107 protein-coding genes, 2 tRNA genes and 1 pseudogene (2 of these 110 cut by a window edge) are annotated in these 115,343 nt (G+C 36.7%); 63 read left to right on the plus strand and 47 right to left on the minus strand.

The annotated features are described in order from the left end of the window. Both METTI_RS14130 and METTI_RS14135 read right to left on the minus strand, forming a co-directional pair. On the minus strand, positions 1–1,121 hold the 5' end (the start) of the coding sequence (locus tag METTI_RS14130; protein WP_023846511.1) for a DUF3656 domain-containing U32 family peptidase. The gene continues 1,345 nt to the left of window position 1, outside the view; only the first 1,121 of its 2,466 coding nucleotides appear in the window; the start codon lies at positions 1,119–1,121; the stop codon falls past the left edge of the window. A 5-nt stretch (positions 1,122–1,126) separates the two neighbouring features. Further along, positions 1,127–2,656, minus strand: coding sequence for a small ribosomal subunit Rsm22 family protein (locus METTI_RS14135; protein WP_023846512.1), 1,530 nt, complete (start codon positions 2,654–2,656; stop codon positions 1,127–1,129). 313 nt (positions 2,657–2,969) lie between these two features. Here METTI_RS14135 and METTI_RS14140 point away from each other — a divergent pair, with 313 nt between their 5' ends. The 4 genes from METTI_RS14140 (at position 2,970) to METTI_RS14155 (ending at position 5,628) form a co-directional block, all read left to right on the plus strand. After that, positions 2,970–3,287: a B12-binding domain-containing protein gene (locus METTI_RS14140; protein ID WP_023846513.1), complete on the plus strand. Its 318-nt coding sequence runs from the start codon at positions 2,970–2,972 to the stop codon at positions 3,285–3,287. A 75-nt stretch (positions 3,288–3,362) separates the two neighbouring features. Continuing rightward, positions 3,363–3,764, plus strand: a complete 402-nt coding sequence (locus tag METTI_RS14145; RefSeq protein ID WP_023846514.1) for a tetratricopeptide repeat protein — start codon at positions 3,363–3,365, stop codon at positions 3,762–3,764. 47 nt (positions 3,765–3,811) lie between these two features. Beyond that, entirely contained in the window at positions 3,812–4,906 is a 1,095-nt protein-coding gene (locus METTI_RS14150; RefSeq protein ID WP_023846515.1) for a DUF7544 domain-containing protein, read from the plus strand. A gap of 110 nt (positions 4,907–5,016) precedes the next feature. Further along, complete coding sequence (locus METTI_RS14155; RefSeq protein ID WP_023846516.1) at positions 5,017–5,628, plus strand: Maf family nucleotide pyrophosphatase; 612 nt, start codon at positions 5,017–5,019, stop codon at positions 5,626–5,628. Between the two features lie 60 nt (positions 5,629–5,688). Here METTI_RS14155 and METTI_RS14160 read toward each other — a convergent pair whose 3' ends face one another. Together METTI_RS14160 and METTI_RS14165 are read right to left on the minus strand one after the other, a co-directional pair. Beyond that, complete coding sequence (locus METTI_RS14160) at positions 5,689–6,564, minus strand: DUF7490 domain-containing protein (protein WP_156916294.1); 876 nt, start codon at positions 6,562–6,564, stop codon at positions 5,689–5,691. 83 nt (positions 6,565–6,647) lie between these two features. Next, positions 6,648–7,457, minus strand: a complete 810-nt coding sequence (locus tag METTI_RS14165) for a COG1361 family protein (RefSeq protein WP_023846518.1) — start codon at positions 7,455–7,457, stop codon at positions 6,648–6,650. Between the two features lie 187 nt (positions 7,458–7,644). Between METTI_RS14165 and mtaA the strand changes: the two genes are divergently transcribed. From mtaA to METTI_RS14190, 5 genes are all read left to right on the plus strand, one after another. Beyond that, positions 7,645–8,676, plus strand: a complete 1,032-nt coding sequence (gene mtaA, locus METTI_RS14170; protein ID WP_023846519.1) for a methylcobamide:CoM methyltransferase MtaA — start codon at positions 7,645–7,647, stop codon at positions 8,674–8,676. A 154-nt stretch (positions 8,677–8,830) separates the two neighbouring features. Continuing rightward, on the plus strand, positions 8,831–9,742 hold the full coding sequence (locus METTI_RS14175) for an ATP-grasp domain-containing protein (RefSeq protein WP_023846520.1): 912 nt from the start codon (positions 8,831–8,833) through the stop codon (positions 9,740–9,742). A gap of 300 nt (positions 9,743–10,042) precedes the next feature. Further along, the gene (locus METTI_RS15425) at positions 10,043–12,094 is read left to right on the plus strand and encodes a methyl-accepting chemotaxis protein (RefSeq protein ID WP_023846521.1); all 2,052 of its coding nucleotides are present in this window, start codon (positions 10,043–10,045) and stop codon (positions 12,092–12,094) included. Between the two features lie 341 nt (positions 12,095–12,435). Further along, positions 12,436–14,505 (plus strand): methyl-accepting chemotaxis protein, encoded by a 2,070-nt coding sequence (locus tag METTI_RS15430; protein ID WP_023846522.1) that lies wholly within the window; start codon positions 12,436–12,438, stop codon positions 14,503–14,505. Between the two features lie 353 nt (positions 14,506–14,858). After that, entirely contained in the window at positions 14,859–15,401 is a 543-nt protein-coding gene (locus METTI_RS14190; protein WP_023846523.1) for a DJ-1/PfpI/YhbO family deglycase/protease, read from the plus strand. 139 nt (positions 15,402–15,540) lie between these two features. Here the strand turns inward: METTI_RS14190 and METTI_RS14195 are convergent, their stop codons facing one another. Beyond that, positions 15,541–16,317: an MBL fold metallo-hydrolase gene (locus METTI_RS14195; protein WP_023846524.1), complete on the minus strand. Its 777-nt coding sequence runs from the start codon at positions 16,315–16,317 to the stop codon at positions 15,541–15,543. Positions 16,318–16,402: 85 nt separating this feature from the next. Here METTI_RS14195 and METTI_RS14200 point away from each other — a divergent pair. The 4 genes from METTI_RS14200 to METTI_RS14215 all read left to right on the plus strand — a co-directional run bounded on the left by METTI_RS14200 (position 16,403) and on the right by METTI_RS14215 (position 19,117). Continuing rightward, positions 16,403–16,486, plus strand: a tRNA-Leu gene (locus METTI_RS14200). A gap of 180 nt (positions 16,487–16,666) precedes the next feature. After that, positions 16,667–17,740 (plus strand): hypothetical protein, encoded by a 1,074-nt coding sequence (locus METTI_RS14205; RefSeq protein WP_023846525.1) that lies wholly within the window; start codon positions 16,667–16,669, stop codon positions 17,738–17,740. Between the two features lie 110 nt (positions 17,741–17,850). Next, the gene (locus METTI_RS14210; protein ID WP_023846526.1) at positions 17,851–18,801 is read left to right on the plus strand and encodes a hypothetical protein; all 951 of its coding nucleotides are present in this window, start codon (positions 17,851–17,853) and stop codon (positions 18,799–18,801) included. Between the two features lie 10 nt (positions 18,802–18,811). Next, positions 18,812–19,117, plus strand: coding sequence for a hypothetical protein (locus METTI_RS14215; protein ID WP_023846527.1), 306 nt, complete (start codon positions 18,812–18,814; stop codon positions 19,115–19,117). A gap of 11 nt (positions 19,118–19,128) precedes the next feature. On the opposite strand, the gene METTI_RS14220 is transcribed toward METTI_RS14215, so the two are convergent. The 4 genes from METTI_RS14220 to METTI_RS15980 are packed head-to-tail and all read right to left on the minus strand — an operon-like array spanning position 19,129 to position 22,935. Beyond that, the gene (locus METTI_RS14220; RefSeq protein WP_023846528.1) at positions 19,129–21,819 is read right to left on the minus strand and encodes a DNA polymerase; all 2,691 of its coding nucleotides are present in this window, start codon (positions 21,817–21,819) and stop codon (positions 19,129–19,131) included. Further along, positions 21,812–22,144 (minus strand): hypothetical protein, encoded by a 333-nt coding sequence (locus tag METTI_RS14225; RefSeq protein ID WP_023846529.1) that lies wholly within the window; start codon positions 22,142–22,144, stop codon positions 21,812–21,814. Before METTI_RS14225 ends, METTI_RS14220 begins: the two co-directional genes overlap by 8 nt. A 12-nt stretch (positions 22,145–22,156) precedes the next feature. Continuing rightward, complete coding sequence (locus tag METTI_RS14230; protein ID WP_023846530.1) at positions 22,157–22,798, minus strand: hypothetical protein; 642 nt, start codon at positions 22,796–22,798, stop codon at positions 22,157–22,159. Then, a complete protein-coding gene (locus METTI_RS15980) occupies positions 22,795–22,935 on the minus strand; it encodes a hypothetical protein (RefSeq protein WP_169729124.1) in 141 nt (46 codons plus the stop codon). The genes METTI_RS14230 and METTI_RS15980 overlap by 4 nt, the downstream gene beginning before the upstream one ends. 147 nt (positions 22,936–23,082) lie before the next feature. Between METTI_RS15980 and METTI_RS14235 the strand changes: the two genes are divergently transcribed. The 4 genes from METTI_RS14235 to METTI_RS15900 all read left to right on the plus strand — a co-directional run bounded on the left by METTI_RS14235 (position 23,083) and on the right by METTI_RS15900 (position 27,780). Next, the gene (locus tag METTI_RS14235; RefSeq protein WP_023846531.1) at positions 23,083–23,964 is read left to right on the plus strand and encodes a hypothetical protein; all 882 of its coding nucleotides are present in this window, start codon (positions 23,083–23,085) and stop codon (positions 23,962–23,964) included. Continuing rightward, positions 23,961–25,175 (plus strand): CRISPR-associated endonuclease Cas1, encoded by a 1,215-nt coding sequence (cas1, locus tag METTI_RS14240; protein ID WP_023846532.1) that lies wholly within the window; start codon positions 23,961–23,963, stop codon positions 25,173–25,175. The genes METTI_RS14235 and cas1 overlap by 4 nt, the downstream gene beginning before the upstream one ends. Positions 25,176–25,403: 228 nt before the next feature. After that, complete coding sequence (locus METTI_RS15435) at positions 25,404–27,590, plus strand: S-layer protein domain-containing protein (RefSeq protein WP_023846533.1); 2,187 nt, start codon at positions 25,404–25,406, stop codon at positions 27,588–27,590. 43 nt (positions 27,591–27,633) lie between these two features. Continuing rightward, positions 27,634–27,780: a hypothetical protein gene (locus tag METTI_RS15900; protein WP_156916295.1), complete on the plus strand. Its 147-nt coding sequence runs from the start codon at positions 27,634–27,636 to the stop codon at positions 27,778–27,780. Between the two features lie 18 nt (positions 27,781–27,798). Here the strand turns inward: METTI_RS15900 and METTI_RS14250 are convergent, their stop codons facing one another. Continuing rightward, positions 27,799–29,493, minus strand: coding sequence for a hypothetical protein (locus METTI_RS14250; RefSeq protein ID WP_023846534.1), 1,695 nt, complete (start codon positions 29,491–29,493; stop codon positions 27,799–27,801). Positions 29,494–29,815: 322 nt separating this feature from the next. On the opposite strand from METTI_RS14250, the gene METTI_RS14255 reads away from it, so the two are divergent. After that, positions 29,816–30,295: a DNA-deoxyinosine glycosylase gene (locus tag METTI_RS14255; RefSeq protein WP_023846535.1), complete on the plus strand. Its 480-nt coding sequence runs from the start codon at positions 29,816–29,818 to the stop codon at positions 30,293–30,295. A gap of 31 nt (positions 30,296–30,326) precedes the next feature. Here METTI_RS14255 and METTI_RS14260 read toward each other — a convergent pair whose 3' ends face one another. The 6 genes and pseudogenes from METTI_RS14260 to METTI_RS14285 all read right to left on the minus strand — a co-directional run. Continuing rightward, on the minus strand, positions 30,327–33,224 hold the full coding sequence (locus METTI_RS14260; RefSeq protein ID WP_023846536.1) for a type I restriction endonuclease subunit R: 2,898 nt from the start codon (positions 33,222–33,224) through the stop codon (positions 30,327–30,329). Next, complete coding sequence (locus tag METTI_RS14265) at positions 33,214–34,965, minus strand: hypothetical protein (protein WP_023846537.1); 1,752 nt, start codon at positions 34,963–34,965, stop codon at positions 33,214–33,216. Before METTI_RS14265 ends, METTI_RS14260 begins: the two co-directional genes overlap by 11 nt. Then, on the minus strand, positions 34,966–36,168 hold the full coding sequence (locus METTI_RS15440; RefSeq protein WP_023846538.1) for a restriction endonuclease subunit S: 1,203 nt from the start codon (positions 36,166–36,168) through the stop codon (positions 34,966–34,968). After that, positions 36,165–37,658, minus strand: coding sequence for a type I restriction-modification system subunit M (locus tag METTI_RS14275; RefSeq protein WP_023846539.1), 1,494 nt, complete (start codon positions 37,656–37,658; stop codon positions 36,165–36,167). Before METTI_RS14275 ends, METTI_RS15440 begins: the two co-directional genes overlap by 4 nt. Beyond that, positions 37,655–39,139 (minus strand): type I restriction-modification system subunit M, encoded by a 1,485-nt coding sequence (locus tag METTI_RS14280; RefSeq protein ID WP_023846540.1) that lies wholly within the window; start codon positions 39,137–39,139, stop codon positions 37,655–37,657. The genes METTI_RS14275 and METTI_RS14280 overlap by 4 nt, the downstream gene beginning before the upstream one ends. 268 nt (positions 39,140–39,407) lie before the next feature. Further along, positions 39,408–39,899 (minus strand): annotated as a pseudogene (locus tag METTI_RS14285) (CRISPR-associated endonuclease Cas1); the annotation flags it as partial. Between the two features lie 206 nt (positions 39,900–40,105). Between METTI_RS14285 and METTI_RS14290 the strand changes: the two are divergent. The 4 genes from METTI_RS14290 (at position 40,106) to METTI_RS14305 (ending at position 43,527) form a co-directional block, all read left to right on the plus strand. Next, positions 40,106–41,035 (plus strand): hypothetical protein, encoded by a 930-nt coding sequence (locus tag METTI_RS14290; RefSeq protein WP_023846542.1) that lies wholly within the window; start codon positions 40,106–40,108, stop codon positions 41,033–41,035. Between the two features lie 165 nt (positions 41,036–41,200). Next, a complete protein-coding gene (locus METTI_RS14295) occupies positions 41,201–42,082 on the plus strand; it encodes a hypothetical protein (RefSeq protein ID WP_023846543.1) in 882 nt (293 codons plus the stop codon). Between the two features lie 150 nt (positions 42,083–42,232). Continuing rightward, positions 42,233–42,883: a hypothetical protein gene (locus tag METTI_RS14300; RefSeq protein WP_023846544.1), complete on the plus strand. Its 651-nt coding sequence runs from the start codon at positions 42,233–42,235 to the stop codon at positions 42,881–42,883. Positions 42,884–42,993: 110 nt separating this feature from the next. Then, positions 42,994–43,527 (plus strand): FKBP-type peptidyl-prolyl cis-trans isomerase, encoded by a 534-nt coding sequence (locus METTI_RS14305; protein ID WP_023846545.1) that lies wholly within the window; start codon positions 42,994–42,996, stop codon positions 43,525–43,527. A gap of 92 nt (positions 43,528–43,619) precedes the next feature. Here the strand turns inward: METTI_RS14305 and METTI_RS14310 are convergent, their stop codons facing one another. After that, positions 43,620–43,823: a TRAM domain-containing protein gene (locus METTI_RS14310; RefSeq protein WP_023846546.1), complete on the minus strand. Its 204-nt coding sequence runs from the start codon at positions 43,821–43,823 to the stop codon at positions 43,620–43,622. Between the two features lie 249 nt (positions 43,824–44,072). Beyond that, complete coding sequence (locus METTI_RS14315) at positions 44,073–44,510, minus strand: hypothetical protein (protein ID WP_023846547.1); 438 nt, start codon at positions 44,508–44,510, stop codon at positions 44,073–44,075. Positions 44,511–44,649: 139 nt separating this feature from the next. Here METTI_RS14315 and METTI_RS14320 point away from each other — a divergent pair, with 139 nt between their 5' ends. The 4 genes from METTI_RS14320 (at position 44,650) to METTI_RS14335 (ending at position 47,001) form a co-directional block, all read left to right on the plus strand. Further along, positions 44,650–44,913: a hypothetical protein gene (locus METTI_RS14320; protein ID WP_023846548.1), complete on the plus strand. Its 264-nt coding sequence runs from the start codon at positions 44,650–44,652 to the stop codon at positions 44,911–44,913. 206 nt (positions 44,914–45,119) lie between these two features. After that, complete coding sequence (locus METTI_RS14325; protein WP_245596146.1) at positions 45,120–45,536, plus strand: DUF2798 domain-containing protein; 417 nt, start codon at positions 45,120–45,122, stop codon at positions 45,534–45,536. Between the two features lie 175 nt (positions 45,537–45,711). Continuing rightward, entirely contained in the window at positions 45,712–45,978 is a 267-nt protein-coding gene (locus METTI_RS14330; protein WP_023846550.1) for a hypothetical protein, read from the plus strand. A 414-nt stretch (positions 45,979–46,392) separates the two neighbouring features. Beyond that, positions 46,393–47,001: a YkgJ family cysteine cluster protein gene (locus METTI_RS14335; RefSeq protein ID WP_023846551.1), complete on the plus strand. Its 609-nt coding sequence runs from the start codon at positions 46,393–46,395 to the stop codon at positions 46,999–47,001. A gap of 489 nt (positions 47,002–47,490) precedes the next feature. Here the strand turns inward: METTI_RS14335 and METTI_RS14340 are convergent, their stop codons facing one another. Then, positions 47,491–47,745 (minus strand): hypothetical protein, encoded by a 255-nt coding sequence (locus METTI_RS14340; protein ID WP_023846552.1) that lies wholly within the window; start codon positions 47,743–47,745, stop codon positions 47,491–47,493. A 211-nt stretch (positions 47,746–47,956) separates the two neighbouring features. Here METTI_RS14340 and METTI_RS14345 point away from each other — a divergent pair, with 211 nt between their 5' ends. Both METTI_RS14345 and METTI_RS14350 read left to right on the plus strand, forming a co-directional pair. After that, entirely contained in the window at positions 47,957–48,265 is a 309-nt protein-coding gene (locus METTI_RS14345; protein WP_023846553.1) for a (2Fe-2S) ferredoxin domain-containing protein, read from the plus strand. 345 nt (positions 48,266–48,610) lie between these two features. Then, on the plus strand, positions 48,611–50,059 hold the full coding sequence (locus METTI_RS14350) for a saccharopine dehydrogenase C-terminal domain-containing protein (protein WP_023846554.1): 1,449 nt from the start codon (positions 48,611–48,613) through the stop codon (positions 50,057–50,059). A gap of 158 nt (positions 50,060–50,217) precedes the next feature. On the opposite strand, the gene METTI_RS14355 is transcribed toward METTI_RS14350, so the two are convergent. Beyond that, positions 50,218–50,412 (minus strand): hypothetical protein, encoded by a 195-nt coding sequence (locus tag METTI_RS14355; protein WP_023846555.1) that lies wholly within the window; start codon positions 50,410–50,412, stop codon positions 50,218–50,220. A gap of 250 nt (positions 50,413–50,662) precedes the next feature. On the opposite strand from METTI_RS14355, the gene METTI_RS14360 reads away from it, so the two are divergent. From METTI_RS14360 to METTI_RS14390, 7 genes are all read left to right on the plus strand, one after another. After that, a complete protein-coding gene (locus tag METTI_RS14360; RefSeq protein WP_023846556.1) occupies positions 50,663–51,265 on the plus strand; it encodes an NAD(P)H-dependent oxidoreductase in 603 nt (200 codons plus the stop codon). A gap of 105 nt (positions 51,266–51,370) precedes the next feature. Continuing rightward, positions 51,371–52,084 (plus strand): formylglycine-generating enzyme family protein, encoded by a 714-nt coding sequence (locus tag METTI_RS14365; protein WP_023846557.1) that lies wholly within the window; start codon positions 51,371–51,373, stop codon positions 52,082–52,084. Between the two features lie 41 nt (positions 52,085–52,125). After that, positions 52,126–52,467, plus strand: a complete 342-nt coding sequence (locus tag METTI_RS14370; protein WP_023846558.1) for an iron chaperone — start codon at positions 52,126–52,128, stop codon at positions 52,465–52,467. Positions 52,468–52,502: 35 nt separating this feature from the next. Next, positions 52,503–52,871, plus strand: a complete 369-nt coding sequence (locus METTI_RS14375; protein ID WP_048135552.1) for a transposase — start codon at positions 52,503–52,505, stop codon at positions 52,869–52,871. Positions 52,872–52,873: 2 nt separating this feature from the next. Further along, a complete protein-coding gene (locus METTI_RS14380) occupies positions 52,874–53,317 on the plus strand; it encodes a transposase (RefSeq protein WP_245596172.1) in 444 nt (147 codons plus the stop codon). Between the two features lie 168 nt (positions 53,318–53,485). Then, a complete protein-coding gene (locus METTI_RS14385) occupies positions 53,486–54,214 on the plus strand; it encodes a hypothetical protein (protein ID WP_211232198.1) in 729 nt (242 codons plus the stop codon). Positions 54,215–54,404: 190 nt separating this feature from the next. After that, positions 54,405–55,013: a hypothetical protein gene (locus tag METTI_RS14390; RefSeq protein WP_023846560.1), complete on the plus strand. Its 609-nt coding sequence runs from the start codon at positions 54,405–54,407 to the stop codon at positions 55,011–55,013. Between the two features lie 91 nt (positions 55,014–55,104). On the opposite strand, the gene METTI_RS14395 is transcribed toward METTI_RS14390, so the two are convergent. From METTI_RS14395 to METTI_RS14405, 3 genes are read right to left on the minus strand one after another with little or no spacing between them, the layout of a single operon-like run. Further along, the gene (locus METTI_RS14395; RefSeq protein ID WP_023846561.1) at positions 55,105–55,884 is read right to left on the minus strand and encodes an alpha/beta fold hydrolase; all 780 of its coding nucleotides are present in this window, start codon (positions 55,882–55,884) and stop codon (positions 55,105–55,107) included. Beyond that, a complete protein-coding gene (locus tag METTI_RS14400) occupies positions 55,862–57,133 on the minus strand; it encodes a radical SAM protein (protein ID WP_023846562.1) in 1,272 nt (423 codons plus the stop codon). Before METTI_RS14400 ends, METTI_RS14395 begins: the two co-directional genes overlap by 23 nt. A gap of 26 nt (positions 57,134–57,159) precedes the next feature. Beyond that, positions 57,160–57,873, minus strand: a complete 714-nt coding sequence (locus METTI_RS14405; RefSeq protein WP_245596148.1) for a hypothetical protein — start codon at positions 57,871–57,873, stop codon at positions 57,160–57,162. A gap of 308 nt (positions 57,874–58,181) precedes the next feature. On the opposite strand from METTI_RS14405, the gene METTI_RS14410 reads away from it, so the two are divergent. Together METTI_RS14410 and METTI_RS14415 are read left to right on the plus strand one after the other, a co-directional pair. Then, on the plus strand, positions 58,182–58,790 hold the full coding sequence (locus METTI_RS14410) for a methyltransferase family protein (protein ID WP_023846564.1): 609 nt from the start codon (positions 58,182–58,184) through the stop codon (positions 58,788–58,790). A 138-nt stretch (positions 58,791–58,928) separates the two neighbouring features. Further along, positions 58,929–59,213, plus strand: coding sequence for a ferritin family protein (locus METTI_RS14415; protein ID WP_023846565.1), 285 nt, complete (start codon positions 58,929–58,931; stop codon positions 59,211–59,213). A 32-nt stretch (positions 59,214–59,245) separates the two neighbouring features. Here the strand turns inward: METTI_RS14415 and METTI_RS14420 are convergent, their stop codons facing one another. The 3 genes from METTI_RS14420 to METTI_RS14430 form a co-directional block, all read right to left on the minus strand. Beyond that, complete coding sequence (locus METTI_RS14420) at positions 59,246–59,860, minus strand: VTT domain-containing protein (RefSeq protein WP_023846566.1); 615 nt, start codon at positions 59,858–59,860, stop codon at positions 59,246–59,248. Positions 59,861–60,009: 149 nt separating this feature from the next. After that, entirely contained in the window at positions 60,010–62,406 is a 2,397-nt protein-coding gene (gene lon, locus METTI_RS14425) for an endopeptidase La (protein WP_023846567.1), read from the minus strand. An 82-nt stretch (positions 62,407–62,488) separates the two neighbouring features. Further along, positions 62,489–62,881: a MarR family winged helix-turn-helix transcriptional regulator gene (locus METTI_RS14430; protein WP_245596150.1), complete on the minus strand. Its 393-nt coding sequence runs from the start codon at positions 62,879–62,881 to the stop codon at positions 62,489–62,491. 184 nt (positions 62,882–63,065) lie between these two features. Here METTI_RS14430 and METTI_RS14435 point away from each other — a divergent pair, with 184 nt between their 5' ends. The 4 genes from METTI_RS14435 (at position 63,066) to METTI_RS14450 (ending at position 65,897) form a co-directional block, all read left to right on the plus strand. Then, on the plus strand, positions 63,066–63,293 hold the full coding sequence (locus METTI_RS14435; protein WP_023846569.1) for a ChaB family protein: 228 nt from the start codon (positions 63,066–63,068) through the stop codon (positions 63,291–63,293). 120 nt (positions 63,294–63,413) lie between these two features. Continuing rightward, positions 63,414–64,073: a YggS family pyridoxal phosphate-dependent enzyme gene (locus tag METTI_RS14440; protein ID WP_023846570.1), complete on the plus strand. Its 660-nt coding sequence runs from the start codon at positions 63,414–63,416 to the stop codon at positions 64,071–64,073. Positions 64,074–64,208: 135 nt separating this feature from the next. Further along, positions 64,209–64,895 (plus strand): Yip1 family protein, encoded by a 687-nt coding sequence (locus METTI_RS14445; protein WP_048135554.1) that lies wholly within the window; start codon positions 64,209–64,211, stop codon positions 64,893–64,895. A 105-nt stretch (positions 64,896–65,000) separates the two neighbouring features. Continuing rightward, positions 65,001–65,897 carry a hypothetical protein gene (locus tag METTI_RS14450; protein ID WP_023846572.1) on the plus strand — a complete coding sequence of 299 codons (897 nt, stop codon included), beginning with the start codon at positions 65,001–65,003 and terminating at the stop codon, positions 65,895–65,897. Positions 65,898–65,941: 44 nt separating this feature from the next. On the opposite strand, the gene METTI_RS15620 is transcribed toward METTI_RS14450, so the two are convergent. The 7 genes from METTI_RS15620 to METTI_RS14485 form a co-directional block, all read right to left on the minus strand. Then, positions 65,942–66,154 carry a transcriptional regulator FilR1 domain-containing protein gene (locus tag METTI_RS15620; protein WP_084324032.1) on the minus strand — a complete coding sequence of 71 codons (213 nt, stop codon included), beginning with the start codon at positions 66,152–66,154 and terminating at the stop codon, positions 65,942–65,944. Between the two features lie 23 nt (positions 66,155–66,177). Beyond that, positions 66,178–66,963, minus strand: a complete 786-nt coding sequence (locus METTI_RS14455) for a helix-turn-helix transcriptional regulator (protein ID WP_023846573.1) — start codon at positions 66,961–66,963, stop codon at positions 66,178–66,180. A gap of 152 nt (positions 66,964–67,115) precedes the next feature. Continuing rightward, a complete protein-coding gene (locus tag METTI_RS14460; RefSeq protein ID WP_023846574.1) occupies positions 67,116–67,904 on the minus strand; it encodes a helix-turn-helix transcriptional regulator in 789 nt (262 codons plus the stop codon). A gap of 216 nt (positions 67,905–68,120) precedes the next feature. After that, a complete protein-coding gene (locus tag METTI_RS14465; RefSeq protein ID WP_023846575.1) occupies positions 68,121–68,528 on the minus strand; it encodes a hypothetical protein in 408 nt (135 codons plus the stop codon). 144 nt (positions 68,529–68,672) lie between these two features. Next, positions 68,673–69,191 (minus strand): pentapeptide repeat-containing protein, encoded by a 519-nt coding sequence (locus tag METTI_RS14470; RefSeq protein WP_023846576.1) that lies wholly within the window; start codon positions 69,189–69,191, stop codon positions 68,673–68,675. 98 nt (positions 69,192–69,289) lie between these two features. Next, a complete protein-coding gene (locus METTI_RS14475; RefSeq protein WP_023846577.1) occupies positions 69,290–70,561 on the minus strand; it encodes a serpin family protein in 1,272 nt (423 codons plus the stop codon). 435 nt (positions 70,562–70,996) lie between these two features. Then, positions 70,997–71,701, minus strand: a complete 705-nt coding sequence (locus tag METTI_RS14485) for a hypothetical protein (RefSeq protein WP_023846579.1) — start codon at positions 71,699–71,701, stop codon at positions 70,997–70,999. Between the two features lie 174 nt (positions 71,702–71,875). Between METTI_RS14485 and METTI_RS14490 the strand changes: the two genes are divergently transcribed. From METTI_RS14490 to METTI_RS14500, 3 genes are all read left to right on the plus strand, one after another. Beyond that, entirely contained in the window at positions 71,876–72,430 is a 555-nt protein-coding gene (locus METTI_RS14490; RefSeq protein ID WP_023846580.1) for a hypothetical protein, read from the plus strand. Between the two features lie 68 nt (positions 72,431–72,498). After that, on the plus strand, positions 72,499–73,032 hold the full coding sequence (locus METTI_RS14495; protein WP_023846581.1) for a hypothetical protein: 534 nt from the start codon (positions 72,499–72,501) through the stop codon (positions 73,030–73,032). A 4-nt stretch (positions 73,033–73,036) separates the two neighbouring features. Continuing rightward, a complete protein-coding gene (locus METTI_RS14500) occupies positions 73,037–73,675 on the plus strand; it encodes a CDGSH iron-sulfur domain-containing protein (RefSeq protein WP_023846582.1) in 639 nt (212 codons plus the stop codon). A 79-nt stretch (positions 73,676–73,754) separates the two neighbouring features. On the opposite strand, the gene METTI_RS14505 is transcribed toward METTI_RS14500, so the two are convergent. After that, positions 73,755–74,231, minus strand: a complete 477-nt coding sequence (locus METTI_RS14505; protein ID WP_023846583.1) for a metal-binding protein — start codon at positions 74,229–74,231, stop codon at positions 73,755–73,757. Positions 74,232–74,312: 81 nt separating this feature from the next. On the opposite strand from METTI_RS14505, the gene METTI_RS14510 reads away from it, so the two are divergent. From METTI_RS14510 to METTI_RS14525, 4 genes are all read left to right on the plus strand, one after another. Continuing rightward, complete coding sequence (locus METTI_RS14510; protein WP_023846584.1) at positions 74,313–74,795, plus strand: META domain-containing protein; 483 nt, start codon at positions 74,313–74,315, stop codon at positions 74,793–74,795. 88 nt (positions 74,796–74,883) lie between these two features. Further along, complete coding sequence (locus tag METTI_RS14515; protein WP_023846585.1) at positions 74,884–75,654, plus strand: HD domain-containing protein; 771 nt, start codon at positions 74,884–74,886, stop codon at positions 75,652–75,654. A gap of 286 nt (positions 75,655–75,940) precedes the next feature. Further along, positions 75,941–78,202, plus strand: a complete 2,262-nt coding sequence (locus METTI_RS15445; protein WP_169729125.1) for a PAS domain-containing sensor histidine kinase — start codon at positions 75,941–75,943, stop codon at positions 78,200–78,202. A gap of 82 nt (positions 78,203–78,284) precedes the next feature. Beyond that, entirely contained in the window at positions 78,285–79,715 is a 1,431-nt protein-coding gene (locus METTI_RS14525; protein WP_023846587.1) for a hypothetical protein, read from the plus strand. Positions 79,716–79,774: 59 nt separating this feature from the next. Here the strand turns inward: METTI_RS14525 and METTI_RS14530 are convergent, their stop codons facing one another. The 3 genes from METTI_RS14530 to METTI_RS14540 form a co-directional block, all read right to left on the minus strand. Next, positions 79,775–80,947 carry a type III PLP-dependent enzyme gene (locus METTI_RS14530; protein ID WP_023846588.1) on the minus strand — a complete coding sequence of 391 codons (1,173 nt, stop codon included), beginning with the start codon at positions 80,945–80,947 and terminating at the stop codon, positions 79,775–79,777. 264 nt (positions 80,948–81,211) lie between these two features. Continuing rightward, a complete protein-coding gene (locus METTI_RS14535; RefSeq protein WP_023846589.1) occupies positions 81,212–83,863 on the minus strand; it encodes a PAS domain S-box protein in 2,652 nt (883 codons plus the stop codon). A 95-nt stretch (positions 83,864–83,958) separates the two neighbouring features. Beyond that, positions 83,959–84,699: a DUF7847 domain-containing protein gene (locus METTI_RS14540; protein WP_023846590.1), complete on the minus strand. Its 741-nt coding sequence runs from the start codon at positions 84,697–84,699 to the stop codon at positions 83,959–83,961. A 156-nt stretch (positions 84,700–84,855) separates the two neighbouring features. On the opposite strand from METTI_RS14540, the gene METTI_RS14545 reads away from it, so the two are divergent. After that, positions 84,856–85,230: a hypothetical protein gene (locus tag METTI_RS14545; RefSeq protein WP_023846591.1), complete on the plus strand. Its 375-nt coding sequence runs from the start codon at positions 84,856–84,858 to the stop codon at positions 85,228–85,230. On the opposite strand, the gene METTI_RS14550 is transcribed toward METTI_RS14545, so the two are convergent. Next, on the minus strand, positions 85,231–85,968 hold the full coding sequence (locus METTI_RS14550; protein WP_023846592.1) for an SIMPL domain-containing protein: 738 nt from the start codon (positions 85,966–85,968) through the stop codon (positions 85,231–85,233). 159 nt (positions 85,969–86,127) lie between these two features. Here METTI_RS14550 and METTI_RS14555 point away from each other — a divergent pair, with 159 nt between their 5' ends. Both METTI_RS14555 and METTI_RS14560 read left to right on the plus strand, forming a co-directional pair. Beyond that, complete coding sequence (locus METTI_RS14555) at positions 86,128–87,567, plus strand: ribulose-bisphosphate carboxylase (protein WP_023846593.1); 1,440 nt, start codon at positions 86,128–86,130, stop codon at positions 87,565–87,567. Positions 87,568–87,595: 28 nt separating this feature from the next. Continuing rightward, positions 87,596–88,375, plus strand: coding sequence for a CPBP family glutamic-type intramembrane protease (locus tag METTI_RS14560; RefSeq protein WP_023846594.1), 780 nt, complete (start codon positions 87,596–87,598; stop codon positions 88,373–88,375). A gap of 505 nt (positions 88,376–88,880) precedes the next feature. On the opposite strand, the gene METTI_RS14565 is transcribed toward METTI_RS14560, so the two are convergent. Further along, entirely contained in the window at positions 88,881–89,306 is a 426-nt protein-coding gene (locus METTI_RS14565) for an FKBP-type peptidyl-prolyl cis-trans isomerase (RefSeq protein ID WP_023846595.1), read from the minus strand. Positions 89,307–89,495: 189 nt separating this feature from the next. Here METTI_RS14565 and METTI_RS14570 point away from each other — a divergent pair, with 189 nt between their 5' ends. Beyond that, positions 89,496–90,989, plus strand: a complete 1,494-nt coding sequence (locus METTI_RS14570) for an MFS transporter (RefSeq protein ID WP_023846596.1) — start codon at positions 89,496–89,498, stop codon at positions 90,987–90,989. Positions 90,990–91,004: 15 nt separating this feature from the next. Here the strand turns inward: METTI_RS14570 and METTI_RS14575 are convergent, their stop codons facing one another. Further along, complete coding sequence (locus METTI_RS14575; protein ID WP_023846597.1) at positions 91,005–93,344, minus strand: nitric oxide reductase activation protein NorD; 2,340 nt, start codon at positions 93,342–93,344, stop codon at positions 91,005–91,007. Positions 93,345–93,487: 143 nt separating this feature from the next. Between METTI_RS14575 and METTI_RS14580 the strand changes: the two genes are divergently transcribed. After that, positions 93,488–94,207 (plus strand): hypothetical protein, encoded by a 720-nt coding sequence (locus METTI_RS14580; protein ID WP_023846598.1) that lies wholly within the window; start codon positions 93,488–93,490, stop codon positions 94,205–94,207. Between the two features lie 140 nt (positions 94,208–94,347). Here METTI_RS14580 and METTI_RS14585 read toward each other — a convergent pair whose 3' ends face one another. Further along, positions 94,348–94,845 (minus strand): hypothetical protein, encoded by a 498-nt coding sequence (locus METTI_RS14585; protein WP_023846599.1) that lies wholly within the window; start codon positions 94,843–94,845, stop codon positions 94,348–94,350. Between the two features lie 833 nt (positions 94,846–95,678). Here METTI_RS14585 and METTI_RS14590 point away from each other — a divergent pair. After that, the gene (locus METTI_RS14590; protein WP_394296228.1) at positions 95,679–98,393 is read left to right on the plus strand and encodes a UPF0182 family membrane protein; all 2,715 of its coding nucleotides are present in this window, start codon (positions 95,679–95,681) and stop codon (positions 98,391–98,393) included. Between the two features lie 179 nt (positions 98,394–98,572). Here the strand turns inward: METTI_RS14590 and METTI_RS14595 are convergent. From METTI_RS14595 to METTI_RS14605, 3 genes are all read right to left on the minus strand, one after another. Continuing rightward, positions 98,573–98,648 (minus strand) — tRNA-Gln (locus tag METTI_RS14595). A gap of 57 nt (positions 98,649–98,705) precedes the next feature. Continuing rightward, on the minus strand, positions 98,706–99,110 hold the full coding sequence (locus tag METTI_RS14600; RefSeq protein ID WP_023846602.1) for a hypothetical protein: 405 nt from the start codon (positions 99,108–99,110) through the stop codon (positions 98,706–98,708). Positions 99,111–99,142: 32 nt separating this feature from the next. Beyond that, a complete protein-coding gene (locus METTI_RS14605) occupies positions 99,143–99,466 on the minus strand; it encodes a DUF2551 domain-containing protein (RefSeq protein WP_023846603.1) in 324 nt (107 codons plus the stop codon). 157 nt (positions 99,467–99,623) lie between these two features. On the opposite strand from METTI_RS14605, the gene METTI_RS14610 reads away from it, so the two are divergent. From METTI_RS14610 to METTI_RS14645, 8 genes are all read left to right on the plus strand, one after another. Beyond that, a complete protein-coding gene (locus METTI_RS14610; RefSeq protein ID WP_023846604.1) occupies positions 99,624–100,073 on the plus strand; it encodes a hypothetical protein in 450 nt (149 codons plus the stop codon). A gap of 5,018 nt (positions 100,074–105,091) precedes the next feature. Then, positions 105,092–106,270 (plus strand): MFS transporter, encoded by a 1,179-nt coding sequence (locus METTI_RS14615; RefSeq protein WP_023846605.1) that lies wholly within the window; start codon positions 105,092–105,094, stop codon positions 106,268–106,270. Between the two features lie 60 nt (positions 106,271–106,330). Continuing rightward, positions 106,331–107,809, plus strand: coding sequence for a phosphoglyceromutase (locus METTI_RS14620; RefSeq protein ID WP_023846606.1), 1,479 nt, complete (start codon positions 106,331–106,333; stop codon positions 107,807–107,809). A gap of 59 nt (positions 107,810–107,868) precedes the next feature. After that, positions 107,869–108,666, plus strand: coding sequence for a metallophosphoesterase (locus METTI_RS14625; RefSeq protein WP_023846607.1), 798 nt, complete (start codon positions 107,869–107,871; stop codon positions 108,664–108,666). A gap of 80 nt (positions 108,667–108,746) precedes the next feature. After that, a complete protein-coding gene (locus tag METTI_RS14630) occupies positions 108,747–108,971 on the plus strand; it encodes a sulfurtransferase TusA family protein (protein ID WP_023846608.1) in 225 nt (74 codons plus the stop codon). A gap of 24 nt (positions 108,972–108,995) precedes the next feature. Further along, positions 108,996–109,415, plus strand: coding sequence for a DsrE/DsrF/DrsH-like family protein (locus METTI_RS14635; RefSeq protein WP_023846609.1), 420 nt, complete (start codon positions 108,996–108,998; stop codon positions 109,413–109,415). A 38-nt stretch (positions 109,416–109,453) separates the two neighbouring features. After that, positions 109,454–110,626, plus strand: coding sequence for a cysteine desulfurase family protein (locus METTI_RS14640; RefSeq protein ID WP_023846610.1), 1,173 nt, complete (start codon positions 109,454–109,456; stop codon positions 110,624–110,626). A gap of 9 nt (positions 110,627–110,635) precedes the next feature. Next, positions 110,636–111,271 carry an iron-sulfur cluster assembly scaffold protein gene (locus METTI_RS14645; protein WP_023846611.1) on the plus strand — a complete coding sequence of 212 codons (636 nt, stop codon included), beginning with the start codon at positions 110,636–110,638 and terminating at the stop codon, positions 111,269–111,271. A 27-nt stretch (positions 111,272–111,298) separates the two neighbouring features. Here the strand turns inward: METTI_RS14645 and METTI_RS14650 are convergent, their stop codons facing one another. From METTI_RS14650 to METTI_RS14660, 3 genes are all read right to left on the minus strand, one after another. Then, on the minus strand, positions 111,299–113,560 hold the full coding sequence (locus METTI_RS14650; RefSeq protein ID WP_023846612.1) for a tetratricopeptide repeat protein: 2,262 nt from the start codon (positions 113,558–113,560) through the stop codon (positions 111,299–111,301). Positions 113,561–113,578: 18 nt separating this feature from the next. Beyond that, a complete protein-coding gene (locus tag METTI_RS14655; RefSeq protein WP_023846613.1) occupies positions 113,579–114,007 on the minus strand; it encodes a hypothetical protein in 429 nt (142 codons plus the stop codon). A gap of 124 nt (positions 114,008–114,131) precedes the next feature. After that, positions 114,132–114,599 carry a hydrolase gene (locus tag METTI_RS14660; protein WP_023846614.1) on the minus strand — a complete coding sequence of 156 codons (468 nt, stop codon included), beginning with the start codon at positions 114,597–114,599 and terminating at the stop codon, positions 114,132–114,134. A 196-nt stretch (positions 114,600–114,795) separates the two neighbouring features. Between METTI_RS14660 and METTI_RS14665 the strand changes: the two genes are divergently transcribed. Next, positions 114,796–115,343, plus strand: partial view of a ribonuclease III family protein gene (locus tag METTI_RS14665; protein ID WP_023846615.1) — the 5' portion only. Its footprint extends 274 nt past the window's final position; the window shows 548 of its 822 coding nt (coding positions 1–548); the start codon lies at positions 114,796–114,798; its stop codon lies off the right edge, out of view.

Raw genomic sequence — 115,343 nt, forward strand, 5'->3', positions numbered from 1 at the left:
TCAACTAAAATTCCATCAATACGGCATCCTATTATCCTTATTTTAGTGTTGATGCTGATACCATCATTGACCTTGATATCCTGTTCAGGTACAAGTGTCAGTCTTCCCTCTTCTTCGGATTTGACAATGTTTGCAACTTTTCCAAGATAGGCACCGTAGTTTGCACTATATTTGCGCTGGGTTACATCTTCCTCACCAAGCACAAATCCCCTTGTAAAACCCCGGTAGAATAACTTTGCAAGTTCGGTTTCCATTTCCTCAAGTTCTTCGTCTGTGAAGTTCTCTCCGGTTTTGCAAACCTTCTCTGCAACAGCCTTATAGGTTCCTGCGCTGGCAGTCACGTATTCCGGTTTTTTCATCCTGCCTTCGATTTTAAGACTTTTAACACCAGTCTTTATTATATCTGCAAGACCCGGAAATGTACAGAGCTCGGCACAGCTTATTGGATAATTACCTACAATATTGCTGTCAATTAGCTTTCCATCAGCAGACATCCTGAATTGCCGTCTGCATGGCTGGAAACATGCTCCGCGATTTGCACTCCTGTCAGTGATTGCAGTGCTGAACAGACATCTTCCTGAAAATGAATAACAAAGAGCACCGTGGACAAAAAGTTCAATTTCAATATTTGTTCTGTCAATTATGCTTTTGACCTGCCCGGTTGTCAGTTCCCTTGAAAGGATAACTCGTGAGGCTCCTGCATTGCCAATAAAATCAACACCCTGTGGATTGTGAATTGTCATCTGGGTGCTTGCATGCAATGGCAGGTCGGGGAAATGTTCCTTCAGCAGGAAAAAAAGACCAAGATCCTCTAAAATTATGGCATCAATCTTGTAAGAATATGCCTTATGCACAACATTGATAGCTTCCTGCATCTCATGTTGTTTAAGCGGGATATTAAGGGCCAGGAAAACTTTTACTCCATAGGAATGTGCAAGTTCGATATTCTCTCTGAGTTCCTCTATTTTGAAGTTCTTTGCACCCTGGCGTGCATTGAATTCTCCCACTCCAAGATAAACGGCATCTGCTCCTCCTTTGATAGCAGCTCTTAAAGCTTCAGGGTCACCGGCTGGTGCCAGTACCTCAGGAGGCGTGCAGACTGAAATGTTATTAGTATGCATGCAAATCAGTCAGATAAGTTGTAATCTTCAGTTTCGTTCTCATCAACATATTGTGATTCTATAGTAGTACCTTTTCCTACAAGCAGGTTATATGAATCATTTGCTTCATTGTATTTGACAAGCACATTGAATATTTTCACAATACTGCCATATGGTACTTTTGTGAGAATGTCGTTATCTTCAGAAAGGTTATGGGACGGAATAACAGCATAGACAGCTTTTTTCGAACTGCCATCACACACACGGAAAAGTTTGTATTTTTCATCCCCAAGGTCTGCTGACATTACAGAACAAACCACATTGATACGTTTTTTGCTGTGTTTTTCAATTTGTGACAGGCGGGCAAACTTTGATTTTGAAGATAAATTAATGAAGTGTTTTGCAAGTTTGTCCTTTCTGAGTATTGCATAGGAATATTTGATGTCAGTATTGATGTAGCGGTAAGGTTCATCACACTGAGCCAGCTTTTCCATAAGTCTTGTGGGTTTAATATCCTTTTTCTGCTCAAAACTCCAGCAATTTTCAAGAGTGCATTCTCCTGACCATAAAAATGTGCAGGGGCTGTATATCCTGACACCTATTTTCTTCAGCATAATAGTAAGCCTGCGAAGTTCGGTTGAATTTGTTTTGTCCGCAGGTTCAATGATTATGATATTGCCATCCTGTGAAAGTTTTTCAGCCATGCTCTTAACAAGACCTGCTTTCTCATCCAGGCTTAAATCTTTCATTTCATTAAGAACATTGGAAAATACAATAAGGTCAACATTGTCCAGAAGTTTTTCGACATCAAGTTTTGATACATCTGTCCTGATGGGCTCTTTTACCGTGACATTTGATTTAACGGCTGCATATTGTGGCACCAGGAAATTATAAGCTTCTATATTCTCATCGAATAGTTCAACAGAGTGGATCTCAGCTTTGTGGTCATCCAGACGGTTGTACATATCGATAAGTGCTAAAGGAATTGTGCCTGGCCCGCTTCCAACGTCAATTATCTTCATACGGGTCTTTAAGAGTCCGTCCTTTGCCATTTCATATAGCAGGTACTGGAATTGTGTGAAATAAACCGGAAACTGGTATGCCAGATAGCCAAGTACACTGTAGCCTTTTTCATAGCTTATATTCCTGGAACTGCTTTCGTTCCAGTAGCTGGCTTTCTGCATGCGTATAGCTTTTCTTATTTTCTCCATTGTCTGTATATCGTCCCAGTTCTTGCCAGTCTTCTTCTCTATATACTGTTCGATAAGACGCTCAAGTTTTCGGGAAACTGCAGCAGATTTAAAGAACTGCTCGTTCTTTTTAATTTCATCCTCACTAAGTATCATCTGCTTAACGGGAGATGCGCGTACAATACGAAAATCATCATCTTCAGGAATGATATCAACACCCAGATCGAAAAGAACCGGTATAAGTGTCTGGTGTATTTGCTTAAGAGAAGCCTCTTCTTTCAGATAATCCCTTAATTCGGATAGCATGAATTCCTGTTTCATACGTGAAACATATTTAAATGTGGATAAAATCTCCCTGTCTGACATTATGGAATCATAGCCAGTTACCCATGATAAATATGGTGATGGAAAAGGTGATGGAAAAGGTGATGGAAAAGGTGACAAAAATGACTGATGCAAAACCAAGCTGAAATTATGAATTTGAATATATGTTAGCTTGCATGCTATTATCCATTAGGCTTCACCGTGATCTTTATATATGATATAGTTGTAGTCAGATTTAGTTGTCTTAAAACAAGTAAATTGGATATAATCCAAATATCATGGCAACAGATGTCAATTAAATGCACAACAATTTCCTTTGGACGAGGGATTAAATCATTTAAAAAGGACTGTTTATATGGAATCAGAAAAACCATTGTTCCAGAAAATATTGCAAAAAGCACGGGAATCCATTCTTAATTTCGACACCATTGAAGCCGAATCAGCTGTGAGGGAAGCTGTTGATGCCGGCATGGATCCTGTTGATCTTATAGAACTTGGATTTATTGAGGGAATGAAAGAAATTGGAGATCAATATGAGAAGGGAGATGTTCCTCTTTTACATATATTCGCTGCCTCCAGAATTATGGAAAAAGGTGTTTCTCTTCTCAAATGCTGTGCAAATGAGAACAAACTCGAACTAAAAATGTTCGGAAGCATTGCCATGAATACATAAGGCAGAATCCGATCCTGCCTTATGTTCCTTTTTTGAATGTAACATTTATTACTGATAAGTTTCCATCTTTTTATTATGGGAAGTTCTTCCATAGATGAAAACGTCCTGATGCGACAATCAGATATACTGATAGCAGATGGAAATTATGAGGATGCCATATCCTGCCTGGATGTCATTCTTGAAGAAAAACCGGATGATGAAGAAGCCCTTTCCATGAAAGGACTGGCTTTATGCCTGAAGGGTGAAACTAACAGGGGAATTGATATTCTGGAAGAAGCTCTTTCAATAGATCCGTTTTCAAAAAAAGTCCTTATTATTTTTGCAGATGCATGTCTTCATTCATCAATGCTGGAAAAGTCTCTGGAGATCTTAGATAGGGCCATAAGCTATTATCCGGATGATGACGGTTTCATTATGCTTAAAGCCACAATACTGGGTGCTTTGAAAAAAAATCAAATAAATTCATATTTTAACTGAAACCGGAAATCAGTAGTTATATATGTAAACACTTTCTATTTATTTACATGAGCTGGTATGTAGTAGATGTAATTGACAGGGCCGTGGAAAGGACGAGAAGTTTCCTTTTTGAGCCTTTCGACATTACAAAATGGTTAAAGCTTGCAATAATAGTTTTCTTTATTGGAGGCTCCGGAGGGTTTAATGGAGGGGGAAACGGTGGTTCATATGACACATCCGCAGGTGAACCTGATGTCTCCTGGATTCCCGACAGTCTGACTGATTTTTTAAGTAACTTATCCCATCACATTTCATCATTTTCTGACACGACAATGCTGATGACACTTGTTCTGATTTTGCTGCTGATTTTCTTAATAGCAATTATCCTTGGATATATAGGCAGCACAATGGAATTCGTGCTGGTGGAATCTCTTGTAAGCAATGAAGTCAGGATACGTGAATATTTCAAAAAATTTATGGGTAAAGGACTTTCACTTTATGTCCTGCGTCTGGTAATTGTGTTTGCGGTTATTTTAATGATAGTCATTGTTACTGCACCTTTCATATTCCTTATAGCAGAAGGCGATTCAGGTGCATCCGGTGCATTGGGAATAATAGGCTTTATCTTTGCGATTATTGCTGCAGTTATTTTATTCATTATTGTTTTAGGAATAATTGGTTCGTTCATAAATATGGCAATCCCGGTTTCCATGTATCAGGATTCAGGTCTGCTTTCTGCAATTGGAAGAGTATTCAGCCAATTCAAAGCAGACTGGAAGCAAATGGTCATTTATTGGATAGGACGCGGCATTTTAGGTTTTGCCGTTGCCATTATGGCAGGAATCATTGGTCTGATAATACTCGTAATTCTAGTGTTGCTATTAGGAGCAATAGATCTGGCATTGTACTATATTCTCAATATGGTATTATCCGGTACTGTATTGTGGTCACTGTTAATAGCGGTTGTAATCGTGGAGCTATTACTTTTGAGTTTCACATCAGCTATAATCAGGATGCCATTTGCTGTATTCATGAAATATCACATGTTAAGTTTCCTGGAATTATGGTATCAACTTAAAATGCCAATCTTTGACGAACTCCACAGTACTTCAGGCAACGGCCCAGATCAGTGGATTGAAGAAGCTGAGATTATTGATGAATAAGTTTTGATGGTAACGTTGTTACCGTCTTTTTTCCACTTTTATATTTTTACCTTTTCTCCTATTTTCTTTTTACCGGATAACTGATATTATGTGCCAGCCTTCATGTTATCATGAAAAAAGTGATACTTGCTTCAGCGTCCCCAAGAAGAAGTGAACTGCTTTCCACTCTTATTGGTCCGAATTTTGAAATTATAGTTAGTTCCTATGACGAGAAAGAAGTTGAAGATCTGGCTCCTGCTGAACTGGTAATGCATCACTCAAGGGAAAAAGCAATCGATGTTGCAGGAAAACTGAATGAAGGTATCATTATTTCTGCCGACACTGTTGTTGTATATGATGGAACTATTCTGGGCAAACCAGATAACACAGACGATGCCAGAAGAATGCTTAAGGCATTAAGTGGCCAACAGATACAGGTAATTTCCGGAATCACTGTGATGGATATTGCCAGTGGTTCAGCAGTTACAGAACATGAGAGTACGGATATATGGATGCGCCAGATTTCGGATTCTTTAATAAGCAAATACATCAGTACCGGGGAAACCGAAGGAAAGGCAGGTGCCTTTGCCATTCAGGGAAAAGGCGCAATACTTGTTCAAAGAATTGAAGGCGATTTTTTCAATGTAGTCGGACTTCCGCTTTACAGGTTATCCAAGATGCTTGATAAATTTGGAATCAATGTTCTGGATTACTCTTTTGGAAACGGAAACAGAACAAAATAGCAGAATAGTGCAAGTTATTGAATTATCAAATAAAAAAGAAAAGAAAGCCGATCTCCTGGATCAGCAGTCTTTTTTCCAGCGTCTCAGAATTCCCATTGCGCAAAGCACTGCGACAATAAACATTGGTGTTTCAAATCCGGGACTTTCAGCTTCATCTTCTGTAGCTGTTTCTTCCACTGCCTCTTCTTCTGGCATTTCTTCGATAGGTGAAGATGATGCTACAAGAGTGTATGTCGTGGGTGTTTCGAGTTTAAGGTCATGCAGTTTTATTGATGAAGTGGTTGCTGCACTGGAGGTAACTTCACCGTCCACAATAACATCCACATCGAAGCTGTAAGATTCATCTGCAGGAACTGTCATTCTTACAGTGGCTCTTGTCCTCTGGTTATTTTCAAGATTGGAGGCAATTGCACTGCCTGAATATCTTGTGTAATCATCAACAATTGCTGTGACAACCACAGTTATCTTATTCGCCTCATCTCCCTGATTGTAAAGGCCGGGGGATGCTTCAAATATAATATCTTCACCATAGTTAGTTGCCTGAATAGTTTCGATCATAAGGTCAGTAAGTATTACATTTGGAACTTCGTCACTTACGTCACTAACCAGGCGGACATAGGTTGAAGAATCATCCACAAGGCTGCCATCCTCGAAAAGCTCAATAACAACAAGTTGCTCTCCACTTTTTGGAACATTTAAGGAAACTGTCTTGTATGACTGCTCCTGTGCCTTCAGATAGCCAACACTTTCCTCATGTTCTGCAGTAATAAGATTTGTCGAAGGGTCCTTTGATTTCACTTTAAGGCTAAGTGAACCAGTGTCAGTTGTTAATGGGTTCTGTATGTAAGCTGTAACTTTAAGTTCGAACTCTTCGTCAGCCGGTGTCGACATTACATCCACATTGGTGATTACCGGATGTGGTGTTTCTTCGATCATGTTTTGGTTAATGCACCCGCTGGAGACGCAAAAAGCAAAAATGAAAAAGAAAAGCAGAAGGTTCATAACTTTCATGTTATCGCCTACAGCTTGACTGTCAGTATAAGTGTCTGCTCATCTACAACATTATCGCCGTACATAAGTTTGACATAGACATCTGTTTCTCCGTTTGGAGCATCATCCTTTACAGGTATCTGAATACCCTTGGTGTATGATGTTCCGCTTCTGGCCATTGCTTCGTTAATTTCCATTGAAGTATCGTTAGCAATGAGTTCGTTGTCCACGTCAAATTCAACTGTCAGAAGACCCACTGGTATTGTACTCTGTCCATGGTTCTTTACAGAGAATGATATGGTTGCATTTGTTCCTTTCTTAAGTTCCCATGTTTCGGATGATGCTGTACGCAGTGAACTCATGTTCTCAACAAATCCAAGGAACTGGAGTTGTACATCAGGTGTTATTATTACATCAACTGGTACTGACTTTGTCTTTGTAATCTGCTTACCTTCCTCATCCATTCCGGAAAGGTAACTGACTGTCACGGCAGAGTCATTAACATCTGTGTTAAATGCAGGTGCCGTTATTTTCGCATTCAGGACTGATGACTGAGCAGTAGTTTCTTTACCTGCTATGTTCAGTGATCCTGTTCCTGTAACTGTGAATGGTATGAAACCTGAAACAGTTACTGATTCAATTGCCTGTGTATCATTGTTCGTTACTGTAAGCGTTATGTCCTGTTCCTGGAATTCTTTAATAACTACAGGGTTGGTGCTGACAAATACATTGTCAGGACTGACTGGGTCAGCTGACTGCACCGTGTCTGTACATCCGGAAACCAGCACCATTGCCAGTATGGACATTGCTATAATTATCTTTCGGACTAGTTCTGTCATATATAACTACCTCACTTTTGAAAGTACTCAAAAGTTTAAATATTCTTTGTTATTTTTTTCTAATGATATAATAATTTTAAATTAAAAATAAATTGATTTAAGGGTAATTAATCCAAAATGTACACCGGAATTGCTTTCTATGCATTGGTTCTTATAGATATAATTAAACAATATTCTGAGGTCTGACATGTCTGGTTTAACTGCAAAAGAAAGGTTTATCCGTTCCCTTGAAGGAAAAGAGGTGGATAAAGTTCCTGTCTGTTCAGTCACACAAACAGGAGTTGTAGAGCTTATGGAGATTACAGGTTCAAAGTGGCCGCAGGCCCACTATGATCCTGAAATGATGGCAACACTTGCAATAGCAGGTAATACAATTGCCGGACTTGAGGCTGTAAGATTTCCTTTTTGCAATACGGTGATCCCTGAAACCCTGGGCTGTATTTTTAATGAAGGGTCTATAGATACGCAACCTTACCAGCTGGATTTCCCATGCAAAACAAAAGAAGATGCAGCAAACTTCTCAATTCCTGCTGACCTGGCTAAAAGCAGAAGAATTGAAATAATGCTGAAGACTGCAGAGATAATCAAAGACAGGATTTCAGATGATATTCCTCTTGTAGCAGGAATGATAGGACCAGCTTCTATTGCTTTTTATCTTTCAGGTGCAAAGAATTACCTTCACTGGTGTATTACTGATCCGGAACTTTTGAAACGGCTCATGAAGCTTGGGACAGAGATCTGCATTGAATATTCCAATTTACTCTTTGAAAGAGGTGTGGATGCAGTAGTAATCATAGATTCTGAAGCCGGACCAGATCTATTGCCACCACCTCTGTTTACTGAACTTGTTCTTCCAGAGTACCATTTACTAACATCTGAAATGAAAGGTCACAAAATTTTGCATATCTGCGGTGATGCCACAGATATTCTGGATCCAATGGCTAATTCAGGATTTGAAGGTTTGAGTATTGAGGAAAGGACTGATCTTTCCTATGCAAAGAGCATTGTTGGAGACAGGGCCTGTTTAATAGGTAATCTGTCACCTGCTGCTACCCTTTTATCAAAATCAACAGACCAGATAAAAAAGGAAGCAAAACAATGCATTGAGGACGGAGCAGGAATACTTGCACCTGGTTGTGGTATAGCTCCACGGACACCGGTTGAAAATATTAAGGCTTTTGTGGCTTCCAGGGACGAATATTACAAAGAACAAGGTTGAAACGAAACCAGAATCCTTTAATTATATTTTTTGTTTTCTTTTTGTTTTCAATAGTCATATTCTCTTTTTGATTTTGTTCACTTCATCTATGATTACATACAATTTTTATTTTATAATCGCATAATATGTGCAGCCTTCAAAGAGGTTTTATCGATTGAAAGGATGGATACTGTACAAAACTGCTCAGAATTCCCTGAGCCCGGATGCTTATGAAATTCATCGTCTTATAGAGACAGCAGGGAAAAAAGGTATTGATATTGAGGTTGTGTCCCCGGACCTATTTGACCTGCTGGTTACACGTGAAGACAGAAAAAGCATATTGCTTAATGGTGAAGTTGTACCATTGCCTGATTTCCTTCTACCACGTATGGGTGCAGGAACTTCTTATTTTGGAATGGCAGTTATACGTCACCTGGAAAAACTTGGGGTATATATCGTAAACTCTGCGCAGTCAATTGATACTGTAAAGGATAAACTCTATTCACAGCAGATACTTGCAGGTCATAATATTCCTGTGCCACGTACAATGCTTGGAAAATACCCTATCGATGATACACTTGTAGAAAAATACCTGAAGTTCCCTCTTGTTGTGAAGACACTTTCCGGTTCAATGGGAAAAGGAATTTTTTTGTGTGAAAATAAATTACAGTTTAATGATCTGATGGGGCTTATACACGTGACAAGTCCTAAACTGAACATAATCCTTCAGGAATTCATCAAAAGCAGTCATGGAAAGGACCTCAGGGTCTTTGTTGTAGGCGGAAGACCGATTGCATGTATTGAAAGGAAATCAAGTGACAATAATTTCAAGGCTAATTATTCACGTGGAGGACAGGTTTCCAGATTTAGCATGACACCTGAAGTTAAATGGCTTGCAACAGAAACCGCAAGATTGTTCGGACTTGATATTGCAGGCATTGATCTTCTTTTTGATGGAAAACATTTCAGGGTCTGTGAGGCAAATTCATCCCCGGGATTTAAAGGTATTGAAAGTTGCTGTGATATTGATATTGCTGATGAGATATACAATTTCATAAAGATACGTCTTGGTCGCTTTGAAGATTAGTGTCTTAAAGGGAAGTTAAACATTTATACAGTATAATATTACCATATTTTTCTTTTTCAAGATGTATATCGACATTACAAGTTTCATTCTTTCTAGTAAATAAAGAACTGCTTGTTGAAAGTGGGTACTTGAAAGAAAGACGGCAGTTTTATTCCGGGTCCAATTTTACAACACTACTTTTATATAGCTAATATTTATATAATACTGTGTGCAAATGAGTAACATGTGTATTGTATTGAAGGACTTAATTAAGCAATTGCTTAGAGGAAATTAATAATAGAGTTAAAGGGATGCGATCGATTGAATTTTAAAAACATTACAATTAACAAGAAGATCATTGCTTTTGCTTTGATCCTTACTATACTGCCAATGACAGCAGTTGGAATATTTGCTTACGACCAAACAGCCAATGCTATTCGTGAACAATTGCATGAAAGACTTGATGAACAGGTATCCATGGAAGAGCAATATGTAGAAGCGATTTTTAATATTGCCCAGGAAAACCTGGTAGCAAGTGCAGGAGTTGCAGATGAGGCGTTCTATTCGACTGGTGAGCCGACACTATCAGATGGAAATATGGTTCTTGGAGAGGATTACGTTGTTAATGGAAATAATGAAATTGTAGACCATGTCAAAGAACAAACCGGAAGTGAAGTATCCATATTTCAGGTTCAGGATGGATATGCAACGAGAATCTCAACTACAACTACTAATTCAGATGGCAGTCGCGCACTTGGTTCAAGAATATCAGATGAAGTATATACTTCGGTTGTAACCAATGGCAAAACATACACAGGTCGTGCCAGTGTACTGGGCGAGTATTTTTTGGCTTATTACACCCCGGTCAAAGATGCAAGTGGAAATACAATTGGTATCCTTTCAATAGGTATTCCTGAAGAGGTTTATCGTCTAAGGATAAAAGAGCAGATGTCCAGTATTGTTTTTGGTGAAACCGGATACATGTATGTAATGGATTCCAATGGTGATGTGATAATTCACCCAAGCATAGAAGGTGACAACCTCCTTGAAAACGACTTTGCAAAAGAGATGGTTGCTAACAAGGAAGGAAGAGTCAACTATATCTGGAACGGACGTGAGAAAACAGTAAGCTATTCTTATTATCCTGAAAAGGACTGGATAATTGCTTCAGGAACTTATATTGATGAATTTGAAGCACCTGTAAGAGCTATCAGAAATGGTCTTATTGCGGCAATCGTTGTCTTTGCACTTTTGGGTTCAGCAGCTGCACTTCTTATGGGCAGATCCATTTCAAGAGGAATTCAGAAAATTGTTACAGACTTCAAGCAGATATCAGATGATGCGCTGGAAGGCAAAATTAACAGACGTGCAGAGCCTGATGTAGATATTGATTTCATAGCGATTCCGGCAGGTCTGAATGAAATACTCAATTCGCTTACCAATGTTATTAATGTAGTCAGGGATAGTGCAGATAGTGTTGCTTCTACCGCAGAAGAAATGTCTGCTTCTATTGAGGAAATGACTGCTGCTTCAGCAGAAATATCAGATACTGTTGGTGAGATTGCAAAGGGTTCACAGGAGCAGTCCTCCAGGGCCGATGATGTGGCAAAGACCATGAATGACATGACCATCAGTGTCCAGGATATTGCTAACAGCGCACAGAATGCAGCTGAAGCAGCAAATGCTGCCAGGGACTTTATCTTCAATGTAGGCATGCAGTCCAAGGAAATGCTTACCCAGATGGACGCTATTAAGGGTGCCACCAACACTTCATCAAGTGTAATTAAAGAACTTGAATCAAAGTCCAACCAGATTGGTGAGATTGTGGATATTATCACAAGCATTGCTGATCAGACCAACCTGCTTGCTCTTAATGCTGCTATTGAAGCTGCAAGGGCAGGAGAACACGGACGAGGATTTGCTGTTGTTGCAGATGAGGTAAGAAAGCTTGCTGAAAACTCAGGAACTGCAGCATCACAAATCGCAGAATTGCTTACTGAGATTAAAAACGGAACACATGAAGCAGTATCATCCATGGACGCAGGTTCTCAGACTGTAGAAAATGGTGTAGCTGCACTTTCAGGCACAGTTGAAGCTGTGCAGAAAATTGTCGAAGAGAGTAACAGGATAGCTGTAATGGCTGAGAATATTGCTGCTGCTGCAGAAGAACAGTCCGCTTCCATTGAGGAAGTAACTGCCACTGTTGATGAAGTTGCATCCATTTCCCAGGAAGCAGCTGCAGGTACCCAGCAGACTTCAGCAGCAATGGAACAGCAGAGTGCAACAGTACAGGAGATATCCAAGAGCTCACAGTTGCTTGCTGAGATGGCTTCTGATATGCAGGAAATTGTTGGAAAATATGTTACTGAATAATAAGACTGCATACAGGTCCACATGGGCCTGAACAATACACATGAGGGTTGCACCCCTCTACTCTTTTTTTTCTTTTTCTCCACCAGATCTGTTTTATTACTTTAGTTTCTCAGATTTTTTGTCAGATTTAATGCATAATTACTTTTGTATATACATGAATCTCAATAGTATCTTTTCTATATCTTTGAGTATCGAGCTTAAATTTTGAAGAAGTAATTTATGAGAACCAGTATATTTATATAATTATGCAGACTATATAAGTCAGATGATGTGCAATATATACACAATTGCATTTAAGAAATACACTTCATTACCATGAGTAAATTTACGGATGTGGTTCTTTGAATTTAACTAAATCTTTAAATCTTAAAAACGTAACAATAAGCAAGAAAATTATAATATTTGCGTTGATTCTCACAATAGTGCCGGTTACTGCGGTTGGTATATTCGCTTACGATCAGACTTCAAGTGCTATTCATGACTTATTATACGAAAGACTTGATGAACAGGTCATGATGGAAGAGCAGTACATAGATGCTGTCTTTTCAGTAGCCTTAGAAAGCCTGGTTTCAAATGCAGGCGTTGCAGAAGAAGCATTTTATTCACGTGGAAATCCATCGATATCAGATGGAAATATGGTTCTTGGCGAGGATTACGTTGTTAATGGAAATAATGAAATCGTTGACAACGTGAAAAAACAAACCGGTAGTGAAGTATCAATATTTGAGGTACAGAACGGATATGCAACCAGGATATCTACAACCACTACAAATTCTGATGGTAGCCGGGCACTTGGTTCAAGAATATCAGATGAAGTTTATAATACTGTTGTGAATAGTGGAAAAACATACACCGGACGTGCCAATGTTCTCGGAGAGTATTTCTTGGCATATTACAAACCAATTAAGGATACAAATGGAAAGACAATAGGTGTTCTTTCAATAGGTATTCCTGAAGAGGATTATCGCCTTCAGATTAAAGAACAGATGTCTGGAATTGTAATTGGTGAAACCGGTTATATGTATGTAATCGATTCCGAAGGTAATGAGATTATTCATCCGACTATTGAGGGAGAGAGTGTTGCACAATATGACTTTATCCAGGAAATGATTGCAAACAAGGAAGGTAGAATCACTTACACCTGGGAAGGCCGTGAAAAGGTAATGAGCTATGGATATTATCCGGATAAAGACTGGATCATAGCTACAGGAACCTATGTTGACGAGTTTGAAGCTCCTGTAAGAGCTATCAGAAACGGTCTGGTTGGGGCCGTAATTGTTTTCACTATACTTGGCGCTGCAGCTGCAATACTTATCAGCAGATCTATTTCAGGTGGAATCCAGAAGATAGTAGCAGATTTCAAGCAGATATCAGATGATGCTCTTGAAGGTAAGATTAACACAAGGGCTGAAACAGATGTAGACATTGACTTTACAGCAATTCCTTCAGGTCTTAACGAAATATTGAGTTCACTTTCGTCTGTCATTGCTGTTGTCAGCAAGAGTGCAAATGGTGTTGCTTCAACAGCTGAGGAAATGTCTGCTTCCATTGAGGAAATGACAGCGGCTTCAAGTGAGATCTCAGATACCGTTGGTGAAATTGCAAGAGGTTCCCAGGAACAGTCTTCACGGACAGAAGATATTGCAAGAACCATGAATGACATGACAATTGGTGTTCAGGACATTGCAAACAATGCTCAGAATGCAGCAGAAGCAGCAAATTCCGCAAGGGATTTCATTGCCAATGTAGGTCAGCAGTCAAGAGACCTTCTTACCCAGATGGATGCGATACAGAACGCTACTAACAGTTCATCAAGTGTAATTAAAGAACTTGAATCAAAGTCCAACCAGATTGGAGAGATTGTTGACATCATTACAAATATTGCAGATCAGACTAACCTGCTTGCTCTTAATGCTGCAATTGAAGCTGCAAGGGCTGGAGAACACGGACGTGGATTTGCTGTCGTTGCAGATGAGGTAAGAAAACTTGCTGAGAATTCAGGAACAGCAGCTTCACAGATTGCAGATCTGCTTACTGAAATCAAGGACGGTACACATGAAGCAGTAGCTTCTATGGATGATGGTACCAGAACGGTTGCTGAAGGTGTGACAGCACTTACAGGTACAGTTGAAGCAGTTCAGAGAATTGTTGAGGAAAGCGACAGGATTGCCCAGATGGCAGAAAGCATTGCTGCTGCAGCACAGGAGCAGTCTGCTTCTATTGAAGAGGTTACTGCAACGGTTGATGAGGTTGCATCAATTTCCCAGGGTTCCGCTTCAGGTACTGAACAGACCTCAGCAGCAGTGGAACAGCAGAATGCCACCATGCTGGAGATTACCAGGAGTTCCCAGGAACTTGCCCAGATGGCAACTGATATGCAGGAAATTGTTTCAAAATATGTTACAGAATAAGGAATTAATAGGAGTGTCAGGAGTGTTTTTCACTCCTGCTTTTTTATTTTCATAGTTACTTTTCCATATTTATTGGTACTTTTTTTCTCTTCATTCTTTCACTTATTCACTTTTTTCTATTTTCTTATTTTCTTATTTCTTATTTAACAGTCTGTTGCCAATGATTTTATATTCTAGTTCCGTCTTTTCGTTACCTGTGCGTCAAATGCGTCAATTATAAGTATTTGAAATGTAAAAATATCTAATTGTCAGTATATAAATATAGGATCATTTTGGAAGATCCTCTTGGGTCTGACATTACTAAGCCGGAAAGATGAGAATAGACATGGAGAAGTTGATAATAAAGTGATAATATGCCAGGATCAGATCTAGATAGTAAAAAAGTTTTAATGGTCGTTGCACAGGAAGGTTTCAGGGATGAGGAGTTCTTTGAGCCCAGGGAAGTTTTTGAGGATGCAGGTGTAACTATTACCATTGCAAGTAAAACCACCAATGAGGCTTCCGGTGTTCTTGGAAGGTCTGTAAAACCTGATGTTGCAATTGATAAAGTTATTATTGCAGAGTATGATGCAATTGTTATATCCGGCGGTCCGGGTTCAAGAAAGTACCTGTGGTCTGATAAGAACCTCAGGGAACTTGTCGCAGAGGCATTTGAGCAGGAAAAAGTTGTTGCCGCTATTTGTATTTCTCCTGTGGTTCTTGCAAGGGCAGGTGTCCTTGAGAGTAAGAAGGCTACTGTGTTTAAGGATCCTGAGTCTATAAAAGAGCTTGAGAAGGGTGGAGCTATCTATGAGGATGAGAGTGTGATCGTTGTGGATAATGTTGTTACCGGAAGGGATCCGGCAAGCGCTGAAGAGTTTGGCGAGGCAATTATTGAAGTTCTGGAGAACCTTTAAGAATTGAATTCATTATTGAAAAGTATGAGCCGGATTCCCGGCTTAACTTTTAAACCTGATTTATCTGTGGATCAATCCTGCTTTTGCTGTAATCCTGTTTTGTTATTATCCAGTTTTTACGATTAAATCCTGTTAAGATTCAATCGTCCTGAATTTCAACTACCATGAGGTCTTTTGCGATTATGACCTCGCCTTTGTAGTACTTTCTAATATGGTCGGTTGCTTCCCTGTAACGTCCCTGCATTTGAGGATAGAGGTGTGTGAGATAGAGTTTTTTTGCTGTTAAGGGATATTCGTCCATCATGAGTGTTAGCAAGTCAGGTGTGGTGTGGTTTGTCATGGGGAATCCCAGCGGGAAGGAGCATTCATGTATGAGTACATCTGCATCCTCTGCCAGTTCCATGACCTCCTGGCAGGGCTCGGTGTCGCCTGTGTAAACCACGGTTTTGTGGCTGCTTTCTATGCGATAGGCAAGGGAATTGTCGGTGTGTGCGGTCTTAGCAGACCTGATATTGCAGTTACAATTGCCTTCTGTACCTTGTGGTATAAATTCCTCTTCTGGCGATAGTTCTGTTATTTCTACTGTGAACCTGTCCCTGAGATAGTCATAAACGTCCAGTGTCTTCTCAAACCATTCCTTTGTGCCCTGAGGCCCGTATATACGCATGTCTGTCTTCCCTAAAAGCCAGTTGGCCTTGATGAGTGCCAGTATATCTCCTACGTGGTCCAGGTGCAGATGTGTGATTATTATGGCATCTATGTCCTTATGTTCGTACCCGCTCTCATGGATTCTTCCAAGAACCCCGCAGCCGCAATCAAAAAGCAGGAGATTTTTCCCTGTGTCAAGCAATACACCGGATTGTACCCTTCCGTCCTGAGGTATCCCGGTACCTGTGCCAAGAAACGTGATTTTCATATCAGCTATAATAAGACTTAAGTAACTTAATTGTTATTATCTGGTGTTCAAGACCACACGACCGGCATACACTACTATTCTAACTGCGAGGGTTGCCCAGCTGGTCAAAGGCGCCGGACTTAAGATCCGGTATCGAAGGATTTCGTGGGTTCAAATCCCACCCCTCGCATATTTTTATGGGGATATAGGTAACATCCAAAAATACCACTATTCTAAAAATTTGATTCAATCACTCCAAGTTTTATTTCCGTATATTAAGATAAGATAACTATGCGTATTTTTGACTTATCGAAAAAATAAAAAGCATGGTTTTATAATTTGTACTTCCATACTTTAAGTTGGTGATGGTTTGAAATCTACAGAACAAGCAGATTTAGAAATATTAGGTTTTTTTAGAGGTACAAATAATTTTTCAAGCCTTAAAATAAATCCAATTGATGAGTCAAAATATACCTTGCAGGATTTAGAATATAAAGAAGTAGAGCAATTGAGAAATATAATTATAAAGCTTGAACAAAATGAAAATATAGTCCTTTGCGCAAGAGGAGACTCGAAAGAAAGTATAAAAGAACATGATGAATTCATCAATAGTGGGTTAGTTAAATGCTTTGTTGTAGGTGAAAAAGCACAATTCTATTTTCAAAGTGCACTAGGTCTAGACCATATCTGTTCTACAAAAAATAAAAAGAACAAACTTGAAGAAATAGAAAGGTTAAGAGTCTCAGTTAATAAAGAAATACAAAAGTCAAGTTCCAGAGATATGGGGAAGGTTGATGGTCAGTTTTCATGTAAATTAATTGATTACCTACAAAATCAAGAAATGTCTGTTATAGAATCTTGGAATATATTTCTTCATTCATTATTACATAATCAAGGAAACAATGTCTTCAAACCATATTCATATTTTATTTCTTTGACGCATGGAAATAAGAAATATAAAACTGCAAGGTATTTTGCGCTCAAAGATAAAGAAAATGAGACTAAAAAGGACATTGGGGTAGTTTTTGTCTACATTTTAGATAAAAATAAAAATAAATATATTTCGGCTAGTGAATTGCTAGAAAGAAGCAAAGAGCATAATGTAAAATGGTATCCAGACGTTGATAATGAAATTATGGTAATAGGTGCATTATGGCCCCATAATATTATTGGATTTTTTGAAGTTGAAGATGAAAAGGTCAATAGATTCATTCTAAATTATTGGTTTTATAAGGAAATGAAGAGTAATCATAACCATGATTTTAGTCAAGGTGTTCATGTTGATCAAGGAGATAAGTTTGAAAAATTTCAAAGATATGCAAATGATCTAAAACTAACGCATATTAGCCAATATTATAGTGATAATGGGGAACAATACATTCTAAAAATAGATAAATTAAATGTGATTAAAGTTCCTGATATAGATTTTGAGGATGAGTTCTGAGAAAGTTATATAATGAAATTTTTCTCATTTGTCATTTAAGAAATATTTAAAAATCTACTGCAACTCTAAAAGATTAAAATAGTATCAGAATAATTTTTAATAGGCTAATTATGAATTTTAAAATTTTCCTCAAGAAACCTGAAGTTCGAGATTTAATCGATAGTAACACAAAAATGCCGAAGTACAAAATTGAAAGTGAAATAAAAGCAACACCTTTGACAACAAATTTTGCTTTAGTTGGTCTAGCATTTGATTATTTTACTCGTTTTCATATCAAAAGAGAAAATCCTGAAATCAAAGATTCTATTTGGAAAGCTGAAATAGTTTGTAATACTATAGCGGGTGAAGATTTACAAATAACTCCAAACCACACTATTTTTTATGAACCTGAGAGATTCATGCACAAACGAGGGATTCCCACGAAAAATGAATACGAGATAAAATGTCTGATAAAACACCTTAGATCAGCTCAAGATTCATATAATGAATACCTAAATGGCGGAAATCTTTCTGAAAAAACAATAAGAAGCTGTTTACTGTTAGCTAGAATTGAGACTGCAATGAACAGTAAAGTCTATTCTGATTTAGATGAAATAGAACCCGAAGATATTGAGGATTTAAGAAACCTGATTCGCGCTATGCCTCACGATACTTTTACATTTAAAGATAAGTGCAACATAAAACCTCAATTAAAAGCTACTTTTCTTCCAAAAATAACAGAAGGAGACCTTATACTTGATGATACACTAATTGACATTAAAGTAACTAAAACACCCACACTAACTAGAGAAATATTTCGTCAATTAGTGGCTTATTTCATCTTATACAATTATGACGGTGCTACTAAATTTACGATAAATAGAGATCTCAGTAATTTTTCTGTCAATAAAATGGGAGTTTACTTTGCCAGACATGGTATTATGTACAAATTTAATGCTGAGGATGTTTTTCTTCCAGCAGCAGCAAAAAATATAGTTGTGCCAATGTTCAATCTAATTACAGAAGACTATCATAAAAGCGGAACAAAAAAGTATGATTCTGATTTTCAGTGTTATAGATAAAAGATAAAGCATGTCAAAATATGACTTCTTCTCAGATTTAGTAGCAAGCATATTAGATGACCCGATAGGTTTCTTGAAATCGTTCATCATGCTAGCGGTTCCATCAGGGGCATTGATGTGGGTTTTAATAGTTGGCACTTATGCTGAAAATACTGGGCATGGATTTATAGGTTGGTTGTTTTTATCCTTCTATGGTTTTATAGACAAAATCACTTTATTCATAGTTGAAACGTTTATTGAACTGGTTGTTTATGTTGTTGTTATGGTTACTATTGTTACATCTCTGTTAGCAGCATTTGGAATAAAAATAAAGTAGAGGAATACTTGTTACAGGCATAGCCTCTCAAGCAACCTCTTCCGTGCAGGAGTGAACAAATTAACCTTTTCACCCTTCCTTAGAGCCTCTCCAATGGCTTTCTTTGTCGTCTGGAAGGTCTTCCTATCAACTCCCCATTCCTCAGCTACCTTTTGAGGCAGGGTGAGTATCTGTTGAGCAATCCAATTCTCATTGATGAACACCTGAGCTAGCTTTACACCTAATTCCTGTTCATCAATATTATTGGCTTCTTTACCGATGTAAATGATAGAATCAGCCTGAATATGCTTCCTTTCCAATACACCTGCCTCTCCATCAAACTTGGCTTCAGGGTGATTGGCATATTCTAGTATTGTCCTGCTCAATGGCTTGAAATAATGAGATCCTTGCTTTATCTCTCCTGTCTCATAGTCAATAAAAGGCTCATAGACAATGCTCTGAGGATTTTTTGTGAGGGGTGTTAGCGGCTTTACTGCTTTACCGTTCTCTTCAATGGTCTGAAAGCCTACAAGATAGAAATTAAAAGGCTTTATTTGCTCTTTCCAAGGCTTCCCTTTATTTAGCCTATCAAATCTATGAAGCACATTAGGAGTACTAATCGTAAGCCTTGAGATCGCATAGAAATTAGAATACTTTTCTTCGATATCAAGCCTTGAAATTGTTCCATAATGCAATTTCAAAAGGTCTTCCCATATCTCAGCCTGCCAATCCCCACCATCTTTTGAAAATGGATTCGTTAAATGACCTAAACCATGTAGCTTAAAAGATCTCTCGCCCTCCATGAACTTGATTTCTTCATTCTCATAAGTATAAAGAGCATAACGCTTTGAGGATATGCCATAGAACCACATATCTTCTTTTTCAGGCTTCAGTAGTGGGATATCAAGGCTATATGGGTTGAGAGGTTGGAAATAGTCTATGATTTCCTGTGCATGCTCTGGAGGAACAAAGATTGAATCTGTATCCATATAAGCATGAACAGACCCTAAATCTCTTGTTTTTGCTTCTGCCATAGCCAAGAATAGCTTAGAGCCTGAAGTTATCATTACAGCAAGCAGAGGATGGAAATAGTTTCCTGCTTTCTCAAGCTTGTTCTCTGAAGTATTGAAATCATCCAATCCATAAACCTGAATATCGCTTTTTTTGTCATCAGGATTTAGCTCAATAAAGATACCATAGCTTGTGGAATTGACAAGAATCTTGATAGCCTGTGCTCTGCTCTCTAACTGTTGGTATTCTGGATCATCCTTGCTAATATCCTTCATCTTAAGTTTGATTTTCTGCCTTTCTTCAACAAGTACCTGAACGAAATTATCCTTTGCAGGATCAATATCTATCCCAAGTATCTGAGATTTCCTCAAACCTTTCTGGATGCCTTTTGGAATGAATTTAACCGCTTCAATGATCTTTGGAACTTTGCCAGTAAGGATAACTGAGGCTATGACATCAGGTAGAGCATACCATAATTCAGAGTCAGAACTAAGATCATTGATACCTACATTATATCCTGTTCCAGAGCCTTTGTAATCCATCCTTACAGGCAGTATATCATTATCAGGCTGAACCTTAACCATAACAACAAGATCTTTCCAGTTCTCTTTATTCTGAAGGTATGCAAGATCTACTTTTGAGAGCATTTCTTTGATCTCATCGGTAATATCCTGCATCTCAAGAGATTCAGCAATCATGTATTTCCAGAGATCCATTAACAATACAATGGTTGGATACATGCTAGTAAAATCAAGAGTTGTTACTTTAACTGGCTCTTTTCTGATTTTGCACTCACATCTTCCTCCATAGTAAGATGTCATAATATTTCCAAGAATTTCAGGAGAAAAATCCGGATTCCTGTCTAAAAAGGAAACGATTCCCAATTGCTTTAGAGCATGTTTTCCTATGGAAGCAGAGCTGTATATTTTGGTTGGTGGAATTTTTATCTGGTAGCTATCTAACTCCTCTATAAGTTTCTCATAAACTTCCCATGTAGCTACAACATCAGCAATCATATAATCAATATAATCATCATTGATTTCTTTTCCATGCTCATCATTTCCAATCTTTTTTGTGTTGGTATTGAGCATTTCACATGCTTTTTCCAGTGAAACACGTTTTTTCTGAAGCAAAACTTCAGCTAATGTTTGCACATCAAGGAAATAACCAGGAAAGAAATGGTTGCCTTTATTGATCTTAGTTGAAGTGAACTTGAAGTTATGTCCTTCACCCATTTTTTTAATGATGATAGGTGGATTAAAACGGTTATCAGAAAGAGTAAAGGTAAAACCACCTTTGTTCTTAGCTCTAGAGTCCCCCACTCGTTTTGCTATTCGGCTTATATCAAAGGGTAAATTGAATCCCACACAGAGTGTTTTCCACCTGAATATCTCAATATAGAGAACATCATTAATAAACTCTTCAAGAGAGTAAAGAGCAATTTTCTTCTTATTTGCATAAGAAATAAAGGTCTTGTTTTCTTTCTTGGTTAGCATTAATTCATCGTAGAACAAACCTTGATGCTGAAACTTTCCATCCATGTATATTTGAAAGTACCCAATCTTGAAATTTAGGTACTGATTAGTTGTTGTTTCAGTGTCAAAAACTAATACTCGTTCATGTTTTAGTGGAGAAACTCTTTGTCCTGAATAGGGGTTATTTGAAGGCTTTTTAGCCTTCAAAGTGTACCCTCTTAAAGCAATCTTAGACATTTACTGTCATCTCTTTGGCAAGGTTGACTATACGCTCTCCCATCAGTTTCAATAACGCACCCATTGAAAGAAGAATGAAAGCTGTTTTGTTTTGCACGCAAGCATCACTTGCCCGTTCTCTAGGGCTGAATGTGTTCTGTTCTTCCGTTATGGGAGAATGGCAATTCTTACAGAGTGGTTCAGTCCAACCCGAATTACTTCTGCCTTCAACATGGTGGTCTTCAATAGCTGTGGGTTTATCTTCTCCACAAACACAACATGCCATCGGTGGCTTTTTCCCTTTTTTGTTCCTCTTAGTGTAGTTTGCATAAGCTTGTTTTTCCATAGTGTTCACTCCTTAGTTCTGGTATATTTCAAGAAATTCAGGCTCTTCCTGAGCTTCCATTATTTCATAGAGCCTGTCAAGGTCTGTTTCAAAATGATGCACTTTTCCATCTGCATCAACGATCTTGATGTCTTCGTACTTTGCTAAGCGTTCGGTTTCCCCATCTTTCAATGATTTTTCAACTGCATCTCTGTATTCAGCAAGTAAAAAACGGTCTTTTGAGCTTGTTGTAATTATTGTAATATGACCTTCATTTCTGTCATAGAACCCCATTTCAACTTGCAAACTGTCCGATTTAGTAGCTTTCCATCTTCCATTTTCTTTGTGCAAGTATTGTCCTAGGTGTTTGATAGCATCCTTGTTCTTCATATCGAACTTTTTTGTCATCTGGCTAAGGTTCGCACCTTTCCTCATTGCCCTCAAAATTTGAAGAGATTTATTTCTCTCTATCTTTTGCAGTGGTGTCAAACTTTCCCATCCTGCTTTAGAGAGATCATAATCACTTATCTTGAGCTTCACCAATTGGCTTCTGCTTTTATCAGGAAATAGCAGATGTTTTCTGATAATCTCCTTTGCATATCTTGTATCTCTTGGTTTAGCTTTGAGCCATTCACCATAGGTACGATATTCTTTCGAGAATCGTGGTCTGCTCATCCATCATCCTCCAAGAGCCTGATGAATGCAATTCTCAACACTTCAGCCTGAGAACAGCCATATTCTTTTGCTTTCTTTACGAGCTTCTCCCTGAGATAGGGAGCTAAAGTTATTGTCAGTCTGTTTGTTGGTGTCATTTTGTTCACCAACATCTAATAGAAATACTTATTACATATTCAAATTTGACATCGAATTTGACTACTTATTTAATGTATGCTGTCTATAATAAAAATGTAATTGACTTTAGTTAAAAGAGAATTGACTATGATAATAGGAAATTTGTCATGAATTCTACAAAAAATAGCATCGATTTCAAAACAGATATAATAAATTATCTGTCGGGTTACCGCGTTGTGAAGAAGGGAGAAATTATTAAGGAATTTCTGAGCAGATATCCACGTGGTTATAGTAAAAGAACAATTGAAAGAAGATTAAAAGACTTTGAAAAAGATGGTATTATAGAAATAATAGATGCTAAGCAAGTCAAGAAATATGGTGTCAATGAGTCAGATCACCGTGTAAAATACATCATTCTGAAAGAACACGCTGAAATAAAAAAACATATTGATTCAGTTTTTGAATTTTTTGATTGTGGTGATTCTGAAGATAAAATGGCTGCTTTAGCAGAAATGAAGACTTATAATGACTGTTATGTTTTAAACGCCTTACAGTTAGATATTCTTGCTAAAAATCTGACTGAAAACGACATTGAGTTATCATCTCAAATATTCTTGACGATTTTTAATCATATTTTTTATAAAAAGATACAACCAAGCGACACCAATGCATTTATAAAAAAGTTGAGATTAATCTTGAAAAGCATACCATCTCAACCTCACACTGCTCTTAGAAAAAATATTATTCTTTTGCTTAGCATGTACAACGATAAAACTGTAGTTGAACAACTTATTAAAGATGCTACTTCAATGGATAATATCTCAGATGTAAAAGAAATATATGATATAGTATACGCGGCAAGAATAATTGAAGAATCAAGGACTGAGCTTTTTAATCTTGAAAGAGAGTTAAAGAAAAAGGGAAAGGAAAAGAATGCCGAAATTATCTCTCAAATAAGACAGCAGGCAAAAAGAAATATTATCTCTTTAAACGTTAGTAAAGAAGTTCTGTTTAACTGGGTCGAACTTAAAAATGGTGATTTTAAATGAAATTCTTGCTGCTAAACGGTCATGGCATAGATGTGCGTGTCAGTGGGGCTAAACTTCATGTTAAGGATGGAAGATATTCGACCACTGAAGACCCTGAAGAATATGTGTTCTCTCCAAAGAGAATGGACATTGATAGTGTTATTATCTATGGAAGAAAAGGAAACCTTACACTAGATGCTATAAGATGGTTGATAAAACACAATGTACAGATTTCAATACTCAACTGGGATGGGAAGTTACTAACTACAATGCTCCCTCCAGAGAGTACGAATGTCAAGACAAGATTTGCTCAGTATCACGCTTTTGAAGATGAGAAAGCAAGGATAAAAATAGCAAAGAATTTCATCGAGGCTAAGTTCGATAAAACTCAAGTAGTACTTGATTATCTCAAACAACGATATCCTGAAATTGAATATGATTTCTCACCAGATTTGAAGAAGTTAGATTCTGCTAAGAAGATTAATGATATTCTAGGCGTTGAGGGTGGTGTTGCTTACAAGTACTGGAATGAGTTCTCAAAGGTTATTCCTGAGAAATACGATTACGAATCAAGGGTTGACCAGAGCCGAAGGGCAACCGGGGCAGGGGACATGGTAAACACCATGCTTAACTACGGCTACGCTTTGTTGGAGGCAGAATGCCTCCGCACCATCAATGCAGTTGGGCTAGATTCCCATGTGGGTTTTTTGCATGAAATGAACACTGGAAAGAATAGTCTGGCTTACGACCTGCAAGAACCTTTCAGGTTCTTAGTGGATTTTGCAGTTATCAGCCTGATAGAGTCAGAAAGGATGGAAAACAAGGATTTCATCAGGACAGAGAATTACTCATTGAGGCTTAGACCCAGTGGAGCTAAGAAGCTGACTGAAGAAGTAAATCTGTGGTTTAACAAAAGAATTAGCTACAAAGGAAACATGACGATGTGGAGTTATGTCATGTTCCTGAAGACTAGGGAATTAGCTCAATATTTAACTGACAAAAGAAAGGACATTGATTTCGTTGTCCCTCAGTATGAGACAAAGCGACAGGACACAAGCGACATACGAAAAAAGATTCTAAGCATTTCTTATTCTGATTGGAAAAAGCTAGGTTTCTCTAAGGGTACTTTGCATTATATGAAGAAAAATGCGAATGCAGACAAGCCTTTTACGCTTAATACTCATAACAAAGAACGCTTGGATAAGTGGGAGAAACTTGTTGCTAATGGTTGATTTTATTATCTTTTAGCTGTCCTTTTTGTCGTTTTCTACAGGAAATGAGGAGACAAATGTGAACGACAGACAAGAGATAACAACGGACAAAACGACAGACTCCGAAAAGACACGTACATTTTATCTCTTTGTATAATTTAATATATGACTTTTACCATTATATTATTATAATTAAATTCATAAAGTTAATGTTTGATATAATATTTTTTATGGAAGCGGTGTTCGTAAATGTATAAAATATACGGAGATTCCCCAAAAGAAAATGCTAGTCATTTCAATTTTGATATTTATGCAGATTCGTTATTAAAAATCATTCTCAACAACGAAAATAAGACTCCTTTTACAATAGCGATTAATGGGAAGTGGGGGACTGGAAAAACAACTCTGATGAAAACATTAAAAAAACAGTTGGATACTTCTACACCTACTGAACAAACAAGAAAAGTTAAAACCGTATGGTTCGATGCTTGGAAATATTCAGAATGTGACTCAATGTTATCAGCCTTAATGCGCGAAGTTTTTGAGGAAATGAGGAGACAGGACAAGCTAAGTAAACTAAAATCTAAGTCTTGGTTTGGTCTACGGAAAGTAAATACTCCAAAGGTAATGACAGATATTACAAAAATGTTGAGTGCAGGCAAACTAGAACCAGAATTTGAAAAATGGGTTGGGAAAAAAGCATATGAAGAAAAACTTTCCTTTTATGATATTTTTCAGGATGGTATGAAGGAAATCCTTCAAAATTTTGTTCTCGAAAAGACTGATGATAAATACTCGGATGAAAAAGGAATTCTCGTAATTTTTATTGATGATTTAGACAGATGCTCTCCAAAAAATATTGCATCTATTTTAGAATCTATCAATTTATTTTTGGATCAAGAAGGATGTTTTTTCATAATAGGAACTGATATCTCCATAATCGCAAACGCAATTGAAGCGAAATATAAAAATATTGACGACTTTTCAGGCATTGAATATATAAAGAAAATAATTCAGTTAAAATTTGATCTTCCACTTCTTAAAGAGAATGATATTGAGTATTTCATGCAAAATGAATTGAAAGTTGATTCTAAATTAGATGATTATTCAGACATAATTGTCAAAGGTCTAAAAAAGAATCAAAGAGAGATCATAAGATTTTTAAACACAATAAACTTAATGAGGATTCTTGGTGCATCTCTTGAAAGTAAAGACACGTCTCCTGAAGATAAATTTGCATATAATGATGAACTTTTAATAAAATGGAATATTCTAAATTTCTCTTCACCTGATTTTATAGATGATATCAAAATAAAAAATGACGTTCTTTTTGAAATTCAAGCCATTGCTAGAATAAATGATAAAAAAAGAGATGAACGGATTCAAAGTTTGAAAAAAGATGGTAAAGAAAAATATTATTCGTACTGTCAAAATGAGAAGATTATCGATGTTTTGTCAAGTGGAAAAGACGAATTTAATGCTAGTAACATTGAAACTTACTTGTTCCTAAGTAGTATTACTCCAAAAGACATAGACGAGGAACTTCACAAAAAAGCAGAGGCAAAGATCTCACTAGCCGAAAAGGTGAGTTCTATATATGCTGTAGCACCAGGTACTGTTTACGAGGGAGACACAACATATACTGGTACAGACCTTCATGATATAATCGGTTTAGATGATGAAAAGTACATCGAAATAAACGCAACTAACTTTACTGGTTTCATTTCACAGGAAAAACTCAAGATTTATGGTGGGTCTTTTGTCGATGATAGAACTATTAAGAAGGGAGGACTTGTATACGAAACCCAAATTGAACAGATGGATTTTCAATCTGATGCATGGAAGGACACCTATAGCATTATGGAATTATTTGGGTATGTGTATGTTCCATTAAAGAATAATACGCCAAACAAGTTAACAAAGCTACTCATTAACAGTGGTGACAAGTACACTCTGAGACTTGGTTCTGCACTCGAGCTCGCTGATGGGTATGAACTCACTGCAAAGCAGATTAATGTAACTGGTGACAGAGTGTGGATGGAATTATCAAAGAACGGTGAATTCATAGAAGATAAAGTAATCCATGTTGACGAGAAAACAGATGGAACATGGATATATGATACCGATATTGCAGATGAGGTTAATGTTGAAGTTTTCAGAGTGAATGTAACTAATTTATTCCAAGGACAGGAAGATAGCCTTGTTGTAGTCGAAGGCATCTGGCTAATTGATTACGAGAATGTCCTTGAGATTGACATCGGTGATGAATTTGGTGTCTTGAAAGTTGACCGTATTGCTGATAGTTCAATCATTATGGTAAATGAAGAGTCAATACTTTTAATAAGAAATTCAATACAAGAAATCGCAGAAGGCATGAAATTCAAAGTTGCTGATTCAGATGATCTTACGTTCAACCTGATTAGAGTGTATGAATAATCTCTAAATTAATTGAAGCCGGATTGTTCAGCAGATACTCACATTGCCTCAAAAGGTAGCTGAGGAATTAGGAGTTGATAGGAAAACCTTCAAGACAACAAAGAAAGCCATAGGTGAGGCTTTAAGAAAGGGTGAAAAGGTTAATTTATTTACTCCTGTAAGAAAAAGGTTAGTAGAATATCTCATTTGAATATTCTACATTTTAACTTCAAGTAAACCACAATTCATCAAAATATATTTCCTTACCTACAAGTATACTTTTTATTTCCTCAATATTTATCCTTGAAATATCTTTTTTGATAACTAAAGCTAGTACGCTTTGAGAAAAATAATCCTCATTTTCATTTGCAGCAATTATACTCTTTTTTAATAACGGGTAGATTTCTTCTATAAATTTATCATTTAATTCATTTGAGTACAATATTAAATTGTAGCATGCTGATAATGTCACTAAAGGATTTTTTTCATAATTCGAAACTAAACAGTCCAAATAAACCGGTGCATCCCCTATAGTTTGAGAATTTAATCCTCCATGATGGCTTATCTTTTCAATAAGGTTTGCAAGACCATGTCTAAATTCTTCATCTGATTTTTTATCTTCTGCAATTTTACTTAATTGCTCTTCGAATTCACTTAATAATTCAGGGACATATCCTAGGTATAGAAGCATGTCATCGAAAGTAGATGAATAGTTCTTCCCCGTTTCTAATTCGCGCAATGCATCATTAAACCAATCATCATAATATTCTTTGATTAATATTGAAGTGTTCAGTTCAAAAGGAATACGTTCAATGTCCCAGCAAACTTGAGATAAAAGCTTTTTAAACAAAATCGAATAATCTTCGTTTTCTTCTTCAAGACCCAAATCTTTGTTCATTTTTTGTATACTTTTGGGAGAATGGCCATGAGCTGCTGATGAATTTCTAAACTTATTTAATAATTTTAAGTTAGATGTTTTCTCAGTAATCTCATTCATTTTTTTTTCGAAAAATTTCTGATTTTCAAAATCTTCCTCATTAGTATCCCATTTATATAAGTTCTCAAATTCTGTTTTTATTAGTTTGTGAAAATCATCTCTACTATTGTTATAATTCTCAATATCCACAACTTTTTGTCCATAGTATTGTTCGTGAATATTATCAACTAATAGAAAACGCTTTAAAAGTTCTAAGCCTCTTAATGGGCGAATGAAAGAATCATAGTGTTTAGAAGCTTTATCGTTTAATCCGTCTGGTTTTACAGAAATTAATGTTAACGTAGAAGAAGGGTATTTTACATTTTCATCCAACCGATTAAGCAATTTACTCAACAATTTAGTATTTACTGAATCAATTACTAAACAGTTTAATGTAACAACTTTCATTTCAAATTCTTCAGCTGAAGTGGATTCGTTCATCACTTTTTTCAAAAAACGCAAATGGTAGTCTGCGTGTTCTAAATCAAAAAGATTATCATTAAATAAGTCTGTGTTAAAATGACTAGCTTCAGGATAGTAAAGTTTAATTTTGTTTTTCATCTGAGAATTGACCATTTCCATAGAACGAACTAAACGATTGATGGTAAATCTGAAATCAGTATAGTGATCAGTTAAATCAACTTCACTTGGAAGAATATTATATAATTTCCAATGTTCTAATTCTTCATCAGGAAGCCCTTCACCTAAATCACCCAAATTAACAACTATTATTCCATTAGCAACCCTATAGCAACCTCTAAAAGTTCCCCATTCATAACCAAATTGTACTGTGCCATTATCTCCTATTTGATAATTTCTATCCCCTTCGTATTTTTTTAAAACATCATCTCTAAAGTATACAGAAGCCATAAAACAATCATTTTCATGACTTGCTGCTTTTTTTGCGGATTTTAACCCTTCATCAGTCTCAAATAGAACGTCATCCATAAAAATACACCTAATATAAATGTAAATAGTGCTTTATTAAGAATTAGATACTTATAATATTTATTATTAATACGACTGACATTATAAACATAAGTCAAGATGAAATTGTTTTTTAAAAATGGATTTTTAAGGTTTCAATAATCAAAAATAAATGCATAAAATTAAAAGAGTGGCATTTTTGGATATTACCTATTACCCCGCATATTTTTATGGGGATATATATAACGTCTAAAAAAGTGTACGCTTTTGTCTAACACTTTTAATTTTAAGTACTTGTTTAATTGACAACGTTTATTATATGTGAAGTGTTAAAATATTTGTAATGAGCCAGAGAAACAAAGGTTTAGAACCAATAATTAATGACAACACAGAAATATTGATTCTCGGAACTTTTCCTGGTGAAAAATCAAGGGATAAAAATCAATATTATTATGATTCTCGAAATCAATTCTGGAATATAATGTGTGATGTGCTTAATACCAGCTTTTTGAATTTAGAATATAGTAACAGAATTCATATTCTACAGGAATGCAAAATAGGATTATGGGATATTATAGAATCTTGTGAAATAGAAGGTAGTTTAGACAAAAACATCAAAAACCCAGAGTATAATGATTTTTCTCATTTAACTCAGATAAAGAAAATAATCTGTAATGGAAAAGCAACAGAAAATAAATACAAAGAACATTGCAAAATCCTATATAATGTAGAGGTTTTAAGGGTTCCATCTTCAAGTTCTGCAAATAATGGTTCAATTGGTCGTTCTGAACAATGGAAAAATTCAATAAATAGTCAAGTTTAAAAATTCAGGTGACTTTTATTTTAAAAGTCACTTAATAGTGCTCTCTGATATATTCATAAGCCTTATCAAACAATTCTCGTTCTTTATGCAACTTGTATTTCAACAAAGTCTTACTTAACGCCTTTTGAACATCCCTCTCCCCTGATGATGTCCATTGCCAGCCATCAAATCGAGTATATTTAACAACCTCATCAATATCATTAACAATTCTTTCTATGATTGCTGGTGTCGTTTCAATCTTGCATTCAAGGAATAATTTTGTTAATGCTTGTTTTGTATCATCAACTGGCTCTGCTTCAGTTTCTCTTTCCAGTTTGACTGTGTCACGGGCTATCTCCAGGAGTTTCTTGAGAAAATCAATACTGCTGATGGCATTTCTGTAATGCATCTCCTTTACTTTCTCCAATCTTTCTCCGAGCTCCTGGAATCTTGGGTCATCCACATGAACGTGTAATCTCCATTCAATCTTTAAGACAAGCTTCTTTCCTTTTACATCGGCATCTTTATCCGTAAGATGATCAAGGATATTGGCATCCATTATCAGGGTTTCAAGGTCATCCCTGATTGTTTGCACGGTGACATTTTCATGGATTAGTTTCAGTGTTTTGGCACCAAGGGCATGCCAGATCAGTTTTCCATTACCGCTTGGTGGTCTTATGGACTCATAGACCTGTGTAAGCCATTTGTAATCCTGTTCATATTCGTTCAAAAATGAATCTGGAGATATAGCTTCCCAGTGACGGGATAAATAAGAGTAATCAGCTGCAAAGAAATCTCTGCTTTCATCTGTTCTCAGACAATCCTGAGCTGCAAGCAGCCCTTCGTATCCATCCAGAGCTCTGTCAACACCTTCAAAGTGTGAAAGGCAAGTTTCCAAAGCACGTGGGAACTCTGCTTTTAGCATTTCAATGTTGGAAATTACTGTTTTCATTTCCTCTACATCAAAATCCAAAGCTGATGCTACATTATCGAATATCCCAAGGTAGTCAATTATTAGCCCATGGTCCTTGTCTGGGTAAGGTCTGTTAACACGGCAGATTGCCTGCAGAAGGTTATGGTCCTTCATTGGCTTGTCAAGGTACATTGCCTGGTTGATTGGTGCATCAAATCCAGTAAGCAGTTTTGATGTTACGATAAGAAGTTTCAGTGGGTCATTGGGATCTCTGAACCTATCCAGTAGTTTTTCCTGTTCATCATCTGTCAGAGAATAGTTTTGCTTCCAGTAGTCAGAGTCTTTCTGCCTCAGTGTCATAACAACAGCAGACTCTTCAGGTGGCATGTGTTTGTCTATTTCTTGCTTGTACAGATGGCAAGCTTCTCTGTCCCATACGACAACCTGTCCCTTGAAATCATTGGGATCCACATGTTTCTTGTAATGCTGGACAATATCCTTACAGACTCTACTGATTCTGGCAGGTGTTTTGGCCAGGACTCCATATTTTCCTGCACGGTCAGAAAGTTCAGATTTGTCACCGTAGCTGAGGTTATTTTCCTTTGCCATCCAGTCAAATTCTTCATCGATGGCTTTTTTATTAATGTGTAATTCAACGGGACGTGGTTCAAAATAGATTGGCAGGGTTGCTTTATCTATGATAGACTGTTCGAAAGAGTAACGACTGAGATATCCGTTCTCGTCTTCTTCTGCTCCGAAGGTCCAGAATGTGTTTCTGTCTCTGGTGTTGATTGGTGTACCTGTGAGACCAAAGAGGAATGCATTTGGAAGAGCTTGTCGCATTTTCGTACCAAGGTCTCCTTCCTGGGTTCTGTGAGCTTCATCAACAAGGACTATGATGTTTTCCCTGTCGTTGAGGACTCCTTCAGCCTCTCCGAATTTGTGAATAGTTGTGATTATGATTTTCCTTGTGTCCTGTTTCAGTAGCTGTTCCAGTTCTTCCCTTGAATCAGTCATGACGACATTCGGAACGTTGGAAGCGTTAAAGGTTGCACTTATCTGAGAATTGAGGTCTATTCTGTCTACGACCACAAGAACCGTAGGACTCCTGAGTTCAGGGTTACGTCGCAGTTGCATGGCTGCGTATACCATGAGCAAGGATTTACCTGAACCCTGGAAATGCCATATCAGACCTTTCCTGATCCTTCCATCAATAACTCTCTGAACAATCTGTTTTGCAGCTTCATACTGCTGATAGCGGCAGAGAATCTTAATCTTCTGACCACCTTTTGTGGTGCTGTATAAGGTGAAATCTTTCAGTAATTCAAGAACAACTTCAGGTTTTAGCATCCTATTAACGGAGCTTTTGACTTCATCCAGCAGATCGAATGCATCTTCCTCAGTCTCTCTCCATGGTTGCCATTTCTCTATTGGTAACTTTATGGAACCTACACGATAGACCTTGCCTTCTGTAGCAAAACAGAATACATTAGGTACAAAGATCTCAGTAACTGAATTCTGGTACTCTTCAAGTTGGGCAGCTCCATCTACCCATGAAACCGCAGGCCTTACAGGACTCTTTGCCTCCCCGATTACTAGTGGAATACCATTAACCAGCAGAACAATATCGGGCCTTCTTTCCTGACCACTCTTAAAGGTGTACTGGGTTGTTACAATGAAATCATTGTTTTTGAGATTATCATAATCTATGAGCCTGACAGAAACATGTTCTCCATTCTCCCCGAAAGGCATGGTTTTTTCATTACGAATCCACTCGGAAAACTCCTCATTTGCTCTCACAAGCCCCATTCCCTTTGCACTCTGAATGATTGCCCGAAGCTTGTAAAGAACTTCATCAGCACGACCTGGCTCTTCAGCAATGGAAGGATTCAGTCTTATAAGAGAATCGATGAGATGCATCTCAATCAGCACATCAGCTTCTCTCCTTGGAAGCTGCTCTCTTGGTACAAATTTCCATCCCATATTTGTCAGAAGATCTCTGACAAAATTCTCGACTGCGTTTTCCTCATTGAACATTTTCTGTATTCTCCTCTGAGAAAGAATCTAGAAAATCTCTAAACTGATCTCTAAACTCATCATAATAAATACCTCTATCCCAAACAGTTCTATCATCATAATGTTCTACAGGATATTTGAGGAAATCTATGAATGATTGATTTACTACTGAATACCCAGTTACCTTATCTTCAATACACTTATTATATTTTTCTATAAATAATGAAGTTTTCTCTTGATCATGGTATGCTGCAAGTTCAAAATAATTTTCAATCATTATTTCACGGAGATAATTTTTGAAATAATCTCTCAATACCTGAGAAGAAGATACTTTTTCCATTAAATCAACAATAGTTTTGATAGAATATTCTATAATAAGATTATTTTCGGGTGTATACTCATCTTCTTTAACATATCGTATCCAATCTCGAAGGCAATCAGTAATAAGATACAAACAATATTCATACATGTTTGAAAATTCAGCATCTTCGTGATCATTATAACTAATATTGTGTAATATGTGCTCTGACCAATATTTAAAGTATATTAACCACATGTGATTATGAATGTTCTGCATTAATGCTTGTTTTACCATAGTGTCAAAGAACTTAATTCCAGAATACAGCGGTGTATTATTTCTCTTTTCGTCATAATATTCTTCGTAATAATTATATTCATCAATATCTTTACGACTTTGTTCTCGTAAGTGTTGTATTACGTATTCTCCAATTGGCCTCCATACAAGCCATTGGTCATACTTGTCGCTATCACCATTAGTAAATAAGAAATCAAGAATTTTTGTTTGTCTGGATTTTTCATTGTTGAGTTCTTTGTGAAGCTTGCTTTTTTCATTAGAGATTAATTGAGTTCCAATTACAAACCAAGCTTCCTTTTTATTGTATGGTATCTTATTATCAAGAAGCATGAACATTAAATCAGTATTATTCATAGAAACAAATTCGAGAAACTCACTATTCCCTACAAGTTCATAGTAGTAATTATTTATAAGCAGGCAATAAGACTCTCTTCTGTTTCGTATAAATCGTAAACGATGAAAAAAAATTTTAATTAAACTCTTTTCTTTCTTTTTGGTAAGAATAGAAGAAAGTATCCTGCCGAAGCCTTCTGATACTTCTTTCTGCTTTATTTTGTAATCTTTATATGAAATAAGCTCTCCTTGCAAGCGTTTAATTGCTGCTTTTGGAGATCGTATATTTTGAAAGTTAATGCTTTTTTGTAGAATTTTTGCTATGTATGTTATGTAAGTAAATATGGAATATGGCTTTGTTTTTGGTGGATTATACGATTTGAGAAGGTCATAATGGAATAATTCAAGGTCAGCAGCCACTTCTGCATATTGTTGTCTTCCAAGTTTATCAAGAGAATTAGAGACAAAATCTTTTTTTTGTTTCAATTTCGTCGAATTCAATTTTCCTTTTGCAAATAAAATCAGAATAATAGAAACCAAAAAAGCAAGAACAGAAGCCAAAAAAGAATAAGTTATTTTGTACCCCTCGGATGTTCCTATATCATAAACAAATGGATTTGTTGATAATGAAATATTGATGTAATTCCCTGATACTTGTTCCGACCAAAAATTCGCTGCAAAAATAGCAAATATGAGAAGCACTGCAAAATAACCTAAAAATATTTTATCAAAAAAACCAATTTTGAATACGAAATTTCTCTTCTTAGATTCTTCGCTAATTTGATATATAGAGATAATAAAACCTATAATAGTAAGAGGTAGCATAAAGTCCATTTAAACTCGCACCTCTCCTTTCAAACATTCATCCGTTAGTTTCTTCTTTAAATCATACAAATAATCAATATTCTCCAGTGCCTTTTTCTGCAGAACATAAAATTGATCAAGTTTTTCAGATATTTGGCATTGCTCTTCAATTGGAGGAACAGCCACGTTGAATAAATCAAAATTCTTTTTGGTTATCGATTTAAATGTTGAACCATATGATGAATGCTTTATACTTTCAACCAGAATCATTAGTAGATAGTATGCATAGTTTGAAGTAACTTTATCAGTACTGCTAATACCATAACAAGATTGATTAAAAGCCATCGGTTTTGCAATTTTAGCAACGAGTCCAACAGTTCCTCGAGCAGATATAATTAAGTCATCTTGTTGAAGGAGTTTTGTGGAACTTTCATTTAAACCTTTTTCAGTTATCCTTTTAACCGTACTCTCTATATACATTCCATCTTTTGGAAAATCTTCTACAGATATCCATGGAATACTACCGTTCCAGTATTCTGGGTTTGTAGTTTTGGGAGTGCCACCACCAATGATGGTTATTACATCAGATAAAGGATAAATATTCCACTTTTCAGGTATACTTCCTATTTCAGTTTTCTTGAATTTTTCATGTCCGATACCTTTAGTTAATAATTTGTTGAGAAGACCGCATTTTAGTTTTACAGCTACACTTATTACTTCATTGTTTTTTTCAATGTTATCTTGAATACTCCATATCGTTTCAACAATCTTTTTCTGCTCTTCGATAGAAGGAATTACAACTTCCTCTTCTGCAAGTTGATTCCATTTTATTCTCTTTGAAAATGCACCAGCTGAAAGTGCTATAATTTTATTCTCGAAAGGTTCAAATTGCATGAAGATAGGCAAAAATCCCTTTATTATGTGCTTCAGTATTGGCTCTAAAACAATTATATCACCAGAACATACTCCATCAAATGGAGCTACAGATACCCTTCTCAAGTAAGTGTTCCTTCTGGCAAAGAGAATGTCATCTTTTTCAAATCGTTTCATCGTAGATGTGACATCACTTGTACTGCCATATCGTTTTACAACTAATTCCCCTGAATCAAGATGTTCTAATCCAACGTATTTTTCGTAGCCAGATTCACCAGGGTCATCTACTCTAACTGACTTTTGTTTTGCAAGTTCCTTAAACTTGACTTTTATCCAGTTCTCTGGAATTTCCTGGTTCAATTTATAACCTCCTTGAGAACATCTGATAAATTACAATAGGATTCTTTTAGCTGTTGCGAACTATTCTGCCACTCTGAAATAACCTCTTCAATCGTTATTTCTTCTTGCTGATTCTCTTCTGAAAATTCAGGACGGGCATACAATGCAACATTAATAACATGGTTATTATCTCTTATTTCATCCAATGTAGCAATCTTTGTCCTCCCTGGCACTTCCTCAAACTCAGAATACCATTTGTATATACTGGAAATATGTTCTTCTGAAAGGAAACTCTGAGTTTTCTCCTTTACGATCTGGTCATAGGCTCGGATGAAAAATACTTTTCCTTTACGTTTTTCTGGTTTGTTTTTGTTGCAGACTACAATGCAGGAATCCATTGGTGAATTGTAGAATAAATTTGGTCCAAGCCCAATTACACAATCCACTAAATCATCTTCTATTAGCTTGCTACGCATATCCAATTCTGCATCTCTGAACAAAATCCCATGTGGCCAGAGTATTGCACACCTTCCAGTTCTTTTTTTCATGGATGCAATAATGTGCTGGAAGAAAGCATAATCTGCACATCCCTGTGGTGGTGTACCATAGATATTTCTGCCCCATGGATCATGTTGCCAAGCTTTCTGGTTCCACTTTTTTATAGAATATGGAGGATTGGCCAGAACCATGTCAAACTGTTTAACTCGATCATTTTCCACAAATGCAGGATTTGATAGTGTGTCTCCTCTTACGATGTGGAAATCCTCGAAACCATGGAGGAACATATTCATCCTTGCGATTGCTGAGGTTATAATATTGATTTCTTGTCCGTACAGACTGATGTTTCTGTATTCCTGGCCGTTTTCCTTGGCCAGAAGAGCGGCGTTGAGTAGCATACCACCTGAACCACAGGTAGGATCATAGATACTCTCGCCTGTTTTCGGGTCAACTATCATGCTCATCAGGCGTACAACTGTGCGGTTAGTATAGAATTCTGCAGCAGTATGACCGCTATCGTCAGCAAACTTCTTGATCAGGTACTCATAGCCTGTACCAAACTCATCCTGTGGTACATTTTTGAGTGAGAGGTTGATAGTTGAGAAATGTTCAACAAGGTCAATGAGAATCTTATCGGTCAGACGGTTCTTGTTTGTCCAGTTAGTATCCCCGAAAATACCTGCAAGCCTGTCTGGATTGGCCTTCTCAATTTCACTCATGGCAGTCTTAATTGCCTTGCCCACATCAGTGGAAACATTCCTGACATCCTCCCAGTGTGCACCCAATGGAACCTGGAATCTGTGGTTCTCTGCAAACTCCGCGTATTCCTTATCTCCATCAGACTCTTCAAGAGCTTCCTGGTATTCTTCATCATAGACATCAGATATACGCTTAAAGAACATTAACGGGAATATAATACTCTTATACTCTCCTGGATCAATAACGCCTCTGAGAAGCACAGCAGCTCCCCAAAGATACTGCTCAAGTTCCTGCTGAGATATTGTTTTGCTCATAATACACCCACCTCTTTCAGTAAAGCTTTCATTTTCTCCTCGGATTCAAGGAACTCATCGTATGCCTTATTCAATTCCTGGAACGTCTCTTTAAGGTCAATCTCTTCAACAACAAGTTGCTTTCTGACATATCTAGTAATATTGAGATTGAACTCGTTCTCCTTGATCTCATCAATATCTACTACTTTACTGATGTCTTCAATATCCTCAAACTTCTCATACCATTCAAGAACCTGCTCAGCATGTTCCTCTAAAAAGAAATTCTGATTCCTTCCCTTCTGATACTGCTCAGAAGCATCAATAAACAGAACTTTATTCTTATTTGCTTCATCCTTCTGATTTCTGTACACAAGGATGCATGCACTGATGCCAGTACCATAAAACAGGTTAGGTCCAAGACCAATCACAGCTTCCAGCAGATCATTCTCGATCAGCTTCTTCCTGATTTTACCTTCAGCTCCACCCCTGAACAGTGCACCATGAGGCAACACAATTGCCATCCTGCCTGTCATTGGAGCCATGGATGATATCATATGCTGAACCCACGCATAATCTCCATTACTCTTTGGTGGTGTTCCTGCAATATTCCTCCCGAAAGGATCATGAGGCCAGTGTTCATGTCCCCAGTTCTTCAAAGAAAATGGAGGATTGGCTATCACCGCATCAAACTGAGAAAGCATATCTCCTTCATGGAAAGAAGGATTTCTCAGTGTATCGCCTCTGATAATCTCAAAGTCCTGGACACCGTGTAAAAACAGATTAATTCTGGCAATCGATGAGGTTGTCAAGTTCTTCTCCTGACCATAGAGTTTCAGTGTCCTCTCATCTCCACCTTTATTCTTAACATAATGATAAGCTTCCAGCAGCATACCACCAGAACCACATGCTGGATCATATATGGATTCCTTCTCCTGTGGCTTGAGGATACTACCCATCAAATGAACGACAGTTCTCGGAGTATAGAACTCTCCTGCCTTCCTGTTGGTCAGATCTGCAAACTTCTTAATCAAATATTCATAAGCCTGCCCCAGCATATCAGGTTCAACATACTTCTTGGAAAGGTTTTTACTTGAAAAATGGTCAATCAAATCTATCAGAAGCGCATCAGATAATCTGTCCTTGTTACTCCAGTTAACATCACCAAATATCTCGTATAACTTGTCCTGATTTTTCTTCTCAATCTCACGGAAAGCATGCTGAAGTGCCTGACCAACATTGGTAGTTTTCTCTTTCACATCATCCCAATGAGCACCTTCAGGAATTATGTAATCATGCAGTTCTGGAAAAGATGCATATTCCTCGTCACCATCAGACTCATCCAATGCTTGCTTATATTCTTCATCGTAGACATCTGATATTCTCTTGAAGAATAAAAGTGGGAATATGTATGCCTTGAAATCCGATGCATCTACAGGTCCTCGCAGGATGTTTGCTGCATCCCATAGATATTGTTCAAGTTCTGAAAGAGTGATCTTTTCCATTATTGAAATGTCTCCATATTCTGTTTTGATGGCATCTAAGAAGCCCCTGAATAAATAATAAGTATGTATCAATAAAATGGTTTGAATGCTGTATGTCAGACAACTTCATAACTTTAACTTAATAAATTTAAATTTATGTTAATCGTACCTTTTCAAGGTACTTTTCAGTGTTTAATTTATCTTCTAGAAAGGTCTCCTAAGAGTGTATCTAATGTCTCTTGGAATTGTATCTCAAATATAGCATGAGAAGATAAAAGAGACAATAAAATCAACTACTTGCAACAAGCTTTTCCCATTGTTCCATGCGTTCTTTATTATGAGCATTAAGCGTAAAAGGAGTATCTGCCTTCGCATTTATCTTCATGTAATGCAACGTTCCCTTTGAAAATCCTAGCTTTTTCCAGTCTGAATAAGAAATACTCAATATCTTCTGTCGTATGTCGCTTGAGTCTTGTCGCTTTGTCTCATACTGAGGGACAATAAAATCAATGTCCTTTCTTTTGTCTGTTAAATATTGAGCTAATTCCCTAGTCTTCAGGAACATGACATAACTCCACATCGTCATATTTCCTTTGTAGCTAACTCTCTTGTTAAACCACAAATTGACCTCTTCAGTTAGCTTCTTAGCTCCACTTGGTCTGAGTCTGAGTGAGTAATTATCAGTCCTGATGAAGTCCTTCTTTTCCATCCTGTCAGTCTCAATGAGGCTGATTACTGCCATATCTACAAGGAATCTAAAAGGCTCTTGAAGGTCATAGGCTAAACTGTTCTTTTATCCAGTATTCCAGTTTCCCCACCAAACTTAGCTTCAGGATGATCTACATAATCGGTTAATTATGGCAAAGCTGTTGCAAGTGAACAATAGAATTATCTTGATTAAAATAAATATATATTTTCAAATGAAGATACATTTATTAAGTCGCACAACTTCATAAATAACCGGGAATATAAAAGGTGTTGTTGAATATGAATAAAACATCAGGATGTGCTATCTGTCTAATTCTAATCATATTATGCACAGGATGTATTGAAAACAAACAAGTGCAATTGATTGATGGGGATGAATACGTGGATACACGTAATTCCCTAACGGAAGAAAAGATATCTTTAATTGATAATTTTGCTGAAGATCTAAATAATGCAGAAGAAATAGCATCCTATGTGCAGCAGATGGAAGTAATAGATTTTTATAGTCGACCTAAAGCAGGCTACATATTTGGTGAAGTCGCATTTTACAGGGATGAAGATGAATTAGAGAATTTAGAATATACGGAGTCTCTTATCCACTTTAACAGAACACCGATTCATTTTGTAGGTCTCAACAACATCGAAGAGTTTGGTGATGTAGAATACGGCAGGTCACATTTGAATGCAATCATATCTTCCGCATTCACTCCGATGTATGGTGCTGAGGATGAGCAACTTAATTGCATAATTTTTTCCAGGAATATCCTCTTAAATCATTGTTTGTCAGAGGAACACAAAGAAAGATTAGTAAGCGTCTTAAAGATAGTTGATACATGGGGACAATTCAGAGAGAGCATGATACATACTAATGTCCCAATAAACGGTTCTGACGCAAATAGGACATTTGCAATCGATAATGTTGGAGATGCAAATATAATAATGAATACTGAATGGGATCAGGATGATCTTAAACAGTATTTCGAATTTTTAGATTCATCCGGTTTTAACTCCTCTGAAGAGTTATTGTCTTTTGCACGTCAATTTACAGTTGCAAAAAAGAGCATTAATGACGATATGTCAGAAAGTACACATGTTAAGATAAACAATGCAAGAGTGTATGTAGTTGCCAATTTCCCGCAATATAGTGATGAAGGCATTCAAAAAGATGATATGCGTGCATATCTTACTCTGGATGATTACAAAGAATGAAATCTTTTGTTAGTACTCTTTCCAGAATTCTGACGTATGCACCAATTATTAACTTTCTTTTTTTTACATGAACAGAATCATTTTATCCGTTTCCAACAACATCGACAAAATTAATAACCAATATTTACATATGCTTATAAAGTTGCTATAGTGTGAGGTAATGAGATGGATCATAAAAGATCAATTGTTTTTGTAGCTCTGGTTTCAATTTGTCTTTTGGTATCTGGGTGTTCTGGGCCGGAAATGACAACTGAAATTACAGCAAATAATACTTTAAGCTACAAGGATGCAAACCTTACATTGACTTTAACGCCTGAAACGGTAAATACAAGTGAACTTTCAAACCTGCAGCTCAGTTTAACAAATGAAGGAAAATACCCGATTAATGTTGATAAATTCCGTCACCAATGTAATTATAAAATTATTTATGCTGATGGATGGGACGTTGAATATGAGTCGATGCCGATGTGTGTAGAGATAGGAGACGATTCACTTATTGAGATTATGCCCGGGGAATCGTATACAGTAAACGTAGATGATGCAGGTCATTGGCAGGGACAGTTAAGAAAAGGCAATGATTCAATATCTGTTGTGTATTATCCTACAGGTAGTAGCTATACCACTCATAAATTCTGGACTGGAAAGCTTAGATCAAACAACATAACTTACATTTCTGAAAGTGTCAAAAATGAGTCACAGGAAAACATAGAAGGCAACAAAATATTTAATGGTACGATCCAGATGGGAGACGGATATCTGGCAAATGATATTTTATTCAATATTAACTATATATCAGTTGGAACAAAATATGCAACCATCGCAGTATATCAGGGTGAAGAGAGAACTGAATATATTAAAATATACGAAGGTGAAACCCGCATAGTTAATTATGAAAACAGCCCTCGTATTGCATTGAAATTAATTGATACCTTCGAGAGAGAAAATGTCGCAGGAAATTTTTCAATAACTGTTGAAAATAGCAATCTTTCGGTTAATGACGGCGGCATAGTTGAAGGTGGATTTTATGAGATGTATCTAAATGATTAACTAAAAAAGGTTGCAACTTTGTTTTTTTACACATTTCCTTCTTTTTTAGAATTTCATTGTCATTCCTATTGTCTTTCTTTTATTCCTTCAGTTACTTCTTTAATTAATAAAAAAATTCAAATATGAATATCTGAATATGTTGGTGAAGTAATGACTGATGAATTAGCCGGGATTGTGGTTTTATTTTTAGTAATGTGGTTAATGCCACTGACAGGTCTGATTCTCCTGAATTATGCAACAATTGAGACCAGAAAAAATGATAGTCATTACTATAGTCTTGCTATCAAATATCCTTTAATCCTTTTGTCATTAGGTTTATTATGTTTAGCAGCTGGTTTTTTTTTGCAGGAGCTATTTGAAAATGCTTACAGTTTTTACAAAATAGGTTTTTTTGTACTCATTCTTTTCACATTACTATACATTACTTCCGAGTCATATTACAATTTTAAAAGCAAAAACAGGGATGAATTATCATATAATGCTACAAAAAGTAGCACACAGGATAAATCAACATCAAACCGGGAATCAGTAAAATTTGTGGCAAAATTTATAGTCAGTAAAACCAAGGAAACTTATGATTATATTTATATGTGCTTTGCGTTAATGGCTATTGTTTCTATCTATTCAATACTCGCAAATGATGTTTTATATTTTACCGCTGTACAATCCTTTGATGACTTGCTTAATCTTGACCATGCAATGATTTTTGAATTTCTGGGAAAAGTATTCCAGTTAATTATTTCTGTGGTAATCTTATTTGTATGTTTTAAGAAACGCATGAAGGAGAACACCGACAACTGACATTAAGATTTAAACGTAGTGTCCTTCTGTATAATATAAAATTATACTATTCACTATTCTTAAATACATTGAAGTTCCACATTTTTATCAATATAAGGATGTGTGGTCATATGAAGAAAATCTTATTCATAATATTGATTTGTTCATTGCTTATCAGTGGGTGTACTGAGTCTGAAAATAGCCAAAAAGTAGAGACAGGAGATCATGTTTCTGTAAATTATACAGGAACACTGGATGATGGAACTGTATTTGACACTTCCCGGGAAGAGGTTGCAATAAAAGAAGGCATTTACCAATCCGGCAGGGACTATGAACCTCTTTCTTTTACAGCAGGGGCTGGACAGGTTATTGATGGTTTTGATGATGCAGTTATAGGAATGGAACCCGGTGAGGTTAAAACCGTTACCATCCCGCCGGAAAATGCATATGGTGCTTATTGTCCGGAACTTCTGGTATCTGTGCCTGTGGAGCAATTCCATTCAGCTAATATAACTCCGATAGTTGGCCAGAAAGTGACAACTCAGAATCAGGTTGGTGTAATTGTTAATATCACTGACAGCAATGTTACCGTTGACTGTAATACCAAACTTGCAGGCGAGACCCTGACATTTACAATAGAAATGGTATCAATAGATAAAACCTGATGTTTAGGTTTTAGGATTGTAAAAAAGGAAAAGAATGAAGATCCGAAACCGGGTCTTCAAAAATATGTTTTATTGAGTTATTAACAGTAAATTTAAGCTAATTCGCCAAATGCGAACTTGCTGAGTACTTTAGTAACTTTAATTGTAACTTCGTCGCCTACCTTTGTTTCTGGTACAAAGATGACAAATCCGCTTACTCTTGCGATTCCGTCGCCTTCTCTTGCGATATCTTCAATTGTTACATCATAAGTTTCTCCAGCTTCTACCGGAGCAGTTGACTGTGTGTTGTTAAACAAATTTTTCACTTCCGTTAAATATTAGCTTAAAAAGAATACAACCATTTAGTTAAACATACGAAAAAACAGTAAATACGATTAATGTAATACCATCTAAACTTATAATTATCAAATTAGTTTAAGCCTCTATAAGCACCCTTACTTAGGGCGGATAGTATATATGCCTATTCATAGTCACAGAAATTTAAGTTCCGAATTGTCCATACTCTCATAAAATTCCCGCATTGTTGTATCCTTCAATTCTTCAAATCATGACCACAAAAACCACCATGCAAGCAATGCGATGATAGGATAAGTGATATACATTACCGGTAGGTTAAACTTTCCAATCTTCACCCATGGATAATAATTAACAAATTCCGGGTTCCATTCTGAAAAACTGACAACAGGGTTCACCAGAAACCAGGTGAAATCCTCTATAACAATACCTGTGAAGTATGCACTCACAAGTATCCCGAAAAGCCGGGTATCCCATCCATTAATGACCAGTGGCAGGGTCAGAAGCAGGGGCCACATGACAAAGAAAAGATAGAAATGATATGCTGTAAGGCTGACATGTTCACCAAACCGGATAGTCCAGCCAATCTTCCCGCGGTTGCCTGCATTTCTGCCTTCAACATACGCTTCCCAGAAAGATGTGGCTATCATAGCAGCCCATATCCATGCAAATATCAGGTAAACATTCACAATAGTATTCGCTTTTTATGGCATATATTACATTTGACAGAGAAAATCAGAATTAATTTATTCCGAGGATTAACAGGCTTGAGTAAAGGCTATCCCTTGATTTCAACAATTATTTATGAGCATAAAATCAATTAGTTTTATGGTTAAATCCCCAGAACCAAGTATAGAACCAGGTATTCATTCATCTAAAGTCACTGAGCGTATAAATGCAACAGCTCTTGAATTACTAAAGAAACATGCTAATGGTCTTCGCTGGTCAGAACTGGTCTCAATGATCATGGATTCAGATCCTGCATTTCATCCAAAAACTGTTAATGGATGTGTCTGGAAACTTGTAGAAAAATACCCTGACAGGGTTTACAAGCCATCTAAAGGGATTTTCAGATTACTGGAATATAAATAATGTTTAATACAATAGGAACAATAGCCACAAAATTTATCTAAAATCCGGACAACTAAGAGCCATTATAAGAAGATGTCAATTTTTTTGATACATATAAACACTCCTTGTGTTAAACTTTCTTATTAATAAATTCACATGCACAAGGTGAAAATTTGATACAAAACAAAAAAGAGAATCTAATCCATACTTTCATGTATGTTTGGTTTATGGCATTTGTAATGACAGGATACAACATAACAATTCATCAGGGACTATCTACGGACATACTAAAAGTAACCTGGCTGAGTTTTCCCGCTACTTTCATAGTGGCATTTACACTTGAATATTTTATTGTAGGAAAACATGGAATGAAATTGGTGTTCAAACTACAAAAACAACATCATACACCTTTTCAAAAACGAGCCATAACTGCATTGGTTTTTGTTGCCGGAATGGCAACCTTAATGTCATTATGTTTTTCAATATCAACTGTTGGTTTTTCAAAAGAACTACCTTTGACATGGGTTTACAATCTTATTATTAACGCAGTATTTGCGTATCCTTTAATAGTGTTTGTTGCAGGTCCACTTGTTGGTTTTATATTCCGGAAAATATTCCCGGAAGGTTCAATTGTTGATGTTTGAAAAACTTCATAAGCAAACTTCTTCTCATTTATTTTTTAAAAAATAATTATTTAATATGTATTATTATTAGTTTAATTGTTGAACAAGTATTATACCATAATAATATATTGTGCAAAATTTACTTTTTTGGAAAACTATAACTAATATTGATGATATAAGGATTTTGGGGATTATTATGACAGCATCTAATTATATCCAATTGATAAAAGATGAAATGCTGAACGAAATGTCAGTAAACATTAATCAATTGTGTGGCAAATCTTCTGTTATTAAAGGACAGGATGTACTTGTAGAAAATGTGAAAATAGAAACAAGTCGTGTTGTTGATACGTACAAACATCCAATGTATAACATTTATATGAATCATCAATTGAAATACAAAGATGTTTCACTATTTGATGCAGTTTATCATGTGAGTGTACACTTTGAGAAAGAAAGATAACATAGCAGAAGGCATACCAGAAGTCTTCTGGCTTCGATGTGTTAACAAATCTATTTAATAGGTTAATTACCCACTTACAGTTAGTTTTAACTTCTTATTTCACTTTCATCTTTGTTTTCTGCATAAACAGCTATCGACTATTTGTTTTGTTTAAAAAGCAATCATATTACGTTTTTTCATCTGAAAATCTATTTTTATAGTTATTCTTTGCCATAAAAAGATATTTCAATACCTTATTTATTCAAACTAGATAAAGACAGATTTTTCATAAATATAACTGCTAAATTCCTATTAATTTTGCTTAAATATTGTATATGCCTACTATTACCAGCAAAAACATTAAATTCATAGTATTTCTTTACATCATTAGTTTAAACTCGCCTAAATAGGCTTAAAGCTGGTGAAAAAAGGTTTATGGAAATAAGCACGGCTGTAAAAAAGGCAATTCGATATAGCATAGTTCAGAATATTCTGAAGCATTATCAATGCCCTGAAACCTGCGGAGCACATTGTTGCAGCCAGGGGCAGATTCACTTTTTTGAGGATGAAGTCAAAATCCTGACTCTTATGGATAAGGAAAAAGCAAAAAATATCACAAACGAAAGTTTATCTGCAGGAATCTACCAGATGAACACACCCTGCTCTTTTCTCAGTAGCAGCGGCAGATGCGAAGTCTATAATAACAGGCCTACGGTTTGCGGTATGTACCCTTTCAAGGTCAACACATCTGGCACTTCGCTGGGACTGCAGCCATGTCCGATTGGATTTATGATAATCCGGGATTTTGCAGAATGGATAATTGACACTTTTTCAAGATCTGCTGTCTCAGATGAAGAAAAAACAAGGATAAAAGAAGAATGGCAAAAGAACATAGAATTATATGAAGCAGAACTCGTAGACTTTCATTTCAAGCCGGTTTTAAAAGAGATGCAGATACCTTTTGATGAGCTTGAAATGCTTTCCATGTTCCTGTCTTCAAGAAAAACTGTGCTGTCTTTGATAGAAGATAAAAATCCTGCATAAATGTCAGAATCAATTATTGGTGAACCCTGATATGAGGTTCAAAAGTAACTTCAGCAGAGGTCATGTTTAAAAATAGGATCTCTGGTTTTAAGTTTATAATTTGTTATATAAAATTATTGATAGTAATATGATCGCCAACAATTTATACCAATAAGTGCATATAATAAATTGGTTACAAGGAAGTAAGCTGTAAAATGAAGTACCATTCAGGATGGAATAAATCTTCTGTCTCTACCTATAAACTTCATTAACGCATGACTTTATGAAGGAAAATTCATGACAGGATAAAACCTGATCTTGTAATAAACTTCACAAATGCGTAGCCAAGAATGAAGGTAAATTCTGGACGGAATAAAATCCGATCCCGTATCAAACTTCATTACCTTGTAACCACCTTAATCTGAAAATTGCCTGCCAATTCTTTTGTTTTCGAAACCACAGTTTCCTTGTCTTATTGGAAAGTTTGTAGCCTTAAAAGATAATCCGTGATCAGGATTCAGATTTAAGGGAAACACGGAAATCCCAGTTCAACTTATTTTTATTCACCGGTGAAAAATCACATCTGACCATTGCTTCCTTAAACTGCTTATTGGTGACAAAAAAGCCAACGGGTGATTCCTCAAACAGGGTTTTGAGTGCAAAGCTTGCGTATGTCTTTTTTGTTCCTTTTTGCGGGAGAATATTCTCCATTATCCAATCGTCAATGGTTTTAATCTCACTATCACTTAGTTTGTAATCACCCATTTACTTGCTCCTTCCTTTTTAATTATAAAAGATGAAGACTTCATATAGGGTTCCTGGCTTTTTTAATGTTTGTTTATGATTTGTTGTTTTCAAGTACTGTTCTTATTAAACCTAGATGTGGTGAAAAGTCTTAAATATAATTACCTCAGTAAATGCATTCCGTATATTAGCACTGTAGACATAGCTCAGAACTTAAAACAGGAGGATTTTCATGCAAAAACCAGAAACTCATATATTCGTTTGTGCAAGCACAAGACTTAACGGAATGGTAAAGGGCGTATGCGAGAACAAGAAATCACATAACCTTGTAGGAATGTTTGCCGAAGAAGTAATGGACAGAGACCTGGAAGGTGAAGTGATGGTTACTGCAACCGGATGTGTAGGTCTTTGCGAGAAGGGACCAATTGTCATGATCTACCCACAGCAGATCTGGTATGGTGAGGTTACAGCAGGTGACGTTGAGGAAATACTTGATGCAATAGAAGAAGGCGAAGTTGTAGACAGACTACTTATTTCATAAAATTAAACACAAAAACGTAAAAAGGGAAAGCGATTTGTTCAATTAATATGAATAAGTCGCTTTTATATATTCTGTAAAACTCATTCCTTTCTGGTGTCTGATTGAACAGCTTTGCGTCTATAAATAAATACAGTAACTTCTTTTATTTGGTAAAATGCATAATCATCATCTTAAATTCTATAGATTCCTGTTACCTATATTTTAATCAATTAACACTCAAATCTAAGCAGTCTGAATATATATTTTGATGCTTGCCTTATTATTTATCCATAACTTTTGATTTACTCTGTTTAAACAAGCCTGAAAGACAAAAAGTTATATGTCAGAGATGCCTGTACCAAAGGTATGAAACCAGAATTCTCAAATAAGGTTCTCATCATCGGGTATGGTTCAGTTTCCCAGTGCACCCTGCCGCTTTTACTGGATAAGCTCGATGTTCCGTTAGAAAACATTACGTTAATAGACTTTGAAGACAAATCAAAATCCCTGAGGAAATATACCAATCAGGGATTAACATTTGTCCGTGAGAAGATCACCCCGGAAAACCTTAGTCAGGTTTTATCCAGGCATATGGATAATGATGGCCTGATAATAGACCTTTCATGGAATATAGATGCTATTGACATCATCACCTGGTGTCATGAGCACAATGTGCTGTACGTAAACACATCAGTAGAAGTCTGGGATCCTACCGAGGATTTCCTGAACAGAAGCCTGCTGGAAAAATCCCTGTATCTGCGCCAGATGAAATTGCTTGAGCTTTCCCGTGACTGGAAAGACGCACCTACTGCCGTTGTAGATCACGGTGCAAACCCGGGTCTTATCACTCACTTCGTAAAGCAGGGACTACTGGATATTGCAGAACGTACCTGTGCTGACAAAAAAGTCTCCCCCGAAGAAGCAGAAGAAATTAGACAACTTGCTGAGAAAAGAGACTTTGCTCACCTGGCTCACAAACTTGGTGTAAAAGTCATTCACTGCAGTGAACGCGACACCCAGGTTGCTAACCGGGCAAAGGAAGTCGATGAATTTGTTGGTACATGGAGCATAGAGGGACTCAGGGAAGAAGGAACAGCTCCTGTAGAAATCGCCTGGGGCACGCATGAAAATAAGATGCCACCAATGGCCCAAGTTCCTGACTTTGGTCCGCAGAATGTTATTTTCATGCCTCAGATGGGTATGAATACATGGGTAAGGTCATGGATACCTGATCAGGAGATTGTCGGTATGGTTATCCGACACGGGGAATCATACGGCCTTTCTAAATTACTGACTGTATGGGATCAGGAGAAAGCAGTATTCAGACCAACTATCCATTACGCTTACATGCCATGTCATGATACACTCTCATCTCTCTTTGAGTTGCGTGGACGTAATTATGAACTTCAGCCAAAGCTCAGGATAATGACAAATGAGATAGTATCCGGTGAAGATATACTGGGTGCCCTTCTGATGGGTCATTCTTACAATTCATGGTGGACCGGAAGTGCATTGAGTATCGATGATACAAGGTCTCTTGCTCCAGGCCAGAATGCAACCACACTACAGGTAGCTGCCGGTGTAGTAGCTGCTGTACTCTGGATGCTTGAAAATCCAAAAGAAGGAATCAGGACACCTGAGGATCTTCCACATGATTTTGTCTTGAATATTGCCCTGCCATATCTTGGTAATTTTATATCAACGCCATCTGACTGGACACCACTTAAGAACCGCAAAGTGTTCTTTAAGGAAAATCCGGCAGTTGAACATGATCCAGACCCATGGCAATTTGAGAACTTCCAGTTTATTGGTTAGTTCACAGGATAAAAGTAAAAAATATATTCAAAAACAACATGGCTAAAATGGAACGGGAAATCCGTTCCAAAAAAGCTTATTGTTATTTTTACATAAGTTGAGATTATGGCAAAAAACCATTGGTGAAACTAGTGGTATCAAAAAAGTTAAAGGACAGGTTAGCGATCTTTAAATCTTGTCCTGTCACCTGTATCAGGAGCTTCTGACTGTCCGGGACCTGTATCGACTCCGACGCCGGGCTGTTCACCATCTTCTCCGTTGTAATTCTCATCTCCTGAACCTGCCATGGCTGTGCCACTAAATGAGGCAACAACCATAAGCAGTACCAATATCAACGTTAGTATTTTTTTCATATACACTCACCTTTTCAAATTTACAATTTATTATATTTTTGCTATGTAAACAATAGATATTAGAATCTATGGACAAAACTGCATTTTGAATTTGTTCTTACTTTTAATTTTATGAAATTAATCAGAAATTGAATTTTACTCAGGCAAAATCGGAAATTGATATCTATGGTGAAAATATAATTATTATATAGTTATCCAAAAAATGTGGGTAATAATTTGGGAAGGATTTAGTATTTAAAGAGGTTTGAAAATGGATTTTGAAGAACTGACAACAGTAAGGTATTCCAGCAGAAAATATACTGATGAAAAGATAAGTGATGGCACTTTGGGGCGCATTAAGGAAATGATCAGAAATAGTCCTTCTGCCGTTAATGTTCAGCCATGGAAGATCAAAATCATAGACGATGCTGAGATTAAGGAAAAACTTGCTCCGCATATATTTGGTGGAATGACGCAGGTTCCAAGCTGCTCGCATATGCTTATTTTATGCGCAAACACTGATTGGGACAGTCACATCCAGGCAAATATAGAAAGCATGAAAAAAGCTCAGGTTCCGGAACAGAACATCAAATATTACCAGATGGCAGTTGATGGAATGTTTGGCCGCGTATCGGCCGATGAAAAACTTGCAGAATCACAAAAAAATGTGTATCTAACAGCAGCATGTGCTGTTTTTGGAGCGAAGTCACTTGGTGTGGACTCATGCATCATACAGGGATTTGACGCTGATGCCCTCAGCAAGGTTCTGGATTTACAATCTAATCTTACACCTACACTTATTGTAACCTTAGGTTATGCAGCAGATAAGCCTGCACCAAAAAGCAGACTCCCTGATGATGAAATATTCTTCTAAATAAACTGTGAATCGTCCTCATTTAGTTCTTTAAAAGTCAACAATAATGCTGATTAAACTGATGATAGTGATTTGAATACGAAAAAGAACACGGATAGCAAAAACATGTGTGAGAAAGCTAAAGAGAAAGCACCGTCCATTTCCACAACAAATTCTGTTGGAATGGATTTCATGCTTATTCCTGCCGGAGAATTTTATCTGGACCCATCTGAATTCAGCTATGATATTCCAGTTAAACTTACTATAAAGGAATCTTTCTACCTTGGAAAATATCAGGTAACTCAAAAGCAGTGGAAAACTGTAATGGGAAATGAACCTTCCTGTTTTGAAGGTGATGACAGACCTGTTGAATGTATTACATGGAATGAAGTCCGGAATTTTATTAAAAGACTCAATGAGATGGAAAATACTGATAAATACCGTCTTCCATCTGAAATAGAATGGGAGTATGCATGCAGAGCAAAAACTGATTCTGAATATTTTTTTGGCAGCCAGGACATGGAACTTGATGAGTATGCCTGGTATTATCTGAATTCCCAAGATGGGACTCATCCTGTCGGGCAGAAAAAACCAAATCCATGGGGTCTGCATGACATGTATGGTAATGTTTGGGAATGGTGCCAGAATAGATATCATAGGAATTATGAAGAAGCTCTTGCAGAAGGTACTGCATGGGAAACAGTTGGTAGTATAGGAATAGTCCTGCGTGGTGGAGGATGGGTAAGTTATCCTGAAAAATGCCGCTCATCATGCCGAAGTAGTTTTGATTCGGATTATGGTTCTTACTCCGTAGGTTTCCGTCTTCTTATGGCATTGTGATATGCAGTTAAGTTTAAAATCTCTGGAATCTTCACTTTATTATGGAAAAAAGCACTTCAAATACAGAATTTCATAATATTGATGAATACATTGCAATGTTCCCAAAAGAGGTGCAGGATAAACTAAGAGAGATGCGTGAGTTAATACAGGAAACTGCGCCGCAAGCCGAAGAAACTATCAGTTACAAGATGCCAACATTCAGGTTAAATGGTATTCTGGTTCATTTTGCCGCCTACAAAAACCATATTGGATTTTACCCTACTCCTTCCGGAATTGAAGCTTTTAAGGATGAACTTTCAATCTATAAGCATTCTAAAGGTTCTGTCCAGTTTCCACTAGAAGAACCACTTCCATTTGATATTGAACCCATATCAAAACTATAAATACTATCTCTCTGAATGTTATTATGGGGATATGAATGGAATTCAGAGAAATCTCTGATGATCAATGGAAATTTATTAAGCCACATTTACCACCACAACCAATAACCGGAAGAAAGAGGGCTGATGACCGTAAGGTCATCAATGGTATTCTCTTTGTTCTGATAACTGGTTGCAGATGGGGAGATATGCCAGCTATTTATGGTTCCCAGGCAACTGCCTGGAGAAGGCTGAAAAGATGGTCAGAGGAAGGTATATGGAACAGGATAATGGAATCCCTTCGGGATTCCGCTTACCAGAATGGTAAGTTCTCTATGGATGTTGTATGTGTTGATAGCAGTTTCATTGAAACTAAAAAAGGGGAGAAGGCTCCACATACAACGGTCATAAAAAAAGGAAAGGCATAAAGATTCATGTTTGTGTAAGTTGTGACGGTTTTCCATTGACGATCCAAATTGCTTCTGGAAAGGAACATGATAGTCAACAATTTATCAAGATCATGGAAAGTATCAAGGTTAAGACTGATAGAAAACCAAGAACAAGACCATTAGAAGTACTTGCAGATTCAGCTTATGATAATGTTGCTATACGGAAGTATCTAAGATCCAGAGCTATAAAAAGTAACATTCCAGTCAACAGCAGGAATGAAAAACACAGAAAAAGAGGAAGACCTACAAGATTCGAGTATGAGTCATATCATAAAAGAGGAACTATAGAACGATTCTTTGCATGGTTGAAGATGGGATTCAGGAAAATAGCAAGTAGGTATGAAAGACTGAATATTGTTTTCAAAGGGTTATTAGATATTGCATGCTTCTTGTTATGCTGGAAAAAGATAGGGGAAAGGTTTTGAAATAGGCTCATTATCAGAAAAATTGTGGTTTTCAGGATAAACGAAAACAATTCAAAAAAGAATCAGTGAAATAAAATAAGGGTCATCTGATGGTCTGGATAAATCTTATAAGATTTTTCATAAGCTTTATATCCAAAAAAGTTGATTTGCATGCAAAAATATATGGAAGTGAACGCAATAAAAAAAATACCTGTTTTGCTACTATTCTTGCTGTTATCTACAATCAATTCTGCCTGTGTTGATAACGATGTTGATTACGATGCCTACAAAGAAAAGTGGGATCTGTTGTACGAAAATAAAAGCGATTGGTTATGTTTTGATTATTCAGTAGATTATGCAAGAAACCATCCTGGATGGGGAATGGTAATCATGTCGCCATCACCTGCGTTCAGGTTTCAGCCCCACATGGCTAATTACATGATAGAAGGAAACACGCTTTATATTCATGAACCTCAGGCCAATCGCACATATGAACTTGAAATAGTGAATGGATCCATGACTGTCCCTTTCTATGAAGATTTCCCCGATGATTTTTCCAGTCAGTGGACACGGCCAACATATTTCCATTTCATTCCCGATGAATCAGGTGTTCTCAGGACTTATTATTCACTTAACGACAATCGTGCCGAGTTCTTTGATTATGAAAATATGAACAAAACTGATGCGTCCGTAAATACGACAATTTTGAATTCTGTGGAAGATTCAGATGTTTATGTATGTGAAAATAGCACTATAAATCAGGAACTAAAGGATAGTTCGGACATTGGAAACAAAACAGCAACTATAAACGAAGTAGACAAGAATGTTAGTGGCATTAGTAATATTGATGAAATTAGCAAATCCAGAAGTATCACTGAGAAAATTGCTTATTTTTTAAAATCCCTGTTTGGAACTTGAAAGTTATTACTTATGATTTGACAATAGTTTTTGATTGTTTTTTGTATTATTTTCTAATTATTTTCACGCAGTGGTATGCATATCAATGCTCATTAACTTTAAATAATATAAACTAAGTAAGAGACTTCCGTCTACAAACCCCTTCATCATAAATTCGTTAAAGAAACTAAAATCATCCGGAGTAGCTATTATGAAAATGCCTACACAAATTAAGCATGCTTTGATAGAAGCAATGATAACACAATATACTGAGGATTTTTCTTCATGCAAGATAAGTCAGGAACCTCTTACATTCCAGATAGCTGTGGGCAAAATTCTTGAGGATACGGAAGTTTTCGGGATTACAGAGGCTGATATTCAAGAAACTATATCAGTAAATCCTGGTTCTCTTACACTAACAGAAGATTCAGAATCCATACAATTTATTCCTCCGTTTACCAGAGAATGCGATTCTTACAACAAACTTCTTGATTATATGCAGGAAAGCACAAAAACCAACAGGAAGTTCGCAGTTGAATACGATCCTGCAATAAAGGAATCCCTGATATACAATTTCTTCAGCGGTAAAATTGTGCTCATGGTCCCTGAGGAAATGACAGGTCTTTCACAGCTAAGATTTGCCCTTATGGCAGGAGGAAGCAAACTCCGTGCTATAATTGATGAAACTGGAGGGTGGATATATGTTTTCCCAAAGCATATAATGGAAGCCATGGAATGTGGAAAAATGCCTGCCAGGGATACAAATGTAAATATGGTGATAGCAAGTTACCTTGCTGACGTTTTCCCTGATGAACAATGATAACGGTAATATGTTAACTATTTGTTAAATATTGTGATTCAGAATCAAAGTTATGAGACATGATTTATCATGTCCCGGTTCCTTTTTATTTCTATATATCAGGTTGTAAATATTCAAAAACAATATTGTTAAACCTGTCATATTGTTCAATTGAACAGACATGACCACAGTTTTCAATGATTTTAATCCGGGCATTTCCCATTTTTTCAGTGTGCCTTTGTGTGTCTTTTAAGAACAGATGATCTTCACTTCCGGATACAAAAAGAACCTGGATATTGTTGTCAAGTTCATCAAGCCATTCCAGACTTTGTTTAGTCTCAGGAATCAAATCAACCCATTTGCAAAATTCATCATAACCGAGTTTTCTGGCTTCAGCTACAAAAATGCTCCTTGACCTGCGGTGATTCTTCCTTGGAAGTATAATGTACGCAAAGAACCTGTAGAGAATCATATAGTTTATCCATTGTTTGAAGGTTATGGCCAGATAAAGCAGGAAGTTTGTTCTCAGGTTGAATTTTACAATTCCACCACCCATGATTAGAGTATCAACCTTTTCAGGATAGAGAATAGCAAAACGCAGGCAAATCAGAGTACTAAAGGAGAAGCCCATAAAATGGGCTTTTTTCACTCCATGATATACCAATGTGCTATTGATAAGCCTGCAAACTTTATCTATATCAAGTTCATTGAATTGCGGTTTCTTGTGCATCTCAAGAACAAGCAGGTTATAATGTCCTGAAAAAAACTCAATCTGCTTTTTCCATGTCCTGGCACTGCCGCCGAATCCATGCACGAATACAAACCAATGGGCAGAGTCATTCTTAAAATGAACTTCTGCACTAAAACGTTCAGTATTTTCTTCGTCTGCCATCGGTTATTCCTTTCTTAAAAGCAAAGTACCTCAAAAATTTAGGGAAATTCTTCCGGTTGTACTCCGGCATTTCCTGGAAAAGATCAGCTGCCATTTCTTCCCATTCCTTTGCCCGTTCAAAGCTCTTACCGGCAAGCTCCTCGGCAGATTCCGGGTTTGCCAGGTGAGTTGACTTAGCACCACCAGCTTTAACCACATCGATAATTGCCTGCGGATTATCTATTAAAGGACATGGGCGGAGCGGATTATCAGAAAACGGCTGTGCCTCCCTGAATGTTGTAAAGAACTTTGACCGCAGTGCCTCCTTAAGTGAGACGTCGTATATATTAGAATCCGAATAATGGCAGAAAGCACACGGTTCCATATCACCTTTTGCGTTTATATGTGCAAAGCCAACACCAGCTCCTATGCATCCGAAGCAAAGATGACCGTTGTTCCAGAAATCAACAATCACATAATCCTGCTTTTCGCAATAATCCATGATTTTTTTGTGCACATAAGATCGTTCTTCTGCTGTGCACATAAGTGAAGTATCAGCAGTGCTTCCAACAGGAATATACTGGAAGAGCCAGCCAAACCATGCTCCCTTTGCACGCATCAGGTCAAGGAACTCATCACTTGCTATGGTCTTATAGTTCTTTGAGTGATAACATGCTGAGAATGCAAAACCGATGTTTCTTTCTCTCAGAATATCCATAGCCTTTATGGCTTTAGTGTAAACACCTTCGCCTCTTCTGAAATCAGTCTGCTCCTGAGTCCCTTCAATACTTATAAAAACATTAAGATTTCCAAGTTCAGCCATTACATCGGCAAACTCCTCATCAATAAGAGTAGCATTGGTAAAAGCACCGAATGTCATCTTATTATGTTTTCTGCAAAGCTTGATTATGTCATCTTTTCTAAGAAGAGGTTCTCCACCTGTCATCAGGCAATCCATGATTCCAAGCTCTTCCGCCTGATTCAATATATCATCAAACTTTTCATAGGAAATGTTGTGACCACTTTCATAATCTTTAGACCAGCAACCTTTGCACCTCAGGTTACAGTCACTTGTAGGGTCAATAAGAAGAACTCTTGGGATTGAGCATTTGTGCCTGAAACCGTTGTATAATTCTTTTAGTGTGATGAAATCACCCATTGTCAGATGACTTGCAACACCTTTTGCCGTAAAAAACTGTTTACTTCTGTACACGTAAGCTTTGTGATGTGGGAAAGGAGGAATTTCTTCTCTTTTCCCATTGATCATCATGTATTTCAACAGAAAACCCCGCAAACTTATTTTTTAGTCACGGATACTTTCTGTGGAATTACACCATCAAACACAAACTCGCCTTCTGAGTTGGATGACAGGCTGTTTATTTCAAGTCCCGGAACAACAGTATAGATACGTGGGAAATATTCTTCCATTGTGTTTACACTGTCTTCTTCAAGGTATTTTTCTGAAAGAGGTACAGCTCCAAGATAGAAACTCTCAGGGTCACCACTGAGTTTGTTATCTGTAACACTGATTTTTCCCTTGCTGTAAATGTTAAGGGTGTCAGGTAATGGAATTGGCACATCACCGGCAACATCTGAATAAAGATCTGTCTTTAATCTGCCAATATCAGCAGTGCTTGACCCTTCCATTGTCCCGTCAGGCAGAACCTTTACCTGAAGGTTGTCGAACCACCAGAATCCGGGAGCAATTTCATTTAAAAGCGCTGTGGATTCTTCTGCAGTTAACGTGAATTGTTTTTCCTGGTAATCAGAAAATTCAAAGTTATAATCATTTATGGATTTTTTTTCTGCGTTCTGCTTGTACTCTTCAAGTTCTTCACCGGTCATGCCTTCAAATTCAATTTGCATTCCGGTTTTCTCAAGTGCACTTACATAATCTTCGTGGGTGTATCGCACACCAAGATCCTTGGGTCCGAATAATGAAAAGCTTCCATATACCCAGAAAATACTACCTAATACCACCAGACCAACTGCCAATATGACAAATTTCATATTTCCTTTTTTATCGCTAATTGTATCACCAGCCACATACAAATATAATTAATCAATTATTATAATTGACAGCTCCATATATATAAACCATTATCCTACCCTGATTTATAAACATAGGTTTGCATTGTCAATTATCCTGTATACTGTTCTTTCAAGCAAAGAGAAGATATTGAATAAAACAGCGACGTTTAAGCCATTGAACACAGGATAAATATAATCTTTGCTATCTGGTGTTATGCTATGAAAAAAATTTCATCACAAGTCCTAAATAGAACATTATTTCAATATCTAATTGGAGGTTGAATGACTTGTTTGCATCTATTTTCATACTTGTTCTTTGTCTTGCAGGATTTGCATTTATTCATAGTTTGCTTGCCAGCCTTCCTGTAAAACGCTTCATAAGGCGGTCTTTAGGTTCAAAAGCAGACACCCTTTATATGCCGGTGTACAATCTAATTGCAGTTATAACCATAATTCCTCTGGTCTATGTGCTTTACAAATATCCCGGTGAATTTCTTTATGTGATACCATCTCCATGGCGCTGGTTAATGGTAGCCGGACAGGTAGTTGCTTTTATAGTTGGTCCGAGAGCTTTGAGGGATGCACCACACAGATTTAAGCTGCGTGCCCAGTTATCAGCACCAAATTCACCTGAAGCAGGTCACCTTGACATTCACGGAATCTATCGCTGGATAAGAGATCCTTTCCTGTTTTCAGGACTTGTTATAATGTGGTTGACACCTTTTATGACAACAAACCTTCTTGTAATTTACATCCTGACCACAGTTTACCTTGTGATAGGTTCACTTCACTGGGAAAGCAGGCTTGTAGCACAATTTGGAGATCAGTACCGTGATTATCAGAAACATGTGCACAGGATAATTCCGAGGCTTAAGCCATATTATGAAAAAGAATAATTTTATTCATTTTTCTTTTTTGAAGAAAATAAGGATAAAATGCTAAAAATCTATTATATCTTTTTTCAAGGTATTGTTACTGGAAGCTTTCTTCCATAAAATATATACAATTTCATTACCCTTATACAGGTGATATACATGATGCACGAAGACCGCAGCAAAATGTCCGAAAAGACTCTGAACATGAAAAGGGCTATTGATTCTTTAAGAGAGGAACTCGAAGCTATAGACTGGTATAACCAGAGAGTGGATGCATGCACCGATGAGAACCTCAAAAAGATACTCATCCACAATGCAGATGAAGAGAAAGAGCATGCAGCAATGATTCTTGAATGGATCAGACAGCACGATGATGCATTTGCACATGAGCTTAAGGATTACCTTTTTTCAGAAGAAGAAGACATAGCAAGCCTTGAAGAATAAGGCTTAATCTTTTTTTCTTTATTTTTTATCCATTACACAAGACTATATCCTAATTTTGAAAGTTCTACAAGAACAACTATTAAAGTAAAATTGCCTACCAGTAGTGGACCTATCATTTTCTTAAAAGGGAACTCCACTATTGCAAGTGCAATTGCAAGTATATCACTTGGAAGTGGTGTAAGTGAATAAAGAAATATTAAAAACATAACTATTGTATCGCCGGTTTTTTCCATATAGGATACAAAAGTGTTGACTTTGTTTTCATATCGTTTTTTAATGCATTGTTTGCTTTGTGATCCCAGGTAATAGAATAATAAATCCCCAATTGTAAGGCCTATACTTGCAAGTAACGCAACTATTATTGTATTTACACCGCCAAAAGCTATTGTTATTAAAGCTGTGTAGAATGTGGTTGAAGTAAAAGTAGAAACTCCGCCAACAAGTGCTATCAGGAAAATAAAAGCATAAATATTGTTAACCCCGATAAAATTTACAATATCTTCAGGTGAATAATAATGCAGAAGTACTGACCATGAAATTATGAATAGCACAATTAATATGACTGGTCTCATACTTCCATTTTCATTGCTCAATGGGCAATTTTCAGCATCATCAGACGAAATACCATTTTTTAAGTTTTCCCGCATTTTTCCTCTTGTCTATGAATTAGCACCTAATTGAAATCTTTAAACTTTTAATTAGTAAATAAAAATAATATTACTTATGAAAAACGGTATGTTCAAAAAAAAGAAAACAGGAAATGGAAGCTGAAAGCCTCCATTAAATTAAATTCACATTAAATTTCACTTATTCCATGATGGTGCAGATGTTGTCCTGAATAGCAGACCATGGGTCTTTGCAGATCAATATCCAGAGCTTCCTTGAGGACATCTTCAATTGTTTCAACAGGTACGAATTCCAGCTCAGTTCTTACATCCTCAGGCACATCCTCAAGATCACGTTCATTCTCATGTGGAAGAATTACCTTCTTTATACCTGCCCTGTGTGCTGCAAGCACTTTCTCTTTGATTCCGCCAACTGGCAGGACCGCACCACTGAGAGTGACTTCACCTGTCATGGCAAGTTTGGAATCAACCGCTTTACCGGTTATAAGAGATGTCAGTGCAGTAAGCAGTGTAACACCTGCAGATGGTCCGTCCTTGGGAGTAGCTCCAGATGGTACATGAATGTGAATATCACTTTCAGTAAAATCAAAGCTGTTTGCAGTGTTTGCAAGCCTTGACTTGACAAGACTGTGTGAGATCTGTGCTGATTCCTTCATCACATCACCAAGCTGACCTGTAAGGGTGAGTTTACCCTTACCCGGCATGAAAGTACCCTCTATAAACAGGATATCTCCTCCCACAGGGGTCCATGCGAGTCCGGTTACAACACCTGGTACATTCTCCTTACGTGCTTCATCCTGACGTATAAGTTCCTTACCAAGTATCTCTTTTAGCATATCAACATGTACAACAAAGGGAAGTTCTGCTTTTCCTGACACAATCTTTTCAGATACGAATCTTGCAGTCCTTGCAAGCTGCTTTTTCAGGCCACGAACACCTGCTTCCCTTGTGTAACGATCAATGATACCATCTAGTGCTTTATCATCAATTTGAAGCATATTCTCATCAAGACCGTGTTCTTCCAGTATATCCAGAAGCAAATGGTCCTTTGCAATTGCAAGCTTCTCATTCTTTGTATAGCCTGATATCTCAATAATTTCCATCCTGTCAAGCAATGGGCCTGGGATAGTTGAAAGTGAGTTAGCTGTTGCTATGAACAAAACCTCGGACAGGTCGTATGGAACTTCCAGATAATGATCAGAAAAAGCATTGTTTTGCTCCGGGTCAAGGACTTCAAGCAATGCACTTGCAGGATCTCCTGAGTATGAAGATGAAAGTTTGTCTATTTCATCCAGTATGAACACAGGATTTCTGGTTCCTGCCTTCTTGATAGCCTGAAGGATTCTTCCTGGCATAGCTCCGATGTATGTCCTTCGATGTCCGCGTATCTCAGCTTCATCCTTTACACCTCCAAGACTTACACGCACATATTCCCTGCCTAGAGCATCTGCTATACTCTTACCAAGGCTGGTCTTACCTGTTCCCGGAGGACCTGTAAACAAGATTATTGAGCCCTGCTTCTCATGCTTTAGCTTCATTACAGCAAGGTGCTGGATGATTCGTTCCTTTACCTTTTCAAGGCCATTATGATTGTTCTCAAGAACCTTGCGTGCTTCGTTGATATCGATGTCCTTTTTCTCTCCGCTTGTCCATGGGAGATCAAGCAAAAGGTCAAGATAATTCCTGATTATGTTAGCTTCAGGACTCTGGGGACCTGCAGATTCCAGTTTTCTAATTTCTGAAATAGCCTTCTTGTGAATCTCTTCCGGCATATCAGAATTGTCTATTCTTTCCTGATAGCCACCTTCACCTGAAATTGGGTCATCGGTTTCATTGAGTTCTTCCTTTATCACCTTTATTTGTTCACGCAGCATGGCTTCTCGATGGGTTTTGTTCATCTTTTCGCCGACTTTCCTTGCTAGTTCCATCTGTAGCTGGATGTTCTCTTTCTGCTTTACCAGTATGTAGAAGAACTTCAAGTAGCGTTCACGAATTGAAAGTGTTTCAAGCAGTGCCTGCTTTTCTTCAATAGCTACAGGCAGATAAGGTGTGACATATCCCATTATCTGATCAATTGAATCCATATCATCAATGGGCTTGAGAAAATGTTCTGAGTGCTGGAAATTTTCTCCGATATTTTTAATCGTTCGCTTTATGTCGCGAAGGACAAATTCCCGCATATTCTCATCGAGATCTGCTATGTCAGGAAGCTCTTCATATGTTGCGTAGAACATTTCCTCTTTCTGATACAGGGAAGCGACTTCGACTCTTCCGGCAGATTTTGCAGATATCAGGTAACCTTCACGGGCAGGAGTTACGGATTCAATTTCAAGTAAGTTTCCTATTCTGTAAAGATCATCTTCTCTCATTTCAGTAAGCTTTGCATCTTCTTTCAGGGTCAGTCCTACTGCGTATGTTGCTTCCTGTTCATTTTCCATCTTTGAGAGCAATATCTCGCCGGCATTTCTGTCAGCCAGGAATTTGGTGTTGCTTTCAGGATAGACTACTATCTCAGAGAGTCTGATTATTATACTCTCGTTTTCTGTATTGTTTTCTTGTGTTGTCATTATAATAGTCTCAATTTCCAGCTTTTTTGGCTGCGGATAATTGTTAGTTAGTCTTTACCTAATCAATGATTTACAAAAAAAATCATTTTACTTTTTCCAGAATGTTTATTAGCATTTTTAACTCCTCCTCAGTTAATGAGTATGCCATTTTTTGAGTCAGCCGGGACAAAGCATGTTGTTCGCAGCGACATATTGTCTGTCCTTTTTCAGTCAGGCAAATATGAAAGACCCTGCCATCTTCAGGAGATCTTTTTTTATAAACACATTCCATTTGAATGAACTTATTGATCATCTCTGAAATTGTGGGCTTGGAGTTACTGGTAACTTCAGCCAGTTTACTGAATGTTATTTCTCCATACCTGTCAATTATTTTCAGGTAGCCAATCTGTTTCAGGGTAATGTCCGGTATTCCGCATCCACAAAGGATGTCAGATGAACACTCACTTTTTATTTTGAAGAGATTTTCAAAAACCAAAAATAAATGTTTTTCATTCCCTGTCATATCTCGATCCGATTATTCAGTTAGGCTTTACCTAAATATATAGTTTTGCTTTTCGATTACAATTAATTTAGAAATAAAATGCAAGGAAACATATATACACTAATAACTGAAAATAAAAATGTCGTAAACAAATGATCATAATTCAGGGGAGTAAAAAATGCCTTACGATAAATTAAGTGAATTACCTGATGGTGTAAAGGATAATTTGCCAAAACATGCTCAGGAGATATACAAAGAAGCGTTTAACAATGCATGGGATCAGTATAAAGATCCGAAAGACAGAAAAGGAGATGCATCTCGTGAGGAAGTTTCTCACCGTGTTGCGTGGTCTGCTGTGAAACAAAAGTATGAAAAGAACAGCAACGGAAATTGGATAGAAAAATAAATCAAAACAAATAAGTATATTTATTTTTTGACACGATTTCAGAATACAGTTTATCTTATAAGAGAATAAGTAATCAGTGGTACAAACCATAAATTTACAAATTTATCGCCGGGAAATCAAATGTCAGTCACTGAAAACATAACTTCTGTCCTGAATGAACTTGGAAACACAAAACTCATCTGTGTTACAAAAACCGTTGGCACTGAAAGAATTAATGAGGCTATAAAAGCAGGTGCAACTATAATCGGAGAAAACAGGGTTCAGGAGTTTGAAGAAAAAGCCGACGGCCTACTTCCATGTGAAAAACACATGATAGGACATTTGCAGACTAATAAGGTCAAAAAGGCTGTGGAATATTTTGATGTAATCCAGTCTGTAGACTCTCTAAAAGTGGCTCAGGAAATAGATAAGAGAGCTGAAGCCATCGATAAAATTCAGGAAATATTTCTCCAGGTAAATATTGGCAACGAGCCGCAGAAACATGGCTTTAAACTTGAAGAACTAAGACCGGAAATTAATGAAATTGCATTACTCAAAAATGTCCGGGTCACAGGAATGATGTGTATTCCACCTTATGTTTCGCCAGAGCAGGCACGCTCATATTTTAAAGAAATGAAAGCACTTTTTGATGAAATTAAAATAGAAACACAGGAAAAGTTCGATAACGTTGATTTAAAAGAACTTTCCATGGGAATGTCAGGTGACTACAGGGTTGCAATAGAAGAAGGAGCCACCATGGTTCGTATTGGGTCAGCTATTTTTGGTGACAGAAAATATTGAATTGTAAAAATATCATTATTTTTTCTTTTCTAATTATTTTAGCAATCTTTTTATAGAGCTACTTTATTAACCTTGTAAATAAAATTTTAATAAAATTTGATTTAAGAGTTAGTTCTTTAAGGTTGGTTAAAACGTATGCTGGAATTATTTAAAAATCCGAATGTATTTTTCAGGAATAAAATGAATGAGCCTGAAGACCTGAAAAAACCGTTTTATATAATGGTACTTGTCTGGTTTGCCAGATTGTTCATGGTTGCTGTAACACTTTTGATGGTGGCAAATATTATTTCGTCAAATTCATCCCTAGTTTTTCCTGATATTCCTTCTGAAATGATACTTTTCTTTTTATTCTTAACAGCAGCTGTATTGATAATCACTTTTATCAGCATTCTTTTGATGTGGCTAGTAACTGCATGCGTGTTTTATTTGTTCTCTGCTGTGTTCCATGGTACTGGTAGTTTCAAAAGAGTTCTTGAATTCATTTCTTATGGATTCATACCTTTTTTAATAGGAAGCATAATTGCTCCAATCTATTTCTGGTTGATCTATTCAAAAATAGATTTTATTGCTCTTTTTGAAAACATGGAACAAGCAGGGGATCCAACGCTAATTATGAATGAATTATTGTTCTCTAATTTGCCTGCACATGTACTGAGTCTTATTATTGCTCTGATACTTTTTGCTTTGACCCTATACATATGGATTTATGGAATTAAATATTCAAGAAATCTCTCATTTAAACAGGCAGTGTTGACCATTGGTATACCTGCAATAGCTTACATTATTTATGAATTGATTATGTTTGTGTTTCTTTATTTTTAGATTGACAACATGAAAAACATAATATAATCGATAAATTTTTATGATACATCTACAATCTGTACTTATTCTTAAAGTTAGAATATTGATACAAAAAAGGTGGTTATTTTGAAAAAATGGATTATAATGGTAGTATTAGTGGTAATGTTATCAATTTCCGGATGTGTAGAAGAAGAAAAACAAAGTGCTGCTAGCAAAAATATTGAACTTGCAACTTCTCTTATGGCTTCAGGAGAGGAACTCATAGAGGATATGGACACAGATTCCACTACGGATGCACGAAACAGGCTTTATGCGGCTAAAGTAAGCTATGAAGAATCCCTGGAACTCCTGGAAAATACAAACACTGAAGATCCGGAAGAACAGAAACTTATCGATGTAAATACAATTATTTGCAATTATTATCTGGAAAGCATAGCAGCAGAGGAAGACCTTCTGGATTGTTATGATTATCTTTCTAAAGCACGTACTTATATTTCCCTTGAAGAATATGATGAAGCAAAGAAAGAGATTTCAAAATTTGGTACATCTGTCGACAGTGCTATGCCAAATCTTGAAAATGCCAGGGAGCTTTCATCAGAAATAGAAATGGATGATGTTCCTCTTGAATTAAAACCCGTTTTAATTTATGACAGGGAATCGGTTTTTACTAATCTGGATATTTCATCGGAACTTTTAATCCTTGAAAAAAGTCTTTATTCACAGGTTGATGGATTAGAAAATCTGGACATGGCTCTTGAATATATGGATGAAGAAGAATGGGAAGATGCCCAGAATTATTTTGAATATACCGTGTCCAATTTCACGGAAACAAGGGATATACTGGCAGATCTTGAAGATTCTCAATATTCTGAACTTTCAATTTCATCCATTGAGAGTGTCATTATTTACGATGCAAGTATAACTTTTGCGGAGCATTGTGGAAAAGCCTGCGAATATATGGCTAAAGACAATTATGATAAAGCAGATGAAGAATTTGAACTTGCTCTGGAAGCCTATGAATAAATAATATTGAATGGTTCGGTATGAGCCATTTTTCTTTTCTTTTTTTATATCTCAGTTATCAATTCAGCGTCTCTCTCGTAATAGTCATAGAGATCCTTTCCCCACTTACGCCCTTCAGGACTCATACAGATAATTTGTTTATTGCTAAATTCATTATTGCTAAAAAGTAATCTAAGTAAAAATCCATTATCTGTTATTGTGAGGGAACATACACTTTTTAGTTGTGGAAGTAATGATGTTCTTTTTAAATTAAGCATTAAAATATCGGATATTAAAATTATCAGATATGTGTGATAGGTTTTGAATCTTTTAAGTAATAGTCAAATAGCTCTTTACCCCATTGTCTTCCCTGTAGAGTCAGGGAAAGTACCTGTTTATTGCTGAATTCACCATTATTAAACAATAATCTCAAGAGAGTTGTTTCATCAGTAACTGTAAGAGAAGAGATTCCTACCTCTTTTTCATATGCATAAAATTTCACATTATCGTAAGCAATATAGTGCCTGAATTCATCCGGCCATCCTTCAATTAATTTAGCTACCAGATCTGTAGTAAAAATGATTTCCAGATGTATGTTATTATCTGCAAGTTGCTGCAATATCCAGGGACATGAAGGATGCATGAAAGTGAATACAAAATATATTGCTTTTGATGCCATTCCAATTTTAAAGTGGTCTGCATTAAGTTCATGGGCATTAGCTATGCTTGGTTCGACAATCTGGCATCCCTGTATGTCACTAATCCTTTTCTGGAACTCTTCAGGAATACCACTAACTTTGTGTGTGGTCAGGTAACGACTGTTTACTTCAAGAGTGTCAATAGTATTCAGGAAAGGTTTCATCTCATCAACTACAATCTTACCGATTTTAGTGAGTTCGTAACTGTCACCTGACTGGTAAATAAGATTACTTTCCTTCAGAATCTTCATTTGCGGCAGTAATGCCGGTCGGGTAGTGTCAAGAATGGAAAGTATAACTGGCATTTCTTTTGTTTCCTCATGTAAGATCAAAAGGACTTTTTTTCGTTTTTCTGAAGCAAAAATAATATCCACCAAATCTTTTTTCATAAAAGCACGCTCTCTGGTAATTTTGAATCAGATAGTTTAAAATTATTTAGAAGTATCATTATAAAATCCCAACCAACCAAAATAATATTAGTCTAATACCGTTCGTGTGTCCAGTGATTCATATAATGTACAGTTTAATATATATAATATTGTTATATGCTTGTGATTCTTACAGCATCTTTCATGAAATAGTCAAAAAAATCCCTGCTCCATTTGTAAGCTTCGGAATGACAGCAATATACCTGTTTACTGCTGAATTCATTGTTAGCAAAAAGAAGCCTCAGGACAAAACGATCATCACTGATTGAAAGTGATGAAACTTTTATATCCTTATTGTAAACGTAAAATTTGACACCATTATTACTCAATGTGTTTTGTAACTCTTCGGGATATTCATTTTTAACTTTATTAAATAATTCCCGTGAGAGTATCATGGAAATATCTATTTCCCGGGCAAGATAGTATGAAAGCAATTCCAGGAAAGTAGGATGCATAAACGTGAAAACGAACATCATTGAGCTTGATTCCTTTGATTTATCAAAGAACTCCCTGTTAATTTCATATGTATTTACAAGGCTTGGTTCTATAATCTTACAGTTCCTTAATTCGCTTATCCGCTCAAAAAGATAATCTGGTATTGATTCTGTATTGTGTGTACTTAAATAATCACTGTGTTTATTAAGTGATTCAATTGTATCGAGGAATGGTTTCATTTCATCAACCACAATTTTGCCAATTGTGGTCAACCCGTAAGAATCACCTGATTGATAAACAAGGGAATGTTCTTCAAGTATCCTTATCTGTGGAAGTAATGCCGGTCTGTTAGTGTCCAGTTCTTCCAGGATAACTGCCATTTCCTGAGGACCATCTTTTAACATGAGAAGTACATTCTTTCTTTTCTCAGAAGCAAAGATAACATCTATAAGTTGTTTTTTTTTCAAAATTTAACCCCCGTGAGAAAGCATCAAATACCTATCCATTTGACTAAAATTAAATTTGATTGCCAGTTAAATTTGTATTCCTTTTACTAAACATGTAGACATACTCATTCATAAGCTTTTATATTTGGACCTTATCTTCTTGCTGTTTTTTAACAGCAGAAGCTAACATATTTAGAAAATATCTTTCGGAATAAAGTTCTAAAAGCAAGGCAGCTATTATTCAGAACAAATACTATGTTCTTTCATAGCAAATTCATTTTCTGAGATGGAAATATAAGGTTCATTCCATGGATTATAGTCTATTGTCAGAGATACAGAAGAATTGTCATCAAGAGTGCTTTTCACGTGACAGCCACACTCCTCATCAAGGAAATAAGTCTTTGCAATAAGAACTGGAGGCTTTGGTTTTTTTATCGTTTCTTCAGGGCCGAGATAAAATTCATTTTTATGTATAGATTGGTTTTGCGGGTCAAAGATTTCAACTGTAATCTTATGACCTACAGTATCCGTGTTCTTTATCTGATAAAACGGAGTGGGAGTGCCAACAATCAAAAAAGGCAATATCACATACAAGAATAAAAATGAAATTATCAGACCACCTGCAATCTTGTATGCCGTTTTCATGTTATTACCCACTTTTCAATCTATTCCAACCCATAAATTGAACTTTGTAGAAGAAATTGTCCATATACTATTTTATTCTATTTATTATACTAAAATAAATAATATAAAAAGAATCATTTTTTTGTAATTCTTTATGCTTTGTAATTATTCTATTTCAATATCATATACACTCAAAAGTGAGATTACTTCCGGAATAGAAAACTTTGTCTTTTTGAGGAAATTGTTGTTAGGGTCTATAGAATAGTTCTTTGCATTCCTGAAAGATGCATGACTCAGGTTTGCATTTCTGAAAAGACTGTTTGTGAGGTCGCAATCTTCAAAGTTTGCATTTTTAAGATTTGTGTTTACGAAATCACAATCATAAACCTGAGAGCCTTCAAACTCAGTGTTTTCCAGATCCATATCAGAAAACAAACAATACGAAAGATAGCAGTTCTCAAATCCTATACTGAATATAAAGTCATTGCATTTTGAAAAATCCAGACCTACGATTTTACAATTTGTAAATCGAACATCCTGAAGTCTGCTGTTATTCAAATCTACGTTAGATAGTTTGCAGTTATCAAAAACACAATCAATAAATTTAGTATTTTTGAATGATTCGTCTGCAAAATCAATATCCTTGAAAGTCTCTTCCTCAAATTCCTCGTTATGGTATTCCATGATTATTAGAGGTGATAATAAGCTATAAACAATCTTCTAATTGGAAATATGAAAATATTAAAACAATCAAAAAAGAGAATAAAATAATTCTCTTTTCCTTAATATTCAGGATTCTCAACTTTTCCCATGAAGAGTATGCATCCTGTCCGCTTATCCTCAATGAAGAACATGAAAGGATGATCAGCTTTGAATTCAAGCACCGTTGGAATTGCACCATCAGTTGCTTCAATTGCCGTTGAAGCTGCAGCTTCCGTACCCTCTTCCTGTACATCAATAAACGCCTGGTGGATTACATCATCTAGCCATAGATTATAATCCTCCGGAACTAACTGAACATTATACATACCTGAGAAATTAGCCAGGTTTCCATCAAATGCATCCACAACTCCCATGTTCCGCAATGTATCTGGCAATTCAGTTTTTACATCGATTTTGAATTTAGGTAAGTATGTATGCACAATGTACTGTGATTCCATGGACGATTTAAGTTCATTATAATCAGAAATAGTAAAAGTATCTTCAAATTCTTCTATGTTGTTTTCTTCAGGGAGAACGATGTACATACATAAATCATCACCTTTATAAGGCATTTCTAGGATTTTTGCATTTTCAGATTCACCATAACTGAAAAATTCCTGAGTATACATCATATCCACAGGATTTTCGTTTGAGGAGGAATTATAGAAAGCTCTTTTTGCCGTATTTGCCGTATCAAATTTATTCATCCATGCACCTTTAAAATAAACAGCATTTGTAATGATTATAGCTGTATCTTCGGTAATCAGTTCTTCTGGAATCAAATCTTTGATTTTATCGTTTGTTTTCGAAGCAACCCAATTATTGATTATTACTCTGGATTCTTCCGGTTCAGATCTGAAATCAAGATTTGTTACATTTCCACCATAGTATTCTTTTGAATTTGTTGAAAACTCTGAATTCAAAGGATACTCTTTGCGAACCCAGAGAGCATTTGCAGTACTTAAATCATAGTTATCAGTATCTGAATTGATTGTAGCCATCATATTTTTTGAAGCTTCCTCAAGAACAGGTTTACTCAATGGATAATTGAACACAGATGCAATTTGTTCCTGTGTCGTCCCTCCAGCACCACCATAACAGATCGCCATTGCAGTAAAAATGCTGTATGGGGAAAATACAAGATTCTCTTCTTTTACAATATTTGAATACATATCAAAGGCAAATGCATTGTTTGCAATTGCAATATCATATTCATCAGCCGAACTTGCATACATTGTTGAATCTTCATCTACAGCATTTGTTTCAGAAACCGGGTCATTATTTTCTATGCAGCCAATACATAGGAAAAGAAGACTAAATATCACTGCACATGTAATTTTTGCATTAATCATAAATTATGATAGATGTTGTTGCACATATAACTTACGAATGATAAAACCAGAGAAATTAGAATACCATCAATCCGACAATAAATGATACCAGATTACATGTAAATGACAAAATCAAAGCTCTTTGAACTGTCACTTTCAGAACAAAATAATAAATCACGGCTTCTACCAAAAAGACTGAGATTTCACCGATTAAAGCCAGATTCTGGTATGAATCTATGAATTGTGGCAACAGAAACCACAAATAAGGAATTGTTGAAAAGGAGGAAAAAATACCCGCAAACAAAAGAAGGGAATTGCTGAGATCATCAATTTTGAAATAAAATCTGATTAGCAGGAAAAGAACAGATGTCTCTATAATTATTGTCAGAAAAAGTGAAAACAGAAACAAGTACTCGTAGATCATATATATGAGACCGATAGTTGATCTTTATTAATTCAGCAATCATTTCCAAATAGTTTTCTGATGAAGCACAATATTGAATCTTTAAGAGTAACTCTGGTTTCTGACGGAACAACAACTTCAGTCTCATTCACTTCGTTTTCTTCCTGCAATCCAGAACTATTATCATCTGAATTGGTTTTTTGAATTTTTGTTTTTGATTCATTAATAACCAACCTCAATTCAGGTATTTCAGGCTTATCAAATGTTTCATTTTTATAAACAGTTGAACCATGGAAAGATACTCTTCTTTCTTCATAGAGTATAAGTGCTGTGTCATTAAACCCTGCTACAGAATAGTATCTTTCTTCTTTTGTAAGAGGATTGGTATCACTGGTGACATCAAAATTCATATTAAAATCAAAAGTATAAGGCAATATATTTGTGTCTGACTCAAAATCAATTTCATCTAATCCTATGCTGTCATAATATTCTTTCTCAATAGCATAAACCGTAAGTGTATTAGCTTTATAGCATTCTGTCAGGCAGTCACTGGAATTGATTAGATATGGATTTTCACAATGAACTAATGGTCCGGTTACGTAACCAACAAAAACAACATCTGGATAATCATTAAGATTAGTGATACTTACACATCTACTGTAACCTTTAGTTCCTGGAAACAGGACATCAGCATTCGAAGTTGGTATAAGATTTAATAATAAAATTATTGATATCATTAAACAGTTTTGAAGCTTCATATTCCCCTCACTTCCATCAATATAAGGTACCTGACATTTTATATATATTTTGATTAAATTTGATATTTTATATGGTGTTTATTTTATTTAAGCATAAAAACTACGTACTTTTATAAGAACGCCTAAATACCACTGTCTCGAAATAATACATATAGGGAAATGTGGAGTGAAATTATGAAAAGTAAATTAATTCTTGTACTTGTTTTTGTGTCCATTATTATAATTGGCGCACCTGTGACATCGGCTAAATCCAGTTATTTGTATTCTTTTAATCAGCGTTACGATACGACAGATACGGTGCTTGATACATGTGATGTGTGTCATTCCGGGCCTAATGGAGGTTCTCTTGACTCATATGGCAGGGCATATTCCCACACCAGAAATTATGGAGGAATTGAAGATCAGGATTCTGATGGTGACGGATTTACAGATCTTGAGGAAATTAATGCTTTAACGTTCCCTGGGGATTCCAATGATTATCCTCAGGTTGAACCTGTGATTGTGCAAAATTCAACTGAAGAAAGCACAGAACCTGTAGTTAATGAAACGACAACAATACCCATAGAGGAAAGTTCAATAAACGAAACTCAGAAAAACGCAACATCTGATATCAAAAATGAAAATACTACAAAAACTTCCCAAACCACTGAAGGTGACCGGCAATCTCCAGGATTTGAAGTCGTAATTTCAGTTTTCACAATAATAGCAGCATTCTATTTTAGAAAATAATACTTCGTCCTGGAAAATTATAAAACGAGTGCCTGAAATACTATATACAAAAATAATGGAGTTTATGTATGAAATATAAATTAGTTCTGGGATTGATTTTACTGACAATTCTTCTGGGTTCTTTTACGACATCTTCTTTAGCACGACCAAATTACATGGCATCATTTTTAGAGCAATATGATGTCCGTGATACACGACTTGCAACCTGCGATATGTGTCATATAAATCCTAATGGAGGAGGTGCTCGTGATAGTTATGGCCTGGCTTATGCAGAAAATGGAAAAGATTTCCTTGCCATTGAAGAGCTAGATTCAGACGATGACGGTTTTACAAACATTGAAGAAATTAATGCACTCACATTTCCAGGTGACTCGGATGATTATCCCGAGATAATAGAAGTTACTGAAACAGAGGGAGCTGAAGCTGCTAACTCATCAGCTGATGAGGAAAGTGAAACAGATACAACTGCAAATACTGAAACTGCAACAGAAACAAGCAGCGAATCCGATGTTGAAGATTCAGCAACGGAAGTGCAATCACCGGGATTTGGAATAATACTTGTTGTTTTTGGAATGATGGCTGCTATCTACATAAAAAGGTAAAAACATGGGTGAAGAAAAAAAACCTGTCATCAAAGTATCAAAAGATGGGCCTTTTATTGTAAAAGATCTTAAAACCATTAGAAATTCAAAGGGCGTGTTCATAGAAACAAGTCCATTCATGGCGCTTTGCAGATGTGGAGATACTGAGAATAAACCATTTTGTGATGGAGCACATCTGCATAATGATTTTTCCGGGAAGAAAGAAACAGGTAAATATCCTGATAAAATCGAGTCTTTTGAAGGAAAAGAAATAATAATCCATGACAACAGGGCAGTTTGCTCCCACATAGGACATTGCATCCTGAAATTACCAGGAGTTTTCATGAAGGGTGAAAAACCATGGATTGATCCTGATGCTTCTGATCCGGAAGAGATTGCCAGAGTCATAAGGACTTGTCCTTCAGGAGCTTTAAGCTACACATTTAAAGGTCTGTTGCATAAGGATTATCCGCATGATCCGGAAATATTTATGGTAAAAAATGGTCCCTATCATGCAATTGGTGGAATAGAACTTGAAGACAAAGAAGGAGCCAGGCCGGAAACTTTAGATCATTATGCACTTTGCAGGTGTGGTAAATCTAAAAACAAACCTTTTTGCGATGGAAAGCACATTGAAACTGAGTTTAAGGACAGGATAAATTAACTCCTGTCTTATTCCCGAATCCTCATTTTCTTTGAACTATTTTTTTCTTAGAACTGCTTTTAATTTGCAATACTAGAAATCAGAATATTGACTTGAATTTTGAGACCATATTATCAGAAATTATGTGAACCTCTATGGAAAGCACTATTCCTCCAATACTTGCTATCATCAGGCTTGAAGGTATAAGCTCATAATCAATTCCAATAAGCAGGAAAACTGCAGCAACTATAACAAGCAGGTTTAATACGATAGACAAAGGCCCGATAACAGGATGGTGAGAAAGACCCCTGTGCTTGAATAACTCCTTGTATGGCCACCAGAGTATCCTGAGGACGCCCCATCTTTTGTAGGGTTTACTGCTGATATCAAGATCAGGACTCAGAAATAAGGTGGCAAAAATATAGGCTATTGAAAAAGCGGCTATCGTATAGTTATCCAGATAGGTAACTACAGGATTTATTCCTTCCCTGAAAGCATAGTAGAATCCAATAAGTACTATGGTCAGAACTGCTGCATTTATAGCGTCATGTGTTTTTCCGTCCGGAATTTGTTTCATCCCCTGAGTTTACGCTCACAAAAGGTATTGACCGGATGATATATAATCTTCTTCCATTTATATTGAAATTCAGGAGGTTATATGTTGAGGTTTACAGACAAGGTAATAAAAGCATTAGTGGTTCTTGCCATAATTTCAATGGCAATTTCAGTTTCTGCCTGCATGGACAAAGATCTGAGCCGGGAAAATGATGCGGATAAAATAGTAACTAATGCAGAAAGCATATCCAATGTAACATGGGAATGGACAGGTACAATTGAAGAAGATGCAAAAACTCCCTTAGTTGTTCCTGACCCAAAGAGATACACTATCGAGTTCACGGAAGATGGTATATATTATATTCTTGCTGACTGCAACACAGGAAGCGGAACCTATGTACTCGAGAATGGTCAGATCACATTAAACCCCGGGCCAATGACACTTATGGCATGCGGGGGAGATTCTATTGATAACAAATATCTTGCATATCTTGGAAATGTAGATTCTGTTGTGCTTGAGGGAGAACAATTAAAACTCTACCTGAAAGACAGTGATGACAGAATGCTCTTTTCATTACAGTATTGAATATAGATTGAATTTATATTGAACATGGCTTGAACATTTGAAATCAGTGCATAAAATATAATGCTGTTAATGAACAATGTAGCATCAAATGGATGAAGAGAAATTTAATGAACTGAAAACATGGTTTCATAATTATGTCGGTTCATTTTACACAGACGATAGTTTCATTCAGCTGAATGTGATACTAAAAGAAGAGCACAGTATCAGGGTTTGTGAAAATGCATCCCTGATAGCTGCTTCTGAAAAACTTGACAATAATGACTATTTTCTTGCAAAAACAATAGCACTTCTCCACGATATTGGACGTTTTAAGCAGATAAGCAAATACAGGACTTTTAAAGATAGTGATTCTGAAAACCATGCTGTCTTAGGTGTTAAAGTTCTAAAAGCTGAAGGCATACTTTCAAACCTGCCAGCCACTGAGCAAAAAATAATCCTGCTTGCCGTTGTTAATCACAACAGGTTCCGGATAAAAGGCAATCTGGATGAACGGACTCTTCTTCATGCTAAACTCATAAGAGATGCAGACAAACTGGACATATTTAAAGTACTGCTGGAACACCATAATCAAAAGGATGAAATACCAAATCCTGCTCTGGAACTGGGGTTGCCTGACAAAGCGGAGTATTCCACTGTAATTGTGAAAGAGCTTCTGCAAAACAAGGTAGCAAGCGTCAGTCACGTAAAAACCTGCAACGATATGAACCTTACACGGCTAGCCTGGCTGTTTGATCTTAATTTCAGGGAAACATTTAGTCTTGTGAAGAAACATGGGTTTATTGACAAACTAATATCCACATTGCCACAAAATGCTGAAATAGAAGCCTTACGAACTCACCTGAATGAATATATGGATTAAATGCTAATAATCATAAATCAGGCAATCTAACTACTACTTATTCTACTACTGACTCCGTATTTTTATTATTTTGTCAATCAGGAAAACTTTATTTAATAATAAATAAATCATAATTGATAATTATATAGATATATGGAATACCGAGGACATGTCCGATTTAAACAGATATAAAAAAATAATTTCTGATCTTCCAATTGGTATTATTTGTTCTGATCTCAAAGGGAATATCACATATATAAACAGATTTCTGAGAGAAAAACAATGGTTTCCATATGAGAATCTAAAAGTGCAAAATAACATATTCTCATTATTGCCGGATTCCCTTGTTGAATCCGGACTTAAATCCATACTTGAAAAAATTCTCACTCACAATTCTGAAAACAATTCTGAAACTGACCAGATTATCAGGCATATCACAAATAACGGCAGTGATGTTACTCTCAGGATCAGAACAAAAACAGAGACAGATGACAATAAAAATGTCACAGGTTATGTTTTTCTTATTGAGGAGATTTTGACTGAAACTGAAATCAATAACCAGTTTCAACGGAAAATGGTTGAAGAGCTGATTGAAAAAACATATTTGAAATTTAAAGATATGTCTGTGGCAGAGATCGATGACAATATTCTGGAATCATTGCCACCCATCGGAAACATAACTGATTCAGACATAATATGCATCTTCCAGTTTGCACCCAGAGGACAATTATTTTGTGAGCATAGCTGGCATAGAAATTCAACTGACATAGTAAAAGAAGAAAAGCTTAAACAGTTTGTAATGGCAAATCCGGGTTGCTTTTCTATTTCAGACAAAAAACTGTTTTTCCTTACTCATAATGACTTGAAAAAATTAAACTGTGACTCAAAACAAGCATCTGATTTTTTCAATGAAGATAACAAACGTTCACTAATAATTGTGCCCATATACGGGCACAGAGCAAAGATAGGTTTCATCTGTCTGAGCTCTTCGTTTGAACCTGAGAATACTGAACCGGAACTTCTTCGTCTTTTTAACTATCTCGGGGAGATCTTTGTCAACGCTTTTGAACATCGCAATACCGATAAACTCCTGTTAAAAAGCGAAGAAAAGTATCACAGGATATTCAACGAAATACATGATATTTATTATGAAGCGGATCTTGGAGGAATTGTACTTACAATCAGTCCTTCTGTCCAGCATTATCTTGGATATACGGACAAAGAGTTACTGGGTCGTTCTATTCAAATTCTATACAAAAATCCTCATGACAGGAATAATTTTCTTCGTGAAATCGTAAAGAATGGTTTTGTATCCCATTATGAGATTACGCTTGCAAATAAGAATGGCAATACAGTTTATGTTTCAGTAAATGCACATCTTGTTTATGAAAATGGTATTCCTTCAATGGTAGCAGGAATGATAAGAGATGTTACTGAGCTTAAAAAAGCACACATGGAATTGAAAGAACAGAAAAAACTGCTTGCCAGTACATTTGAATCAATTCCTGATCTCCTTGCTGTAGTAGACAGGAATCATCAGATCGTCCTGAGTAATTGGAAAGGGCATGAATATTTCATAAATGAAGATATGAGTTCCGAAAGTATTTGTTACAAATCTTTCCTGAAAAAGGATAAACAATGTGATCCTTGTTTGCCATTTGATGTATTTGATTCAGGAGAAATACTTACATATCAGATTCATAATGAAATTGATAGTACGTTCCGTGAGATACGTGTGATACCTATTTTTGACAATAAAGGAAAAGTATCAAAAATACTTGAACACGTAAGGGATATTACTGAACAGAAAAAAGCTGAAATTCAGCTCATGGATGCAAAATTAATTGCAGAAACTGCCAGTAAGTCTAAAAGTGAGTTCATTGCAAACATGAGCCATGAACTACGTACACCTCTGAATTCAATAATAGGTTTTTCCGATTTTCTGCTTGAAGGTGCATTTGGAGAGCTTAACGATAAACAGGAAAAATACCTTTCAAATATATCCAATAGTGGCAAGCATCTTTTAATGATAATAAATGATATTCTGGATCTTTCAAAAATAGAAGCCGGTGAAATGGAACTCAGGCCTGAGTGCTTTAATTTTAATGAAGCTGTAGATGAAGTTACTACGATAATGGATTCCCAGGCACAGAGGAAAAATATCACGCTGACAAACAATGTAACCGGTGTCCTTTCTGTTAATGGTGACCGTGCAAAGATAAAACAGATTCTTTATAACCTGCTGAGCAACGCTGTCAAATTTACACCTGTTGGTGGCCTTGTTGATATCAATGCAAGTATAAACAATGAAGCAAAAGATAAAATACTGACAATAACCGTTTGCGATACGGGAATCGGCATTTCAGAGGAAAATAAGGATATATTGTTCCATCCTTTCAAGCAGATAGATTCATTCTACAGTAGGCAGCATGAAGGAACAGGCCTTGGACTTGCTCTTGTCAGTAAGTTTGTAGAAATGCACAATGGTAATATCGATGTAGACAGTAAACCCGGTAAAGGGAGTTGTTTTACAGTAAATATACCGGTAAAAAAGAATATACCTGAATAAAACTAATTCTATATCACATACTATTCCATACAGGAAAGTATACGTAACCGGTAAAATACAACTATTTTCTGAGGATAGACAGATGATTCACATCAAGGAAGATACCAGGCTTTTGGGTGTGATTCTGACTAAAATTACAATTATACTTATAATTATTTTAATTTTAAGTTCATCCGGATGTACAGATATTCAGGCACAGAAAGTATCAGAACAAAGTACAGAGCAAAATACCAGCTCATATAAGACTCCTGAAGTCCTTGGTTCCGAGCCTGATAATTACATCCAGACTGTCAAGAAAACAGGAGTACTGGAAATTGATAATGGATACTCACTGAAAGTCCTGGATATCAGCAAGCAAGACAAAGATGTACGTTTGTCTTTTAGAAAAGATGGGAATGAATATACTACCGGCACACTGTTTGAAAACAAAACGTACAGCATAAAGGACACAAACGGAGAAAATATCATTTACACTATCAGGATAGACAGAATATCTGACAGCAGTTTTTCTGTTAATATCAGTTACGAAATCTATCCTGCAATATTCCTTGAGACCGGAATATATGAAGGTGAAATTACACACACCGATGTAAAGATTAACAGCAACAGCATAACACGTTCATATCGCTGGAAATATGACAATACGGATTTCTCAGTTGAATATGAATATGATACTGATGCATATGATGCATATTCCCGTAGAAGCCGTAACAGGGATTTCAGTCATTTTGTAAATGACCCTTTTGACGATGAACTCATATCCATGATTACAGAACAAATGGCTGGGCTTGCACAAGCAAATGGCTACAGCAGAGATGAAATTCCATATATTGTAATGGCTTTTGTGCAATCTCTTCCTTATGTAAGTGACAGTGCTTCAGCAGGATACGATGAATATCCACGTTTTCCCTTTGAAACTCTTTACCATGGTGGAGGAGACTGTGAGGACTCATCCATTCTACTGGCAGCTCTGCTTTATGATATGGGATACGGGGTGGCACTGGTTGAATTCCCCGGACACATGGGCGTGGGAGTTAAAGGTGCAGAGGCTCTTGAAGGCAGCTACTTTGATTATTCAGGAGTACGCTACTATTATCTTGAAACGACAAATTCCGGATGGGAAGTAGGTGTGATACCTGAGGAATATGCCGACCTTGAAGCTTCAGTAAAACCGGTTCTTAACTCATACCCGCAACTTCTGGTCAAATTTACTGGCAATGCAAGGGGAAATAATTATGTCACTTATGCTGATCTTGAAATCGAAGTAACGAATATTGGTTCTGATGTTGCTCATGATCTAGTAATTTATACCAGCCTGGAAACTACGACTCAAAATATGGTATGGGATGATCTCCAGACAGAGACACATGAGGATCTGGATGTTGATGAGACTGTGACCTATACAATATCAAATCTTAAAGTTCCTGCCGGTGAAACCTACCGTGTTGGAATTTGGGCATGGGGCTCAAATTCTGAAAACGAATATGTTTACAGTGACTGGGCAACAGCCTGAGATTCCAAGCTAAAAAGAAAAGTAAAAAATGAAGAAAAGAAGGACTGTGCCCTCTTCTATCAGATAACGTATGCTTTCAAAGGTGGTAAGCCGTTAAAAGCAATGGAACTATAACTCTGTGTATAAGCTCCGGTGGTGAATATGTAAAGTCTTTCATTCTCGTGAAGACTTTCAGGGAAAACATATTTGTGATCTTCGTAGAGAATATCCATGCTGTCACATGTAGGACCTGCAAGAATTACTTCTTCTTCACATCCCTCACTTTCTGAGTATATAGGGTATTTTATGCATTCATCAAGTGTTTCAATTAATCCGCCAAACTTTCCTATGTCCAGATATACCCAATGGTACTGGTTCAGTTTTGCTTTCTTTGAAATCATTATGATTTCTGTTACAATAACACCTGCGTCAGCGACCAGGGATCTGCCAGGCTCTATTATAATCTCCGGATGTTCCTCACCAAAATCTTCCTGTATAAATCGAAGTATTTCATGTGCATAGGTTTCAAGTTCGTTAGCTGGGGACATATATTTTGCAGGAAAACCGCCACCCAGGTTTATCATTTTAAGCTTAATACCCTGAAGTGACACAGCTTCAAAGAGGTATTTACATTTTGAAAGAGCGTTGTCCCATTGTCCGATATCACGTTGCTGTGAACCTACGTGAAAAGAAAGACCATATGGTTCAAGTCCATTTTCATGTGCTTCAAGTATAAGCTCATAAATAACATCAGGGTGAGCTCCGAATTTTCTTGATAATGGCCAGTCTGCACCATCGCTTTCAGTAAGCAGACGGAAGAATACACGTGATCCGGGAGCATTTTTGATTATCTTATGAAGGTCACTCTGTGAATCTGTTGCAAACATCCTGATGCCTTTCTGATATGCATATGCAATATCTTTTTCCTTTTTTATTGTGTTACCATAACTGATCCTTTCCGGTGCAACACCAAGCCTGAGAAGCTGATCAATCTCATAAACAGTTGCAGCATCGAAGTTGGATCCTTTATCCCTTAGGACTGAAATAATCTCATCCATAGGATTTGCCTTTACTGCATAATGTATTTTAACATAAGGCATGTTCCTTACAAGTTCATCATACATTTTTTCAACTTTAGACAGGTCTACAACAAGAAATGGAGTCTCCTTATCTTCAGAAAACTCTTTAACCTTTTTAAAGTCGGCCTCTGATGTGAATTCACTCAGAGGAAATTCATATTGCACTTTTCTCATATCTACTCCTTTTAAGTTTCTAAATAAGTATTATTTAAGAATATTATAGCTAAATAACAGTTTAAAATCTGTATATTAAATAAATACTTGATAAATCATCCCTATTAGTAGTTTAAATATTTAAAACTAATTCTTCATTGTTTTTAATGCAAAAAAATCTAAAAAAACAAGAACATAGCAAGTTAGCTACATATTTAGTAAAAAAAACATCTAATGCATTTACGATATGAATGTAACATAATTAAACGCAGTGGAAATAAGGTTTCATACCTGATTAACAGGGATAGTAAAAAAGAACTCACTACCTTCCCCTATCGTACTTTCAACCCATATATTTCCGCCATGCATTTTCACAAATTTTTCAATTATAGCAAGACCAAGACCACTGCCCCGGTATTTGCGTGTTGAAGAACCATCAACCTGGTAAAATGGCTCGAATACCCTTTTAACGTCATCTTCCCCAATACCAATTCCGGAATCGGCTACTGATATCAGTATTGTATTTTCGTCCCGTAGGCCAATATTTATATTTACATATCCATTTTTGGGAGTAAATTTTAATGCATTGTCAATCAAATTATAAAGAATCTCTTTTACCTTGATCCTGTCAGCTACAACATCAAGTTTATCCGTATTTGATATTAATTCAAGTGAAACTCCTTTCCTTTCGGATAATATGAACATCATAGAATAAACATCCTGGACAACTCGTACAATATCAAATCTAGTAAGTTTAAGTTCCATTTCACCGAATTCAATTTGCGAAAGATCAAGAATATTATTAATCAAATTAAGAAGAAGGTTTCCACTCTGATAAATGGTCTTCAGATATTTTGTCTGTTTGTCATTCAGATCACCGGAAACACCTTCCAGAAGCAGGTCAGAAAACCCAATGATAGAACTAAGAGGGGTTTTAAGTTCATGACTGGTATTTGCCAGAAATTCAGTCTTACTGCGGTTGGCATTATCCGACATTAGTTTTGCTTTTAGTATCTCTTCTTCGGCTCTTTTTCTTTCGGTTATGTCACGGAAAAAGAAAAGGGCTCCGTTTTTACCTTCATAATTAAGAGGAACTGCCGAGACTTCTGCAACAAAAGAACTTCCATCCATACGCAGACATATCTCTTCCATTATAGGAGCTGCTTGCTTTTTAGAATCAAGGGTGCTTATTCTTTCCTTTACCTGTGAACGTGAATCTGGATGGAATTGCTCAACAACAAAATTTCCTATTAATTGTTCCGGAGAGTCAGCACCAAACAATTCCAGAGCTGCCGGATTCAGATATGCGAATTTGTTGTCTGTCTGGACAAAAATAGCTTCAGGAGCATGTTCTACAAGCAGACGGAAGCGGGCTTCACTTTCCTGCAAAGCTCTTTGTGCTTCCCGTTCTTCAGTCTGGTCACGGAAAACAAGAACTACACCGGATATATCACCAGAAGCATTTTTTATTGGGGAACCGCTGTCTGCAATGGGGATTTCATTTCCTTTTCTGGAAATAAGAAGAGTGTGATTTGCCAGCCCAACGATTTTTCCTTCCCTGAGAACCTTTCTGACAGGAATTTCAACTTCGCTTCTGCTATCCTCATTTATGATCGGAAATATATCTTCAAGCATTTTTCCTTTTGCTTCAGACTCAGACCAACCCGTCAATTCTTCAGCTATTGTATTCATCTGCTGAAGACAACCGTTGGTATCGGTTGTTATTACTCCGTCACCTATACTGTAAAGGGTGGTCCTGAAAATCTCTTCACTCTCTTTTACACGCTCTTCCATTAATTTTCGCTGTGTAATATCAGTAATGAAACCTTCAAGTGCAATTACATTGCCCTGTTCATCAGCTACACCTTTCCCCTGTTCCCACACCCACTTTAGTTTTCCGGAAGCAGTTTTGATCCTGTATTCATCCCTGAAGAATTCGCCATTTGCCAGTATTCTCTGCCACTTGTCCCAGAGATAATCCCTGTATTCAGGCTCTATGAGGTCATTAAACGATGTTTTTTGGTTGTTAATCAAATCTTCCGCCTTGTATCCTGTAAGCTCAAAACAGCCTTGGGAAATAAAACGCATTGTCCACTCTCTGTCAAGTTCACAACGATAAGCAATACCTGGTAAATTTGAAATGAGAACAGATTTACTTCTTTCACTTTCCCTTAGATCATTCTCCAATCTTACACGATCACTTATGTCCCTCACAAAACAGAAAAGGCCATGAGAATCACTGCTTGTATAAATGGCACTGATTTCAACACTAATTATTTTTCCGTCTTTTCTGCGATGATGGGTTTCAAACAGGTCCTTGCCGGATAGAATCGTTTTGTCAATATGGTACGTTATTTCTTTTTTATCCATATCTGCTTCAATGTCAGACACACTCATTTCCAGTAGTTCATAGTACGAATAACCAGACATTTCACAATATTTTCTGTTTACATCAAGTATGCTGCCTTCCCTGTCTAAATACATAAAGCCATCAACAGACATTTCGGTAATAGTACGATATCTTTGGGCGTACTTTTTATCTTCATCTGTTTTCCAGCGTTCATTGTCCTTTTTTGAAATACAGAATTGAATAGAAGTAGCTAATTGTTCATCAGATGCAGGCCATACAATACAGGATGAAAATGATAATGATCTGAGCTTCGTTATTAGCTGATTATTTACATTTGAAATTACAGGAAGAACAGGAATTGTAGATAATTCACTTATAAGTTCAAGTTGAACGAGTGTTTTTCCAAACTCTGTATTTATTCTTAAAATAAGAAGGTCATAGCCAGTTTCAAAAGAAGATATAAGATGCTCTTGCAGGCTGTTAGTGCTGATCTTTGCCTCGCAAACCACATGTCCCATAGACTGTAGTTTTTCTGATAGCTCTGCCGTATCAGAACCTTCTTCAAAAAGCACCAATATTTTACTCATCACACCATCTTTAGAATATTATTATTATTAAAAATGGGAAATAAATTATATAAATACTTGGTGGGTACAGCTTTCCATTTGATGATAAACAAAACTTATTTATTGATTTGTTCTTTTTCAAATGGAAATGATGCCAGCTCGAAAGTAGTGTTTACAAGAATCTGCTGACTTAATGGAGTTGTAAGTAAAACACCGGTTATGTAGATAACTAAATTGAAGGCAACAGGCCATCCCAGAAATAAACCTGCATAATACGGAAGTACTCCTACAAGAGCCACAAAACCTACTATCAGACTTATTATAACACTTGCTATAATGTTTGACTTTACAATTGCAGCACTTTCTGACAAAGCATCTGTTATGTCATATCCTTTGATTACATATAGTGGCAGCATATAAAGCATGAAAAATACCGGAATAAGGGCAATACAGAGAACTGCAAGATAGAGTATAGCCACTATTGCCAGAATTACTGATTCGGGTATGGAGGAACTGGAAGAACCCAGTGTAAACATAAGTCCAAATGAAAGTATTCCGACAAAAAATAGCAATATCATTGCAATTATTGAAATCAGAACAGCAATTATCATCACAAAAAGCATGTATTTCCAGCTACGGACAAAATTACCGTTCCTGAATCCATCCAGAATATCCATTCCTTTTACCACTTCATTTCTTGTGCCTTTTGCAAGCATCATGACAAAACCATAAAGCAACGGTGGAGCAGTTACAAATAATATTGAGCCAACGCTAAGAATCACCGTTGCGATTGCATAGGAAACAAAGTTTCTTAGAACCGTTTTTATTGAAGTGCCTAAAAGATTACCATATTCCATTTGATCACTTTTCTTTCATTTTTTTAACACAAGAACAATTAATTGATAAATGATATTCTATTAAAAGTTATGTCACTGTTTCATGCAGTAAACCCAAAATAAAATACAAAAATATTTGAAGTATAAATATCCTGAATTAATAAGAGGTTCTTGATTTTGAATTTGTTAATTGCAGCATCGGGTTTACTTTTAATTGTATTGTGCATTCTTCATGTTGTATTTGGCGAAAAAAACTACTTCAACACTAAAGAAAAAAGAAGTATTGCCGGATATGTTCCTTACCATCAGATCTCAGCTGTAATGTTTCTTGAAGGCGCAGGAATGATCTATTCCGCCTTTTATTTCAACATACAACTCTCAGTTTTCATCCTGGTTTTAATTCTGGCCAGCCTGACAGTTTTTGTGCTAATATGCATAAAAGAAAAAGAAGAAGAAACGATAAAAGCTTCCGTTCCTCAATTCATTCTTTTTGGAATTGTTCTCCTTCTTATTGTTCTTGGTATATATCAAGAACTTTCCATTACTCAATAATTACTCAATAATATAAGTGACCTGCACAGACATTGAAACAGTTGATTCGCCCGGACTTATCGGAGTTGACGCTTCCTCTGCCACAGGCATTTCCTGTGCTGTACTATAAATAGTAGAGATGCCACTATTATCATTTACAGATGATGTTTTTACACCTGTAATCTTTACATTCAGACTGCTTGCAAGCATATCTGCTTTTGAGCGCGAATCAGTTACAGCTTCTGAAATAAGCTCATCACGAAGTTCTTTCTGCATTGTGTCTGACACGGAGAATGACAGACTGCCTATCTGGTTAGCTCCGGCTGCAGCAGACCTGTCAATTATCTCATTGATCATGTCAAGTTTTTTAGTGGTTATATCCACACTATTTGAGGCCGAGTACCCGGTTATGGTTCTTCCTCCGGTATAATTGTATACCGGCGATACTGAAACATAAGATGTCTGCATTTCCCTATCCTCTAAACCCAGAGCCTTTAATTCATTTACTATTGAATTCATTATTACAGCATTTTCACTGCTTGAACCGTTTGCTGTTATTTCCTGGGTTACAACTCCGATACTTATTGATGCAGTGTCAGGCACTACTTTCTGTTCCGCATACCCACTCATGGAAATTGTATGTTCTGTGTTTTCCTGTGCTGTCCCCTGTGATCCTGCATACAATGTCGCTGCCATCAGCGCCAGGGCTATAGCCAGAACCAAAATTAAACTATATAGTTTATTGTTTTCCTGTGACAAATTATACACTCCCTTTTATTTCATATTAAAGATTCTTTGTTACCACTAATATAACCTCGTTCCAATAACTTCTTTTTAACTTCTATTGCAGGGATTCTGACACTTTCCTGATCTCATCCCTGCAAAAACTAAAATACATTGCATGCTCTTTTTTATTATATGAGTTCAATTCACAAAGATCTGGTTAAATCGCTCAACTCCAAACAGGAAGCATATGTAAATCTGGAACTGCCTGATCCGACAAATGGTGAATATCTTCTCGGAGTTTTCCACCTGACACCTGGTGGAAAGTTCAATATCCTGCAGGCAGCCGCTGAAGTTGCAGCCGAATCGTCAACCGGTACTAATTTTAAAGTTAATACCGAGACCTCATTTTCCCGGGTCATGAATGCTCTTGTTTATCAACTTGACTTAGAACGTGAACTCGTATGGATAGCATATCCATGGAGACTTTTTGACAGGGGAGGAAATGTACAGAACATCCTCACCTATATCGTAGGTAACATTCTCGGAATGAAGGAAGTTGCAGCCCTTAAACTTCTGGATGTATGGTTCCCTCCGTCAATGCTTGAACAGTATGACGGACCAAGCTATACCGTTGATGACATGAGAAAATACCTTGATGTCTATGACAGGCCTATTCTTGGAACCATAGTCAAACCAAAGATGGGACTCACATCTGCCGAGTATGCTGAAGTCTGTTACGATTTCTGGGTAGGTGGCGGTGATTTTGTCAAAAATGACGAACCACAGGCAAACCAGGATTTCTGTCCCTATGATAAGATGGTAAAACATGTGAAGGAAGCAATGGATAAAGCTGTTCGGGAAACCGGACATAAAAAGGTTCATTCATTCAATGTTTCAGCAGCTGATTTTGACACCATGATTGAAAGATGTGAAATGATAGTTAATGCAGGTTTTGAGCCCGGAAGTTATGCTTTCCTTATCGACGGGATTACAGCAGGCTGGATGGCTGTGCAGACACTCAGAAGAAGATATCCTGATGTTTTTATTCACTTCCACAGAGCAGCTCATGGTGCATTTACAAGACCTGAAAACCCACTTGGATTCTCAGTACTTGTTCTCTCCAAATTCGCAAGGCTCGCCGGTGCTTCAGGAATTCACACAGGTACAGCAGGTGTTGGTAAAATGAAAGGAACACCTGAGGAAGATGTAGTTGCAGCACACGAGATTCAGTACATGAGTGCTGAAGGACACTTCTTCAAACAGAGCTGGTCCAAGATACCTGACACAGACAAGGATGCTATCAATATCGTGAATGTGGATCTGGCACATCATGTTGTGCTTGAGGATGATAGCTGGAGAGGCATGAAGAAATGCTGTCCTATTGTCTCCGGAGGACTGAATCCTGTAAGACTGAAGCCTTTTATTGATGTCATGGAAAATGTTGATTTCATAACAACAATGGGATCCGGAGTACATGCCCATCCTGGAGGAACGCAGGACGGAGCTAAAGCCCTTGTACAGGCATGTGATGCATATCTCCAGAAAATTGATATTGAAGAATATGCTAAGACTAACAAAGAACTGGCACAAGCAATTGAATACTTCACTAATGCGTCAAAAGACGCTATGTGACTTTTTTTAACTACTAAGGCTGGCAGGAATGAGCTTCAAGGATATCAGAGATATTGTAGACTGGAACATCTACTGGCTGCTGTTTATGGTGGCTGAATTCTCATTGCTGGCAGCACTTCCTTATGGAATTACAATGTCAGGTGATGCATTGTATGACCTGGCCATGGCAGTGCCTACAATACTGGCAACACAGTTTGCCAGATCAACGGTGATATTTCTTATTGGTATTTTCACAGGCCTGTATCTTGGCAAAAAAGTTGGCCTGAAAACACCGGTACTTAGTTCTCTTTTTGAAGACAGGAGACTACCTTCTGATTTTAAAGACTCTTTCAGGTTCTCGATTCTCATGGGTCTGATTATATCATTTGTAATCATAATTCTGGATACTCTTGTTTTTACACGATATTCAGAATCGTTACTCATCTTCCTGACAACTCCGCCCCTATGGCAGCGATTTTTGTATTCATTTTACATAGGCATCACTGAAGAGATTGTATTAAGGTTTTTTTTGATGACATTCCTTGTGTGGATTACCTGGAAAATAAAGAAAAATTCAGAAGGAAAAGCTACAGAAATTGGTGCCTGGATTTCTATTTTATTAGTAACCTTGCTTTATAGCACCATTTATGTGTTTCTATCCAGAGAAACAATGGATCCGGCACTTGTTATGCGTATTGCAGTTTTTAATGGAATGTCAAGCATGGTATTCGGATGGATTTACTGGAAAAAAGGACTCGAGTACTCCATAATATCCAATACCACCGCCACTATGATGCTATTTGTAGTGTTTGGAACTCTGTTTCATTGATACTAACCTGTATGTGTTTTGAATTAAAATTGAATTTTAAGTTATTGAGAAAATCCAATACAAAGATTAGAAATCATTTAATAACAGATTTTAAAAACAAACAAGAGAAGAAGAGAAAGAAGCTGGGAATTCTTTATGACAATAACCCCGGCCCAAAGGCCTGAATCCCCTTTGCTCATACTCCATTATGAATGTGATTAACTAAAGTTTACTAAAGCCCGAACGTAACAAACCTGGTGTGTGGTTGTGGGAGTAATGTGGCAGGTTTGTTATCGTTCATGTGCTTTTGTACGTTTCGCTTTAGTTTATTTCAATCAAGGCCATATCGTACCACCGTATATGGTCATGCAGTCTTTCGCATTTCAGCTTGTGACTGCAATTCCTAGTATTATTTTCTACTATATAAATATATGTATACTTCATTATATAATGAGTATCATCATTATTATATTTAAGATTTAGACAGTTAGGTTAGTTGTTTTGTTAGTTATTTTATTACAGAGAATTATGCTTCAACCACTATAATCTTAAATGTCAGAGCCTTGCCTGCAAGTGGATGGTTAAGATCAAAGGTTACTTCATCTTCTGTCAGCTCAACAATTTTTGCAGGGATTGTCTGTCCATGAGGAGACTGTACCCAGAATGTTTTACCTACTTCCATTTCCATGTCAGACCTTACAAGATCCCTGGAAACTGTATCCTTAAGAGCATCATTGTATTCTCCATAAGCATCTTTAGCTTCTATCCTGAATTCTTTTTCCTCGCCAACTTCAAGACCTTTAACTGCTTCATCAAAGCCCTTTATCACATTACCTTCACCTACTGTGAATTCTAAAGGCTGACCGTGTGTCTCTGAAGCATCAAAAACAGAACCATCATCAAGCAAACCTACATATTCTATCTTTACTGTATCTCCATCTTTAATTGCCATATTTATCAACTCAATTAAAATTTATTTCATTCAATTATATTTAATTCTGTAAACTTTAATTCATCGGAGGTGGCGACATTACTTAGGTGTTTTGGTAAATTGATTTTGTTATCCGGATAAAATAACAGTAACTGCAATGTTATTTATAACAGGAATTCGCTAATCCTCACAAAACTCATGGAAGTAAGTATGGAACCAAAACAGGAAGTAAATATGGAATCAAATCTTGCAGCAAGAAAAGGTAACATTAATCCAACATGTAAAAATCCAGAAGAAAATCAGCCATCTAAGAAATCACCTTTAGCTGATAAAACGCAGAAACAGATAGTTCTGCTTATAGCCATACTCGCAGGTTTTATCACTCCATTTGATGGCTCGGCGGTGAACATCGCTTTACCAACCATGGGAGCAGAATTCAATATGGATGCTATTTCACTTTCCTGGGTAGCTACTGCATATCTACTTTCATCAGCAGTATTTCTGGTTCCTTTCGGGAAAATTGCTGACATATATGGGAGAAAAAAGGTTTTCCTTTATGGAATTATTATTTTCAGTCTGGCATCACTGGCAATGACCATGGTTCCCACAGAAGGGATGCTTATAGCTGTCCGTGTCATTCAGGGTCTTGGAAGTGCCATGATCTTTGGTACAGGAGCTGCCATTATAACTTCCGTATTCTCTCCAGGAGAAAGGGGTACTGCTCTTGGTATCTACATCACTGCCGTTTATGTGGGACTTTCCATGGGTCCGTTCCTTGGTGGAATTATGACACAACACCTTGGATGGAGAAGTATTTTCCTTGTTAATGTGCCAATCGGTGCCATTGCAGTTTTGCTTATACTCTGGAAACTCAAAGGTGAATGGGCTGAGTGTCGCGGAGAAAAATTTGACTTTACAGGCTCTGTAATCTATGGAGCTGCTGTTGTTGCAGTTATGTACGGTTTCTCCAGTCTCCCTGAAATAAAAGGTGCGGCTCTTATAGGTCTTGGACTCCTGGGTATCGGGCTCTTTGCTCTTTATGAAATGCGTATACCCACTCCAGTGCTTGATATCAGGCTTCTGACCAGAAATCGTGTTTTTGCACTATCGAATATGTCTGCACTCATAAATTACAGTGCAACCTATGCAGTTACATTTTTACTGAGTCTTGACCTGCAGTATACCAAGGGATTTACTCCCGGACATGCAGGTATGATTCTTATCGCACAGCCTATCATACAGGCAGCTATATCACCTGTGGCCGGCAAGCTTTCTGACCACATTGAGCCCCGGTTAATTGCATCAACAGGAATGGGACTTACAGCAACCGGACTTTTCTTATTGACTTTTGTTACGGAAGCAACAGCACTCTGGTATATCGTAGGAACACTTGTGCTGCTTGGTGCAGGTTTTGGTCTGTTCTCATCACCTAATACCAACGTTATCATGAGCTCAGTTGATAAAAGATTCTATGGGGTGGCATCAGGAATGAACGGCACCATGAGACTGCTTGGACAGATGCTCTCAATGGGTATAGCCATGATGATATTTTCAGTGGTTATCGGTCCTGTAGTGATAACTTCCAAGTATTATCCTCAGTTTGTTACCAGCATGCATTATGCATTTATCCTGTTCACAATCTTCTGTATAATAGGAATATTTGCGTCTCTTGCAAGAGGAAAGAACTCTTCAAATAATCATTGAGCTTTGCCACCAATTTCAGGTGGTTATCCTTTTGTACAAAACCGGAAGAGTCCCGGGAAGTGAACTAGCATCATCAATTATTGTGTACTGAGAATCGGAAAAAATGTTTTCAAGATACTTTCCCGGATCAGGATCTACTGTTATGCAAAAAAAGTCAATTCCTTTTGTCTTGCATTCCTGAATTGCAATCCTTGTGTCTTCTTCAGCAGTGTTTTCCTTATATGCAGATTCTCCCCGGGAAATGTCGAAAGGTTCTCCATCTGATAACAATATAATTATCTTAGTTTTTGCGTCCACCTTTTCAAGTTTCCTGACAGAATGCCGGATTGCAGGCCCAAGTCTTGTATTTGATACGGGTTCCAGCAGGCTTATCCTGCGTGCAACGGTATCTGATAATTCTTCACTGAAATCCTTTATGACAAAGTATTCAACATCACCCCTGTCCTTGCCGGAAAATGCGTAAATAGCGTAGTTGTCACCGATGCTTTCAAGAGCCTGTGTCATGATAATGAGAGAATCTTTTTCAACATCAAGTATGCTTTTTTCCTCATAGTTTAGCATTTTATGAGTGGAATAACTGACATCCACAAGGAAAAGAGTTGCAACATCCCTCTCATGCTTATCCCATCTCATATAGAGTCCATCATCAGGATTGATTCCGCATTTTTTCTGGATAAGCAAGTCGATAAAGGCATCGATATCTATCTCAGTTCCATCTGTCTGCTGTTTCATTCTGCGGAATGTCTCAGGCTTCATCCTGTTGAATATTTGTTTAATAAGGGCTATCTCATTCCTGTATTGTTCTGATGCCTCATAGTAGTAATCACCTGACATGCCAAAAGGCTCAACCTCATTAACCACAGACCAGTCTGCTTTATAATCACTGATGACAGCATCCCACTCATCGTATCTGTAACTGCCAAGAATGTTCCAGTTCTTTTTTTCGGCATAAGTTGGCTGGCTTTTAAGTATTTCTTCCTGTGAGGAGGCATTTTCTTTTGTCAGTCCAACTTTGCTTTCGGGAATAAATTGCTTGATAATATTCTCATGGGATGTGTTTGAAAGAGAATCTTTGCTGTTGTAAGCTCCAATGCTCACACCTCGGTAGTCAAGGTTTTTCAATACCCTGTACTCTTTCTGGCTTAATGGTCCTTCATGCTCGTCAAGCAATTTGTATATCTTAAAGCTTGTTTCAAGAGAATCAAGTACTGATGAATCATCTCTGAGGATGCTTTCCTCCAGAATTGGTTTTATCTTATCCAGAAGAAGCCTTGTTATTTTATTTAACTCATAAACAGGTTCCTTTCCGATGGATATCCACAAAAGTGATTCCATGAATTCTTCAAGTTTTCCTGAGGGAACAGGTCTTGCCAGGAGCATCTGCTGCCTTATTCTTTCAAGGTCTATCCTGACTCCTTTGTAGCTTTCCATTATCCTGTACTCAACCCGGGCATCTTCCAGAATTCCAAGTATTGTGCCTGCCAGAGCCTGGTTTGGAAAGAGGGCTATGACATCAGCTATACTAATGTTGCCTTCAGCCTGCATTCCTAAACTCGGGAGCCTCTTTTTCATGGTTGAGTATCGTCTTCTGATATCTTCCATTAGTTCTGCTGCTCCGTCACGTTCAAGTTCATTGGAACTGAAACGTATATGGCCAACTTCGTGCATGATGCTTAGCTTATAAATTTTGTAATTATCCTCAAAATCATCATATTTCTTAATCCTTGGTGCAAGATAGATGGTATTGCCTGCAATCACAGGGTTTATAGAATCCGGTTTTACTTCTGCTCCCAGATTTCTGCGGGATTTTATGTTGAAACTAACACCTGACAATCCAAGAGCATAATACCGGAGTATGTTGGTGATTTCACTGAGTGCCACAGAACCTCTGAGATTCTCTACGAATTCTCTTGATTCTTCTGATTTCAGGTAGAAATAATCCTTGGCCTGTGCCGGATTGGTTTCAAAAACTGTAATGCCTTTTAAAGCCCACTCTTCCAGTTCACTGACGTTTAAATCACTCAAGAGAGATGCTGAGTATGAAAAATAAGCGATTGCCAGGGCTTTGTCCTGATCAAATAACTTTAAGCCGATTCCTGCCCATTTCCTGATGCCTTCCAGATCGGTGTTTTCTGCTGCTGTAGGTATATTTTCAAGGAAAAGTCCTGTTATCATCCAGTCTTTATCAAGCAGCATCCCGATAGTTCTAAGAAATTCAGCATGGTGAGGAAAACTGCCTTTTTTCAAAACACTTAGCAAATTCTCATGATAATTTCTTCCGGGAAATCGGGATTCTATTAGCAGGAGCAACTGTTCTTTAGTGATGACTTCATGCCCAGTGTTTTCATTTGACAAGATATAGCCCCTCTCAATGGATTCTCAGTTGTGATGTTGTTTATATATACAAGTTGTTCCTGCTTCTTTATATCTACTATTGTAGGATTAGAGATTGGGTTTTGGTGAAAATATATATAATTTAAGTGCCAAGAGGACGACTGATGGCAGAAAACGCTTACGACCACAGAACAAAGGTGTACACCTTACAGAATGAGACCATCGAAGTACTGTACAATGCCCAGAAAGAAACAAAATCGAATGTCAGGGAGATTAATTCCCATCTTGGTAATCTCATTCCTCCTACAAGTCGTCAGTCCCTGTACCTGTTTCCTTTTACTGATTCTGTGAATCTCAGTATTCCTATTCAAGCCATCAAGGAAATCTTCCTGAATCAGATAATCCAGATTGAAAGTAACAATTGTCTTAAGATTTCCATCGATTATGAGGAAGTTCTGGATTTCATCGAAAATATGGAATCATATGATGCTTTTAAGATAGCCGACCATATCAAAAATGAGTATTTCTACAATGATGAACACATTTTAAAGAGAATTAAAAGTGATTGCAGACGTCTGATACCCATCGATATTACTTCTCCAACTGATGATGCGGAAAAAAGAAACGGAACTGTCATAAAATTGAAAGCATTAAAAAACCCGTATCAATCGCTTGATTGCCTTGAAAGTCTTGGAAAACTCGTTGACATAACCTTAAACAACACTCCCCCCTCAGCAGCAAAAGTTATAGAAATACAGCCCGGAGGAGCTCACATCGATGAAACGATGAAACTTTACTATTTTAAAAACGGAAATGTCCGTCTCGTATTCAATAACCCGGAGTGCACTGAAAAGATGATTGATGCGCTTGAATTGGGATGTTAGTTTTATGGAATTGAGCTGTGATTCTCCAAGTGGGCGCTGAGCAAAGTATTTTCGTAGGGATGAGCTTTTAAGCCACAGTTCACAAAACAAGGTCTTGCTTTTAGTAAAGGTTTGGTTAGCAGAGTGAAAGTAATCTATTGTTAGCTTATAAGTGACGATACTCCAAGGAGGTACATAGCAAGTACAATTAATGCTGTTAAGAAAGTCCACAGAATGGCTAAAGCTTTGTTTTCGATTTTTTCATCAATATGAATGGAATTCCATAATATGAAGGTTATTAAGATGTAGCCTACTATTGTGCTCCATTTAGAAGATGATATTCCTTTGTATTCAAAGAAAAACACAAATAAATATGAAAAAGATGATGCTGTAAGTCCTTCTAAAAATATATTAAATTCATTAACGATTAGTGAACGTTTTGTATGGGATGACATGACTAAAGTGCTTAAAATAAATACAAAAAAGACTGTAAAATATGACTCTGGAATCACGTTATCAGGATTTACATTGTTGAACCCGGCAAAGATTAAGCCTATCAAAATTAAAAGTGTTTGTAAGAGTCTCTCTCTTTTTTCTATGAAGTACTTAATATCTTCATCATCTTTCTTTTTTGACTCTAAAACAGCTTGTTTTACCATTGATATTTAATAGTTTTTTAAGAGTTTAAGTATTTCGACATCAATATTAATTGGCGCAAACTTATTTTCCACGTATTTTACGAATATAGTTACGAATATAAGCATCCCAAAAAAACTGACGTTCAATATTCCGAAAAGTACCGCCCACAATTAAGTAAACTATGCAGACTGCCCGTATTATTTCCCAATTTTTATATGATGATATTACGATCACAATTACCGTAATAAGTAAAGAAATAGACAAATAATCGTTTATATGATTACCGAGAGACCTTATTTTTGTTGAATTTTTGTAAAGAAAAAACATGAATATGTATGTGCCAATAATAAAAACTAATGATAAAATACTTAGTATGTTCATACAAATACATCCAAAGTTCTATCTGATTAGTATGTATACTAAATATATGTAATTGTTTAATTGGACTCTTGTTAATAGTTTTAATTGGTGTAAACTCAAAAAATCTATAATAAAAATAGCCCACCCATACAAACAATCAACACTCTAAGCCTTCGTAACCTCCCAGAAAACAACGCTTATTAAATACGCAAGAGTGACTAATCCTAAATTATCCCAATTTCCAGTGTAATACAGAATGAGGACAATTATCGCATATGTTACTGCTTCTGATAGTAATTTTTTTAACTTCATAACCACACCCAAATTTAATTTAGTAGTTTTAGTAAACTTTTAACCATATGTGTTTTTCTATTTAGTCTTGAATTTCAAAATTTAGTATGTGTAGAAATTTTCAGGGGTGTACTAGATATAAGAGAGGAATCAAAAGTGATAGCGGGGTGTTTCAATTACAGACAAGAGAATTATTTTCTTCCTGATCGTTGCGTTCTTTTTAGGTATCGGACCTTTGGTAGGCATATATACTGACTATCTGTGGTTCGATATGATAGGATATACTTCTGTTTTCACAACGATATTGCAATGGAAACTGATAGCAATAATACCGGGATTCCTGCTTGCGTTCGTCTTCCTTTATGCAAATGCCAGATATGCAGGAAACTCTAGCAGAAAAATACTGGAAGACAAGGACATTAAGTACAATAACATGGATAGCTCCGGGATACTAATAGTCATTACAGCTTTCTCATTGCTATTCGGTCTCACATTCAGCAGCAGCTGGAGAATAATTCTTCTATATCTGAATAGTTCAACTTTCGGAATAGACGATCCTATCCTCATGAACGATATTGGGTTCTATGTATTTCAGTTACCATTCATTCAGATGATTCACGGGACATTACTAACGCTTGCTATCAGTTCCATCATACTGGTCCTTGGTCTGTACTTTTTCAGACTACAACCGTACTTCAAGTCAGAGGGAATAGAGATAGATGACGCAGAAGAATCATATTTCCTTTATCAGACAGGCGGACTGAAAGATACAATACCTGCAAGAGTTCTTGTCCATCTTTCATTGCTTCTTTCAGTCCTTTTCGCACTGATAGCATTTGGATACTTCCTTAACAGATATGACATATTATTCTCACAGCAGGGTGTTGTTGCAGGTGCAGGCTACACGGATGTACATGTAAGGCTTCCCATATTCAATATACTTACCTTATTGTCCATGCTGACTGCCATCTCCCTGGTAGCGAATATCAAACTGAAGAAAGTGAATATACCGCTTGCAAGCGTAGTACTGTTAATCCTCTTTATCGTTACAAGTTCATTTGTACCAGGTATATACCAGCAGTTCAAAGTAGAACCTACGGAAATTCAGCTTGAAGAACAATATCTGGAGTACAACATCAATTATACAAGAATGGCCTTCGGTCTGTCGGACATAGAAGAGAAACCATTTGAAGCGAATTCCGACCTTACCGCTGAAGAACTCCAGAATAATACGAATATAACCGAAAATATTCGCATATGGGACCGTAGAGCCTTAGAACAGACCTACAAACAGCTTCAGCAGATAAGGACATATTATACTTTCAATGATGTGGATACTGACCGGTATAGTATGGATGGTGGTTATCAGCAATACATGATCTCTGCAAGGGAACTTGACACCATGCAACTGGCACCTGAAGCTAAGACATGGGTCAATGAACGTCTGGTCTACACACATGGTTTCGGTGTTGTTATGAACCCCGTAAGCACAAAGACAGAGGACGGAAGACCGGAATTCGTGCTTCAGGATATTCCACCAACAGGAGAGTTTTCAGTTGATAACCCACGTATATATTATGGAGAAATAACAACCGGTTATAAGATATCAGATACAGGAAAAGATGAATTCGATTATCCGAGAGAAGGGCAGAACGTATTCGTACAATACGAAGGCCAGAGTGGTATACTTCTGGATTCATTCGTTAAAAAAGTGATATTTGCTTTCGTTTTCAGTGAATACAATTTCATTCTGAGTGAATACATAGATGACAGTTCAAGATTGATGTATCACAGGCAGATAGTGGACAGAGCACAAACAATCGCTCCGTTCCTTGAATACGACAGCGATCCATATCCGGTCATCTATGAAGGAAAGATCTACTGGATAATCGATGCATATACCACTGCTGACAAATATCCCTATTCAGAGAGCTACTATGGTGACAAGTTCTATAACATCAACTATATCCGCAATTCTGTGAAGGTTGTTGTAGATGCCTATGAAGGAACTGTAGATTTTTATGTTATGGAAAATGAACCGGTGATCACTACCTACTCAAAGATATTCCCTGACCTTTTCAAACCTTTCAGCGATATGCCGGAGGGTTTGCAGGAACACATACGCTATCCAAAGGATTTCTTCAAGGTGCAGATGGGCCTCTACGAGAATTACCACATGAAGGATGCGGAGACATTCTACAATAAAGAGGATGCATGGGAAATACCAAGGGAAGTATACCGTGGAACCAGCATAGACATGGAACCTTATTATATGATCACAAAGCTTCCAAACGATGGCGGACTTGAATATGTCCTTTTACAGCCGTTTACACCAAGAAACAGGGAAAATATGATTGCCTGGATAGCAGCCAGATGTGACAATCCGAATTATGGAGAACTCAAGCATTATGAGCTTCCAAAAGGAGAACTCATCTACGGCCCTACACAGATCGAATCCAGAATTGATCAGGACCCTGACATCTCAGAACAGCTGACACTTTGGGGACAGACAGGTTCCAGGGTCATCAGAGGTAATCTGCTGGTTGTGCCGATAGGCAACTCCATATTGTACACTGAGCCAATATTCATCAGTGCCGAAGAGTCAGAAATACCTGAACTTAGAAGGGTTGTAGCTTCCTCAGGACAGAGAGTTGTTATGGGAGAAGACCTGCAGGAATCACTGCAAATGCTTGTTGAAGGCAGGATAAGCACTGAAGAAAATACTGAACAGGAAACGGAGGTTCCGACAACTGCAAAGGAACTTGCAAAACAGGCTCTTGATCATTATAACAAGGCACAGGAATATCTTGCAGATGGTGACTGGGCAGGCTATGGCGAGGAAATCGATAAGATGGAAGAGATTCTCAATCAGCTGAATCAGGTACTTGAGAAGGCGGATATCACTATATCCGGATGAATAAAAACTTCCTTCTTTAAGCAGGAAGAATGACTGGTTAGCTGGTCATCTCCTCACACTTTTTTTATAGTTGAACCAAAAAACCAGGAGTATGTAACTTTTTGTAATTGCAAAATAAAAATTTTTGTGAAAATAAGTTAATGAAATCAATATAACTATTAAAAAAAGTTGAAGTTATTTGGTAGCCCGGCACGGATTCGAACCGAGGTTGCGGGATCCAGAGTCCTGCATGATTGACCACTACACTACCGGGCTACGGTGAATGCATCTCCTTAATTGTAAAGCTTGTATATTAAGGTATCGGACGGATGGTTATTCCAGACCTTCCGGATTTTCATTTAGAACAGCAGTCCACCACCATCTGGCCATGTCAACAAGATCCTTGCTGAATTGACCTGATAAGCGATATTCATGGTCTTTATGAGTAATGAGGCCAGCGCCTAACAGTTTATTGCGCATGGCATAGAATGAAGCGCGTCCAATATCGAGTTCCTGAAGAAGAGCTTCCCACTCACTAGTCTTGATAGGATTACCTGCTTTTTGACGGTCCTCAACCAGCATGAGAAACTTCTGACCACGAATAGCAGTTGCCTCTTCCTGAAAGAGTCGTCTCATCAGGTTATAATAAGGGTCTCTGGAGTGAGTTATACGGGAATTGGAATCCGAACGTATAACAATCGTGGTAGACGTACGCGGTGCGTTTTTTACTATAGACATTCTAATCAGGTTTGATAATCACAATTCACTAATTAACAGCCTGAAGATGATGGCCTGGCTTCAAGAGCTGTTCGAATCATGTCCTCATATTCTTCCTTTAAAGAATAAACTATTGGAGTCTTGTAAGACTCTTTATGAGATCTGAGTACGCCTAGCTTGGAATAAATGTAGCCTACCATGGATGCCACTGCACTGCGTGAAATATCGTACTTTTCAGTGATATTTGCATGCAGCTCATCTACTGTTGTCTCTTTTACACTTAAGAAAATTGATAGTATATGACTGCGTAGTCCATTTACATCCAATTCGATGAACTTCTGCAATCTTCGTTTTATTTTTGCGCGAATTGAGTCCATTACTTCACCTCATATATAGCACAAACTTTTATATGTGTTTCAATCTATATATATGTTTTTAAATTTTTATCGTATGAAGCCAATATTAAGTAATCAAAAGTAAAAGGACTAATACGATAAATGCATTATTCAAAATCTCAATTTTTCCGGTGACCATATGAATATAAAATACGATTTGGAAAACAACGTAATGCAGATCGATGATATAGACTTATATCCCGAAAATCTTGACACTAACTTTATAGGAATATGCAATTCCTGCAATTCAGATGTCATCAGTCTCAGTTATCATGACCATGATAATGGAATGGTAGTTGCGGGTAAATGTACTGAATGCGATTTGCTTTATGCGATTTTTTACGATAATCTGTGGAACTGGCAGGGAGAAGAACCAATTGTACAGTTCTTTGATATCGATAACAGTAACAGTATCAAATTCCTTGACAGTATCGATAGAAAAAAACTTGAAACCATTTTTACTCCTGCAGAAACAACAGCAATGTATGCAAAAGCAAGAGGAGAAAAATATGTCAGACAGTATCTGTATCGTGCCAGGAAAAAATATAATGATTTCTATGAGTTATTTGGAATACAGATCAACATATAAAAGTTTGTTATATGCCCATTATTGTAAAAGAGTATATTATCAAAAAAAACATAACACTTACTAATAAAAATTAACATTTAATATTATTTATTTTATAAGTACATAATAAAATAAAGCTATTTTTATATAACTACATGTCTTTCTAATTTGCTAGAGGTTTTAAATAGAAAACATACAGAAAAAACTACATGATTTTTTTTTAGATAAATTTACTATTTTTATTAATTGTCATACACATTATAATTAATTTATATCTGTAAACAGACACTTAAATCTCAAGTTATATCAATCAGAGTAACAAAATAGACAATAATTATAAATATCAACATTTGCATATGTGCAAATAGTGAGGGAATAAATATAATCCATTTTCCTGGTAGAGCTATGTAACACCCACTAACCATCTATATTGTACCACCATTGTTTGTTCCCTCATATCCACCAAACATTTAATTTTGATATGCAGCACCAGTTCGTATATTAAGATCCATAGTTTTCTTATTGAATAGAACTAATTAAAAATGTATAAGAATTATACTAATAAACAAAAATAGCTCAATAAAATTATAAATAGTATTGCATTGAAAGTAACTGTTGCATAGTGTAGGAGTGAATAGTCCTCCTTAGGCCTGTAAGGATAACCACTAACTGCCTAACCTAACCCTAACATGTTCTTATCAGGCCTTTATTTATTATATTACAAATTTTACTGTGCCTGCACCACTATATTCTAATTGTAAACAGGGACAAATCTGGTTCAACTATTAAATCAATAACCTTAATTTTACAATTAAACTAACTTAGTCCGATTGAACTTATATATAGAATTAGCTTGAAACATAAAAAGAGAGTTGGAGTCTTCTGCTGATCCTCCTTGTTCTGATAAGAAAAACTCATTACGCACCACCGCCAATCATATATTCTTATCAGAGCATTTATTTTTTAAACATACTTCTCTTTCTTTTTCGATGAAAATACAATATATTATGTATATTCAACAAATAAGTTGAGATAATTATATATAATATAAAATACAGAGTAACAGTTGCACATAAATACCAGATGATTATAAAAATGTTCAGAAACTGTGCCTCCTGTTGCCTGATAAGCATCAAGTACCAAACAATAACCCTAACACACCCCTTATCAGGCACCTTTCTTTTTACAGAAACAGGTATTTATGACAATCCGGATAATGTTTGTTGCCTGATAAGCCTGAATCCAACTAACCTGTCAAACCACATCCTTTATCAGGCAACTTATTTCAATTGATTTGAATTTAACATTATGTAATATAATTAACTAAAATTAGTTGAATAAACTTATAAATAGGAGTATTCACACTGTGAACATGCTCAGGAAGGTAAAACAGAGATTGTCTGATAAGCAAACCACATCCTGGCAAAATCAACCAACCAACCCTAACATGCCACTTATCAGACAATCATATCTTAATTATCACTATTAGAATTTTAGTTTCAGAACTTTCTTTCCTACTACAATAAATATACTACTGACATAAACCTTTTTAGTAGATAGGCCGTATATCGCACCAACTGAAACATAATCATTTTTAAATGATCATATGTTAGGTCCTGTCTACTTTCTCATTAACAGATAACTAATTTTTAAGGAAATCTAACCTATCATATTTGCTAGATTGTACAAATAATCCCCTTATCAATAATTCTAAACATAGATTCCTGCTGCCATAAATATTTTGAAAATATAATTTCTATTAACCATTAGGCATTAGTGGTTACCTTATGGGGCATTACCCAGTTACCCAAACTTTTCTGCCCCGTAAGGTTTTCTTCAATTCTTGATGCCTTCAAAAGCCAAATAATAATTTTGTTCTGAAACATTGCTTCTTAGAATTTAATAAGAAATAGAACATACAGCAGGAAGTCACATTGCTCAGCAGTGACATTTAACAGATTGGTGGGGGTTTACCAATTGCCTTATGAAGACATGACAGTAACCCAATAATTGTTTCATAAGGCTATCATTTTACTATGATGCCTTGTTTATTTTCCTATTAGCTTGTGACCCTCAATTTATTGTCAAAAGCAGGGGCTTTATTGTCAGAAGATTCCAGACATTGTTACTGAACCGTTAAATCAGATACATACATTTAATTAAGTAACTCAGTTTCTTTTAGTTTTATCTCTGTGAAGCGATATAAATGAAACTAACGCTTCCTTTTAAACTTTGATGCCAGCCGGAAGCGACGAGGTGGTGTCATTTGGGCCTCAAAAACACCACCATTGGAATCTTGATTTGTGGTAAATGCCGTGCAACATAAATCAATTTGGTAACGTACGGGCAGTATTTACATAAATTAAGTGGGGAGTATAATTTAGCCCGGTTTACTGATGAGGATATAACTCGTACCACCAATATAATATCCTTATCAGCTCTTTTCTTTATCTTAATATTAGTTAATTTCCTTTTGACATTTGCATCCAGAAAGATGCCGGTGGATAAATAACAAAAAATGCTCTGAAACTAAGATTCCTACAAGATTAAATAGAAGAGAAATAATTTTTTATTAACCACAAATGTCTATGCAAAATATGTAAGGGTTAGTGGTATCTTATGGGGCAAAACAGTACCCAATTGTTGTAATTCCTCATCCTGCCCCATAAGACTAACATGTTATTGAAAACTGCTATTTATTATATTTAAATTTGCAGCTTTCACTGAATTTAAAGCCATATTTTCAATGTCGGTCATAAGTTCCCTCCTCTCACATGATCAAAAATGGATTAAATAAAAGACTGTTAGATAGTTTTAATCATTAAAAATATAGCTTTTTTATCAATATCTGCAACCATCTGCAATATACCTATCAACATAATAGTCCGTAGTTTAATGATACTTGATATTATTATATTTAAGAAGTATACGTTTGGTTGATCTTTTAGAGAGGGAATTTGGACTAATAGAGTCCTGCATGAGAGTAAACCTAAATCCTATTAGTCCAATGCAGTTCATGCATAATTAATTTTTATAGCCATTTTCATCATTCAAATTTTCTTATTTTAGGATTTCTATACGATTAGCTGAAAGCCCAAAGAAGGATTCAGATAATTATAACACCGCTATTGTTGCCAATAATCCAAAAATATGGCTATAAGATACTGTCTACATGTAAATGTAAAAATTACGGATGACATCCTAGATTCAAAAGCAATACATTATTTATTAAAATAAAAACGAGGGTCCGACTTTATCTAGTCAAACTTAAATATTAACACAACAATTTGTGTATTCGTATATACCAAACATACAAATTAAAGAAGTGAGAAGAATATGCTACTTGGCGGCAGCATAGCCTTTTTTGAAGCACTAGGTTTTGTTTGTATGTTGTCCCCCGAACACTGATTTATATCAGTGTTCATCATCCTACTCTCATCCGAATTTTTAATTTGATAACTGGTATTTTAACTTACAATATTTACATATCAATGAATCAGTGTGGTATAAGTTAGGAACTTTAGAAAGTAAGGTAAAATCCTGCGAAAACTTCAAAGTTTCTCCAAAAAACTAAGATGTAACTATATTTTGTTACATCTATTCTATTCTTTAGTGAATATTGCAATGTAACAATATTCTGTTACACATATAATTTAGGATTGTGACAAATTTTTTAATACATTGACATAGATATATAAAATTACACTTAATTAATTGTTGATTTCGTACCCACACGAACAAAAACGCGATTTTTGGCCAATTTTGGGGATTTAGTGAACAAAATCCCAGAATTATAATTATTTGAGTGGCAAGATATTACTTTCAGTTATAATCTGGCAAAGTTACTAACTAAATTATAGAAGTTGAGAGAAATTAGTGTTTACTTCAGATTAAAATTAATAGAGTCCGATTATCTTCATCATAATTTTAACTAAGTTAGATTACAGTTAAGTATTATTTACTATGTTTGAACTCTGCAAAACCAAATTTATTATGCTATTTTTATTTAATATTTTTTGATACGTTTACTCTAGAGTCACAGCACCTAAAATACCAATCTAAAATTTGCGCGGATTTTCTGAACAAGTCCTAAAAATGAGCTTTACTTTCTAGTAAAAGTTTCAAAGTCTAAGCTGTGATTCAGGTGATCCTAACAAAATAAATCCATATTCCTATAGTATATAGGATTGAAAATGGCATTTTCTGAAAATGGCCAAAAAGGGTATGTTTTTCTGAAACTGGCCATTCCATAGTATGTATGAATACAGGGGTTCCAAACTCCAACCCCTCCATTATCTACACAAAAGTATCTGGAAAAATACTAGCCATTTTAATTCAATCCATATTCTTATAGTGTTTGTAATTTCTGGACGTTGTAGAAATATTATATAGAAAACAAGAAAAACGTTACCAATACAGCCATTCATGCAATTACCACTATAGCAAGCATAACGATAAAATGGATTTGCATTCAAAATGCATTCAAAATTAATAGAAACTCAATATAATAGATAAATAGAACAAAATATGCAAAACCAGAAACTAATTGATATTATTTATAACGTATATGTTTTTTAAAATAATCAAACATACATCACATTTTTTCTTTCATTTTGTACAAAATAAATTAGTATGTAGTATTTAATTAAGAATATATTTATAATATACTTTTTGTAACTTATAGTCTACACTAAACAAGCTACAAGATAATAAATAAAAATATTGCAATAAATATAGAACTTAACAATTATTTATTAGTTACTAGAAAAATAAAAATTGTTTTACAAATTTTATTTTAACAGATAGTGTAAAGTATATAATTTGGTACATACTTTTAAATTAGTTGTAATTGTTGTCATTTTATTTTATTATTTAAACATGTATACTTTAGTATATAGATTGATATCTAATGTAACATCATACAAAGTACTGTAAATCCAATTACAAATACATCCCATATAAAGAAAACCAAAATAATCTTTTTCAAAACTTAAAACTAAATAACATGCCAATGATCAGTAAATCCGTGAAAGAAGCCTATGACAAAACAACGTTTTTTTATTTACTCAACTGTGTTTCTCATAATGGGTTTATCGAATTCCGTTATCCCTGTATTACCTGAGATTGCTACTGCTTCATCGGTGGAATCAGGCACCATTAAATACACTTTACTTTTTTCCGGCTATTTTATCGGAGCATTGTTAACCCTGATACCTTTTGGATTTTTAGCAGACAGGTATGAACATCTGAAGATAATCATTTTTGCTATTTCCCTTACAGCAATTTCCGGCACAATCCTTACTGTAACCAACAACATCCATATAATGATACTAGCAAGAATACTTGAAGGCAGCGCATGTGGTGCATTTTTCCCAGCAGCATATGCAATGCTTGCCGAATATCAGAAAAAAAATCAATATCTGGGAGAATTCAATTTTCTCCTTAATGCCGGACTTGCAGCTGGTGCCGTAGCTGCAGGATTTCTGGCAGAGGAATTCATTAAAGGAGCAATTATACTTTTCACCCTGCTTTCGTTAATAGTGTTTATTTTTGGCATTATTAAAACAAGTTCACTCCAAAACAAGAACAAGAATAATAACAATGATAAAAATAATTTAATCCTGAAAACAAAAGAAAAAACACATTCAAACACCACATTTTTGATTGAAATTAAAAAGATTCTCAATATAGCATTCAATCCATTATTTATCAGAACATGGATAATTGCATTTTTTATTTTTGGAATCACCGGAGTAATGCTTGCCTATTACCCACAATACAGTAGCGGAATGCTCAGCAAACCGGAACTTGGCATAGTGATAGCTACAGTATATATTAGCTCAATGACCACCAACCTCATTGCAGGAAGGTCAAGCATTAAGTTCAGAAAAATGATCAACATAGGCATAATACTTGCTGCTGCAGGCGTCATAATCTCAATTACACAACCCCTTCCAGGTTTTACGCTTCTTGGCATAGGATCGGGAATGGCAATGATAGGTTTACCAATAGCAGTTTCCTGTATGAATATCAGTAAAAAGGACAAAGGACTGAGCATGGGAATCTTCACAACATTTACATACATGGGACTTGCATTCCTACCCATGATAATGGGCTACTTTACAAAATACGGATATCTTGCAATGTTTGCAGGAACTTCATTGCTTATGGTTCTTACACTTTTACTGAAAGACAGTAGTAAAAATAATACCAGTTAAATCAAATTAACTAAAACAAAATAGAAACTTTATTATGGAGATACTCTCTTTCTTGGATTGATGGCACCAATAAAAAACGTAAAAACGATCATCCCTGAAAGAAAAATTGATACATTACACCTGTTTTCAATTTGCTGTGTCCTCTTACTGGCATTGTGTATTTTCACATCTCAGGCAGGAGCAAATACAGTTGCAGAAATAGGATCAGTAAACACTCCCCATGGTGCCATTATTCTCATTGTTGATGGTTTAAGTTCATGTTATGTGTATCCTGAATACACTCCTTACGCAATAGATGGCTCAATGCTTGAAAAAGCAGAAGTACCTAAAATGCAGGAAATATTCGATAATAGTTGCAGGGTGCTTGATGTAACAGTACCTCAGACATTTACCGAAGGTGGTCACTCTGTGATTGCCACAGGATATTCCAGTGCGGATTCTGAACTCACCGGCTCTTCAGAAACAACATTCTTTGACGTAGCTCATGATTACGATTATCTAACGTTCGCGATTATGGAAAAAGGCGATTCAGGTGGTTTTTGCAGCAAACAAAATGTAGTCATGCATGACACAAAAAACTCCATAAACGAACCTGAAATGGTCATTCAAACAAACAGGATTACAGAAGACAATAAAGATATTTCATTTGAAATCACTGAATTGATGCAGGTTCATTCCTCCGGGTTACAGGAAAAACTTGATCAGTATCCGGAAGGCTCTATTGAACGTTACATTGAATATAACGCGTGGGTTATTGAAACCGGGATTGATGTTATTGAATACATGGAAAAAGAGTATCCTGAACAAAATTACATACTCACATTAAATGCAGGTGCTGTTGACAGTGCCGGCCATTACAAAAAGAATAGCGGTTATATTGAATGTATTGAAGGAATCGACAACATAAGTTATTCACTTTATGAAACCTGCCTTACAAACAATCTGGCTTTTGTACTTACAGGTGATCACGGAATGGCATTCCCTACCAATGATTCAAAGGGAGGACACCAGGCAGAAAAATATTCCGTAATGACTGAATCACAAAAAGTTCCACTGGCAATAACTGCAAATGATATTGATAATGTTGTTGTGGAAGGGAAGTTCAAACAGGAAGACATTGCACCAACAATTCTTGAGGTACTAAACATCCCCGGTAAACTGAGACTTGCAGACGGAGAGGCAATTGCACTTAAAGATTACACAAATGTTGAAGTAATTATTCCGGAAGAAGGCGAACTATCTTTAACAAAAGAGGGAAAAATTCTCTTTAAAGATAATGTCAGAGAAAACATTGCTTTTCAGGGTATTGAGCCGGATAATGAATATATACTAACATTTAAACCTTTATCAGAACAGGACAATACTGTACAGCAATCTTTCAGTGCTGGATCAGATATTTCAGTCAAACTCTTAACATCAGAACAGAGCTCCAAAAGTGATAAATCCTATCAGAACTCTCGTTATATAGAAGGAGGATTTCTGATAGGAGCAGTAAATCTTACAGGACTGCTGCTGATACGTAAAATACTGAAGGAATAATCCACACACTAATTCAAAGGCAGATAATTGCTATAAAGTTACTGAAAGGAATTGATGCCATGAAGCAAGAGCTACATAGACTTTTGCAGAATACATTTGAGATCTTCACATCTGAAGAAGCACTGGTACGCATAAACTCATCGAAAGCCCTGATAGTAGGAGATATTCATGGGAATCTGGAAGCACTTGAATTTATTCTGTACATTCGCAAAGCGCTGAAATGTGATCACATTGTATTTCTTGGGGACTACGTTGACAAAGGCCCCCATTCTTCCGAGGTTCTCGAAAGGATCCTGACAATGAAATTGCGGGAACCTGAAACATTTATTTTGCTGAGGGGAAATCATGAAACAAGAGAAATGAACAGAGTTCATGGTTTTTATGATGAAATACTGGACGAGGAATTGTTCCTTGCTGCAAACCGCACATTTGAGGAAATGCCGATTTCTGCAGTCATAAATGATTCTATTTTCTGCGTGCACGGGGGCATTCCCGGACCTGTTGATCTGAATCGCATAAATAAAGAAGAAGCGTTTCATTTTTTATGGAATGACCCAAGTGGTTGTGACGGCATAAGCGCGTCTATCCGTGGACCACGGCCCAAATGTTTCGGAGGAGATGTATTTAGTGAATTCATGGACAAAAATGATCTGTCTTTAATGATACGGGGACATACAGCACTTTTTACAGGTCATGCCTGGTGCTTTGATCGAAAAATGCTTTCTATTTTTTCCTGCCCGGAATACACAGGAAAATCCAATAATGCCTCTTTTGCCTTATTAAAGGAAGATGAATTATCCATATTTACATTTGGAAGAACTGGCAATTGTTACTCACTAATTCGTAATAACTTCTGATTCACAATTGTTAAATACACTTAGTGAGTATATTTTATTGTTAAACATATTCTGAAATTCTGAATATGGGGGAAGATCATATGTCAGAAACAAACATCGATGTTAGGGGACAGACCTGTCCGGTGCCTCTTGTAGAATGCCGTAAAGCAATTCGTAAAGCTGCCCCGGGAGATGAAATTGTAATTACAGGGACACATTCTGCTTCCAAAAAAGAAATACCCATGGCCTGTGAGGCAATGGGACTTGAAGTTGTGGAAGTGGATGAAAATAACGAAAAAGAGTGGACAATCCGAATTAAGAAATGACACTTTCGGGAGAGTGGGTAGTACATGACAGAAAAGGCAGTAATAGTTGCACATAGTGGTGACCTTGACAAGATATATAGTGCACTTATAGTTGCAAACGGTGCGCTTTCCATGGGAATGGAAGCATCTATATTTTTTACATTCTGGGGTTTGCAATGTCTTAAAAAAGGAGGGCTGGACAAAGGTCCCCTTTCCAGAATGAATTTACTGGGACTGGGTAAATGGATGGTAAAAAGCAGGATGAAAAAAGCCAATGTTGTTTCACTTGAAAAACTGATGGAAGATTACAAAGAACTTGGCGGAAAGATAATCGCCTGCGAGATGACCATGGAAATAATGGGAATCAAGGAAGAGGAATTGAACAACCAATGGATAGACGAATATGGTGCTGTTGGCACTTATATAATGGAAGCAAAAGATGCCAAGATTACCCTATTTATCTAAATATCACAATATTTTGAAGAAACAAACAGGGAGTAACTATGTTAGATGAAATGATTTACCTCGATAATTCAGCCAGTACGCGCCTGGACGAAAGAGTTCTGGATGCAATGAAACCATATTTCTTTGATACATATGCAGTGGCAACATCTGAATTTGGATATTCCATGGGAATCGATGCAAAAGAAGGTCTTGAAGAAGCCAGGACAATAATAGCAAATTCCCTGGGTGCAACACCTGAGGAAATTGTATTCACATCAGGTGACACAGAATCAAGTAATATGGCAATAAAAGGCGTTGTTGCAGCTCTTAAGAAAAAGAAGGGAGAGCACATAATCGTATCAAAATTAGAGGATTTTGCAGTACTTAATACTGCTAAAAATCTCGAGAAACAGGGATACAGTGTAGACTACATTAGTGTTGATTCAGAAGGCTTTGTGGATCTTGAGGAACTCAAGAGCAAGATAAGGGATGATACTGTCCTTGTATCCATCCAGTATGCAAATCAGGAAATAGGTACTCTTCAGGACCTTGATGCCATCGCAAAGATATGTAAGGAAAAAGATGTGCTTTTCCATACTGATGCAACGCACAGCTACATGCGAGTACCAATTAATGTTTCACAAACACCTGTAGACATGATAAGCATGTCAGCCCATACAATCCACGGACCAAGAGGTGTCGGTGCACTTTATATCCGCAAGGGTACACCCATTACTAAATGGATGGATGGCGGCTATCAGGAAACAGATCGTCGTGCAGGACTTGAAAATATCCCGGGAGCTGTAGGTTTTGCAAAAGCAGTGGAACTTGTAACAGACAAGGAAACTGAATTTCTGGCTTCGATGAGAGATTACACTATAAAAAGAGTCTTCGAAGAAATACCCCATGTCACACTAAACGGAAGCAAGAAACAGAGAACGCCACAGAATGCCAATATCACGTTCCATTACGTGGAAGGTGAATCAATGACCCTGCATCTGGATATGAGAGGGTTTGCAGTAAGCACCGGGTCTGCATGCTTCAGCCGGTCACTGGAAGCAAGTCATGTTATTCTCGGCATTGGCGGAGATCATGAAAGGGCACACGGCTCCATCAGGTTCACATTCGGACGCTATAACAGCATGAATGATGTTGATGCTGTGGTAGATGCAATCAAAGAGATAGTAAAGCAACTCAGGGACATTAGTCCCCTGTATAATAAAGAGGCATGAGGCGATAATATGAAATTTCCATACACAGAAAAGGTACTTGAGCATTTTAAGAATCCACGCAATGTAGGAAAAATGGAAAATCCGGATGGAAAAGGACTGGAAGGCAGCCCTGCATGTGGAGACATGGTTGCAGTCTATCTTCAGGTGAACCCGGACACCCAGGTAATCGAGGATATCAAATTCGAGTCATACGGATGTGCTTCTAACATTGCAACAGCCTCCATAATAACTGAGCTTGCAAAAGGCAAGACGGTTGAAGAAGCTAAAAAGATAAGCTGGCAGGAGGCTACCGAAGAGCTGGGAGGACTTCCACCTGTAAAAGCCCATTGTTCCGTACTTGCAGTAGAAGGACTTCGTGCAGCCATAAGAGATTATGAGGAAAAGCACGGCCTTGTAAGTGAACAGGAACCAACCACTGTTGATGTTATCAGAAGCAGGTTGAAGCATGTGATGAACCCAATGGCAGGGCTGGATATTATCAGGACCGAGCTGGTCACCAAAATGGAGATCAACGATGGTGTTGTCAGAATACTTATTGACCTGCCGTCAAACCATCAGTTTGCAGCAAACATCAAGGAAGAGGTCACAGAGAAGCTTGAATCCCTCTGGGATGTTAATGAGGTTAATGTTGTCTTTACTGAGTAAAGATGATGTTTAATCCTTTCTTATTTTTTACCAATTGAAATCTGAATTCTTCAGTGATTTAAGATTCTCTTCGCAAAAAATGATTATTCGCGGATCTTTTATTTCTTTGCCTATCACTAGTGCCTGATTATAGTGCTCAATGGATTTCTCGACTTCACCAAGAACACTATATGCGAGACCGAGGCTGCTGAGACGAGTACCTTCACCGTTCCGGTCCCCAATCTCACGGAAAATTGCAAGAGCCTGTTCACCGTAATCAATGGCTTTCTCAACCTGACCAAGAACATGGTAAGCGTTGCCAAGGTTGCCGAGATCACTGCCTTCACCGCACCTGTCTCCAATCTCACGAGAAATCACAAGTGCTTGTTCATGGTACTCAATAGCTTTCCAAAGCCCACCAAGAACATAGTAAGCGTTGCCAAGGTTGCCGAGACGAATACCTTCGCTGCGTCTGTCCCCAATCATACGGGAAATCACGAGTGCCTGCTCATAGTAATCAATAGCTTTCTCGACTTCACCAAGATCACTATATGCGAGACCTAGGCTGCCGAGACAGGCACCTTCGCATTTCCTGTCCTCAATCTCATGGGAAATCACAAGACCCTGTTCATGGTACTCAATAGCTTTCTCGACTTCACCAAGAACATAGTAAGCGTTGCCAAGGTTGCCGAGCTCAATGACTTCACCGCACTTGTCCCCAATCTCACGAGAGATTATAAGTGCCCGTTTATGGTACTCAATAGCTTTCTCGACCTCACCAAGAATATTATAAGCCCTGGCGAGGTTGCCGATAACTGCACTATGAGTAACCATACTGCTCAACAAAATTTTATTCTCAAAAGGATTATCTGGTAGCAGTCCTGAATAAAGGTCAACAAGCATTTTGAAGTTTCCCCATTTATCAAGGTCTCGATGCAGCCCATTATCAAAAATAATATCTGCAGCTACGTCATACTCTTTGGCAAGGCAGGCATGATAATGTGCTTCTATCAATGATAGAACATCCTCTTTTTTTGTGCGTGTTTCTGGTATGGGAAGTGAAAGATAGTACTCGCAAGCAAGTTTGTGGATTTCCATCTTATTTTCCAGATCATCATACGAAAACTCCTGAACTAAAGGGTGAAGCCAATAGTTACCAACATGATCAGTTTCTAGAAGCGAATTGTCAATAAGTTTCCGCAAAGCATCAGGGGATGTCTTATCTGTGAACATTCTTTTGAGTGCAGTTATGGATTCAGGCTGGCGGAAGACTGCTATGCGCTCTAACAATTCTTTTTCATCCCCTGCCAGTTTATCGAATAACTTTCTTGCCTTTTTGATAGTATCGTATTTGCTTTTTTGATACATGCTCAGGTCATCCAGTGCATCATTTATGCCAAAAATCTTAACAATATCTATCAAAAGCTTCAATGCTAAAGGATGTCCATCTACACCTTTCACTAATTCTTCTAACTTTGCAGGTTCGACTTCATCAAGTCCATTCTTTCTCAGGTAATCAATACCAAAATCTATGTTTAAACCCTTAAGTTCTTTTTTTTCTTCATCTATTACATCAATTAAACTTTCTCCGTTCTTCAGTACAGGCAAAGTTCTGCTTGTTACGATTATCCTGGCTTGATGAGTACTGTTGCGTAAGGATGTAAACAATAGATCAATTCCTTCATCATGGAATTCCCTGCTATCCATTATGGTTTCCAGGTTATCAAAGATCAGCCAAACAGAGTCTCGATCTCTTAATTCTGCAGTTAATTTATTGATATCATCCTGCCCAGCGTCCCTTCCTTCTGTTTTGAAACTTGCAATGTCTGTTTTGTTCATATAGCTTGCAAGCTTTTCAAGAATATCTCCTAATGTAGCACTTTGGTTTTTATTGAAATCTAACCAGAATGGAATAGGAACGTTTGCTGGCCTTGTTTCAACAAGAGCCCGTGCTAATGTTGTCTTGCCCACACCACCTATGCCACTAATCAATAAAATACGATGATTCTGAAGATACTCCAGATTTTTACTCAGTTCAAGAAATCGGTTCTCAATAACAAATTCACGAAGTCGTGGTGGAAGATTTGGAAGAATTGAAGGATTATAACTATTTATGATTTTTAGATTTGTCTCTTCCATCCTTTTTTGATTAAGATTATCTATCAGTTCACTTAATTCTTTACCAGAGAGATTTTCTGAGTTGAACTGAATGATATATTCTCCAATTGCAAGCTGGCCACTGGTGTCACCAATGTTTACATCCCTGCCAGCTGTTATGCCAGAACCACTAGCAACATCTTGCTTATCCATTGCTGCACCCGTGCCCGTTTATAGCAAGACCGTGAAACCTAATTTTCCGAGTAATTTTACTACCTTTCCAGTCCATTCCCATTTTGATACTTGATCAATAGTGTCGCCCACTTCCTTGATGGTCTCAATTACTCCTTCGAACTTCCTTTTGATCTTGGGATAATTAGGTTCGTCTTTTTGTGCTTCTTTAACTGCAGTACCAACATCATTATTGATATCATCAAGTTCATCTTCAGGCAGACCCAGATTGGCAATTGCATTTCGAAATTGTACCAGACTATCCAGGAGTTCTTTTTTGTCAGAAACAGATAATGTTAATGTCTGTGTTTGTTCAATATTTTCCCCGATGGCAACCTGACCACTGACGTTACCAAAAGATACATTTCCACCGGCAGTTATGCCGGAACCGCCAACAACTTTTTGATCAGATTTCTGTTCCTCTGCCATTGTTGATTCACTCCTCTTCTTTTTCAGTACAATCTACAAAATAATAAAATTATGCATTAGAGGATTTCTACAGAACCAAAATTTGATCTATGCCAGAAAGACTCTAAATGAGGTTTTCTTTTTCTCACTCAACATCCGCTATAATCACAACATAGTTCTTCCCATATTTTTTTGCGCATTTCGGACAGGTAGTATACCACATGAACCATTTCTTTATTTCATATCCCTGTTCTTTTGCATAAGCTTCAAAATCATCACACCATTTCTTAGTGTCCTTAAAAGGACCTTCGTAGACTTTGCTCAAGAACTTTCCACTCAGCAGTACATTATTGGTATCAGGTATGTTTTTGTTAACTGCAAGATAGACATCCATGTTCCATTTTGACGTATGGTCTGACAGACAGAGATTATCAATAATACCTGCTCCTGCATCCCTGACTTTTCGGTCAAGCTTTCTTATTACTCCGCCAAAGTTGACTGGCATATAGAAAAGTGTTAACACTTTGTCTTTTACGAATTTCTTATTATCCCACTCGATTACTTTTTCATCCCATGGTATGGGATCAAATTTTGAACAGCATTCTTTTTCCATGTGAAATCACCACTTCCACTTAGATAATTAAATTTTGATAATACAGATATAAAAATAGTATGCTTTACGTCAGTATCTGTTTCTTTGAACCTGAATTGTGCCAGCAACCTGTATTACGTATATTTTTAAACAATTATACTCAATAAACAGACAAGATGAAAACATAAGTGCATTTATCGTTTAAAGAGGCAAAAAAGTGAGAGTTAATCCGGATTTGAGTGTTAATGAGAATGACCTTGAAGAGTTCCAGGAAATTATAAGCTTTAAATTCAAAGACAAAAGCTACCTTGTACAGGCACTTTTACATGGCTCACTTTTTAGCGGTGATAAGGAAAAACTGAGTGATTTCAGAAAAATTAACGGACTTGAAAACAAAGACTATGAGAAGCTCGAGTACCTCGGTGATTCTGTTCTTGGACTTATAATTGCAGAACATGCATTTCATGACACTGGCATAAACGAGTATGCCAGGTTAAAAGGACTTACAATAGAAGGAGTTGCTACAAAAATAAGAACGGTACTGGCTTCCAATGAAAGTCTTAAACCTGTGGCAGGAAAAATAAAACTTTCACGTTTTGTCCTTTCAGAAGGGCATGTAAACATTGACGGAAAACTATCTGACATCATGGAAGCACTTATCGGTGCTATTTACATTGATGGAGGGCAGGACAATACCAGCAAGACTGATGAAGCTGAAGGAAACTATTCTGCTGCAAAGGATTTTGTTTACCAGTTCTTCGAAAT

Source organism: Methanolobus tindarius DSM 2278 (genome assembly GCF_000504205.1).
Taxonomy (GTDB): Archaea; Halobacteriota; Methanosarcinia; order Methanosarcinales; family Methanosarcinaceae; genus Methanolobus; species Methanolobus tindarius.

What these genes read in the sequence shown, in the direction of transcription:
- METTI_RS14470 (WP_023846576.1), bottom strand. Translation starts at nt 69,191, where the DNA reads ATGGAATACCATAACGAGGAATTTGAGGAAGAGACTTTCAAGGATATT.
- METTI_RS14215 (WP_023846527.1), top strand. Translation starts at nt 18,812, where the DNA reads ATGTCAAAATATGACTTCTTCTCAGATTTAGTAGCAAGCATATTAGAT.
- METTI_RS14505 (WP_023846583.1), bottom strand. Translation starts at nt 74,231, where the DNA reads ATGAAACAAATTCCGGACGGAAAAACACATGACGCTATAAATGCAGCA.
- METTI_RS14275 (WP_023846539.1), bottom strand. Translation starts at nt 37,658, where the DNA reads ATGAGCAAAACAATATCTCAGCAGGAACTTGAGCAGTATCTTTGGGGA.
- METTI_RS14515 (WP_023846585.1), top strand. Translation starts at nt 74,884, where the DNA reads ATGGATGAAGAGAAATTTAATGAACTGAAAACATGGTTTCATAATTAT.
- METTI_RS14605 (WP_023846603.1), bottom strand. Translation starts at nt 99,466, where the DNA reads ATGGACTCAATTCGCGCAAAAATAAAACGAAGATTGCAGAAGTTCATC.
- METTI_RS14660 (WP_023846614.1), bottom strand. Translation starts at nt 114,599, where the DNA reads ATGGAAAAAGAATGCTGTTCAAAATTTGATCCCATACCATGGGATGAA.
- METTI_RS14455 (WP_023846573.1), bottom strand. Translation starts at nt 66,963, where the DNA reads ATGAAAAAAGATTTGGTGGATATTATTTTTGCTTCAGAAAAACGAAAA.
- METTI_RS14495 (WP_023846581.1), top strand. Translation starts at nt 72,499, where the DNA reads ATGAAATATAAATTAGTTCTGGGATTGATTTTACTGACAATTCTTCTG.
- METTI_RS14640 (WP_023846610.1), top strand. Translation starts at nt 109,454, where the DNA reads ATGTTAGATGAAATGATTTACCTCGATAATTCAGCCAGTACGCGCCTG.
- METTI_RS14395 (WP_023846561.1), bottom strand. Translation starts at nt 55,884, where the DNA reads ATGGCAGACGAAGAAAATACTGAACGTTTTAGTGCAGAAGTTCATTTT.
- METTI_RS14340 (WP_023846552.1), bottom strand. Translation starts at nt 47,745, where the DNA reads ATGGGTGATTACAAACTAAGTGATAGTGAGATTAAAACCATTGACGAT.
- METTI_RS14230 (WP_023846530.1), bottom strand. Translation starts at nt 22,798, where the DNA reads ATGAGCAGACCACGATTCTCGAAAGAATATCGTACCTATGGTGAATGG.
- METTI_RS14235 (WP_023846531.1), top strand. Translation starts at nt 23,083, where the DNA reads ATGAATTCTACAAAAAATAGCATCGATTTCAAAACAGATATAATAAAT.
- METTI_RS14400 (WP_023846562.1), bottom strand. Translation starts at nt 57,133, where the DNA reads ATGATGATCAATGGGAAAAGAGAAGAAATTCCTCCTTTCCCACATCAC.
- METTI_RS14295 (WP_023846543.1), top strand. Translation starts at nt 41,201, where the DNA reads ATGGATCATAAAAGATCAATTGTTTTTGTAGCTCTGGTTTCAATTTGT.
- METTI_RS14615 (WP_023846605.1), top strand. Translation starts at nt 105,092, where the DNA reads ATGACAAAACAACGTTTTTTTATTTACTCAACTGTGTTTCTCATAATG.
- METTI_RS14535 (WP_023846589.1), bottom strand. Translation starts at nt 83,863, where the DNA reads ATGAGTAAAATATTGGTGCTTTTTGAAGAAGGTTCTGATACGGCAGAG.
- METTI_RS14370 (WP_023846558.1), top strand. Translation starts at nt 52,126, where the DNA reads ATGGAAAAAAGCACTTCAAATACAGAATTTCATAATATTGATGAATAC.
- METTI_RS14635 (WP_023846609.1), top strand. Translation starts at nt 108,996, where the DNA reads ATGACAGAAAAGGCAGTAATAGTTGCACATAGTGGTGACCTTGACAAG.
- METTI_RS15435 (WP_023846533.1), top strand. Translation starts at nt 25,404, where the DNA reads ATGTATAAAATATACGGAGATTCCCCAAAAGAAAATGCTAGTCATTTC.
- METTI_RS14530 (WP_023846588.1), bottom strand. Translation starts at nt 80,947, where the DNA reads ATGAGAAAAGTGCAATATGAATTTCCTCTGAGTGAATTCACATCAGAG.
- METTI_RS14620 (WP_023846606.1), top strand. Translation starts at nt 106,331, where the DNA reads ATGGCACCAATAAAAAACGTAAAAACGATCATCCCTGAAAGAAAAATT.
- METTI_RS14585 (WP_023846599.1), bottom strand. Translation starts at nt 94,845, where the DNA reads ATGGTAAAACAAGCTGTTTTAGAGTCAAAAAAGAAAGATGATGAAGAT.
- METTI_RS14320 (WP_023846548.1), top strand. Translation starts at nt 44,650, where the DNA reads ATGGTTAAATCCCCAGAACCAAGTATAGAACCAGGTATTCATTCATCT.
- METTI_RS14225 (WP_023846529.1), bottom strand. Translation starts at nt 22,144, where the DNA reads ATGGAAAAACAAGCTTATGCAAACTACACTAAGAGGAACAAAAAAGGG.
- METTI_RS15620 (WP_084324032.1), bottom strand. Translation starts at nt 66,154, where the DNA reads ATGCTTAATTTAAAAAGAACATCATTACTTCCACAACTAAAAAGTGTA.
- METTI_RS14280 (WP_023846540.1), bottom strand. Translation starts at nt 39,139, where the DNA reads ATGGAAAAGATCACTCTTTCAGAACTTGAACAATATCTATGGGATGCA.
- METTI_RS14195 (WP_023846524.1), bottom strand. Translation starts at nt 16,317, where the DNA reads ATGAAAATCACGTTTCTTGGCACAGGTACCGGGATACCTCAGGACGGA.
- METTI_RS14160 (WP_156916294.1), bottom strand. Translation starts at nt 6,564, where the DNA reads ATGATCGAAGAAACACCACATCCGGTAATCACCAATGTGGATGTAATG.
- METTI_RS14405 (WP_245596148.1), bottom strand. Translation starts at nt 57,873, where the DNA reads ATGAAATTTGTCATATTGGCAGTTGGTCTGGTGGTATTAGGTAGTATT.
- METTI_RS14560 (WP_023846594.1), top strand. Translation starts at nt 87,596, where the DNA reads ATGAGCTTCAAGGATATCAGAGATATTGTAGACTGGAACATCTACTGG.
- METTI_RS14165 (WP_023846518.1), bottom strand. Translation starts at nt 7,457, where the DNA reads ATGACAGAACTAGTCCGAAAGATAATTATAGCAATGTCCATACTGGCA.
- METTI_RS14580 (WP_023846598.1), top strand. Translation starts at nt 93,488, where the DNA reads ATGGCAGAAAACGCTTACGACCACAGAACAAAGGTGTACACCTTACAG.
- METTI_RS14325 (WP_245596146.1), top strand. Translation starts at nt 45,120, where the DNA reads ATGGCATTTGTAATGACAGGATACAACATAACAATTCATCAGGGACTA.
- METTI_RS14355 (WP_023846555.1), bottom strand. Translation starts at nt 50,412, where the DNA reads ATGAAAAAAATACTAACGTTGATATTGGTACTGCTTATGGTTGTTGCC.
- mtaA (WP_023846519.1), top strand. Translation starts at nt 7,645, where the DNA reads ATGTCTGGTTTAACTGCAAAAGAAAGGTTTATCCGTTCCCTTGAAGGA.
- METTI_RS14150 (WP_023846515.1), top strand. Translation starts at nt 3,812, where the DNA reads ATGAGCTGGTATGTAGTAGATGTAATTGACAGGGCCGTGGAAAGGACG.
- METTI_RS14435 (WP_023846569.1), top strand. Translation starts at nt 63,066, where the DNA reads ATGCCTTACGATAAATTAAGTGAATTACCTGATGGTGTAAAGGATAAT.
- METTI_RS14650 (WP_023846612.1), bottom strand. Translation starts at nt 113,560, where the DNA reads ATGGATAAGCAAGATGTTGCTAGTGGTTCTGGCATAACAGCTGGCAGG.
- METTI_RS14645 (WP_023846611.1), top strand. Translation starts at nt 110,636, where the DNA reads ATGAAATTTCCATACACAGAAAAGGTACTTGAGCATTTTAAGAATCCA.
- METTI_RS14220 (WP_023846528.1), bottom strand. Translation starts at nt 21,819, where the DNA reads ATGTCTAAGATTGCTTTAAGAGGGTACACTTTGAAGGCTAAAAAGCCT.
- METTI_RS14630 (WP_023846608.1), top strand. Translation starts at nt 108,747, where the DNA reads ATGTCAGAAACAAACATCGATGTTAGGGGACAGACCTGTCCGGTGCCT.
- METTI_RS14145 (WP_023846514.1), top strand. Translation starts at nt 3,363, where the DNA reads ATGGGAAGTTCTTCCATAGATGAAAACGTCCTGATGCGACAATCAGAT.
- METTI_RS14570 (WP_023846596.1), top strand. Translation starts at nt 89,496, where the DNA reads ATGGAACCAAAACAGGAAGTAAATATGGAATCAAATCTTGCAGCAAGA.
- METTI_RS14390 (WP_023846560.1), top strand. Translation starts at nt 54,405, where the DNA reads ATGAAAATGCCTACACAAATTAAGCATGCTTTGATAGAAGCAATGATA.
- METTI_RS14360 (WP_023846556.1), top strand. Translation starts at nt 50,663, where the DNA reads ATGGATTTTGAAGAACTGACAACAGTAAGGTATTCCAGCAGAAAATAT.
- METTI_RS14440 (WP_023846570.1), top strand. Translation starts at nt 63,414, where the DNA reads ATGTCAGTCACTGAAAACATAACTTCTGTCCTGAATGAACTTGGAAAC.
- METTI_RS15980 (WP_169729124.1), bottom strand. Translation starts at nt 22,935, where the DNA reads ATGACACCAACAAACAGACTGACAATAACTTTAGCTCCCTATCTCAGG.
- METTI_RS14255 (WP_023846535.1), top strand. Translation starts at nt 29,816, where the DNA reads ATGAGCCAGAGAAACAAAGGTTTAGAACCAATAATTAATGACAACACA.
- METTI_RS14345 (WP_023846553.1), top strand. Translation starts at nt 47,957, where the DNA reads ATGCAAAAACCAGAAACTCATATATTCGTTTGTGCAAGCACAAGACTT.
- METTI_RS14300 (WP_023846544.1), top strand. Translation starts at nt 42,233, where the DNA reads ATGACTGATGAATTAGCCGGGATTGTGGTTTTATTTTTAGTAATGTGG.
- METTI_RS14365 (WP_023846557.1), top strand. Translation starts at nt 51,371, where the DNA reads ATGTGTGAGAAAGCTAAAGAGAAAGCACCGTCCATTTCCACAACAAAT.
- lon (WP_023846567.1), bottom strand. Translation starts at nt 62,406, where the DNA reads ATGACAACACAAGAAAACAATACAGAAAACGAGAGTATAATAATCAGA.
- METTI_RS14525 (WP_023846587.1), top strand. Translation starts at nt 78,285, where the DNA reads ATGATTCACATCAAGGAAGATACCAGGCTTTTGGGTGTGATTCTGACT.
- METTI_RS14465 (WP_023846575.1), bottom strand. Translation starts at nt 68,528, where the DNA reads ATGAAAACGGCATACAAGATTGCAGGTGGTCTGATAATTTCATTTTTA.
- METTI_RS14335 (WP_023846551.1), top strand. Translation starts at nt 46,393, where the DNA reads ATGGAAATAAGCACGGCTGTAAAAAAGGCAATTCGATATAGCATAGTT.
- METTI_RS14210 (WP_023846526.1), top strand. Translation starts at nt 17,851, where the DNA reads ATGAATTTTAAAATTTTCCTCAAGAAACCTGAAGTTCGAGATTTAATC.
- cas1 (WP_023846532.1), top strand. Translation starts at nt 23,961, where the DNA reads ATGAAATTCTTGCTGCTAAACGGTCATGGCATAGATGTGCGTGTCAGT.
- METTI_RS14265 (WP_023846537.1), bottom strand. Translation starts at nt 34,965, where the DNA reads ATGGACTTTATGCTACCTCTTACTATTATAGGTTTTATTATCTCTATA.
- METTI_RS14140 (WP_023846513.1), top strand. Translation starts at nt 2,970, where the DNA reads ATGGAATCAGAAAAACCATTGTTCCAGAAAATATTGCAAAAAGCACGG.
- METTI_RS14305 (WP_023846545.1), top strand. Translation starts at nt 42,994, where the DNA reads ATGAAGAAAATCTTATTCATAATATTGATTTGTTCATTGCTTATCAGT.
- METTI_RS14250 (WP_023846534.1), bottom strand. Translation starts at nt 29,493, where the DNA reads ATGGATGACGTTCTATTTGAGACTGATGAAGGGTTAAAATCCGCAAAA.
- METTI_RS14420 (WP_023846566.1), bottom strand. Translation starts at nt 59,860, where the DNA reads ATGCGGGAAAACTTAAAAAATGGTATTTCGTCTGATGATGCTGAAAAT.
- METTI_RS14375 (WP_048135552.1), top strand. Translation starts at nt 52,503, where the DNA reads ATGGAATTCAGAGAAATCTCTGATGATCAATGGAAATTTATTAAGCCA.
- METTI_RS14510 (WP_023846584.1), top strand. Translation starts at nt 74,313, where the DNA reads ATGTTGAGGTTTACAGACAAGGTAATAAAAGCATTAGTGGTTCTTGCC.
- METTI_RS14190 (WP_023846523.1), top strand. Translation starts at nt 14,859, where the DNA reads ATGCCAGGATCAGATCTAGATAGTAAAAAAGTTTTAATGGTCGTTGCA.
- METTI_RS14350 (WP_023846554.1), top strand. Translation starts at nt 48,611, where the DNA reads ATGAAACCAGAATTCTCAAATAAGGTTCTCATCATCGGGTATGGTTCA.
- METTI_RS14135 (WP_023846512.1), bottom strand. Translation starts at nt 2,656, where the DNA reads ATGTCAGACAGGGAGATTTTATCCACATTTAAATATGTTTCACGTATG.
- METTI_RS14415 (WP_023846565.1), top strand. Translation starts at nt 58,929, where the DNA reads ATGATGCACGAAGACCGCAGCAAAATGTCCGAAAAGACTCTGAACATG.
- METTI_RS14290 (WP_023846542.1), top strand. Translation starts at nt 40,106, where the DNA reads ATGAATAAAACATCAGGATGTGCTATCTGTCTAATTCTAATCATATTA.
- METTI_RS14625 (WP_023846607.1), top strand. Translation starts at nt 107,869, where the DNA reads ATGAAGCAAGAGCTACATAGACTTTTGCAGAATACATTTGAGATCTTC.
- METTI_RS14155 (WP_023846516.1), top strand. Translation starts at nt 5,017, where the DNA reads ATGAAAAAAGTGATACTTGCTTCAGCGTCCCCAAGAAGAAGTGAACTG.
- METTI_RS14610 (WP_023846604.1), top strand. Translation starts at nt 99,624, where the DNA reads ATGAATATAAAATACGATTTGGAAAACAACGTAATGCAGATCGATGAT.
- METTI_RS14490 (WP_023846580.1), top strand. Translation starts at nt 71,876, where the DNA reads ATGAAAAGTAAATTAATTCTTGTACTTGTTTTTGTGTCCATTATTATA.
- METTI_RS14540 (WP_023846590.1), bottom strand. Translation starts at nt 84,699, where the DNA reads ATGGAATATGGTAATCTTTTAGGCACTTCAATAAAAACGGTTCTAAGA.
- METTI_RS14485 (WP_023846579.1), bottom strand. Translation starts at nt 71,701, where the DNA reads ATGAAGCTTCAAAACTGTTTAATGATATCAATAATTTTATTATTAAAT.
- METTI_RS14260 (WP_023846536.1), bottom strand. Translation starts at nt 33,224, where the DNA reads ATGTTCAATGAGGAAAACGCAGTCGAGAATTTTGTCAGAGATCTTCTG.
- METTI_RS14655 (WP_023846613.1), bottom strand. Translation starts at nt 114,007, where the DNA reads ATGGCAGAGGAACAGAAATCTGATCAAAAAGTTGTTGGCGGTTCCGGC.
- METTI_RS14330 (WP_023846550.1), top strand. Translation starts at nt 45,712, where the DNA reads ATGACAGCATCTAATTATATCCAATTGATAAAAGATGAAATGCTGAAC.
- METTI_RS14600 (WP_023846602.1), bottom strand. Translation starts at nt 99,110, where the DNA reads ATGTCTATAGTAAAAAACGCACCGCGTACGTCTACCACGATTGTTATA.
- METTI_RS14565 (WP_023846595.1), bottom strand. Translation starts at nt 89,306, where the DNA reads ATGGCAATTAAAGATGGAGATACAGTAAAGATAGAATATGTAGGTTTG.
- METTI_RS14475 (WP_023846577.1), bottom strand. Translation starts at nt 70,561, where the DNA reads ATGATTAATGCAAAAATTACATGTGCAGTGATATTTAGTCTTCTTTTC.
- METTI_RS14445 (WP_048135554.1), top strand. Translation starts at nt 64,209, where the DNA reads ATGCTGGAATTATTTAAAAATCCGAATGTATTTTTCAGGAATAAAATG.
- METTI_RS14555 (WP_023846593.1), top strand. Translation starts at nt 86,128, where the DNA reads ATGAGTTCAATTCACAAAGATCTGGTTAAATCGCTCAACTCCAAACAG.
- METTI_RS14500 (WP_023846582.1), top strand. Translation starts at nt 73,037, where the DNA reads ATGGGTGAAGAAAAAAAACCTGTCATCAAAGTATCAAAAGATGGGCCT.